This is a genomic window from Vibrio sp. Isolate24 (genome assembly GCF_022398215.1).
Classification (GTDB): Bacteria; Pseudomonadota; Gammaproteobacteria; order Enterobacterales; family Vibrionaceae; genus Vibrio; species Vibrio coralliilyticus_A.
Window position 1 is genome coordinate 632419 of record NZ_JAKEUU010000002.1, and the last position, 115343, is coordinate 747761.

General features: G+C 43.7%; 98 protein-coding genes, 2 tRNA genes and 3 pseudogenes (2 of these 103 only partly in view). 38 read left to right on the forward strand and 65 right to left on the reverse strand.

What is annotated here, in order from left to right:
- From L1D23_RS11180 to L1D23_RS11215, 8 genes are all read left to right on the forward strand, one after another.
- Window positions 1-988 carry the 3' portion of a non-ribosomal peptide synthetase gene (locus tag L1D23_RS11180; protein ID WP_239866311.1) on the forward strand. It extends 9911 nt beyond the left edge of the window, so 988 of the gene's 10899 nt are visible here — the last part of the coding sequence; its start codon lies off the left edge, out of view; it ends in the stop codon at window positions 986-988.
- Window positions 985-6405, forward strand: coding sequence for a non-ribosomal peptide synthetase (locus tag L1D23_RS11185; RefSeq protein WP_239866312.1), 5421 nt, complete (start codon window positions 985-987; stop codon window positions 6403-6405). Before L1D23_RS11180 ends, L1D23_RS11185 begins: the two co-directional genes overlap by 4 nt.
- A 137-nt stretch (window positions 6406-6542) precedes the next feature.
- Complete coding sequence (locus L1D23_RS11190) at window positions 6543-8774, forward strand: TonB-dependent siderophore receptor (protein WP_239866313.1); 2232 nt, start codon at window positions 6543-6545, stop codon at window positions 8772-8774.
- A complete protein-coding gene (locus tag L1D23_RS11195) occupies window positions 8764-9732 on the forward strand; it encodes a GNAT family N-acetyltransferase (RefSeq protein WP_239866314.1) in 969 nt (322 codons plus the stop codon). The genes L1D23_RS11190 and L1D23_RS11195 overlap by 11 nt, the downstream gene beginning before the upstream one ends.
- A 75-nt stretch (window positions 9733-9807) precedes the next feature.
- The gene (locus L1D23_RS11200) at window positions 9808-11100 is read left to right on the forward strand and encodes a lysine N(6)-hydroxylase/L-ornithine N(5)-oxygenase family protein (protein WP_239866316.1); all 1293 of its coding nucleotides are present in this window, start codon (window positions 9808-9810) and stop codon (window positions 11098-11100) included.
- A 223-nt stretch (window positions 11101-11323) separates the two neighbouring features.
- Entirely contained in the window at window positions 11324-12118 is a 795-nt protein-coding gene (locus L1D23_RS11205) for an NPP1 family protein (RefSeq protein WP_239866317.1), read from the forward strand.
- A 171-nt stretch (window positions 12119-12289) separates the two neighbouring features.
- Window positions 12290-12760 (forward strand): DUF2127 domain-containing protein, encoded by a 471-nt coding sequence (locus tag L1D23_RS11210; RefSeq protein WP_239866319.1) that lies wholly within the window; start codon window positions 12290-12292, stop codon window positions 12758-12760.
- A gap of 182 nt (window positions 12761-12942) precedes the next feature.
- Window positions 12943-13119, forward strand: coding sequence for a hypothetical protein (locus L1D23_RS11215; protein ID WP_019277768.1), 177 nt, complete (start codon window positions 12943-12945; stop codon window positions 13117-13119).
- A gap of 68 nt (window positions 13120-13187) precedes the next feature.
- On the opposite strand, the gene L1D23_RS11220 is transcribed toward L1D23_RS11215, so the two are convergent.
- From L1D23_RS11220 to L1D23_RS11315, 20 genes are all read right to left on the reverse strand, one after another.
- Window positions 13188-13264, reverse strand: a tRNA-Val gene (locus L1D23_RS11220).
- Between the two features lie 33 nt (window positions 13265-13297).
- Window positions 13298-13374, reverse strand: a tRNA-Val gene (locus L1D23_RS11225).
- Between the two features lie 158 nt (window positions 13375-13532).
- Window positions 13533-14171 carry a sugar transferase gene (locus L1D23_RS11230; protein ID WP_239866321.1) on the reverse strand — a complete coding sequence of 213 codons (639 nt, stop codon included), beginning with the start codon at window positions 14169-14171 and terminating at the stop codon, window positions 13533-13535.
- Window positions 14172-14184: 13 nt separating this feature from the next.
- A complete protein-coding gene (locus L1D23_RS11235; RefSeq protein ID WP_239866323.1) occupies window positions 14185-15369 on the reverse strand; it encodes a glycosyltransferase family 2 protein in 1185 nt (394 codons plus the stop codon).
- A complete protein-coding gene (locus tag L1D23_RS11240; RefSeq protein WP_239866325.1) occupies window positions 15366-16457 on the reverse strand; it encodes a glycosyltransferase in 1092 nt (363 codons plus the stop codon). The genes L1D23_RS11235 and L1D23_RS11240 overlap by 4 nt, the downstream gene beginning before the upstream one ends.
- 118 nt (window positions 16458-16575) lie before the next feature.
- Window positions 16576-18012 carry a chain-length determining protein gene (locus L1D23_RS11245; protein ID WP_239866327.1) on the reverse strand — a complete coding sequence of 479 codons (1437 nt, stop codon included), beginning with the start codon at window positions 18010-18012 and terminating at the stop codon, window positions 16576-16578.
- Window positions 18009-19124 (reverse strand): glycosyltransferase, encoded by a 1116-nt coding sequence (locus tag L1D23_RS11250; protein ID WP_239866328.1) that lies wholly within the window; start codon window positions 19122-19124, stop codon window positions 18009-18011. The genes L1D23_RS11245 and L1D23_RS11250 overlap by 4 nt, the downstream gene beginning before the upstream one ends.
- A complete protein-coding gene (locus L1D23_RS11255; RefSeq protein ID WP_239866330.1) occupies window positions 19124-19849 on the reverse strand; it encodes an acyltransferase in 726 nt (241 codons plus the stop codon). The genes L1D23_RS11250 and L1D23_RS11255 overlap by 1 nt, the downstream gene beginning before the upstream one ends.
- Before the next feature lie 80 nt (window positions 19850-19929).
- Window positions 19930-21321 (reverse strand): O-antigen ligase family protein, encoded by a 1392-nt coding sequence (locus tag L1D23_RS11260; protein ID WP_239866331.1) that lies wholly within the window; start codon window positions 21319-21321, stop codon window positions 19930-19932.
- Window positions 21318-22769 carry a lipopolysaccharide biosynthesis protein gene (locus L1D23_RS11265; protein ID WP_239866332.1) on the reverse strand — a complete coding sequence of 484 codons (1452 nt, stop codon included), beginning with the start codon at window positions 22767-22769 and terminating at the stop codon, window positions 21318-21320. Before L1D23_RS11265 ends, L1D23_RS11260 begins: the two co-directional genes overlap by 4 nt.
- Before the next feature lie 10 nt (window positions 22770-22779).
- Entirely contained in the window at window positions 22780-23976 is a 1197-nt protein-coding gene (locus tag L1D23_RS11270; protein WP_019275180.1) for a glycosyltransferase, read from the reverse strand.
- Window positions 23969-25171, reverse strand: coding sequence for a glycosyltransferase (locus L1D23_RS11275; protein ID WP_239866333.1), 1203 nt, complete (start codon window positions 25169-25171; stop codon window positions 23969-23971). The genes L1D23_RS11270 and L1D23_RS11275 overlap by 8 nt, the downstream gene beginning before the upstream one ends.
- A 99-nt stretch (window positions 25172-25270) precedes the next feature.
- Complete coding sequence (locus L1D23_RS11280) at window positions 25271-26338, reverse strand: glycosyltransferase family 4 protein (protein WP_239866334.1); 1068 nt, start codon at window positions 26336-26338, stop codon at window positions 25271-25273.
- A complete protein-coding gene (locus tag L1D23_RS11285; protein ID WP_239866340.1) occupies window positions 26316-27803 on the reverse strand; it encodes a sigma-54 dependent transcriptional regulator in 1488 nt (495 codons plus the stop codon). Before L1D23_RS11285 ends, L1D23_RS11280 begins: the two co-directional genes overlap by 23 nt.
- A gap of 21 nt (window positions 27804-27824) precedes the next feature.
- Complete coding sequence (locus L1D23_RS11290) at window positions 27825-30119, reverse strand: response regulator (protein WP_239866342.1); 2295 nt, start codon at window positions 30117-30119, stop codon at window positions 27825-27827.
- Between the two features lie 22 nt (window positions 30120-30141).
- Window positions 30142-30942, reverse strand: a complete 801-nt coding sequence (locus L1D23_RS11295) for a phosphate/phosphite/phosphonate ABC transporter substrate-binding protein (protein WP_239866344.1) — start codon at window positions 30940-30942, stop codon at window positions 30142-30144.
- A gap of 9 nt (window positions 30943-30951) precedes the next feature.
- Window positions 30952-31647 (reverse strand): chromosome partitioning protein ParA, encoded by a 696-nt coding sequence (locus tag L1D23_RS11300; protein ID WP_239866346.1) that lies wholly within the window; start codon window positions 31645-31647, stop codon window positions 30952-30954.
- On the reverse strand, window positions 31647-33752 hold the full coding sequence (locus L1D23_RS11305; protein ID WP_239866356.1) for an SLBB domain-containing protein: 2106 nt from the start codon (window positions 33750-33752) through the stop codon (window positions 31647-31649). The genes L1D23_RS11300 and L1D23_RS11305 overlap by 1 nt, the downstream gene beginning before the upstream one ends.
- Window positions 33727-34566, reverse strand: coding sequence for an OmpA family protein (locus tag L1D23_RS11310; RefSeq protein WP_239866358.1), 840 nt, complete (start codon window positions 34564-34566; stop codon window positions 33727-33729). The genes L1D23_RS11305 and L1D23_RS11310 overlap by 26 nt, the downstream gene beginning before the upstream one ends.
- Window positions 34567-34607: 41 nt before the next feature.
- Window positions 34608-34925, reverse strand: coding sequence for an STAS domain-containing protein (locus L1D23_RS11315; protein WP_239866360.1), 318 nt, complete (start codon window positions 34923-34925; stop codon window positions 34608-34610).
- A gap of 290 nt (window positions 34926-35215) precedes the next feature.
- On the opposite strand from L1D23_RS11315, the gene L1D23_RS11320 reads away from it, so the two are divergent.
- Window positions 35216-36076, forward strand: coding sequence for a DNA ligase (locus L1D23_RS11320; protein WP_239866362.1), 861 nt, complete (start codon window positions 35216-35218; stop codon window positions 36074-36076).
- Here the strand turns inward: L1D23_RS11320 and L1D23_RS11325 are convergent.
- Window positions 36066-37061 carry a DUF3080 domain-containing protein gene (locus L1D23_RS11325; protein ID WP_239866364.1) on the reverse strand — a complete coding sequence of 332 codons (996 nt, stop codon included), beginning with the start codon at window positions 37059-37061 and terminating at the stop codon, window positions 36066-36068. The two genes, L1D23_RS11320 and L1D23_RS11325, sit on opposite strands and share 11 nt — an antisense overlap.
- 88 nt (window positions 37062-37149) lie before the next feature.
- A complete protein-coding gene (locus L1D23_RS11330; protein WP_239837006.1) occupies window positions 37150-38520 on the reverse strand; it encodes an MATE family efflux transporter in 1371 nt (456 codons plus the stop codon).
- 178 nt (window positions 38521-38698) lie between these two features.
- On the opposite strand from L1D23_RS11330, the gene L1D23_RS11335 reads away from it, so the two are divergent.
- Window positions 38699-39313 (forward strand): riboflavin synthase subunit alpha, encoded by a 615-nt coding sequence (locus L1D23_RS11335; protein WP_239866366.1) that lies wholly within the window; start codon window positions 38699-38701, stop codon window positions 39311-39313.
- 34 nt (window positions 39314-39347) lie between these two features.
- On the opposite strand, the gene L1D23_RS11340 is transcribed toward L1D23_RS11335, so the two are convergent.
- Both L1D23_RS11340 and L1D23_RS11345 read right to left on the reverse strand, forming a co-directional pair.
- Entirely contained in the window at window positions 39348-39551 is a 204-nt protein-coding gene (locus L1D23_RS11340; protein ID WP_019276122.1) for a CPXCG motif-containing cysteine-rich protein, read from the reverse strand.
- Between the two features lie 280 nt (window positions 39552-39831).
- Window positions 39832-40698 (reverse strand): fructosamine kinase family protein, encoded by an 867-nt coding sequence (locus L1D23_RS11345; protein WP_239866368.1) that lies wholly within the window; start codon window positions 40696-40698, stop codon window positions 39832-39834.
- A gap of 353 nt (window positions 40699-41051) precedes the next feature.
- Here L1D23_RS11345 and L1D23_RS11350 point away from each other — a divergent pair, with 353 nt between their 5' ends.
- Window positions 41052-41396, forward strand: a complete 345-nt coding sequence (locus tag L1D23_RS11350; RefSeq protein ID WP_239837000.1) for a DUF3802 family protein — start codon at window positions 41052-41054, stop codon at window positions 41394-41396.
- A gap of 2 nt (window positions 41397-41398) precedes the next feature.
- Here the strand turns inward: L1D23_RS11350 and L1D23_RS11355 are convergent, their stop codons facing one another.
- Complete coding sequence (locus L1D23_RS11355; protein ID WP_239866370.1) at window positions 41399-41911, reverse strand: NlpC/P60 family protein; 513 nt, start codon at window positions 41909-41911, stop codon at window positions 41399-41401.
- Between the two features lie 95 nt (window positions 41912-42006).
- Between L1D23_RS11355 and L1D23_RS11360 the strand changes: the two genes are divergently transcribed.
- Window positions 42007-44034, forward strand: a complete 2028-nt coding sequence (locus tag L1D23_RS11360) for a methyl-accepting chemotaxis protein (protein ID WP_239866372.1) — start codon at window positions 42007-42009, stop codon at window positions 44032-44034.
- A 22-nt stretch (window positions 44035-44056) separates the two neighbouring features.
- Here L1D23_RS11360 and L1D23_RS11365 read toward each other — a convergent pair whose 3' ends face one another.
- A complete protein-coding gene (locus L1D23_RS11365) occupies window positions 44057-44845 on the reverse strand; it encodes a sterol desaturase family protein (protein ID WP_239866374.1) in 789 nt (262 codons plus the stop codon).
- A gap of 84 nt (window positions 44846-44929) precedes the next feature.
- On the opposite strand from L1D23_RS11365, the gene L1D23_RS11370 reads away from it, so the two are divergent.
- Together L1D23_RS11370 and nagK are read left to right on the forward strand one after the other, a co-directional pair.
- Window positions 44930-45670 (forward strand): tRNA-uridine aminocarboxypropyltransferase, encoded by a 741-nt coding sequence (locus tag L1D23_RS11370; RefSeq protein ID WP_239866775.1) that lies wholly within the window; start codon window positions 44930-44932, stop codon window positions 45668-45670.
- 142 nt (window positions 45671-45812) lie between these two features.
- Window positions 45813-46721, forward strand: a complete 909-nt coding sequence (gene nagK / locus L1D23_RS11375) for an N-acetylglucosamine kinase (RefSeq protein WP_019276128.1) — start codon at window positions 45813-45815, stop codon at window positions 46719-46721.
- Between the two features lie 164 nt (window positions 46722-46885).
- On the opposite strand, the gene L1D23_RS11380 is transcribed toward nagK, so the two are convergent.
- From L1D23_RS11380 to mobA, 3 genes are read right to left on the reverse strand one after another with little or no spacing between them, the layout of a single operon-like run.
- Window positions 46886-47152: a DUF2960 domain-containing protein gene (locus tag L1D23_RS11380; RefSeq protein WP_239866376.1), complete on the reverse strand. Its 267-nt coding sequence runs from the start codon at window positions 47150-47152 to the stop codon at window positions 46886-46888.
- Window positions 47153-47203: 51 nt separating this feature from the next.
- Complete coding sequence (gene mobB / locus L1D23_RS11385) at window positions 47204-48676, reverse strand: molybdopterin-guanine dinucleotide biosynthesis protein B (RefSeq protein ID WP_239866378.1); 1473 nt, start codon at window positions 48674-48676, stop codon at window positions 47204-47206.
- Window positions 48673-49260 carry a molybdenum cofactor guanylyltransferase MobA gene (mobA, locus tag L1D23_RS11390; RefSeq protein WP_239836983.1) on the reverse strand — a complete coding sequence of 196 codons (588 nt, stop codon included), beginning with the start codon at window positions 49258-49260 and terminating at the stop codon, window positions 48673-48675. The genes mobB and mobA overlap by 4 nt, the downstream gene beginning before the upstream one ends.
- Window positions 49261-49564: 304 nt before the next feature.
- Between mobA and L1D23_RS11395 the strand changes: the two genes are divergently transcribed.
- The 7 genes from L1D23_RS11395 (at window position 49565) to L1D23_RS11425 (ending at window position 56981) form a co-directional block, all read left to right on the forward strand.
- A complete protein-coding gene (locus tag L1D23_RS11395) occupies window positions 49565-50362 on the forward strand; it encodes a substrate-binding domain-containing protein (RefSeq protein WP_239866380.1) in 798 nt (265 codons plus the stop codon).
- Window positions 50363-50376: 14 nt separating this feature from the next.
- The gene (locus L1D23_RS11400; protein WP_239866382.1) at window positions 50377-51093 is read left to right on the forward strand and encodes a hypothetical protein; all 717 of its coding nucleotides are present in this window, start codon (window positions 50377-50379) and stop codon (window positions 51091-51093) included.
- A 7-nt stretch (window positions 51094-51100) separates the two neighbouring features.
- Window positions 51101-51622 carry a sigma-70 family RNA polymerase sigma factor gene (locus tag L1D23_RS11405; RefSeq protein WP_239866384.1) on the forward strand — a complete coding sequence of 174 codons (522 nt, stop codon included), beginning with the start codon at window positions 51101-51103 and terminating at the stop codon, window positions 51620-51622.
- Window positions 51607-52359: a hypothetical protein gene (locus tag L1D23_RS11410; protein ID WP_239866386.1), complete on the forward strand. Its 753-nt coding sequence runs from the start codon at window positions 51607-51609 to the stop codon at window positions 52357-52359. Before L1D23_RS11405 ends, L1D23_RS11410 begins: the two co-directional genes overlap by 16 nt.
- A 248-nt stretch (window positions 52360-52607) precedes the next feature.
- Window positions 52608-54200: an ABC-F family ATPase gene (locus L1D23_RS11415; protein WP_239837369.1), complete on the forward strand. Its 1593-nt coding sequence runs from the start codon at window positions 52608-52610 to the stop codon at window positions 54198-54200.
- Window positions 54201-54825: 625 nt separating this feature from the next.
- Window positions 54826-56409 carry an FAD-binding protein gene (locus tag L1D23_RS22305; protein ID WP_239866388.1) on the forward strand — a complete coding sequence of 528 codons (1584 nt, stop codon included), beginning with the start codon at window positions 54826-54828 and terminating at the stop codon, window positions 56407-56409.
- The gene (locus L1D23_RS11425; protein ID WP_239866390.1) at window positions 56406-56981 is read left to right on the forward strand and encodes a hypothetical protein; all 576 of its coding nucleotides are present in this window, start codon (window positions 56406-56408) and stop codon (window positions 56979-56981) included. The genes L1D23_RS22305 and L1D23_RS11425 overlap by 4 nt, the downstream gene beginning before the upstream one ends.
- 47 nt (window positions 56982-57028) lie before the next feature.
- Here the strand turns inward: L1D23_RS11425 and L1D23_RS11430 are convergent, their stop codons facing one another.
- From L1D23_RS11430 to L1D23_RS11445, 4 genes are all read right to left on the reverse strand, one after another.
- The gene (locus tag L1D23_RS11430; protein WP_239836969.1) at window positions 57029-57337 is read right to left on the reverse strand and encodes an AzlD domain-containing protein; all 309 of its coding nucleotides are present in this window, start codon (window positions 57335-57337) and stop codon (window positions 57029-57031) included.
- Window positions 57327-58040: an AzlC family ABC transporter permease gene (locus tag L1D23_RS11435; protein ID WP_239836967.1), complete on the reverse strand. Its 714-nt coding sequence runs from the start codon at window positions 58038-58040 to the stop codon at window positions 57327-57329. Before L1D23_RS11435 ends, L1D23_RS11430 begins: the two co-directional genes overlap by 11 nt.
- A gap of 281 nt (window positions 58041-58321) precedes the next feature.
- The gene (locus L1D23_RS11440; protein ID WP_239866392.1) at window positions 58322-58957 is read right to left on the reverse strand and encodes a DsbA family protein; all 636 of its coding nucleotides are present in this window, start codon (window positions 58955-58957) and stop codon (window positions 58322-58324) included.
- Complete coding sequence (locus tag L1D23_RS11445; protein ID WP_239866777.1) at window positions 58951-59820, reverse strand: MBL fold metallo-hydrolase; 870 nt, start codon at window positions 59818-59820, stop codon at window positions 58951-58953. The genes L1D23_RS11440 and L1D23_RS11445 overlap by 7 nt, the downstream gene beginning before the upstream one ends.
- 109 nt (window positions 59821-59929) lie before the next feature.
- Between L1D23_RS11445 and L1D23_RS11450 the strand changes: the two genes are divergently transcribed.
- Window positions 59930-60802, forward strand: a complete 873-nt coding sequence (locus L1D23_RS11450) for a LysR family transcriptional regulator (protein ID WP_239866394.1) — start codon at window positions 59930-59932, stop codon at window positions 60800-60802.
- Window positions 60803-60868: 66 nt separating this feature from the next.
- On the opposite strand, the gene L1D23_RS11455 is transcribed toward L1D23_RS11450, so the two are convergent.
- Together L1D23_RS11455 and L1D23_RS11460 are read right to left on the reverse strand one after the other, a co-directional pair.
- A complete protein-coding gene (locus L1D23_RS11455; protein WP_239866396.1) occupies window positions 60869-61942 on the reverse strand; it encodes a M23 family metallopeptidase in 1074 nt (357 codons plus the stop codon).
- 468 nt (window positions 61943-62410) lie between these two features.
- Window positions 62411-64300 carry a methyl-accepting chemotaxis protein gene (locus tag L1D23_RS11460; protein ID WP_239866398.1) on the reverse strand — a complete coding sequence of 630 codons (1890 nt, stop codon included), beginning with the start codon at window positions 64298-64300 and terminating at the stop codon, window positions 62411-62413.
- Window positions 64301-64598: 298 nt separating this feature from the next.
- On the opposite strand from L1D23_RS11460, the gene cobB reads away from it, so the two are divergent.
- Window positions 64599-65330, forward strand: a complete 732-nt coding sequence (gene cobB, locus L1D23_RS11465) for a Sir2 family NAD+-dependent deacetylase (RefSeq protein ID WP_239866400.1) — start codon at window positions 64599-64601, stop codon at window positions 65328-65330.
- A 7-nt stretch (window positions 65331-65337) separates the two neighbouring features.
- Here cobB and L1D23_RS11470 read toward each other — a convergent pair whose 3' ends face one another.
- The 6 genes from L1D23_RS11470 to potA all read right to left on the reverse strand — a co-directional run bounded on the left by L1D23_RS11470 (window position 65338) and on the right by potA (window position 71325).
- Complete coding sequence (locus L1D23_RS11470) at window positions 65338-66132, reverse strand: GGDEF domain-containing protein (protein ID WP_239866402.1); 795 nt, start codon at window positions 66130-66132, stop codon at window positions 65338-65340.
- Window positions 66133-66212: 80 nt separating this feature from the next.
- Window positions 66213-67250: an extracellular solute-binding protein gene (locus L1D23_RS11475; RefSeq protein ID WP_239866404.1), complete on the reverse strand. Its 1038-nt coding sequence runs from the start codon at window positions 67248-67250 to the stop codon at window positions 66213-66215.
- Between the two features lie 173 nt (window positions 67251-67423).
- Window positions 67424-68458 carry an extracellular solute-binding protein gene (locus L1D23_RS11480; RefSeq protein WP_239866405.1) on the reverse strand — a complete coding sequence of 345 codons (1035 nt, stop codon included), beginning with the start codon at window positions 68456-68458 and terminating at the stop codon, window positions 67424-67426.
- A gap of 122 nt (window positions 68459-68580) precedes the next feature.
- Window positions 68581-69351 carry a spermidine/putrescine ABC transporter permease PotC gene (gene potC / locus L1D23_RS11485; protein ID WP_239866407.1) on the reverse strand — a complete coding sequence of 257 codons (771 nt, stop codon included), beginning with the start codon at window positions 69349-69351 and terminating at the stop codon, window positions 68581-68583.
- A complete protein-coding gene (gene potB, locus L1D23_RS11490; protein ID WP_239836951.1) occupies window positions 69351-70211 on the reverse strand; it encodes a spermidine/putrescine ABC transporter permease PotB in 861 nt (286 codons plus the stop codon). Before potB ends, potC begins: the two co-directional genes overlap by 1 nt.
- Window positions 70192-71325 (reverse strand): spermidine/putrescine ABC transporter ATP-binding protein PotA, encoded by a 1134-nt coding sequence (potA, locus tag L1D23_RS11495; protein WP_239866409.1) that lies wholly within the window; start codon window positions 71323-71325, stop codon window positions 70192-70194. Before potA ends, potB begins: the two co-directional genes overlap by 20 nt.
- A gap of 364 nt (window positions 71326-71689) precedes the next feature.
- Between potA and L1D23_RS11500 the strand changes: the two genes are divergently transcribed.
- Genes L1D23_RS11500 through L1D23_RS11510 form a run of 3 tightly spaced genes read left to right on the forward strand, consistent with a single transcriptional unit; the run spans window position 71690 to window position 74011 of the window.
- Window positions 71690-72502, forward strand: a complete 813-nt coding sequence (locus L1D23_RS11500; protein ID WP_239866411.1) for a hypothetical protein — start codon at window positions 71690-71692, stop codon at window positions 72500-72502.
- Window positions 72471-73337, forward strand: a complete 867-nt coding sequence (locus L1D23_RS11505; protein WP_239866413.1) for a glucosaminidase domain-containing protein — start codon at window positions 72471-72473, stop codon at window positions 73335-73337. Before L1D23_RS11500 ends, L1D23_RS11505 begins: the two co-directional genes overlap by 32 nt.
- Window positions 73338-73351: 14 nt before the next feature.
- On the forward strand, window positions 73352-74011 hold the full coding sequence (locus L1D23_RS11510) for a DUF2987 domain-containing protein (RefSeq protein ID WP_239866415.1): 660 nt from the start codon (window positions 73352-73354) through the stop codon (window positions 74009-74011).
- A 55-nt stretch (window positions 74012-74066) separates the two neighbouring features.
- Here L1D23_RS11510 and ttcA read toward each other — a convergent pair whose 3' ends face one another.
- The 11 genes from ttcA to ccoN all read right to left on the reverse strand — a co-directional run bounded on the left by ttcA (window position 74067) and on the right by ccoN (window position 84081).
- Window positions 74067-74999, reverse strand: coding sequence for a tRNA 2-thiocytidine(32) synthetase TtcA (gene ttcA / locus L1D23_RS11515; RefSeq protein ID WP_239836942.1), 933 nt, complete (start codon window positions 74997-74999; stop codon window positions 74067-74069).
- 139 nt (window positions 75000-75138) lie between these two features.
- Window positions 75139-76086 (reverse strand): universal stress protein UspE, encoded by a 948-nt coding sequence (gene uspE / locus L1D23_RS11520; protein ID WP_239836940.1) that lies wholly within the window; start codon window positions 76084-76086, stop codon window positions 75139-75141.
- Window positions 76087-76215: 129 nt separating this feature from the next.
- Window positions 76216-76965, reverse strand: a complete 750-nt coding sequence (locus L1D23_RS11525) for an FNR family transcription factor (RefSeq protein ID WP_239836938.1) — start codon at window positions 76963-76965, stop codon at window positions 76216-76218.
- A 90-nt stretch (window positions 76966-77055) separates the two neighbouring features.
- Window positions 77056-77727: a sulfite exporter TauE/SafE family protein gene (locus tag L1D23_RS11530; protein ID WP_239866418.1), complete on the reverse strand. Its 672-nt coding sequence runs from the start codon at window positions 77725-77727 to the stop codon at window positions 77056-77058.
- Window positions 77724-77888 carry a cbb3-type cytochrome oxidase assembly protein CcoS gene (ccoS, locus tag L1D23_RS11535; protein ID WP_239836935.1) on the reverse strand — a complete coding sequence of 55 codons (165 nt, stop codon included), beginning with the start codon at window positions 77886-77888 and terminating at the stop codon, window positions 77724-77726. The genes L1D23_RS11530 and ccoS overlap by 4 nt, the downstream gene beginning before the upstream one ends.
- Before the next feature lies 1 nt (window position 77889).
- Entirely contained in the window at window positions 77890-80262 is a 2373-nt protein-coding gene (locus L1D23_RS11540; RefSeq protein ID WP_239866420.1) for a heavy metal translocating P-type ATPase metal-binding domain-containing protein, read from the reverse strand.
- 7 nt (window positions 80263-80269) lie between these two features.
- Complete coding sequence (locus L1D23_RS11545; RefSeq protein WP_239866422.1) at window positions 80270-80749, reverse strand: FixH family protein; 480 nt, start codon at window positions 80747-80749, stop codon at window positions 80270-80272.
- Window positions 80750-80853: 104 nt separating this feature from the next.
- On the reverse strand, window positions 80854-81831 hold the full coding sequence (gene ccoP, locus L1D23_RS11550) for a cytochrome-c oxidase, cbb3-type subunit III (protein ID WP_239866423.1): 978 nt from the start codon (window positions 81829-81831) through the stop codon (window positions 80854-80856).
- Window positions 81828-82004: a cbb3-type cytochrome oxidase subunit 3 gene (locus tag L1D23_RS11555; protein WP_239866425.1), complete on the reverse strand. Its 177-nt coding sequence runs from the start codon at window positions 82002-82004 to the stop codon at window positions 81828-81830. The genes ccoP and L1D23_RS11555 overlap by 4 nt, the downstream gene beginning before the upstream one ends.
- A 15-nt stretch (window positions 82005-82019) precedes the next feature.
- A complete protein-coding gene (gene ccoO, locus L1D23_RS11560; protein WP_239866427.1) occupies window positions 82020-82640 on the reverse strand; it encodes a cytochrome-c oxidase, cbb3-type subunit II in 621 nt (206 codons plus the stop codon).
- Window positions 82641-82653: 13 nt separating this feature from the next.
- On the reverse strand, window positions 82654-84081 hold the full coding sequence (gene ccoN / locus L1D23_RS11565; protein ID WP_239866429.1) for a cytochrome-c oxidase, cbb3-type subunit I: 1428 nt from the start codon (window positions 84079-84081) through the stop codon (window positions 82654-82656).
- A gap of 258 nt (window positions 84082-84339) precedes the next feature.
- On the opposite strand from ccoN, the gene L1D23_RS11570 reads away from it, so the two are divergent.
- Window positions 84340-84702: a hypothetical protein gene (locus L1D23_RS11570; protein ID WP_239866432.1), complete on the forward strand. Its 363-nt coding sequence runs from the start codon at window positions 84340-84342 to the stop codon at window positions 84700-84702.
- A 110-nt stretch (window positions 84703-84812) separates the two neighbouring features.
- On the opposite strand, the gene L1D23_RS11575 is transcribed toward L1D23_RS11570, so the two are convergent.
- The gene (locus L1D23_RS11575) at window positions 84813-87638 is read right to left on the reverse strand and encodes a hypothetical protein (RefSeq protein WP_239866434.1); all 2826 of its coding nucleotides are present in this window, start codon (window positions 87636-87638) and stop codon (window positions 84813-84815) included.
- Between the two features lie 369 nt (window positions 87639-88007).
- On the opposite strand from L1D23_RS11575, the gene L1D23_RS11580 reads away from it, so the two are divergent.
- The 3 genes from L1D23_RS11580 to L1D23_RS11590 all read left to right on the forward strand — a co-directional run bounded on the left by L1D23_RS11580 (window position 88008) and on the right by L1D23_RS11590 (window position 90864).
- Window positions 88008-88859, forward strand: a complete 852-nt coding sequence (locus L1D23_RS11580; protein WP_239866436.1) for an MBL fold metallo-hydrolase — start codon at window positions 88008-88010, stop codon at window positions 88857-88859.
- 70 nt (window positions 88860-88929) lie between these two features.
- A complete protein-coding gene (locus L1D23_RS11585) occupies window positions 88930-89949 on the forward strand; it encodes a metal-dependent hydrolase (protein ID WP_239866438.1) in 1020 nt (339 codons plus the stop codon).
- A 135-nt stretch (window positions 89950-90084) separates the two neighbouring features.
- Window positions 90085-90864 (forward strand): transporter substrate-binding domain-containing protein, encoded by a 780-nt coding sequence (locus L1D23_RS11590; protein WP_239866440.1) that lies wholly within the window; start codon window positions 90085-90087, stop codon window positions 90862-90864.
- Window positions 90865-90917: 53 nt separating this feature from the next.
- Here L1D23_RS11590 and L1D23_RS11595 read toward each other — a convergent pair whose 3' ends face one another.
- Complete coding sequence (locus L1D23_RS11595) at window positions 90918-91250, reverse strand: hypothetical protein (RefSeq protein WP_239866442.1); 333 nt, start codon at window positions 91248-91250, stop codon at window positions 90918-90920.
- A gap of 208 nt (window positions 91251-91458) precedes the next feature.
- Between L1D23_RS11595 and L1D23_RS11600 the strand changes: the two genes are divergently transcribed.
- A complete protein-coding gene (locus tag L1D23_RS11600; RefSeq protein ID WP_239866444.1) occupies window positions 91459-92466 on the forward strand; it encodes a substrate-binding domain-containing protein in 1008 nt (335 codons plus the stop codon).
- A 369-nt stretch (window positions 92467-92835) separates the two neighbouring features.
- On the opposite strand, the pseudogene L1D23_RS11605 reads toward L1D23_RS11600, so the two are convergent.
- The 5 genes and pseudogenes from L1D23_RS11605 to L1D23_RS11625 all read right to left on the reverse strand — a co-directional run bounded on the left by L1D23_RS11605 (window position 92836) and on the right by L1D23_RS11625 (window position 96899).
- Window positions 92836-93690, reverse strand: a pseudogene (locus L1D23_RS11605) (IS3 family transposase).
- A gap of 142 nt (window positions 93691-93832) precedes the next feature.
- Entirely contained in the window at window positions 93833-94171 is a 339-nt protein-coding gene (locus L1D23_RS11610; protein ID WP_239866446.1) for a hypothetical protein, read from the reverse strand.
- 915 nt (window positions 94172-95086) lie between these two features.
- Window positions 95087-95248, reverse strand: coding sequence for a hypothetical protein (locus L1D23_RS11615; protein WP_239866448.1), 162 nt, complete (start codon window positions 95246-95248; stop codon window positions 95087-95089).
- Window positions 95249-95263: 15 nt separating this feature from the next.
- Window positions 95264-95428, reverse strand: a complete 165-nt coding sequence (locus L1D23_RS22235) for a YegP family protein (protein WP_275667300.1) — start codon at window positions 95426-95428, stop codon at window positions 95264-95266.
- Between the two features lie 214 nt (window positions 95429-95642).
- Window positions 95643-96899, reverse strand: a pseudogene (locus L1D23_RS11625) (ISNCY family transposase).
- Window positions 96900-97196: 297 nt separating this feature from the next.
- On the opposite strand from L1D23_RS11625, the gene L1D23_RS11630 reads away from it, so the two are divergent.
- From L1D23_RS11630 to L1D23_RS11645, 4 genes are all read left to right on the forward strand, one after another.
- A complete protein-coding gene (locus tag L1D23_RS11630; RefSeq protein ID WP_239866450.1) occupies window positions 97197-98651 on the forward strand; it encodes a tyrosine-type recombinase/integrase in 1455 nt (484 codons plus the stop codon).
- Window positions 98635-100185, forward strand: a complete 1551-nt coding sequence (locus L1D23_RS11635; protein WP_239866452.1) for a hypothetical protein — start codon at window positions 98635-98637, stop codon at window positions 100183-100185. Before L1D23_RS11630 ends, L1D23_RS11635 begins: the two co-directional genes overlap by 17 nt.
- 170 nt (window positions 100186-100355) lie before the next feature.
- Entirely contained in the window at window positions 100356-102608 is a 2253-nt protein-coding gene (locus L1D23_RS11640; protein ID WP_239866454.1) for a hypothetical protein, read from the forward strand.
- A gap of 94 nt (window positions 102609-102702) precedes the next feature.
- Window positions 102703-103158, forward strand: coding sequence for a hypothetical protein (locus tag L1D23_RS11645; RefSeq protein ID WP_239866456.1), 456 nt, complete (start codon window positions 102703-102705; stop codon window positions 103156-103158).
- Between the two features lie 308 nt (window positions 103159-103466).
- Here the strand turns inward: L1D23_RS11645 and L1D23_RS11650 are convergent.
- The 4 genes and pseudogenes from L1D23_RS11650 to L1D23_RS11665 all read right to left on the reverse strand — a co-directional run.
- A pseudogene (locus tag L1D23_RS11650) lies at window positions 103467-104124 on the reverse strand (helix-turn-helix domain-containing protein); the annotation flags it as partial.
- Between the two features lie 517 nt (window positions 104125-104641).
- A complete protein-coding gene (locus L1D23_RS11655) occupies window positions 104642-106189 on the reverse strand; it encodes a S8/S53 family peptidase (protein ID WP_239866458.1) in 1548 nt (515 codons plus the stop codon).
- A complete protein-coding gene (locus L1D23_RS11660) occupies window positions 106189-106500 on the reverse strand; it encodes a hypothetical protein (RefSeq protein ID WP_239866460.1) in 312 nt (103 codons plus the stop codon). Before L1D23_RS11660 ends, L1D23_RS11655 begins: the two co-directional genes overlap by 1 nt.
- Window positions 106501-106778: 278 nt before the next feature.
- Complete coding sequence (locus L1D23_RS11665; protein ID WP_239866462.1) at window positions 106779-107450, reverse strand: endonuclease; 672 nt, start codon at window positions 107448-107450, stop codon at window positions 106779-106781.
- A 303-nt stretch (window positions 107451-107753) separates the two neighbouring features.
- Between L1D23_RS11665 and L1D23_RS11670 the strand changes: the two genes are divergently transcribed.
- The 3 genes from L1D23_RS11670 (at window position 107754) to L1D23_RS11680 (ending at window position 112610) form a co-directional block, all read left to right on the forward strand.
- Window positions 107754-107945: a hypothetical protein gene (locus tag L1D23_RS11670; protein ID WP_239866464.1), complete on the forward strand. Its 192-nt coding sequence runs from the start codon at window positions 107754-107756 to the stop codon at window positions 107943-107945.
- 1114 nt (window positions 107946-109059) lie between these two features.
- A complete protein-coding gene (locus L1D23_RS11675; RefSeq protein WP_239866466.1) occupies window positions 109060-110964 on the forward strand; it encodes an AAA family ATPase in 1905 nt (634 codons plus the stop codon).
- Window positions 110961-112610, forward strand: coding sequence for an ATP-dependent helicase (locus tag L1D23_RS11680; protein ID WP_239866469.1), 1650 nt, complete (start codon window positions 110961-110963; stop codon window positions 112608-112610). The genes L1D23_RS11675 and L1D23_RS11680 overlap by 4 nt, the downstream gene beginning before the upstream one ends.
- A gap of 337 nt (window positions 112611-112947) precedes the next feature.
- Here L1D23_RS11680 and L1D23_RS11685 read toward each other — a convergent pair whose 3' ends face one another.
- Window positions 112948-113868: a hypothetical protein gene (locus L1D23_RS11685; protein ID WP_239866470.1), complete on the reverse strand. Its 921-nt coding sequence runs from the start codon at window positions 113866-113868 to the stop codon at window positions 112948-112950.
- A 342-nt stretch (window positions 113869-114210) separates the two neighbouring features.
- Window positions 114211-115343: the 3' portion of a DEAD/DEAH box helicase family protein gene (locus tag L1D23_RS11690; protein ID WP_239866473.1), read on the reverse strand. It continues 250 nt past the right edge of the window; the window shows 1133 of its 1383 coding nt (coding positions 251-1383); the start codon falls outside the window, past its right edge — the gene reads right to left on this strand; its stop codon occupies window positions 114211-114213.

The window sequence follows — 115343 nt, forward strand, 5'->3', positions numbered from 1 at the left end:
GGGCGCGCCAGATTGTCAACTGCATAACCTCTATGGTCCGACTGAAGCGGCTATTGACGTGACTTACTGGCAATGTGAATTGCCTGTCGGTAAACGCATCCCGATTGGTCATGCGATTAGCAACACCCAACTTCATGTATTGGATGATTGTTGGAATCCAGTCCCCGTAGGTGTACCTGGTGAGCTTTACCTAGCGGGTGACGGCCTTGCGCGCGAGTACCTATCCAGACCTGATTTGACTGCCGATCGTTTCGTGCCAAATCCGTTTGCGTGCGAGCAAGATGGGAACATCGGTTCTCGTATGTACCGCACCGGTGACCAAGTGGTCCGCATGCCAGATGGCAGACTTGAATATCTGGGTCGATTGGACCATCAGGTAAAAATTCGTGGGCTTCGTATTGAGTTGGAAGAAATTGAGAATGTTCTGAACCAACACGATGACGTCGATGAATCTGCAGTCATTGCTTATGAGCATCAAACAGGGACGCAGCTTGTCGCTTACGTGGTTTGCGGCGAGTGGAATTCAGAAAAAGAAACCGCTACTAAAGCACACTTGAATGACCACCTTCCAGACTACATGGTTCCTGCAATCTACGTTGCACTGGATGAAATGCCTCTTTCACCAAATGGTAAGCGTGATCGCAAAGCGTTGCCTTCTCCAGAGTGGAGTCAGGTGGAATATCGCGCCCCAGAGAGTGAACTGGAAATTTGGTTTGCCAACACTTGGCAGCAAGTCCTTGGCTCAGAAAAAGTGGGCTTAGACGATAACTTCTTTGCGCTCGGAGGCCACTCTCTGCTAGCCACACGTATCGTTGCTCAAGCACAAAAAGAGCTCGACTTAGCGATTTCATTAAAAGACTTCTTTGCCGCTGGGACGCTACAGGCGTTAACGGATGCACTTCAGTCTCAGTATCAGGCAAACAATGAACAAGAACAGGATGAACTCGACGCCATGGCAGCACTAATGGACGAGTTGGAATTGTTATGACCCAAGAATCAAATTCAAAAGCACAACAAAAACCAAAAATAGACAAATTTGCATTAGCAAAACGTTTTCTAAACCTTGGCGAGCAAGAACAGGCGAAATTTATCGCTCTGCTTGACGCCAAAGGAATGAGCTTTGAAAAGCTACCGATTGTCTCAGCAGAAGAGGTGCGTGATGTGCCTCTTTCTCCGGCGCAGAAACGACTTTGGGACATCTATCAGCTTGATGCTGGTAATAGTGCTTACCACATCAGTGGTGGCTTTGAGCTCTCTGGTGCTCTCTCTACTGATAAAATGGAACTGGCACTTGCTGGTGTCATGAGCAAGCACCACGCCTTGAGAACACGCTTTGTTGTTTCGGGCCAAGGCGAGCCGAAGCAACATGTTGACCAACACTGTATTGCTCACGTTGAGCTTAAAGACGGCAGACACTTAACGGAAAATCAGCTGGGCGAATGGACAGCGGAATTTATCGCTAAGCCGTTTGATTTGCTTCATGAGATGCCGGTGCGAATGGCGTGTATTCGTGCATCTGAAGACAAAACCCATGTGATCATCGTGATGCATCATATTGTATCTGACGGCTGGTCTATCGGATTATTTATGCGGGATCTGGTCTCCGCCTATCAGGGTGAGTCTCTAGAGCCATTGAGCATTCAGTACAGTGACTTTTCTGTCTGGCAGGATGCACTACTAAAAGCGGGCAAAGGGGACGAGGATCTTCAATTCTGGCAGCAAGAGTTAGGTGATAAGCAGCCGCAAAAACTGTTTGAGTGGACGGGCGATATTGCACCTAATCAGCGTCGAGAAGCACAGCAGGTAAGCCTAAAGTTTGATGGTAATGTTTCTGAACGCATTGCACGCCTTGCAAGGCAAAATAACGTCACCACTTCGAGCTTTTGGCTAGCCATTTGGCAGGCTGCGCTGTTCAAGTTGACAGGACGCAACGATATCAACATTGGTATGCCAATGGCTAACCGCGCCCGACCAGAAGTATCTGACGTTATTGGCTTTTTCGTAAACACTAATGTGGTTGCGCAAGACATACAACCTGAGCAGAGCTTTGGTCAAATCATGACTAGAGCTCACAACAAAGTGCTGGAGATTCAGGAACACCAGCTATTGCCGTTTGATCGTGTGGTTTCTTCATTGTTGGCGGAAAGGTTGGTTGGCGAAACGCCTTACTTTCAAGTGTTGTTTAATCATCAGGTCAATCAAACCGAGTCGGTCGAGTTTGCTCCGGGTGTGGCGGCAAAGCCTCTGGCACTTAAAGGCAACTTCGCATTGTTTGATGTAGCTTTGGATGTGTTGGAATCTTCGAGTGGTACTCAGGTAACGCTGACTTACGCAAAAGATCGTATCGACCCCGAGATGATGGCTTCGCTTACTAGCACTCTGAACCTGTTGGTCTCGCAAGCAGAACAAAACCTGAATACACCATTGGCTGCGCTTAACTCACTGGATCAGGATCAACTCGCCAGATTATCGCAACTGTCGCAGCCAGAAGGTGAGTGGCGTTATCAACCAGTCACTGAGTTGTTCGATCTTCAGGGTATTGAGCAACCGTCAGCCACTGCATTAAAACATGGTCAGCAAAGTGTCTCGTTTAAACAGCTGGAAGAAAAATCGAACCAGCTGGCGAATCAGTTAGTGGAACAGGGTGTCGTTCGCGATCAAGCTGTGGGTGTTCTTTTTGAGCGCGGCAACGATATGATCATAGCGATGATCGCCATTATGAAGGCTGGTGGGGCGTTTCTACCACTTGACCCTGATTATCCGACCGACCGATTGGCTTACATGATCGAGGATTCTGCTGCGAGCTTGGTCATCAGCGATAAATCATTGCGCTCACGTTGGGTAGAGATTGGCTCACACGTCTTTTCACATGCGGATCAGGCGGCTTCAGTTTCACCGCTTTATATGGATGCGCTAGATTGGCAAGGTCTCTCAAAAGCCAAGCCAGAGGTAGAACTCTTACCAGAGCAGTTGGCTTACATCATCTACACATCAGGGTCGACGGGTAAACCTAAAGGTGTTGCGATTGCCCATGATGGCCTGAGTATGCATGTGCAGACGATAGGTGCTCAGTATGGGATGACGCAAGATGACGTTGAGCTTCACTTTGCGTCAATCAGTTTTGATGGAGCAGTAGAGCGCTGGACAGTGCCATTGGCGTTTGGTTCTCGCTTGGTGATTCGCGATCAACAACTATGGAGTGCAGAGAAAACCTGTGATGTTCTCAAACAGGAAGGGATTACGATAGCCTGTTTCCCTCCAAGTTATGTTGGCCCGTTGCTGGATTGGATAGAGACGGCTCAGCCTAAGTTGAATGTACGTTCTTGGACTTTGGGTGGTGAAGCCTTTACTCGTGAAACCTATGACCGCCTGCAATCTGTTGTAAACCCACCACGTATTATCAATGGTTATGGGCCAACAGAAACCGTGGTGACACCAATGATCTGGCGTGCTTACCCACAGGATAAGCTAACCAGCGCCTATGCACCTATCGGTCAACCTGTTGGCGCTCGTAGACTTTATGTGTTAGACGGGTTGCTTAACCAAGTTGCCGAAGGCGCAGTCGGGGAGCTGTACATTGGTGAAGAAGTCGGCCTCGCACGTGGGTATTTGGGTAAGCCAGATATGACCTCAGAAAGGTTTATGCCGGATCCATTTACCAATAATGGCGAGCGTATGTATCGCACTGGTGATTTAGTTCGTTGGCGGGAAGACGGTGTAATGGAATATTTTGGCCGTGTTGATCAACAGATAAAAATCCGTGGATTCAGAATTGAACTGGGTGAGATAGAATCAAGGCTTCAGCAAATATCCGGCGTCGAGACTTGTGTGGTTGCGGCGCATCGTCATGGTTCTATGGCCCACCTTGTGGGGTATCTGCATGGCGCTGATGCAAACAAGGTTGATAGCGTTTCGATATTATCTGAGCTTGCTGAGCATCTGCCGGAGTATATGGTACCAGCGCATCTCGTAGTGCTAGATTATTTGCCGTTAACTCCAGCAGGTAAGGTAGATAGAAAAGCGCTACCGGAACCAGAGTTCAAATCTGAGCTGTCGCAAGGTTTGCCACCGGAAGGTGAGAAAGAAACTCTCCTTGCTGAGATTTGGCAAGAGCTACTGGGTATTAATTCTGTTAGCCGAGAAGATAGCTTCTTTGCGTTAGGTGGAGACTCTATATTGAGCCTTCAGCTAGTGAGCAAATTGAAACTGGCAGGTCTCAACGTATCTCCAAAGCAAGTATTCCAAGCGCCAGTGCTGAGCGAGTTAGCACAAGTACTTGAAGCAGCGGTTGAGCAAGAGCAAAGAGAGTTGCCAAAAGAACCATTTGGTCTGATGCCAATTCAGGCTCATTTCATGGCGCAAAACTTTGATCAGCCAAACCACTGGAACCAGCATGTGTGTGTTGAGTTGAAGCAGGATATGGATATTCAAGCACTGGCTACTGCGCTTAAAGGGTTAGTAGAGCATCATCCCGCGTTGAGATTGTCGTTTTCTCAAACTGAAGGTAAATGGCAGCAGCAATACGTCGAGCATGTTTCCCATGATCTTCTATGGAAAACTCAGCTAGACAGCTTAGAGGCATTCGAAGTGTTTGCTCACGAGTTGCAAACAAGCCTTGATATCGAAGCAGGCCGACTGATTCAAGCAGGCTACGCTCAAATCGAGGGGCAGAAATCTCGCTTGATGATTGTAATTCATCACTTAGCTGTAGATGGCGTCTCATGGCGAGTCCTGATGGATGACTTATGGCGTGCTTATCAGCAAACGCTTTCAAGTGACGAAAAGTCAAAGAAAACAGTTGAGCTACCACCTGTTTACACCTCTTTGGATATGGCGGTAGATAGCCTCAACAACTGGGCATCAACAGAACAGGGCAAAGCTAGGAAAGCCGTTTGGAACGAACAAGCTTTCCATGTGGAAAATACACACGCTAAAGCAATCTATGGCAACAAGCGCTCACTCAAGGTTGAGCTAAGCCGTGAGGTGACGTCGGCTTTACTGAGTTCTGAAAACATCACAGTTGAACTTGTTTCTGCTTTGGCAGCAATTGTGGGAAGCAACGAAGATGGTCAAAGCGTGTATCTAGAAAGTCATGGTCGTGACGAGTCTGTCTTTGAAGGGTTAGATCTAAGCCGCATGGTGGGCTGGATGACGAGCCTCTATCCGATGACTTTGAATGCCTCAGATTCTCGAGATGATATCGCCGAGCGTATGGCGCTATTGAGCCAAGACTCAGGCATTGGCTATGGACTGCGCTACTTAGAGGATGAGCCTCAAGAGCAAACGGTGGAGCTAACATTCAATTACTTGGGGCAGTATCAAGGCAATAGTTTTGCTCATTGGTGCCAACCAGTGTCGTCAAACTCGCGTGATCAAGCAGATGATAACACCATGTTGACGCCTTTGGTCATCAATGCCCAAGTTGTGGATGGTGTATTGAGCGCTGATTTTGAATATGCAACGAGTCATTATTCGAAATCAGATATTGAGACCAAAGCGACTATATGGAAAGAAAAGCTTGAATTGATACACTCGGCATCTAAATCGCGTAAAGGCGAGGCGATAGCAGCCAAAGCTGACCTTAAATTGATCGAGAAGCTTAATACCAATGTTGACGGGATTTCACCTGTATTCTGTATTCATCCAGTGACGGGCCGAACAGTTGGTTATCAAAAATTAGCTCAAGCATTGGCGGGCAAACGCACCGTTTATGGTGTTCAGTCTCAGAGCTTCGTCTATCCAAATCGCTTTGACACTTCGTTTAGCGCAATGGCTGATACTTATTGCGCGACTATTCGTCAAATACAGCCATCAGGGCCTTACACATTGATTGGTTGGTCGCTTGGCGGCGCGCTCTGTCAGGAAGTCGCAGCCCGCCTTGAAGCAGCTGGTGAAAGTGTCGCTTTCCTCGGATTGTTGGACTGCTATGTGCCGGGCACTGAAATTGCCGAAGATCAATGGGAATCACCGAAAGCAAAAGCTAAGCTGATTGAGCATCTAGAATTGCTCTTGGGTAATTTATCGGAAGGGCAAAGGCAAACCTGCCTTGCAGGGTTTGACCAATCGACACCAGATAAATGGCCAAACGTATTCTCATCTTGGTTGGCTGAACAAAACTTCGATCACTATCTATCTGAAAGTGCACAGCAAATGCTATATAGCTGGGCGGTAGAGCAGCACATGAGAGCGCTGTGTCATGAGTATCAGTTACCAGAAATTAATACCAAACCAACCGCATATTGGGCTGGGAAACCTGAAGGCCGACACAAGCTGTTGAGTTCGGAGCTGTCAAAAGTTAACACCCAGCTAAGCAGTGAAGTGCTGGATACAGATCATTTAGGGATAGTGCAAGATAGTGTCCTGATAGAGAAATTACGTCACTTATTAATAATCAATACATTATAGATCTATAACGACTAATTTATAGATTCCATTTTTCTATAAAACTCGTTAAACTCCATTCGCATTCGAAATGCTAATGATAATGGTTATCATAATTATTAATATAATATTCGGTAAAACCGAAAGTTAAGGAGAGAGACATGAATCGGCAGTTTTTGCTGAGCCCAGCTTGTTTGGCAGTCGCGTTCGCTCTATCTGCTGGTGCAGTAAACGCAGCAGAAGACGAAACAGTAGTGGTAATCGGTCAAGAGCACGACAGTGCTGTAGGCCCAGATTTTAGTTACCTAGGCCAAAAAAGTCGTACAGCGACTAAAACAGATTTAGCAATCCATGAAACACCACGGGCGGTTTCAGTGGTTACTCGCGAGCAGATGGATGACCGCGCGTCAATCAGCATCTCAGACGCACTTCAGTATACGCCGGGTATTCAAGCTAATTTTTATGGTGAGGATAACAAACAAGATTGGTTTGTTATTCGTGGTTTCACGCAAGCAAATAATGGGCTTTACCAAGATGGGACGCGCCTATATTCGGCAGGCTTCTACAGCTGGCAGATTGACCCATTTGCATTAGAACGTGTGGAAATTCTGCGTGGTCCAGCTTCCGTACTTTACGGACAAAACCCACCGGGTGGTTTGATCAATACGGTAAGCAAGCGTCCTCAATTTGATGGCGGCTCAGGTCAAGTTGCGGTTGAGTATGGTTCGTATGATAGAACTCAGATTAGCTTGGATGTTAACCGTGAACTCAATGAAGATGTTGCTTTCCGTCTTGTCGCTATGGGCCGAAAGAATGGTACCAAAGTCGACAATGTCGATGCCGAGCGTATTTTGATAGCGCCGTCTCTAGCGTGGAACATTAACGACAGCAGTAGCATTACCTTCCTAACTAGCTATCAAAAAGATGATTCTGATCCGTATCTACAGTTTTTACCAATGGAAGGGACCTTAACGAGTAACCCTAATGGCACAATCTCAGATGATGTTGCAGTAGGAAACCCAGACTGGGAAAGGTTTGAACGAGAACAGCTTTCTTTGGGTTATGAGTTCGAACACCAATTCAATAGTGCTTTGAGTTTCGGTCAATCTGCTCGCTACAGCCGAATGGATATCGACTTGCGTCAGATGTATTTTGCTGGCTATTCAGCGGATGCTACTTTTAACGGTAATAGTATCGGTGCTTTATTGGATCCCACTGGATCACGTCAAACTATTTCACGAGGTGCATCTATTGAAAAAGGACAATCAGATGCTTTCAATATTGACAACAGGTTAGTTTATGAGTTTAAAACTGGTGATTTTAGCCATACCTTACTAACAGGAATAGATTATCAGAGTATAGATATAGACAGCAAAACGTTTGCAAATGATCCAACTATAACTAATGGTAATGAATTTAAAACCATACCTGGCGTAGGAAGCATCCCCGACCCAACGTTCAATATCTTCAACCCTAGTTATACAAATAATATTGTATTACTCAACGGTGTAACCCAAGTCACCGAAGACGATATGCAAACAACAAGTACTAAGAACAGCCAGCTTGGCTTATACGTACAAGATCAGATTAAGTATCACAACTGGGTGTTCCAAGCAGGTCTACGATATGACGACACGTCAAACGAAGATAGCAATCAGTCCACAGGAAAAACTTACAAAGCTGATTACGAAGAATGGACCTCAAGTGCGGCTGTTGCCTATGTTATGAACAATGGCTTTACTCCATATGTGACTTACGCGCAATCTTTCGAGCCAGTCATTAAGACAGTGGACAATCAAGCTGCTAAACCAGAACGGGGCGAAGCAATAGAAGCCGGTGTTAAGTATCAACCGAGAAGCTTTGATGGTTACTTTAACTTTTCTGTCTATGAAGCCACTAAAAAGGATGTTGTCCAATCGGTTAATTCAGAAATCAAGCAAATCGGGGAAATACGTAACCGAGGTATGGAACTTGGTGCGGTAGCGAATGTTACTCAGGCTCTCACTTTGATTGGTAACTTATCTTACGTTGATTCTGAAATCAAAGATGATACAAACACGTCCATAATAGGTAATCAGCCCCAGCAGGTGGCGGATACTACAGCTTCGGCTTGGGCTAAATACCAATTCTTTGGTGGTACCTTTGACGGTCTCAGTATAGGTGGTGGTGTACGTTATACAAGTGATAGCTATGCTGGAAATGATAATGCAAATACTGTCCCTTCTTATACACTTTATGATGCAACGGTTAGCTACCGAATTGATGACTATAAATTCCAAGTTGCCGCGAAGAACATCTTTGACAAAAAATACATAGCAACTTGTACGGGTAATACTTGGTGTTACTACGGTGACAGCCGCAATGTTATCGCGAGTCTGAGCTATGACTGGTAACCGTGATACCCTCGACACTCTGCCCTTTGGGCAGAGTGTTCAGCAACAAGGGGATACATGTTGCGTTGAGATGCCAAGTGGTCAGTTAACACTTAGCAAGGAAAGTGGCGGTTATTGGCGTGTGACCAGCAGTGCCATCAATGATAAGGAAGTGGTTCAAGCTTTTGTCCTTATGCTTGAGCACCGTACGGATATTCGTTGTATTGATCTTGGCGAATTTACTTTCTCATCGTTAAACGACATCACTCATGTCACAGGTGAAGGTATTCGTCTGGTTTGGCGAGAAACTTTACTGCAGTTGCCAGAACTTTGGCTAAAGCAGCAGCGTCGCGCTATCCCACATAAGCAGATTCTCGCTTCTAATGGCTATCATCCTCTTCGTCCAAGACCTCAAAAAGGTGAGTTGTACAGCCGCTACATTCCTGAGCTAGAGCAGACGCTGTCTCTGGTTGGGTTTGATGTAGAGCAGCATGCTGAGCTGTTTTCAAAATGGCAAAACAGTGGACGAGTGGCTGCGTTTTGGGAGCAGACAGGCACTTTAGAAGAGCATAAAGCTTATCTAGAGGAGCAATTGGTCAATGATAAAAACCAGCTCTTGATTGTGTGCCTCAATAACGAGCCCTTTGCTTACATTGAAGCCTATTGGACAAAAGAAGATCGCATCGCGCCGTATTATGCAGCAGGCGATTACGATCGCGGTATTCACATGCTTGTTGGTGAAGAGCATCACCGTGGCAGTCACAAGGTCGCCGCTTGGCTTCCTTCAGTATGCCACTTCCTTTACCTGTCCGATCCAAGGACAGAGAAAATTGTCAGCGAACCAAGAGCAGATAACGCCAAGATGATTGGTTATCTGCAGAAATTCGGTTTCGCCAAATTAAAAGAATTCGACTTCCCTCATAAGAGGGCAGCTCTAATGTGTCAGTTGAGAGATACCTTCTTTAGCGATTGCTTTTAGTATCGCGACCCAGTTTTAGGGTGTCTCGGGGATAGAGAGCCAAAGAGCTCAACGGAAAAACATGAGGTTACAAAAATGACAGACCAGATTAAGGAATATGATGTGCTTGGCGTGGGCTTTGGCCCTGCTAACTTATCAATTGCGATTGCGTTAGAAGAAACGGCGCAGAACCAAGAATTAAGTTACTGCTTCCTAGAGCAAAAATCTCATTTCGAATGGCATGGTGGCATGTTGCTAGATGGCACTCGAATGCAGATTTCTTGTTTGAAAGATTTGGTGACGCTGCGCAATCCAACCAGCCCTTATTCCTTTGTGAACTACCTACATTCACATGACCGCTTAAGTTCATTCATCAACTTGGGCTCTTTGCACCCTTCACGCGTCGAATTCAATGACTACCTGACTTGGGTTGCAAACCAGTTTGATTCTGTCGTGACTTATGGACAACGCGTTATCGACATCGAACCGATTGAAGTTGATGGCGAAATTACCAAAGTTCGCGTTATTTCAACGGATATCAATGGCAACCAAACAGTACGTATTGCGAAAAACCTATTGATTGGTATGGGTGGTATGCCGAAACTTCCAGATCTGTTTAGTGGCCTGAATGACGAGAAGGTGATCCACTCATCGAAATACAAGGTGTGGCGTGAACAGTTTAATGCTGGTACGGAAACGCCTAAGATTGCGGTTGTCGGTGCAGGTCAAAGTGCTGCCGAGATCTTCGTTGACCTGACAAACCGTTATGAAGAAGGTGAAGTTCACCTCGTCAACCGTAATTTTGCTCTACACCCAGCAGATGACAGTGCATTCGTTAACGAGATCTTCGATCCTGAGTTCACGGATCACGTATACAAGAGCACTGATGAAGAGCGTAAAACCATCCTTTCTCGCTTCAATGGCACAAACTATTCCGTTGTAGATACAGAAGAGCTTAGCGCTATTTATGAGCGTCTATACCTTCAGCGCGTGACTGGCGAAGGCAAGCACCAACATCTGCGCTGTCACGATATTCAAGAAGTAGGGCAGAAAGAAGGTAAGATTGCGCTTCGTTATAATGATCGCATTCATAGCGAGCAAAACTGGCACGACTACGATGCAGTTGTCCTTGCTACTGGCTATCGTTACGACCAGTTCAACCAAATGTTGAACAAACTAGAACCACTAATGTCGGATAAGCAGGTTGAGCGTCATTATCGTCTACCAATGCAGGAATCTTGCAAAGTGAACGTATTCCTTCAAGGTTGCTGTGAATCATCACATGGTCTGAGCGATACTTTGCTTTCTGTTCTGGCAGTACGTTCGAAAGAGATTGTTGACTCGCTATTCGCCAACTTTGAAACAGAAAAAGTCGCAGAAGAAGCTTAAAGCATCAAACAGACTATGAGGGCCGTAACATAAAGTGTTACGGCCTTTTTGTTTTTTGGGTTACTTATTGATAATTAAGAGCTTAATGAACAAAAATATGCCTCATAACTAAGAGGAATTAAAGAACTGTGAGCGAGCTCTGGCGGTTGTTTCTTTATCACGCCTATGTTTGTGCTGGTTGTAAAACCACCACTTTAAACACAACGTTGGTCCAGAGGCTTTTATGAAGAAGAAAATAATAACTACCGTTCTACTCAGTGCTCCTATGTCGCTCAATGCAGCAGAGTTCCCAGGATTGGATGAAGCACTACCCAGTTTGATTGATATATCTGCTCAGGTTCCTGTTTTCGATTGGGATGGTGACGGTTGCTATCCCGCTGCGGGTATAAGCCGCAATGGAGAAATGAATCCGGGATTGAAACCATCTGGTGCGCTCAATGGAAGTTGTAGAGATGCAGGCTTTCTCGATATTTCCAATACCCTTCACCGTTACGCTTGCATACAGGGAAGTGATGGGCAGGAGTGCTGTGCTCAAGCCTATGACACCTATTATGAAAAAGATCAGGCAATTCCGGGAATTGGGTTAGGGGGTCATCGCCACGACTGGGAATCAGTCATCATCTGGACAATTGATGATGCTGTCGCATATGGTTCGGTGAGTTGCCATGGTGATTTGGAAACCAAGCCAAGAGAACAGTTACCAATGAAAGGCGAACATCTAAAAGTGGTTTACCACAAGGATGGTATTTTGACCCATTGCATTCGTTTTGCCAAAGACAATGAGGTTGCAGAAAATCACTATGGACAATTTGTAACGCCGCCAATAACTTCTTGGTATGAACTGTCAGGTGACAACCTCTCCAATGAAGCTATGCGCAATAAACTCAATAGCTTTGACTATGGAAAAGCGTCAATCAAAGTGAAAGATAGCTCTTTTCTTACCCACATTAATCAGTGGCGACCAGCTGGGTTCCCGCAATTTACCCAGCAGAGTGTCGAAGCTTCCAATCCTTATTAAACGTAGTAAATCGAATGGCCTAATCCATATTAGGCCATTTCTCTTCTTCTATGCGTGATTCAGCATGTTCGGTCAAAGTGAAAAATTGACACAATCTTCATGAAGCAATTAATCAACGTGTTACTTTCGGTTGGGTTATATCTCAACGCATTGCATGAGGAAGTTGAATAGATGCAAGTACATGCGAAACCAGGGTTAAAGCTGATTGCGATTCTCGAAGCAATGAAAGGACTGTTGTCGTTTTCTGTCGCTTTGGGATTACACCTTTTAGCTGGAAAAGATTTGCAGCAGTGGGCTGAGGCTCTGGTGTTGCACGCTCATTTAAACCCAGCTCATCATTTACCGGGTGTGTTCATAGAAGCGATGGGGCGATTTCCGCAAGGCAATGTTCAATGGTTTATGCTGGGTGCATTGGCATACACGATTATTCGATGGGTTGAGGCTTATGGCTTATGGAAAGGACTTCGTTGGACGGAGTGGCTAGCACTGGTAGGTTGTGTGATCTACGTGCCTTTCGAAGTGTATGGCCTGATTCATCACCCGGGCATAATTGGAGCTGTGATACTTATCGTTAATCTCTTGATCATTGCCTATATTGCAAGAACGTTACAAGCCAAGCTTGAATTAGTTATACAAAGTTAGCTTGTGCTGAAAATCATATTTGTTATGCAAACCTGAACATGGGTACAGCAAATACTGTAATAGAGTGTAAAAAGCTGAAAACCTGAGAGCAGTATCGCTGGTTTCGAAGCGGAAAAAGGCTAGAGTGTCTAGTGCAGGGTATGAACCTGTATGTACAAGGCAGACAACGTCAGGAGGTTGCCATGGATAGATATTGCCCGAACTGTGGAATAGAGATGATCGACAAGAATCATGTTTCCATATGTCCGCGAAACGATATTGGAGAGTGTTCATATGATGGATATCAGAACACGCTAGAGCAGGCTAGCCAAGAGTACACGATACTCGGTAATGAAAAACGGCTAGAGGAAGCGCATTAGACATAGATGGTTTAATGAAAACTCCAAAAACAACAAAGCCCGCAATAAGCGGGCTTTGTTATAAAATTTGGTGGGTCCGGGCGAACTCGAATCGCCGACCCCTACCATGTCAAGGTAGTACTCTAACCAACTGAGCTACGGACCCAAATTTTCGTTCTTAGTGCATTTAAGCAAGGAGTGGTGGGTCCGGGCGAACTCGAATCGCCGACCCCTACCATGTCAAGGTAGTACTCTAACCAACTGAGCTACGGACCCATTCCTTAAGAACGAGATGGATATTACCGAGACTTTTTGGGTCGTGCAAGAGCAAATTATTGGTTTTTAAACTGTTTGCTTCACAACTAATCGAATTGGCGTTTTTTTATACCAAAATAGAAAAGGAGAGCGGGATTGCTCTCCTCTAAGTGCTTAATTTATCGTCCTCGCCCGTCGACCATGACGATGAGTGTTTTGGTAATGATGCTGATATCCATTAGAATCCAAGATTTTAGCGAACGCAGTGACAAGGCATAACTATGGTCAAAGCCGACTTTTCTGCGAACGTCATCGATACAGGTGTCATAGCCTTGATTAACCTGCGCTAACCCAGTGATGCCTGGCATTACTCCATAGGTACGGTCAGCAAAGTAAGGGATGGCCGTTTCTAGCTTATTATAAAAGCTAGGGCGTTCAGGGCGTGGGCCAATTAATGACATATCGCCGCGAATGACATTAAACAACTGCGGGATCTCATCTAAGCGTGTCTTTCTCAGGAAACGACCGACTGGAGTAATTCTTGGATCGTTCTCTGTCGCCCAGACTGCACCTGTACGCGTTTCTGCATCGATATACATGGTACGAAACTTAATGATTTCAAAGAACATCATTTGTTCTGGTGTCGATTTGCCCACACGCAGCTGCTTATAGAAAATAGGTCCTTTGGAGTCGAGTTTTATGGCTAAGGCAATCGCGGGCAAAATGGGTGACAGCATTAAAAGCCCGATTACTGCGCATAGAAAATCGAAGATACGTTTTGCTAACCAGATTGAATATAAAGAAGATACGTTGCTCATAAGATGCTCCTTATCATTGAATTCTTGTCCAACGAGTGGCTTCGAAACCGAACAAATAGCGTAAGCCACCAATTAGGTTGGCAAAGTGTCCTGCTACTATGTATGTGATTAATTGACAGTATTTATGGCTAAATATGTGTGGGAACACATGCCCCAGAATCGCAACTGAGTAAACAGCGAGCTGTGCAATGGTCGCGATGAAAAATAGTGGATGGTGAATAAGTACGACAGAAAGCGCCAGACACAGAATCATGAGGTATGGTGTTATCAGTCTTAAACCTTTGCCTGAAAAGAAAGCAAAAGCGACGCCTTTGTATCGTGGTAAAAACAATTCTGCCAATTGCAGGGCTTGCTGCATGTTGCCAGCAGAAATTCTGAGTCGACGTTTAAAGTCGTTGTCGGTGTTGGTTGCTTCAAGCTCTAATGCGATCATGTCCTTGTCGTAGTCCACTCGATATCCTTTACGAATAATCTCCATTGGAATGATGAAATCGTCGTTGATAACGTTTTGCTTGAGCGGTTCAAACAAGTGAGTTCTGAACAAATAGAAAGCCCCATGAGCGCCAAGTGTGCTGCCCAAACTCGCCTCATGCAGTTTCATTCTGCTTTGGTATTGCCAGTATTTGCTTTCACCTTCACTGCCACTAGAAAGTAATTGGTAATGTCCGTTAACAGCACCTACAGTTTTATCTTTGAAGTGTTGGTTGGCGACCAGCAGGGCATCGACAGAAATCAGAGCTGACACATCGCTCAATGCTGTAATGTCACTTGATATCGTTAGCATCTGCTCATTCACTAGTGCAACCTTTCCGCGGTTCTCTTCAAATACTCGAATTTCAAAATGTGTATCACAGCAAATGGCTTCTTGAATCGTGTTCTGAGCCACTTGAGCAGTATTGTCGGTACAACCATCACAAGCGACGATGACTTTATAGTGCTCTTTCGGGTAATCCAGACAGGCTAAGTTGCGAATTTTGTCTGCGATCCACTGTTCTTCGTTATATGCAGGGATAAGAATGGTGATGTCAGCACATTGTCTATCTGAACGAGCGATCTTGTAACCACGTTCGATTGGTTTTACTGCTTCCACAGGGTGGCGCTTAGAATACCAAGCAAGCACAAGAGGGTAGCCGACATGGTGATAGACGATGAGCCCAGCACAGATTGTGAAGAAAATTCCAATGGTCAGATCAATCATGCGTATTCCTCCTGTGTTATTGCGCTATAGGCATCCACCATTTTTCGAATGTCGTTATTGTTGACAACAAACTGGCGTGGTGAGGATTGAGGGGACTCAAGCAACATTTGGGATAGCTTTAAAGCAAGCTCACTACTATTTTCTGCTTCCGCAAGCTGACTTGTTATAGGACATAACGTTTCATTGGTACCACCAACGTTTGTCGCGACTGTAGGAACGCCACACGCTTGCGCTTCCAGTGGAGCAAGGGGGAAACCCTCGCATCTTGATGGCATGCAAAATACATCGAGAGCACGATAAAAGGTTGGCATGTCCTCAACTAAATCGAGAAACCGTACTTGATGAGAGATAGATAAGTCTTCAGCCAGTCGTGTTAATGCGTCCTTTTGGCTTCCTATGCCTGCAATAGCGAGAGTCACATTGCTATTAATGAGAGGGAGTGCCTTGAGAAGGATATCGTGACCTTTTACTTTTTCGAGGCGTCCAGCGGAGCCTATGATTTTTCCATGCGCAGGTAGGTCAAGCTCACAGCGTGCCTGTGCCTGAGATCCCGGTTTGAATCTTTCACAGTCTATGCCGTTTTTTATTACAGTGATATTGGCATAGTTGAGTTTCTCATCTAATTGCTCTTTAACTAGCCCAGCATCTGCCACCAGATTGGGACGGGATAATTTCAAGGCAAGGCTTTGCAACAGAAGATGTTTTTGGTTGTTAAGATGCCAAGCGTCGTGTTCTGTGTGGACTATTTGTTGTACACCTGCCAGTTTAGCTGCAGTCGCTCCATAAATCAGAGGCCCAATGTGGTGAGTGTGAACGACTCTAGGTTTAATTTGTTTGAATAGTTTACGCAGTTTAGATATCGCCTCAAAATCAAAACCGGGCTTCTTGGTTAGAAAGATAAGTTTATCTTCAACGTTCTTTAAGCTAGGCCAGTTTGCCAATGTTTCGCAGCGACTTCCTTCGAGACTGATCAGGAAAACGTTCTCGTCTGGTTTAGCAAACTTGAGCATGTTGATGGCTAATGTTTCTAATCCACCTGGTGCCAAATGCTGAACAACATGTATGGTTGTTTTCGGTTGACTGGTCATGCGATTTCCTTGGTGTGCGATGGTTTAAATTAGAAATTGCATAACCTGTGCCAAAAAAAAGTCCCTATATAACAGTGTTTTAAGTTTTCATGTGTGAGGTGTTTTATTTTGAGATTCTTTATGATTGAAACGGTTTTATTTTAGGAATTGCAGTGATCACCTGTTTGCCTGTTAGAGACTGCAACTCACTCGCGCTTCGAACCGAAGTATCAAAAAGCTCAATGAGCGTAGCGATACCGCAGCCTAGGCCAATGCCTGCGACGAACCCTGCGATAATAAATATGACTATGGGTAGGTTAGCTGGTGAACTTGGCGTATAAGGTAAATCAATGATCTTGACTCGCTTGTTTTGCTCAAAGATACCTAGTGAGCCTGTAAGTTGAGCCATCTCATACCTTTGAATCAACTCATCGTAGAGTTGTCTTTTGATTTGAACATCTCTCTGCAACTGGAACATGTCTTTTGCGTTGTCGCCGAAGCGGTTCGCTTGTTGCTCAAGATCTTCAATCATTTTACGCAAGCTTTTGGTTTCTTCACTCAGGGACTCAAACCTTCCCCGCACTAGCTGAAGGCTGTGTAACTGGGTAACGAGCAAAGGTTGAATTTGGCTGATGTCAGACAAAGTGTTGCTACTCGCGATATCCCAAAGTTGGTCGCTGCTGATATTTGGCTGCTCAACTTTAAGAAGTTCCGAACGTTCGTTTTCAAGTCGACGAAGTTCCCGCTGTTTGCCGAGGACAGCGCTATGACTATCAGTATATTTAGCTCTTAGTAAAGTTAGCTCACTGCGAATTTCTATGATTTGATCTTCAATTTTACCAACGACGGGGTTGGTTTTAGACAGTTGCTGATCGAGTGAGCCCAGACTCCGCTCAACCCCAGCAAGTTCCGCCTCTTTTTCGGCTAAGTTTTGCTTCAGGCTAGCAAGCCTCGCAAGACTCTGACTTTGCATTTCAGGCGTAACGGAGGCGTTTTTGTTCTTAAAATCGGCAAGTGCTGTTTCTGCTAAGTCGAGATCTTCTCTTCGCTTATCAATATGCATGGTGAGAAACTCACTTGAATCTTTGATTGAAGAGCGTTCTGGGGCCAGCATTTGCTCTATAAAGTGCTCGCTGACAGATTCTAATAATTCTTTCATGCCTTGAGGTTGAGCAGAAGAAAGCTGGATTTTAAGGAAATCCTTTCCAGGTTGGGTAACCGTTAAGCTTGCTGCGAGCTCTGCGATGACTTGATCCACTTGAAAAGGGGTCATTGAATCGTCAATCAGTCCACGCTCTTTGGCAACGGATCTTAAAATATGTCGACTCTTGAGCAAGGTACTCAGAGCTGCCAAACGCTCCTTGAGCATGGTTGAAACTGCGATATCTTCCAGAAACGGGTTCATTTTTGCTGTTTCCTGAATCAGCATACTGGTATGGGAAACGTATTTCTCCGGAGCCATTTTCCCGACGAAGTATCCAGCAAAAGGCATGATCAGCATTGGTAGAACAATTACGTACCTCTGCCTCCAAGCTGCATTAAGTATAATGATAAAGCGCAGTTTCAGTTCATTCATAGTGACTCCAGAAGCTGATTGACAACTCGACTTCGAGCATCCCAGCTGTCGCGACGAACAATCTCGGTATCAGTGTTTTCTATACTGAGAACCTGATTAAGTGATTGGCTAAACTGTTTCGCATCGTTGGCAATACTGACGTGTGATCGATAAGGAGCAAGTGCTGGAAACGGCGTTGTAACTACAGGTGTTCCGGCTGCTAGGTACTCCATCAGTTTTAAAGGGCTACAGGCTTGAATCTGATCATTGAACAAGAAAGGCAGCATGCTCGCATCCCAGTGCTGACTGTATCGAGGCAACTCTCGGTGTGGTTTTGGGCCCAAGTAAAATACATTTGGAAAATTCGGCAGAGGATTATGATCTAGTTCCAATGGCCCTATAAAAACGAAGTTCCAGTGAGGATTATCCAAACAGACTTGAGCTATCAATTTATAGTCCAGCCATTGGGATATGCTGCCGTAAAAACCAGCAATGGGCTTACCGTCTAAGGGAAGGTCTCGAGCACGGCTTACTGAGGTGTTAAATAATTCATAGTCTACGCCATGAGGGATGTGCGCGGTTTTTAATCCGTCAAACTTTTTGCAGATTTCCTCGCTTGCACCCAAGATAAGGTGAGCTTTCTCAGCCAGCCTTCTCTCATGATTACTCACTGTTTCATGATCAACACCAGCAAGTGAGTTGAAATCGTCTCCACAGTAATAAACAACCGCAGCTTCATCTAGGCTGCCACATAAGTCCGCTGCAGTCGGAAGAGAAGTCCACAAAATCGGTTTTTTTAGCCCCAGTTTTTCGATGATGGGCTTGAGTTGAGCTAGTAGCATAGACTTTGCTATTTCCCTTGCCCACGAAGATTTTGGAGCAGGGATAGTTTTTAAGTTTACGACAGTGATATTTGTACTCAGTTGCTCATTCTTCGACGAGTAGCCTTTTTTGCTTTGGCCTAGTAGTTTGGCGAAAGCCCGAGCAAAATCTTTTTTATTAAGCTTAGGCTGACGTAGGCCGATTGAGTTAACCCAAAGCACTTTTCTATTCGCAGCTAGTCGAGAAACGATGTGTTGTGTACTTGAAGGTAAGCCTCCAAAGTCTTCGCCAAATACGATGAGATCACGCATTATTCCATCTCCTTACTCGTTAGTTTACGAACCACTTTGGCGGGGTTGCCAGCTGCAACAACATAGGAAGGAAGGCTTTTCGTTACAACACTGCCAGCCCCTACGATGGTACCTTGACCGATAGTAACGTTCGGGCAGACGGTAACATTTGTGCCTAACCAAACGTCTCTTTCTAAGGTGATGTTGCCAATGTCTCTTTCACTATCGCCAGCCCCCAAGGCTCTTTTCCCCGCGTGTAAAGAATGGCCAGAATAACCAAAGAGAAACGCTCTACCGGCCATTCTTACGTTGTCGCCAATAACAATGCGTTTACCAACCGCTATTGTGGTTTGCCATCCGATGTCGACGTTGTTGCCAACGATAAGCTCTGTTTCTAATGATTGGGTTCGACCGCTGAATGTGCTTTGTCCTGAGATCCTGCAGTCGTCTCCCAAATAAATTTTAAGGGGGCCAGTTATGAGTGGAACACCACCAAATAGATAAAGTCGTTTGCCAAATTGAGTGAGGCGGCCTTTAAAGGCTGGCGTGTGAATCAGAATTCTAACCATATTGGCAAAGAGGGCTTTGCTTCCGTTGTAGAGAAAAGCAGTTGTTTTATTGAAGATACTTGGAGTTGGAAGGTCGCAAGCGCGAATGTTTTTCAAAATGACAAACAATTTGCGATAAACAGGGTTCGGGTTCTCTTTTAGCCAAATCTTGACCTCGTTAATGTGTGTAGCCAGCATAAGCGCCTCCGCATTTTTATATTTCAATAGGAGGTGTTACACGTAACGTGCCAAAAATTAAACTTATTAAAAACAACTGGTTATATATGAATCTTGTCGTTCTTCTGCGTATTCTCATTTTGAGAATGGTTTTGAACAATACGATTCAGGGCGATGCATAGAGCGGCAAGGATATAAATAGGCCAGGTAAAGCCTTGAGTGAGGAATGTGCCCGACACGATTGTGCCCATAATGCCAGCGTATACTGCCGCGGCTGTTGCGTGAAGGTAAGGGGAGTAATTATCTGGCACTGCATCTAGAAGTGACAGCGTTTGTTTGCTGGTTTTGACCAGTGAGTAGATACACCCAATGAATACTATCAGGCCAAGGAAACCTGTTTCTGCTAGCACACCAAACCAGGTCGAATGTACGGCATGGTTTAGTCCATCCCAGTGAGGGCTATAGAAAAAGTAATTGGCGTAGAAGTTGTTCAGTCCAACGCCTGTTAAAGGATTGGCCACAGCCATACCAAAAGCCGCTTCCCAAGCATAGAGCCGGCCCATCGCTGAAGCATCAATGCCTTCTTCAGCTGCGCCTCCTGACTGTCTGTCAGAAATCCCCGCTGCTGCAAACAGAACAAGTAAACCGATAGTTCCAATCAACGCGAGTAGAAATTTGGAACGTATAATACGCAAGCCGAATATTCCGAATACCGCGATTGATCCGAGTAATCCACCTCGGCTTTGGGTTGCGATAACAGCACTCAACGCCAATATCGTAGCGACTAAACCTAGAATTCGAACGCTGCCAAGGTTTTTTGTGGTCATCAAACTGATGGCAAAGGCAAGGGGGAACATAAGTACTAGTGACAAATCATTTGGGTCACCCAAAACTGAACCAAGTTGACGGCCAATGGTGACACGTGTTCCTTCTACTAGGCCAATGCCATTAATGGAATTGGATAGGGCTACAAATGCAATCAGACTTCCTGCTAATACGATTAGAATACTAATGCGTTTGACATTTTGAACGCTATTTACGAGCCATGCGATTGCCAGAGTCATGACGATGATCTTCCAATAGATCGACTTGAAGTAGGTAATAGCTAAACCGGGGTTGGATGATAATACGGCTCCAACAAGCACCAACAGCCAAAACACTGCGAACCAAGTCAGGCTCTGATGCCAGAACATCTGAAGATTTTTGCTGATTAAACTATGCCACAGCAGAGCACTTAAGGCTCCGACTGAAAGTAACAAAGGGATTTTTAGCGAGTAAAGAGCAGGGATGGCTTCGTGAATTCTGAAAAATGAAAACAGGACAAATAAGCTGACCAACCAAAAAGTTTGGTTTAGCACGAAAAGTATCCCAAGAGGCATCATGCTAATCACAATGGCAACAGCAGGATGAGGGACGAGCTTCCAAACCAGTGCAATGAAGATACATACGCCAGAGGTAATGACGGCTGGATAAAGCTTATCTGCATGCATCATAGTGTACGCTCCACATGATTATGACGATGAGCTTTTTGGACAGAACCTGCAGAAAGCGAAATAAATCTTAGTTTGTGCAGCAATGCGATTAGCGCCATAGGTTGCAATACCAGCATTACTCCAGCCGTTTCTAATGAATGATTGAACCATCCACTGATCGTGAATATTGAACTAATAAGGACAAACGCCAACAATGCGCCATACCTATAGGGAATATGGCATAGTGACTGGCTTAGGTGGTATATCAAAGTAAGGCGAATAAACTGGCCCATACACAGGCTGAGTAAGATAGCTGTAACGCCTGTTTCTTTAGTCAGCCAAGCACTGACGAGTGCCACTGCTGTCGCAACAATATTGATAATAAAAAGCTTGCTTGTTTGCTTTGCATACAACACACCGATATTGAGCATTTCTACCATTTCTTTGAGCAACATTATTACGATACACAGAACAACAAGCTGACCTGCAGATTGGTAGTCACTGGGTAGCGCAAGACTGATAAAACATTGGCTCATCCACATAACAATGACACTCAGGAAACACAAAGCGATAATGCCGTGTTGAGTGTTAAGCGCGACTTTTTCCTTGCCGAGAGTTTCAAGTACTTCAAAGCGCTTTGGCATCCACCACATATGGAAAGGTTGAATCAGAATCCCCAACGCAAGGGCAAATTTGGCGGCAACTGCATAAACACCTAAGGTTTCTAATGTGTGCGCTTCGGCAATGATCCATCGCTCGGCACCAGAAAGTCCAAATGCGACTGCGGCTGATAACATCAAAGGGAACGAGTATTGGATGTAGCGTTTGTAGTGAACAAGGGTAGGCAGTTTGAAAGAAAGCTTGTTGTGGAAATGGAGATAAGTTACCTGAAGTACGGCACACAGAACGCCAACGCTAAATAATAAAGTAACATCTGGATTGTTGGTGAGTATCAAAATGACCAGAGAGACCTGAATGAGCAAAGTAACAAAACTGATTTTGAAAAAAGTCACCGCCTTGTTGTTTAGTCTTAACCAAGCTAAGCAAATTGCGAGAGGTGCCTCAACTATTACTACGATCGTTATCAGTGCCATTTGTTCAGTGTTGATGGTTAACGCTGCATGAGACACGGCAAAATAACCTGCGAATAATACCCCTGCGAGTAGCAAGGATGTCGAAAAAGAACTGGAGTACAATTCGCATACTCGAGCAAAGCGAGTTGATGCATCCTTTATCGTACCAATGAAGCGATAAAGATTTTCGTGCATTGCTAAACCGACCATCAGGCTAAAAAAAACAGTGGTGATAGAAAGTAATTCAAGGTGGCCAAACTGTGATGGTGTTAAGTAACTTGCCATGAAGGGGAGCATGAGTAGAGATGTCCCTTTCATCATAAGCAGGTTCAGAGCATAGAGCGCCATACTGGTGACGTTGTCTTGTTTAAACCACTGCAATATTCTATGTCGCATAACATGTTCCTTAGTGGCTCTGAGGTTTAGGCTCACGAGATAGCTTTAGGTACGGATTAGGGTCTATGGTTTTAACAAAGTCTAAGTAGCGCTGTTCTGCTCTATACTCTTCAGCAATCATCATTCCATTATCAATACAGCGTTTGAAGTTGGTGCGATCTTTAACGGCATATAATAGGGCATCACACAACGAGTTAGCATCATCAGGTAAATATTTGATGCAGTTGAGATTGTGTGTCAGGCGTTTATCCCAGTAAGAACCATCTTGAGGGATAACGACACACATCCCCGCAGCTAAGGCTTCTAAAATGGACAAACCAAACGGTTCTTTGTGGCTGGTGGAAACAAAGATGTTGGATTGGCTTCTAATCGTGTCTAATTCTTGCGGGTCTTGGTACCAGTTCGTGTATTTAATTACAACGGGCGCGGTACTTGTCGGAATGGCTGTATCAACGGGCCTGATGTAACAGATGTTAGATGCGATTGGTTTGATATGTGCAGCATGTTTAAGTGCCTCGACAAACAAGTCCAGTCCTTTCCATTTTAATAAAGATGCAGCCCAAAAGCAGACGGGGAAATCTGTTTGGCAACGTGTTGGCCATCTGTCCTCGGGTAAACCGTTAACGAAGGTATGGTATTTGCGAGACGTCAAATACATCTCCACAAGGGAACCTGAGTCTTCTATGGACGTTTTGCGCTCCAGATATGTTCTCAGCGCGACAGAAATACTTGGTCTGCAGGAGGGCAGATAAAACACTTTGTCAGCAACAGTTAAGCAGTAACCGATAGACCTTGAATTTCCAACGTGTCCATGAATAAACTGAACTAATTCAATGTTCTTTAATAACTTTACAATGTAAAGTGGCATGTCCATACCGGGCCCAGATGCACCTATAGCTCTGTCAATGCTCTTGTACTTGATCAAGAAAAATAGAAGGCATAAGGCGGTATAACACTGACTTAGCCAATATAGGAGGCCGTAATGCTGCTTAGCCAATGGTTTTATAAGAGGCAATGCAACTATATCTACTGAGTGTGATGCTGTAAGCTTACAGCTCTTCCAGAATTCCACATCAGCTGTGGCGATAACAAAGTGGTTGATATCGGCTCGACACAAACTTAACGCTTCGACAGTGGCGATTTTTGATCCACCTTTGAATGTTATTGGGTCGAAGATCAGTGTTTTTGTCACGTTTGAATTAACCATGCTGACCTCCCATAGCAATGCGCTTTGCCAAATAGGTTTTTAGCGGGATAAATGTGCGCCAGAAAGAGACTGAAGGTTGGTGGGATACCATAATTTTCTTGTAAACACCGATGATACGATGGCTTGATAGCGAAACATTGAATTTGGTTCCGATGTGTTCACTGGCATTACTGGCGAGTTGTCGCCCAAAGTCAGGGTTGTCGACTAATACTCTCATGGCCTTGCTTAATGGGCCCACACCACTGTTGGGGTAGAGAATACCGGTTTCACCATGTTGAACAAACTCTGGGATACCGCCTTCAAAGGGTGCTACAACTGGAATCTTGGCGACAGCGGCTTCAGCAATAACGAGTCCAAAAGCTTCGCTTCTAGCACCGCTTACAAAGGCATCACAGCCTTTCAACCAACCTACTGCATTGTTTTGTTCACCGACAAAGTGAACCCTGTTTTCCAAATACAACTTCTTGGCGTGTTTCTCTAGCTCGTTTCTGAGTGGACCGTCGCCAATGACTAAAAGGTGTGTATTCGGATATTCAAAGTTCAAATGTCTTAACGCTACGATAAGCCGATCGATACCCTTGCGGTGAATTAGAGAGCCGACTGTCGCATAAAGGAAGTCGTCGTCGTTAAGTCCGAGTACTTTTTTCGTTTCGACAGTTTGTTGTTCGTCGAGTTTAGAAACATGCAATCCGTTATGAATGACTGACAAATGCTCACGAGGGTACCCCTCAGATTTGAGCTGGCTAGCAACATATTCACTGACAGAGATGATATGTGGGGATAAATGCAGGCCTAGTGTTAATCGGTCTCTGGCAGGATAGGGGCTGTGTAGCTGAGTCACCATTGGAACCTGTTTGATTCGGGCTGCGAGTACCATCCATTGACATGGAGCTCCACTGTTGACATGAACGACGTCAATGCTTTCTCTTTGGAGGATTTTACAAGCTTTACGGACCAGGTAGCCCCAACCTAGAAAATTGAATCTGGGGGCGAGCCAGCCAAGTAGGAGAGGGAATGCGTCAGCTTCGGATGAGATATTGTTGCGCAAGGCGTAACGGTGCAAAGAAGAGTTATTGGTCCATAGATGTATAGAGAACCCTTGGTCAGAGCACTGTTCCATTAGGTCAATGAGGCACTGCTCGCTTCCGCGAATCCAGTCATTTCCGTAGTGAACAAACAGTATTTTTTTCTTCATTGTTATTCCCCTTTGCCATTTATACGAGGAACAACGCAATTGAGATGCCAAGATTTAAGTTTGACTAATTATATGAAAAATATATAAAAAATAATTTAACTATTTTATGAGAGTGTTTTTCTCAATATGAGAAGCAGATTGACGACCAGATTTTTTGTAGAGTTGTAGCAATTTAGGAATGATTGCAGAAGAGGAAAATTGTTCTCGAATTGTGCAAATCGCTTGCTGAGATATCTTTTGTCTTTCGTCGTCCGTTAACTGTTCTAGAGTTCGTAAAACATCAGCAATCTGAGCAGCCGTATCGACCAAATATCCATTCTGACCACTGGTAATCAGTTTAGAAAGGTCTCCAACCCTTAACGCGATGACAATACACCCTCTGGACATGGCTTCAAGCGCCGCCATAGGCAAACCTTCAAATCGAGAGCAAATGATAAGTACGCCTATGTGTTTCCAAACCACATCCATGTTGCTTTGATGACCGTGGAGTTGAACATTTTGCGGCGCTAATTGAGAGATCTCTGCCTCTAACGGACCTGAGCCATAGATGTGAAAGGATAAATCTGGGCGGCTTTTAGCGCATCGAATGAACCTGTCCGGTCCTTTTTCATGGCTTAGGCGACCAACAAAGGCGATCTGTTCTCCTGTGCTTACACTGGCTTTTGAATCATCAATGAAATTATTCAACCTAAGGGTAGTCGCTGGGATCTTTTGGCTCACTTTCTCACTGACGGCAAGTGAGAGCGTAGAAATAAACGCCGTGTAGCGATCGAGAAAATCATAAGCCCAGACTTTACCTGTTGGTGTTTCGCCAGCGTGATAGGTGGTTATTTGTTTTACTCCGGTCAAAACTCGTGCACATTTAGACAGCAGACTCGCTTTGTACCCATGAGCATGGATAAGAGCCGTTGGTGAATGTTTAATTTTTTGGATCAGTGCGAACAAAGGTTGAGTGGCCTGGTCAGATAAGTACTGGTAAGGGACAGCTTCTTTTTCCAGTTTTTCTACGAGGGGGGAACGCTGTTGATACCGTTTTACCAGCAACACCTCAACACTTATGTCATGATGCTTGAGCCCTTTAGCGAGCTCAAGCACGTAGGTTTCAATACCGCCAAACGTCAGGCTATCGATGACTAGCCAAATATCAATCCGCGTATTGCTGCTCATCTTCTTCGGCTTCCCAAGCCTGTTTTTTACGATAAACGGTTGATGGACTCAACTCGAGTAATACTGCTGCGTTGAGGACATTACCATCGCAAAAATCAATGGCTTGTTGAATGGTTTCTCTTTCAACCTGCCACATCGGACGTATCGTAGCTGGTATAGTATTTTGTGGATTCTCACTCTCAATCATTCGACCGGTCTCTTGTGCTGGCATTTCGACTGGCGTGATGGGGTCTGTTTGAGCTGATACTTCATGGTTGACTGTCGATTGTGTAACTTTAGGCCTTGAAGGTTTACTATTTTTTGAAATTTGTTCAGGTAGGTGAGACACAGAAAGTTTGGGTTCATCATTAAGAACAACAATGTTACGAATGACATTCTGCAGTTGCCTTACGTTCCCCGGCCATGAGTAACGCTTGAGCAACGATTCGGCATCTCGGTTGATGCCATTAAATTTCTTCCTATCTTCTTTAGCGAACAGCTTAAGGAAATGAGTCGCTAGCGTTGTGATGTCATTTCCGCGTTCTCTTAGAGGCGGCATTTCAATCGGCACAACATGAACCCGGTAGTACAAGTCTTCTCGGAACCGGCCTTCTTCAACTTCTAGCAATGGGTCACGGTTGGTCGCGCAGATTATCCGCACATCGACCTTCATTTCTTTCGAACCCCCGAGTGGGGTGAAAGTACCTGTCTGCAGGAAACGTAGCAGTTTCTTCTGCATTTCCAGCTCCATCTCACATAACTCGTCAAGAAAGAGCGTTCCTCCATGAGCTAAAGATGCCGCGCCTTTTCTGTCCGTAGTTGCCCCTGTGAATGCACCTTTTACATGGCCAAAAATTTCGCTTTCCATAAGATCTTTAGGAATAGCACCACAGTTGATGGCGATAAAAGGTTTATCGTTTCGTTTACTTTCTTTGTGAATTGCTTCTGCGCACACTTCTTTACCTGTGCCGCTTTCTCCAATGATGAAGACACTCGCTGTTGTTGGTGCAACAGAGTCGATGATTTTGTATACGCCCTGCATAGGTAGAGAAGAGCCGATGAATCCATGGAAGCGATTTCTGTCGAATTTCGCTTCGATATCTTCGACTAAGTGTTCGAGTTTAGCTTGCTGTAAGTGGAGATTTATCGATGTTTTGAGTCGGTCTGCCTGAATCGGCTTTTCGAGAAAGTCTTTAGCCCCTTTCTGAAGCAAGCTGACCGCGATATCCACGGAACCATGGGCGGTCGCGACGACCACGGAGGTTGGTACTTGATTCTCGTTGATCCAGTCTAAGATATCTTCACCGTTCATGTCCGGAAGCTTGAGATCTAAAATCACAAGTTGTGGTACGTTTCGTTCTATGAATGCTTTGGCATCACGACCTGTTTCAACATGAAACAAGTCAAACGCTTCATCTTTTACATACTGTTTGTAAAGGACTGCCAGAGAAGTGGAGTCTTCAATCAGTAGTACTTTTGCTCTCATGTGACGTCATCCTTGTTATATCTAGCCTGCTGGTTCGATGAAGCCCAGCGTTTTTCTATATTCAAGAGCGGCAAGTGACTTCTCAGCCAGTTCTTTTAGTTCTTCAGAAAGTTCAAAGGCTTGCTGTTCATGATTTTCTAAGCACATGCGCTCAATCTTTCTCGCAAGGTTGGATAACACCCTATTTCCTAAAGCCAGAGAGGAGCTGCCTAACGTGTGGCTTTCAAACTCAAGCGTTTCTTTGTCTCGGTCTTCCATGGCTTGATAAATCTTACTCAAGCGCTCATTGGATTCTTCGATGTAATGATCAATTAGCATAGGAAGAACATCAGCACTGGTGTCTTCTATCATTTGCTCTAGCACTTGTTCGTCGACGAGTTCTAAATCCACTTGTATGTCCTGACTTATAGAATGGTTGTTAATACCCTGCGTATGCGATTCAATCTTTAAATTATCAGATTTTTCAGCAGAGTTGTTCGCATCACCACTTAAGAATAGATTAATTTTTTCAATTAGTTGTGACAAGCGAATCGGTTTTGACAAATAGTCGTTCATCCCTGCATCGAGGAACTGCTCCTTATCACCTGACAATGAGTGGGCGGTCAATGCAACGATAGGGATTTGCCGAGCCGTTTCATCCGTCATCGAGCGAATAGCTTTGCAGGTTTCCATACCATCAAGTTCTGGCATAGAGATATCCATAAAGATAAGGTCGTAATGGTATTGCTCAACCATTTCTAAAGCACGGCGGCCATTTTCAGCGATGTCCATTGCAATCCCCATGCGCTTAAACATCTCGCTTATGACCAGCTGATTGGCTTTGTTGTCCTCAGCCACTAATATGCTGACATCCGATACTCGTAACTCATTATTGTTCGTGCTCTGATGGGATGCACTGATCAACTGGTCTGCGAGTTCCAATTTGATTGAGAAGGAGAAGGTACTACCAATAGAAGGTGTACTTTCCACCTCAATGTTACCGTCCATCAACTCACATAAGCGTTTGCATATTGCGAGACCCAGCCCAGAGCCTTCCTGGCTTCTTGAATAGGTCTGGTCAACCATAGTGAATTCATCAAACAGATATTCCACTGCGTTGTGGTTAATGCCGACACCCGTATCTATGACACTGCAAACGATCTTGGCTTTATGACCTTCATCAATCTCAGCTACCACCTGAATAGTTACGCTGCCTTCTTTGGTGAATTTCATCGCATTACCGAGCAAGTTATGCAGGATTTGCTTAACGCGGTTTTCATCGCCCTGAACATTGGTGGGAACAGAACCATCAATGAGGCAGTTTAAATCAAGAGAACGTACTTTCGCTGATGGTTGAAAGGTCTCAACGACATTTTCAATGCAATGACGCAAATTAAATGGTTTATGCTCAAGTCGCAGCGTGTTGGATTCCATTCTGGTGAAATCCAGAATGTCATTGATAATGCTGAGTAGAAATTGTCCTGACTCGGTGGCGGTATTGACCAATTTTTTCTGCTCGCGAGTGAGTTTTGACTCTTCAAGAATATTTAAAATACCCAAAACGCCGTTCATTGGTGTGCGGATTTCGTGTGACATCGAGGCTAAAAAGCGGCTTTTTGAGTCATTTGCTTGTTCGGCTTCGAAACGCGCGTGTTTCAGATCTTGATAGCTTTTTTCGAGTTTAATCGACATGTCGTCAAACGCTCTGGCTACCTCTCCCAGCTCGCCTTTGGAGTGATCGTTGAGCTGAAATCCCGGGCCGTGTTGACTGACCGTATTGGCTGCCTCTATGAGTTTTACTAAGCTTTTGGTCAAGTAGGTTCCGAGGAAAAAAGAGAATATAGCGACCAGAACGACCTCAATGGAAGCTATTCCTATTATTGTTTTTTGAGCACTGGTAAGCATAGAGTTGATATCAGATACTTCGAAACCTATGTCTATAGTGCCGTAACTTACATTGCCACTTTTGACTTGTACCTGAGTGTCGAAAATCCCATCATTGACAGAATTTAAGTCGTCATCAATCGACATAGTACGTTGCAATAATGCTTTATCTCCATCGCATGACAGCTCTTTTTCATCGCGCATTACCCTGATATAAGCAATATCTTCAATGGTCATGAACTCTTTGACCAAATCATCTAAAGTCGCAATGTCGGTGGTAATCATTGCGTCCTTAGCAGCGTGCGCGAACATCGAAGCCGTCGAGTTTGCGCGCTGGATGAGTTGCTTTTCATTTGAGTTGGAGAGAAAACTCATTGCACTCAATGTAAGCGCTACGAGCATAACGATCTCAATAAAGGCGATCCCAAGTATGGTTTTCATTCTTAATGACATAGCATGGCACTCCCGTTGCTGATTATTCCAATACTGTAATCTTGAGTGCTCGAACGTCGTTCCAGTCACTATCTTGGGCTGTAACAAAACCTTTGAGCTTGAGTTTATCTAGGTGCGCTAGTCCTTCAGGGGAAAGGTCAAACTCGATAAGCGCTTGCTGAACTTTATTTTTTAACTTCGCATCAAGTTCGGGATGAACTGCGATTGCATGAGGGGTATATCCTTTGGTGGTCCATATTGGCGTTAGTTGCTGACGTATCTCATCCGATAGAGACAGGTACGTTCTTAATATGCCGCCTCCCGCAGGGAAGAACCCCTTGGCGACAGATAGGTAAACGGAGTCATGAGACGACACATAAAATGGTTGAAAGTTAACCTCATTTTGTTTTAGATAGGTTTGAGTGAGTACGGTGGCGGCAAAGGCTGCAGGTGAAGGAAAAGCTATTTCTGCATTGTTGAGTTGCTTAGGCGCTGAAAAGCCACTGTCCTTGCGTACGACAATAATGCCTTTAAGTCGATTGTTTCTGGCTTTTGCAATAGCATCATAACCGGGAGATACGCTGAAGATCGTGTAGTGATAGGGGTTCATATAAGCGAGATCGTATTCTCCATTTCTTAAACGCTGTTCAAACATGGGTATGTCAGGCGCTGTACTGAATACGATCTTTTGCCCTGTTTTCTCTGAGAGATACTCAATGATAGGAGCCCATTGTTCAGCAAGCTTGCTCGCTGAATGTTGAGGAACGATGCCAAAAGTCAGTGACTCAGCATACAAGGGCAGCGAAAGGAGTGTCAGCATAGTGAATAAGGTAAAGCTTTTCATAATGGCTCCTTAGGCTGAGTGAGAGAGAAACTCGTTGGAGAGAAGTTTTTGTGCCCATTTCTCCCTCCACGACTGGGGAATAAATCTCAACCTCTGGATCTCTCGAGCCATTTCCTGTCCTAACGTTGCCTGGTTCTTTAAGTTCAAAATCGAGCCTAGTAGTGAGATTTTCGGGCTTTGGAGAAGCTGTTGCGATTTTTGGATTTGACCGGTTGATGTTTTCCCTCCCATGACCACTAATACTGTTTGGTCACATGCGCTGGCGACGACCTGAGCGGGGATATTCCCTCGGTTTACATGCAGCAAAGGCGAGGTATCGCAGATGACTCTATCGTAGTGTTGCAACCATTTATCTACCGAGTTGCTCAAAACACTTGGATCTTTATAGGCTAGGAGAGTCGAGGTCTGCTCTGGCACAGGTAAACCTGTGAAAAGCTGTCGGGATGATTTATGTTCCAGTAGCACTCCAATATCCTCACTTTGAACTGCATTGCCAAGAGCGGGCTCAAACGCAGGGTGGAATAAGTTCAGATCCACCAGAAGAGTTTTGTGCCCACCGAGTAAGTAACGCTCCGCTAACGCAGAAGCAATTGACGTGACGCCGTCACCTGAATTGCAGCCCGTTAGGCAGATTGAACGTGCCTCGGCCAATTCAGCGGCTAGATAGATATGTTCTACCTCGGTTAACGTAGCAGGAATCATCATTACAGTGCTCCTATCAATACAATGGTGGTCGTCAAGCGTAGGATGTCTTCAAGGCCTACTCGTGCTTTTTCAAAAAAGCTCTCACTGCGATCTGGAATGTAAATCGTATCGCCTGCGCGTAGTACTGGAAGCTTGTAAATATTGGCGGTTTTACTGAAGTCGATTAAGTCAAAAGTACGTGCCTGCCCTTGGCAGCAAGACATATTGACGATGGAGATTTTCTCTAAATAGGCTCTGTCAGAGGGGCCGCCTGCCTCCGCCAGAATGTCTAGGATTGTCATGTTGTCGTCAAATACATAGCGACCCGGGCTATTGACAGCACCCAACACTCGTACTGTTGACTCTTTGCTTGTGTCCAGCCAGATCTTGTCTTTTTCTGGGATATAAATCGTGTCACCCATAGTGACTTTGGGCAGCAGGCTTTCATCGCCAGTTTCGAAATACAGTGACAAGTTAAGCTTGCTGACCTTCGAATACGTTTTGTCTCTGTGGGTAATTTTGATGTTATGAATGTCGGCATCTTTGGTTGGGCCATCTGCCGCAGACAAGATATCCAGAAAATGCATCTCTTTGGTAAAGCGGTAGCGACCCGGAGCATTGACCTGGCCGAAGACGTATATAGATGCATCTGAGCTCTGACGTACCCATTGGGATTTATTGTCAGATGGATCTTGGGGTAAGTCATGAACGCGAATGATGGTACCAGCGCTGATGACAGGCAGCTCAGCCATAGGTGCGCCATTCAAGATAAACTCGTCAAGGTTGAACGTTTTCATTTTTCCGTTAGGTGTCACTACTTCTATTTTGGACGTGTCTGCACGAAGAGTCGGTCCACCAACGTGTGCAAGTAGGTGCATCATATCCATTTCGTCTGACCATTCGATACGTCCGGGGCGAACTACTTCACCAATGACATTAACAGCACGATCAGGCGAAATTTTTAGCCATGACTTCTCGTTCATATCGGTCTTTTCGGGGACAAAAATCGCATCGCCAGCATGGATCTGAGGAGGTGTTTGAGTCGTTAAACCTTCGGTATAGGCGGTTAGATCAAACTTGATGACCTGCCCATTTGCCTTAATAAGACGAATCTGGCGAGATTCTGCATAACGAGTTGGACCGCCTGCATTAGCCAGAATGTCCATGAAAGAAGCGCCTTTCTTACCTTCGTAAGCACCTGGGTGTTTGACTTCTCCCATGATGTAAATAACGTTTGAGCCTGCACGAATTTCTTCTTCTTGTTTAGGGACGAAAATCGTAGTGCCTGGCTGAAGGTTAGGAAGAAGAGAGGTATCTCCGCTATCTAAATACTCTTTCAGGTTGAAAATTTGAGGCTTGTTGTTGCTGATAACACGAATCTGTTCCACAGAAGCGTACCGGGTCACACCACCAGCGCGCATCAGGATATCGACTAAGTCGGCAGTATTCTTGAATGTGAAGGAGCCGGGGGCATTGACTTCACCAAACACTTTAATCGCGGTTCTGTTGTCTGCACTATCACCGGAGTTCGCCAACTTACTGGCATCAAACTGTTGCTCAATGTTGCCAACCAAGGGTGAGGCAGGAACGAATATAGTGTCCAAAGACTTAAGCTTAGGTAGCAGGGACTCATCGCCCGTATCCAAAAACCGTTTGTAGTTAAACGGAAACTTGTCCTTTCCACGCTTGAGAAGCAGGTTGTTCAACTGTGCACCCGAGCGAAGTCCGCCAGCAGCATGGAGCGCCATTTGAACATCTGCGCTTTTCGACAAAGTATACTCACCGGGGGAGTTTACGTAACCCTGGATAGAGATAAGCACTTGTTGCTCTGAAATGTAAACCGATGCAGTAGAAAGATCTCGATAGACTTTGCTTAACGCGTTGAGCACGGATTGCTGCAACTGGCTTTCAGTGTATCCAGCGACGTAGAGTGCGCCAACTTCTGGTAGGCTGATTCGGCCTCGCTTGTCGACTTGGAATCCTTTATTTAGTGTTTCTTCGCCTGGCAGGTTAACCTGAATCATATCACCAACCTGCACGCGTTCTATTTCGGCATTAACAGAGGCAGTGAACAAACAAGCTAGGGTGATTAAGATAAATTTATTCCACATGAGAGTAGCCTCCATTCAATTTGTTCTCTGCAAGCTCGTTGGTTTCAACAACCTCGATGCTGACTCTGCGATTAGTGAGTCGAACGCCATCTGATTCACCTTCAAAAAGCGGGAGGGATTCACCGAGAGATTTCGTTTCTATTCTTTTCGGCTCTAGGCCAAAAATGGTTAAATAACGTTTCACTTGTTTTGCTCTACCCATTGCAAGCTGCTGATTCTCTAGCTCGTCCCCGACCGAGTCGGCATGGCCGGTAACGGTCAAATGTAGCGATTTATGCTCTCGTAAAATGTTGGCTGCTTGCGCAAGGTGACCCATGTATTTCGGGTTAACTTCTGTTGAGTTGAAGGCAAATTGGTTATCAACGTTTAACAGATTGTAGAGTTTGTCGATGATGGCCAATTGTTGTTGGAATGAGAATTCATCATGCGGTGGAACGCATTTAGATTGAGATGTGACGTAATCTAGCTGTCGCTCTAGTTCGTCTAATCGTCTGCGTTGAATGACGATATCGTTGGCTGCATCTAGCAACAAACCACCTTCTAATTCTCTAGCGATTCTGTTCTGTTTTTCGATAGCTTGAACGACGGCGGCGGGGAAGCACCAACGGGCCCCCTCGCGGACGAGTGCATCGAGATGAAGTTTTGCCAGTTGCCAGTCAAAGCGCAAGCCATGCTCTGGGCCGAGTGGTTCGTCTGGCATAACAGGAGTGAAGTTTGATTGGATGTATTGCTCAGCAATGCCTCCACGTCCGGCTTCAGGGTAGCTGCTACAGCCAATCACGCTTACGATGGGTACAATTAGGGCTATGTGCTTTATGTAGTTAATCATGCCAACTTCCTTAGTTAGTGGGTGAGATCTCAATTGTTGTTTTAGTGAGTTTGAGAGTTCACTGGGATAGCTTTGTCGATACGAAGTAGGTTGATAATTTCCAGTGGCTGACCAGTGACATTCTCGATGCGCATCTGGCGCTCGCGCTCTACTAAGCGTTTGTAAAGGTAAACCAGAGCGCCGACACCGGAAGAATCAAGAAAGCGAACATTACGAAAATCAATTTCAACCTCGCCATGCTGAGCGGCAATAATCTCATCAATGTGCTTTTGAGCGTATCGGCTGCCTTCAGCATCTAGGTTGCCATCAATTTGAAGGGTAAGAGTTTCATTAGTGAGTTCAATTTTACGTAGTTCCATGACGATATCTCCTCAGTCAGTTTCCTTAAGAAGAGCACGTAATGTGCCAGAAAATATCCATAATAAAATCAATGACTTATGTCGTGGCTTGTTATGATTCTCAATTTGAGAAATACGTTTTCTCAGACTGAGAATCATGCCTGTAAGTAAAAATGGTTTACTGGATGTTGTAACTGATACCTTTATAGGTCTAAGTAACTTTTGAGGTCACTCGTAATGTCAGTTGGCATTGATTGAACTTATGTCCCAAGCCCTGAAAATCACTTTGAATGGAGATTTTGGAGGTAAGGATGCAAATAAAATTGACCCGTATTGCGATAGGAGTGGTGCTTTCTTTTAATGCTCTGGCGGATGCTCACTACTCACACGGCTTTATTCCTGTCACTCAAGCCAATGCTTATGAATATGGTACTAATGTCGAAGATTATTGGAAAAGTGAAAAACTAGATGGCATCAGAGCAATCTGGAATGGCACTCAGCTTACGACTCGAAATGGGAAGATTATTCATGCGCCTGACTGGTTCATCAAACCACTACCGGATTATGCAGTAGAAGGCGAGCTTTGGGCTGGGCGAGGGAATTTTCATATTGTTCAAAAAACGGTATTAGATGCACAGCCGTTAGATGTATCCTGGCAAAAGATTGATTTCATGTTGTTTGATATGCCTTATGCTGCTGGTGACTATCAAAAGCGTTACTACAATATTCGCCATTTAGTCCATACGCTGAAGACTTCACACATTAAACTCATTGAACATACTCCAATTCACTCAGAGCAAGAACTGTTTCACTTTCTCGACAATGTCAGTGAGCAAAAGGGGGAAGGGCTAATGTTAAGGAAAATCACTAGTCGTTATCAAGCCGGTCGCAGCAGTGATTTACTCAAAATGAAGAAGCATCAGGATGCCGAAGGCATTGTAGTGGGTTATAAGGTGGGTAAGGGGAAGTACAGCGGTAAGATGGGCGCCTTACTCATTCAGTTGAACTCAGGCTTGGAATTTTATATCGGCAGTGGCTTTAGTGATGAGCAGCGCCGTCATCCACCAAAGCTCGGTTCAACCATTACATTTAGGTACAACGGTTATACACAAAATGGTATTCCAAAGTTTGCTCGCTATATGAGAGAGAGGCCTGATTACGTCAGCGAGTAGGTGGCGCTCCACAACGTTTGAATAAGCCTTGCCAATATTGAACATGCTCTTTAGTCGCGCGCCTGAACGTTTGGTGATATTGCCTAATAGGGTATTGATAATTGGGATGGCCGCTTTCGACAAAATCAATCATAGGGTTGAGTTCGTTATACATACTGTCAATTTTGGCAAGATATGGCTGTATTTCACCAATATAGAATTGATTAAATACATTTCTTAAATAACGAAATTTCGTAGTGTTTCTTCCTCGGCTACAGAGAATGGTCCCGTCGTGATTTTTAAGCTGTTGAGTGACAATATTAAGTTTATTACTGGCGTTAAGCATTGAATAACTGAGTGGGCCGAGAACAGGATGTTTCTCTAACGCTTCTTGATAAGGTGTGAGTGCGTTTAGGGTGTCACCGTCACTTAAAGCTTTACTGGCAGCATGGCCCCAATCAATATGATTAATGGCTTGCATTATTTGAGTGCTACTTCTGCCATGTTCAATCGAAAGCCATTCCGTCGCTTCCAGTTGATGACGCATTGCTTCGCTAGTAAAGGCTAAGTTTGCAAAATGTTCGGGCAATTGATCGAGTTTTTGCTGTTTGATTGGGGTTAATTGTGCTTTCAGTGCTTGTGAAATATCAGTGCTCATCAAGCAACGTTCTATACCGTAGCTGAGTTTGATTTGATAATCGAAGTTACGAAATTGGTCTTGTACCTTACCAAGAACTGAATTTTTCTCCGCGACCAGATTAAATAGCCCACATTTGCGCAGTTCATAACTGTCTAGTAAGCCAATGCTGATACTGGGTATCGTAATGAGTAACTCTCGCTTCTCTGGGAGCAGAATATTGATGTTGGCTGGCATTGAGGGCGCGTCGCGGTTTTGGATATTAGCAATACGCTCTAGGTAGGTATCTAGACTTACCTCTATTGGATCTTTTAGCCAATCACATGCTGTCAGGGATAGAGTTAATATAAAAACAAATAAGAAACGCATACGTTGGTTGTGTAATAAAAATAATTAAGGTCTGCTATTAGTCTACGTGTAAAATGCAAAAAAGGTCAGCATGGCTGACCTTTCACTGTTATTTGGAGGCAAACTCCAACTGAATGTTATCAGGTTGCCTATGCATCCACCGAAGGCGAAGACCGAGCATAAGTGCAGCGGAAGATAGGCCAATGATGAAACCTATCCAAAAGCCATGCGCGCCCATAGGTTGAACAATCCAATCCGTCATAGCTAAGATGTAACCAATAGGTAAGCCCAAGATCCAGTAAGCGATAAAAGTACGATTGAATATAGCAGCCATGTCTTTGTAACCGCGCAATGCACCAGCCGCGACAACTTGAACGGCATCTGTGACCTGATAAATTGCAGCAAACAATAACAATTGCAAAGCAATATCAATGACCGCTCGGTTGTCAGTATAAAGTAACGCAACTTGTTCTCGGAACAGCACGGTTAAGAGCGCAGTAGAAAGAGCCAAAGCGACCGACACAATGATGCCAACGCGAGACGCAATCGCTGCCCCTTCAACATTGTTTTCCCCAAGACTATGGCCGACACGAATACTGGTTGCTGCGCCAATACTCATTGGCAACATAAACACTAACGAAGAGAAATTAATGGCGACTTGGTGTGCTGCAACAATCAATGATCCAAGCGGAGCAACCAGTAGGGCAACGACAGCGAATAGGGTAACTTCAAAAAAGAGCGCAGCAGCCACTGGAAAACCGAGTTTGAACAAGCGCGTAAGGGGTTTCAGTTGAGGTTTGTGGAACTGTCCGAAAAGATTAATGTGTGCAACGCGTTTTGATGTAATGACATAAAACAACAGCATAAAGAACATCAGCCAGTAAACGATGGCTGTCGCAACACCACAGCCTACACCACCAAGTGCTGGTGCGCCAAATTTACCGTAAACAAAGATCCAGTTAAGTGGAATGTTAAACAGTAGACCAATGAATCCGATAACCATTGCGGGCTTGGTCAGCGACATACCGTCGGTAAAGCTTCGCAGTGTTTGGAACAATAGAAAGGCAGGTACGGCGTACATAACTGCATGCATGTAGCCATTGGTTTTTTCTGCCATAAGCTGTTCGACATCCATCAAACCCATGATGGCTTTGGTTTGAAATAATACGCCAATGATTGGAATCGAGATGAGTAGAGCCATCGCGATGCCTTGTTGTATTTCGAATGGAATTTTAATCTGGCGACCAGAGCCATTGAGCTGGGCGACGACCGGAACCAACGCCATCAATAAGCCTACACCAAAAAGTATAGAAGGTAGCCAGATGCTTGAAGCAATGGATACGGCAGCCATATCTATGGCACTGACGCCACCAGCCATGACGGTATCAACAAAGCTCATGCCCGTTTGGGCGACAGAGGCGATCAATACCGGTGTTGCCAGTTTGACCAAGGTATTCGCTTCTTGTTTGTATCGATGCACGTAAAAACTCCAATGAAAGCAAAAGTGTTTTGATTTCTGCAGAATCAAACTATGGAATCAACTCGAAAATCAAAGAGGAGAGCACCAGATTATTATCGATAATTTATACATGGTGCTGTTGTGCTAAATGATAATTAAATGTCACACTAACCTCCACGAAAAACTGCTGGAATTTGCAATGTTTACTGGAATTGTTCAGGGAATGGCAGAAGTGATTGCCATTGAAAAGAAAGAGTCGTTTCAAACTCATGTTATTCGATTAGATTCTTCAATGAGCCAAGGCTTATCTATTGGTGCTTCGGTTGCTCATAATGGCTGTTGCCTGACAGTGACGAAAATCGAAGGCGAAAATGTGTCTTTTGATTTGATTCAGTCGACTCTGAGGTTAACTAACCTAGGTGAATTAGAAGTTGGTCATGCTGTCAATATCGAACGTGCGGCGAGGTTTGGTGATGAAATTGGTGGCCACACTATGTCTGGGCATATTGCTTTAGCTGCTGAAGTGTCAGATGTGATCGATACACCAAATAACCGTACCGTGTGGTTTGAACTTCCTGAAGAAAACATGCGATATATTTTACCTAAAGGGTTTATTGGGCTTGATGGTTGCTCGTTAACGATTGGTGAAGTGGAAGGGAATCGCTTTTCAGTTCACTTGATTCCAGAAACTTTGCAAAGAACGCTATTTGGTCAGCGCCAAAAGGGCGATAAAGTGAATGTTGAGTTTGACCCGCAAACACAGGCTATTGTGGATTCGGTAGAACGTGTTCTAGCGGCTAAGAAACTCCTTTAGTTGAGATGTACAAAAGCGCCTAACGGCGCTTTTTTTAAAAAATTTGCTCGTCGTCAGCGTCAATTGAGAGTTCTATTTCGTCCAACTGTTCGTTAACCATCATGCTGAGATGAATGGCATTACAGCAAGCAGGACAGTCATCATAAAAGTTTTGACTCCCGTTGGTCGCATCTAAAGTGATACCAATCGAGTGCCCACAGTGAGGGCAGGTAACTCTTTTTTCAGTGTATTTTCGCATAGCTCTCTTCCTTACGTCTTTGATGAGATCAATGCCTAAGCCATCCATACCCGTGGGTGGAATATTGGTGTTTGTCGATTTTGTTGGGGTATGGCAATCCATTCTTTGTGGCTCCGACACATTAATCTTAAGTCGTTAAGTTAGTTATAGACGTAAATTAAGTGCAAAGTTTGAGGTGGCTAATAAAAAACACCAAGATAGAGCTCGGTGTTGGAATAAGTATTAACAGCTTCGCTAATGGATGTATGTAACTGATTGTTAAATAAGAAAACTATCATGATTAATAAGTCAGTATTTTATTGATTGTCCTTTCACACTGATCCAGATAATGTCCACCAAACTGATTGTAGTGGTTGAGTAGGTGATACAAATTGTATATATCTTTGCGTTCGTTATAGGCTAGATCCAATGGCAGGACGCTCTCATAACCTTGGTAGAATTCGGGTTGAAAACCTTCAAACAGTTCCGTCATTGCGATATCGCATTCTCTATCTCCCCAATAACAAGCTGGGTCATAACAAATAGGCCCAAAAACCGAGTTTGCAACGTTACCGTGCCAAAGATCGCCATGCAGTAAAGAAGGACGAGGATGATGATTGCATAACCTATCTTGAACCAAGCGAGTGAAATCACCAATATCGACTAAAGTAACGCCTTTTTCTTTCATAAGTTGAAGTTGCCAGCCAATCCGTTGCTCAGCAAAAAAACGCCCCCATTTTCTATCCCATTTGTTGGGCTGCAAGGTTGAACCAATGAAATTATCTTGGTCAAAACCGTACTCTCTTTGCTCACCCCATTGATGAAGTTTGGCAAGTTGTTGACCGAACTTGAAGCTGTTACTGCTATCGTCGAGCGGTTTAGTCGGTAAATAATTTAAGATAATAAAGGCATGTTCTTTACACTTACCTGTGAGTATATGCTCAGGAACGAAAACGCTGGAGCTTTCTCTTAATATGCGGATATTTTCGGCTTCTATTTCGAATTTAGGGTAAAAGTCTCTTTGATTGATCTTAACGAAATAGCGCTGCTCACCATCGCTAATCATGTAACAGTCACTAATATCACCGCCACTGAGACGATTTTTTTCGACAATATCAAAAGAAAACAAGAGTGTTTCAGACAGTTGTTTAGTGATGGCTTGCCACATATCTCGATCCGTTTTCGCAGTTGAGTATTAACATTGTAGAATAAGGCGCTGGTTAATTCTGAATCAGACTGCAAAAAATTCAATCATTTAGTTGAGGTTTTCATTAAGCTTATTAATTTGTGAGCTTGGTCATATCCATATGGTGAGGGTTAGTGAGTAAAATGGTTTCGCTCGATAAAACTTGATCCTAGTTCAAAGCCATCAGTCGCGAATTAAGTCAAATCCGTGAACTGAGGTATAACCAACGTTCGAATTTTATGAGTATCCGAGTCGAGTTGAGTTGTGAAAACTCATTGATATGTCTTAGTATTAGAAAGTGACTCGCAAAACAGAATAACGAATGGAGAACGACAGTGGTTGTTGAAACCGATGGCTACCTAGCACTTATTGAGCATCTGGCATTTAATCTTGATGTCTTCTCATCTGAAGATGGAGACGTAGGTGCTGAAAGTGTCGAAGATGTGGTTACCGATATGGTAGCAAGTAACATCATGGCCATTTTTGAGCAAAACCCAGAGCTACACTCAAGCGTTCGCTTCCAACTGCTTAAAGAGGCCGACTCGGTGGTTGAAGATTTGAGCGAAGTGTTAGCTGGTGTATGGGCTAAACCTGCAACAAACGAGCAGATTGCTTTCCTTGACGAGTATATCGCTCTGGTGAAAAACTTATTTGACTCCGCAGTCGCTAAATACGACTAATTTCAATCAATTGCAGACGGCGTGGCAACCCGTCTGAAATGCCAAAACTTTGATGCCCAATAAGGGTTATCCAATCTTGAAATAATGACACCTTTCGAAGTCGAAGCATGCATAAACTGCTTGTTGCCTATGTAAACACCGACATGACGAACTTTGCTTGAAGTTTTAAAGAAAGCCAAATCTCCCACCTTGACTTGCTCGTAATTCAGCTCATTACCAATATTGACTTGGGCTAATGTTGTCCGTGGTAAATGAATGTTAAGTGCTTCTTTGTAAGCGATTTGAACAAAGGCTGAACAGTCAATGCCGTTGTAGCTATTTCCACCTAACCGGTAAGGGACACCTTTCCAACCGCGATAGACATCAAGAAATTCTTGTTGAACATTTTTTTCGTAAGAGCTGAGTACTTGAGTCGCTCCTAAGTCATTAAAACTTTCAGAGGGTGGTGGGCTTGAGCAACCCGATAAGAGGACAATTAAAAAAGCCTTCAAAAATTGCGAAGCAACTCTATTCATGGTGCTTATTCCATTTGTTGATGACATTTGCCTGTCATATTGTCTACATAAAATCGCACACTGATTAAACTTTTGTATGATGTTGGTTCAAGTTTATGCCCAAACAAAAGACGAGTTACTCACTCATTCAAACTATCAGTGTCGTTTTTTTAACGATTACCTTACTGGTCATTGGTTTATCTGTCACTAGCTTAAGAGGCATTGAGAGAGTCGGTGCCCAATTTAACACTCTTTCAGATCAAGCCCTGCCTTTAGCCATGACAAACGCAAAGTTGACACAGAGTATTTTGGAGCAGGTCAAACAGTTAGGTTATGGTTCTCAAGCCAGTGACATTGAAGAGCTCAACGCGATAAAGGCTAAAGCCGAAAGCAGCGTAGATGAAACCTTGGGGCTCGCAGAGCAAGTATTTGAAATATCGTCAAATTTTAACCAAGCGATATCCCAGCAGCAGGAGTTGGCTCTGAGAGGAAATGTTGACGCGCTGTCTAAATTAACCAGCAATATATTGATGACACAGTCGTCGCTACTCACAATGCAGTCAAGTATTGATGCTCAAGTGACAGAGTTTCGATACGGGCTCAGTTCGATTGGCCCAGAAATGAATCGTATTAGCTCATTTCTTGCCGTGGATAACCCTGAGTCATCGGATGCGGCGAATCGGTTCATTGCCAGTGCAAGCTCAATGGAGAGCACATTTTTAGTGCTTATGATGCAAACAGACTTAAACAAAGCGATGTCTGAATACAAAGAAATGCGAAGTCGAATTGCAGGGATCAATCTGGCGTTTGATGACTTTGCGGAGTGGCATCCGGATGTTAAAGAGTTTGCGAGCTTAATTGCCCCCTACGATATGGTTCAAGCTGGTTTTTCTGAATCCGGGGTACTGAAAAAAATATTAACCAAGTTAGAGTTGGTAAAAAAACAAAGAGCTCAAATTGCTCAAGCCGCAATCTTAGCAAATGAGACGATTACATTGCTTAACAATATTTCTCATACTGCGGAAGACTTAATTGATGACAGTAAAGCTGTTGTTAATGGCACTATTTCTTCAATGACGACAATACTTATTGTGAGTAGTTTGGTTCTGGTTGGCATCATTGTAGTGTCGTGGGCCTCTTTACGCACTTGGATAAATCGCGGTCTTAATAATATTAAAGAAAGCTTGAATAAGCTGACAGAACACGATCTAACGAGTGCTGTGCAATTGATCGGACCTTTTGAAATGAAGGAAGTTGCCCGAAAACTTAATCAGGTTATTGAGTCAACTCGAGATTCTATATCGACAGTTACTCGAAATTGCGAAACGCTTTATCAGACCGCTGAAATTAGCCATGATGCGGCCGAACAATCAAACCTGAGCTTAGCTCGACAAAATGAATCTTTAGCCAGTATGGTGGCGACTGTTACTCAACTCGAAGCATCGATCAAAGAAATAGCGACTGTAACGAATGAGTCTTACACAGAATCTCAGCAAGCTGCTGCACTGTCGAGTAATGGTGTCAGCGTCATTGAACAGAACCAGAGTAGGCTGCAATCTTTAGAAGGGACACTCAATGTCAATGAAGACTCTATGGTGGAATTGGATAGCCGAGTTAAACAGATTCGTGAAATGGTTGATATGATTTCTGGTATTGCTGAAAACACCAACTTATTGGCGTTAAATGCCGCTATTGAAGCCGCCAGAGCTGGTGAACAGGGTAGAGGGTTTGCGGTTGTCGCCGACGAAGTTCGTAAGCTTGCCAGTGATACTTCCCAGCAAACATCAAACATACGTGATCGAATGAATGAGTTAGTAGCAGCAGCTGAAAAGTCACGTACAGCAGTATCAGCCAGTCGTGAAGAAATGACTTATGCGTTGGAGTCTAGTGAGCAAGTGAAAAATACCTTCGCAGATATCGAGCAAGCGGTGGATCAGATACGTCTTCGAGTGGAGCAAATTACTGTAGCGACAGAAGAACAGGAGAGGGCAACTGCGGATGTAAGCCAGTCCATCACTCATGTATCGGATCAGGGAGAGCAAACCAAGCTTCAGCTCGAATCTATGGTCGAAAACTCAGAGCAAGTGGCAGACATTGCTGGGCATCAACAGTCAATGCTTCATAAATATAAAATTCTTCATTAATTATAAGATAGCTATTAGTTTATCACTCTTCTCTAAAAGGCTGGGTAAGCATCTTATCCAGCCTTTGTTCATTTGGCGTCTGGAAAAGTGGAATGCCAATCTTTACCTTATTGTGGCCATGCTTTGGTTGGGCGATATAAGTACCGAAGCAGCGATCCCAGATAGAGAGAAAAAAACCAAAGTTAGAATGGGTTTCTCGCGGTATTACTGAGTGGTGCACGCGATGCATGTCTGGTGTGACAATGACTTTGCGTAGAACAGCATCCACTTTGATTGGTAGCTTGGCGTTACTGTGATTAAACATCGCACTTGCATTGAGAACGATTTCAAATACTAGAATTGCCATTGGTGGGATCCCAAGTGAAACCACCAGTGCAATTTTGACCGACATGGACAACACGATTTCAATCGGGTGGAAGCGGCTGCCTGTCGTTACGTCAATATCCTGATCCGCATGATGCATTCTGTGCAATCGCCATAGCCAAGGGGCTTTGTGAAAGACTAGGTGTTGGAGGTAGATAGCCAGATCGAGAAAGATGACACACATGATGAGTTCCGCTAATAAGGGGAAATCTAGGTGATTGAGTAAGCCCCATTGCTGTTTGAGAGCAACGTTTGCGGCTTCGAATGCCAATACTGGCATAAATAGGCTAAGAAAAAGCGAGTTAAAGCCGACCAAGCCAAGGTTGTTGATCCAGCGATAGAGCTTATTCTGGGTCAGCTTTTTTCGTGGAGTTAGCCACTCCCACAATCCACACAGTATTAGCACAGAAAGAAAAAAGCTTAAGCGAATAAGATCTGGATTCTGCATACGACGTTTTTCTCCCACATGGAACTTGCAACGGATTTGTCTCAAGGTAAACTCAGCACCCTTTATCATTATCCATCAACTTACATGAGAATCCACGCTTTTCACCGTCTCTATCAGCATCGCCTAGAGCACTCGACGAAACCGTTCAATGCAAGAGGCTGTAAAGTCCAGCGTTGTCAGTACTGTCAGGTAGCTGAACACTTTTGTATCTGTGCATATCAGCCAGATGTCTCCAGTTCAGTATCGGTGATGCTGCTAGTGTCTGAAAACGAAGTCTTCAAGCCAAGCAATACTGGGCGGCTTATCCTTGATACGGTAAAAGAAGGTTATGTGTATCAATGGAGTCGCACAGAGCCTGATCAGGCGATGCTGTCGCTGCTCAATCATCAAGATTATCAGCCCATAGTGGTGTTTCCTGATGAGTACGTTGAAGATAAGTCTCGTTTGCTTGGAGAACATCCTCGCCAGCAGTGTGGTGGTAAAAAACCATTACTCATCTTTCTTGATGGGAGCTGGAGAGAAGCTAGGCGCATTTTTCGAAAGTCGCCATATCTGAATGCGCTTCCTGTTTTGTCAGTGTCGCCAGAATCAATTTCTCAGTATGTTATGAGGCGTTCTGACAATGAACAACACCTTGCTACGGCAGAAGTCGCCACATTGGTACTTGAGCAATTAGGTGAAGAACAGACAGCGCAAACGCTTAAACTGTGGTTTGACGTGTTTAAAGAAAGCTACCTGTTAAGCAAAACCCGAATTAAGCCAAATTTTGACCGGCCACAGCTGCAACATTATCTTCAGAAGGTGAAAAACGAGAATTCAGTCTGAAAATAATGGGCTTGTTGGCGATAGTCTGCACAGTTAAGTCTAGGTAGTGGTTAAATTCGTTCCACGTCACGGATTGTAGGCGTACCAATGTGGATAATGAACCGATTTTGACTTTTTTATATTTGTTTCTGGGAGAGATACGATGTACTACGGCTTTGACGTTGGAGGCACTAAGATTGAATTTGGTGCGTTTAATGAACAATTAGAGCGTGTTGCCACAGAGCGCGTACCAACGCCAACAGAAGACTATTCTTTATTAGTGAGCACGATTGCTGAACTGGTGAATAAGTATGACAAACAGTTTGGCTGCGAAGGCAAGATCGGTCTAGGTCTACCTGGAATGGAAGACGCCGATGATGCCACCGTTCTGACGGTCAACGTGCCTGCGGCCAAAGGTAAGCCACTTCGCGCTGACCTTGAAGCCAAAATAGGCCGTAGCGTTAAAATTGAAAACGATGCGAACTGCTTTGCACTTTCTGAAGCGTGGGATGAAGAGCTTAAAGATGAGCCTTCGGTTATGGGGCTGATTCTTGGCACTGGCTTTGGTGGTGGATTGATTTACGACGGCAAAGTATTTTCCGGTCGTAACCACGTGGCGGGTGAGCTTGGCCATATGCGCTTACCGATAGATGCTTGGTTCCATCTGGGAGACAACGCGCCACTACTAGGTTGTGGCTGTGGTAAAAAAGGCTGCTTGGACAGCTACTTATCGGGTCGTGGCTTTGAGTTAATATACGAGCACTATTACGGCGAAGCGAAGAAAGCGATTGATATCATCAATGCATACAAGGAAGGCGAAGCTAAAGCAGCAGAGCATGTTGAGCGCTTTATGGAGTTGTTGGCAATTTGCTTTGCTAATATCTTTACTGCTAATGACCCACATGTTGTTGCACTAGGTGGTGGGTTGTCTAATTTCGAACTCATTTACGAAGAGATGCCAAAGCGTGTGCCTAAGTATCTGCTATCTGTTGCTAAGTGTCCGAAGATTATCAAAGCAAAACATGGCGATTCTGGTGGTGTGCGTGGGGCAGCCTTCCTCAACATCAAATAATCTTGATCTGATTGCATAAATTTGAGAGCTTGCTTAGGCAGGCTCTTTTTTATGGTAATCACAATGACTTTGCTCGCCTTTCAACAAGAACACTATAAGCAACTTATTGACTGGACCGATTCCGCTGAGCTTAACTACCAGGAGCGCTAGGCTCCTGTTTATAACTACTTGTTCTTCTTACCGACACCAAGGTTTTCTTTTTGTTTGAGAGTGATTTTCTCAAATCCCAATTTTCTGAAATGGTTGTCGCGATAATTGCGCATTGCCTTAGTATCTGACACGGCTTCAATTTGCTGTTCCATCTTTAGGAACTCGGAAATATCGATACCTTCAACTTCGGCTACGGCTTCATGAATATTACGATGTTGCTGATACGAAAAAGTTAGCGTTTTGTCTTCACCCTTATAGGTATACAGGATTGTGCGAGCCATATGTATTTCTCTTAAGATAAATGAGGCCAGCTTGAGCTGGCCTTGGATGCACTAGATTCTGCCTTGAAGCGGAATGATTGTCACGCTTTCTCCAATCTTGACAGTATCAACGGCTGGGGAAATCTCGATCAAACAGTTGGCTCCGTTAATGGGTTGCAGGTCTCCAGAGCTTTGTTTGCCTGTGCCTCTCACCCTGAGCTGCCCATTAGAATCTATTTCATAGCTGCCAAGGCGAAATTCAGTTTGACCTTGTCGCGAATGCAAATTCTCCTGTGTAACAGCGCTAACTTTGAGGGGCAGCCAACCTTTTTCACCCTGTATTTTCCGCAGTGTCGGCTCCACAACATTGATGAATGACACCATAACAGCAATAGGGTGACTCGCAAGACCAAAGAAAGGCTTATCGTTGACTTGTCCATAGGCGCATCGGTGTTCTGGTCTCATGCCGAAGTCAATCTTACCTAGCTTGTCGCAATCAAGCTGGACTGGACTAGTATCACCTATGCCAATACTAATAATCACATCGGCTTTTTCAGAAGCAGACAGTAGAGCAGGTGTTATGCTTTTCTCATTACCTTCGAGAAAGCCAAGCTCAAGAATCTCACAACCAAGCTTTTCAAGTAATGCCAATAACATAAAGCGATTGGATTGGTGCATTGAGTTAGACGTTTGCTTGGTCTCTGGTCCTTTTTTCTCATCACTAGGGAAGAACATGGCTACTTTTAACCGTCGATAAACCTCGCATTGTGTCAAGCCAAGGGAAGCCAGCATACCCATTTCCGGTGATGCGAGCCTTTGACCTTGAGAGAGAGCTGCACCATTTGTTGTAACTGGCGAGAGTACGTCTCGAGCGAGGACACGCCCTTGGCTAAGTTCAATGGAGCATGACTCTAATAGATCAATAGGTTTGAGCGAAGAGAGGATATTTTCTAAACCCTGTTCAACGGAATGAAAAGCAGGAGAAAGAGTGTCAACGCTGGTTGCTGACGTATCGTTTTGAGGCTGATGATCGCGCTTGACGTAGTCATAGACAAAGCGAGCGATCATATCGATATCATTAATGCTCATTTGAGGCAGTAGCAAGTTATCGACAGTAGTATCTGCAGCGATAGCGATAATGTTGTCATCGTTAGGATAAAGCCAGGGCTTTCCGACCTCTTTTCTGTGGAGTTCAATTTTTGGAAAAGCAATGTTTTTACAGCCTTCGACAAGAATGACATCAAGCGAGTTGATATCAAAGCGGCTCAGAAGGTAGTCGAATTCAGATTCTGCTTCTGGCGTTTCTGTCATCAAAGCATATCGATTGCGGGAAGCAATCAACATTTGAGACGCTCCAGCTTTACGTAATCGAAAGCTATCTTTACCTTCTTTATCGACATCGAAGTCATGATGGGCATGCTTAAGCATGCCAATGCGCAACCCTGCTTGAGTTAATTTAGGCAACAATGCTTCCAACAAGGTTGTCTTGCCTGTGCCGGAGTAAGCGGCAAAACCCAGAATGGGGATAGGGAGCGAGTGTGTCATTGGTTTACCGTTCCAAATTGTGCCAACTCTATAGGAGTGTTTAGGTTAACGAAACACTCATTGGCATCGCTAAAATCGACGTTACGTGTTTTGCACTCTTTATAGAGTAAAGTGATTTTTCTATCGCCACGCTCGAGAAATGCCGTCAGCTTTGGCAACACACGTTTGTGATAGAGAGTGAAGACGGGTTGCTGAAAGTCCCCGTCGTGCGCAACGAGTATGTCATAGTCATCTTGGGCGGCGGCACAGAACCGCTCAACCAAATTCATGCTGATCTGCGGGCTATCACAAGGTACAAAGCCAACCCAGTCCTTGTTTGCCGCTGACAATCCTGCGTGGATTCCGCCCATCGGCCCTGGAAAATCTTTGATTTCATCACCAATGACCGTGGCGTATTTGGAGTAGATCTCCTGATTTCGGTTGGCATTAATCATAATGTCTGAAACTTGCTTGGACAGTCTTTCAAAAACATGTTGAATCAGAGGTTTATTATCGAGTTCGATAAGACCTTTGTCTTTTCCGCCCATGCGTCTGGCTTGACCGCCAGCTAAAATAACCCAACTCGTTTGCGTTGGAAGAAGCATAAATGTTCTCTTGCTTTGTATCTGTAATGACTTGTAGCGGCGTGTCTTGAATCCATCATGGCTTTTCGCTAACGAAGAATCTTCACCCGCTTAACTAGCCAAGCTTACCACGTGTAACATGATAATTCCTTGAGCTCGCTTAGCTTTGAGTGAGTCTCTTTGTATCTGATGCGATTTGTTTTGTGGGGTAGGATGAGTTGGCTGGTTCGCACATCAAACATTAAAAAAAATTCCAATTCTCCTGCATCCAAACCATAAGTCTGCACGTCTCTTGTCTGAATCTTTATTATTTCAAGGAGAAAACATGAAGCGTCATCTGATTTTGACCAGCTTAGCTATGGTGTTTGCAAGTACGTCCTCATTCGCATCACCAAAACTTGACCCGAATATTGTTCACCAGCCTCGTGATGGTGTGATTAATGTTTATGGCCCTGGGGGACCAGACACCGCACTGCGTCATGCTGCAGAGGCGTTTACGAAAAAAAGTGGCGTAAAGGTTAATGTCATCGCTGGGCCTGAATCTAAATGGACTTTAGGTGCACAAAAAAATGCAGATTTGATCTTTGGGTCTTCTGAACAATCTATGAGTGCTTTTGTTGAAACTTACCCCTTTATTAGCCACCAAAATGTTGAACCTGTCTATCTACGTAGAGCGGTTATTGCAGTCCAGAAAGGTAATCCGAAAAACATTACTGGCATAAAAGACTTATTAGATAAGCCATCGCGTATTGTGGTGACTGAAGGTCTCGGTGTCTATAACACATCAGGTACAGGTGTCTGGGAAGATGTTGCAGGTCGAACGGGTTCGCTAGCTGATGTTCAAAATTTCCGCGAGAAGATCATTGCGTACGCCAAGGGCAGTGGTGCCAGTTTTAAAGCGTTTCAACAGCAGAACGCGGACGCTTGGATTACCTGGATTCACTGGCCTCTGAATCATGCGGACAAGGTTGACTACGTTGAAATTGAGCCAGAACGCCGGATTTATCGTGATCTTACCTTAGCCAAAACCAAAGGAGCAGAGCCTCAAACTCAGGCATTCATTGATTTTGTTAAAAGTAGCGAAGGTAACCTCTTTTTTGCCCGTGAAGGCTGGACTCGATAGCAAGGATAAAGACAATGAAAACATTTTTAATTTCAGCGATGATCTTACTACCAAGTAGTTACACAATGGCTTCAACGCAGACAAGCGATACTGACTTCGGTAAGGTATACACCGATAGCGCAGGTAAATCCCTTTACACTTTTGCTAAAGATCCAGTGGGAAAATCCGTATGTGTAGATGACTGTGAGAAATTATGGCCCCCATTATTGGCAGAAGGAGAGGATAGTACGCAATTTGCTGGACTTAGCGCGTTTAGTAAAATTACTCGTGCTGATGGGACCAGCCAATGGGCCATTCAAGGAAAACCACTATACCGATGGTTTAAAGATACTCAAACGGGTGACATAACAGGTGCAGGCGTTAAAGGTGTATGGCCACTTGCTCGTGCCGATGATGTGACGATTAAGCTGTTTAACGATGGCAAACGTCGATTCTTAGTCGATAGTAGCAACCAAACACTCTATACCTTCGATAAAGACAAAATGAACAAGTCAGCGTGTTATGGGGATTGCGAAGTGAAATGGCCTCCGGCGTATGTTGATTCTAAGCTAACTAAAAAAGGGGTTGAAAACCTCAAGTTATCAGGTGGGTTCGGTATCGCTAAGAGAGATGACCAATCGTATCAGTGGACATTTCAGGGTAAACCGCTTTATCGTTGGTTTAAAGATAAAGCCCCAGGTGAAACCAGTGGTGACGGGGTCAAAAACGTCTGGCACCTAGTAATCCAATGAGGAAAGTGTGAGTACAGATAAACATCAAATAGGTTTACTGCTTTCCAGAGTAGCGCTTCGAGACAAACAGGCGTTCGAAGCGCTCTATCGGTTAACCAGTTCAAGATTGTACAGCCTAATCCGTGGGGTTGTAAAAGACGACCAAGTTGCAGCCGACCTTCTTCAAGAAGGCTTCGTTAAACTTTGGTATAACGATGGAAGGTATCCCGTGGATTACCCTTGGGCTTGGCTTTGCCAGAGTATGAGGAATCTTGCTATCGATGAAGTCAGAAAACGTAGCAGGCGAGGAGAAGAGCCGCTGGAAAAGTCATTGGATCAAGTTGATCGGCAAGCTGTATCGACTTCAGACTCTGGGCTCGATCGGTGTTTACATTCTCTCAGCGAAGAGAAGCGAAATGCGATAGTGCTAGCGTACCAACACGGGATGAGCCATCAGGAGATCGTCCAACACATTAAAACACCACTTGGCACGGTAAAGTCTTGGATTCGCCGTGGGCTGCAGGAGCTGAAACGATGTCTGACCGATTAACGAGCCGCCGTTACCAGAACTCTGAGCTAAGAGATAAGCTGGCCAGTGAATACGTCTTGGGGACGCAAACGCCTCGGGTACGACGAAGGTTGGAAACTTTGATGCAAGCAGACCCGACGTGGTGGGAGCATGTTGAACAGTGGCAACAGCATTTATCTGGTCTGAATCCTTCCACAGAGCTTGAATCGTCTGAACATGGCCTAAAACGCCCACCAAAACGGGTTTGGAAAAACATCGCTGAGCAAACATTCATTCCTAACCGTGGGGCAAAACGGATACGTTGGTGGTGGCTACCAACAGGTATGGCGCTCTCTTTGTTTGTGGGTATTTGGCTGCAACCGATTTTGTTGCAAAGCCCGTTACCCATTGAAACCGTTCAGGTACGTCCTGTGAGTTATTTAGCCATGATGTCTTCAGAAACCCAGAAGAATCATTTTGCGTTGGTGGCATACCAAGGCGATAAACCGGGTCAATCGAGCCTTCGCATGCAACGTAATCTAGGTATGGATGAAGTGCCGATGGGCCAAGCAATGGTCTGGATGAGAGAGGGAGAAACGGGCAAGCTTATATTGATTGATAGCCTGAAAAATGTAGAAGATGTTCGTTATATGTCGCCAGCAGAATGGAAGACGTTAAAGAGCAGTTCTGAATTGATAGTGACTGCAAGTCGTGATCCCCAGAGTGATGTTTTGTATCGAGGACGATGTGTTGAATTGAGTGGTTGGGAATCAATTTAGTCCTTTATCCTTTAGGAATGGGTTGTTGAAAGGTGCCTTTAGTGATTCGCTAAAGGCACCTTTTTATTGTGCTAGAGGTTGGGAGCTACATCAGTTGGTTATAAAATCAGCCTGAAAGAGTAATTGACCCCAACAATTGATGTAGTTCACAGTTCCAAGCTGTTATACTCTGCTCGATTTTTATCTTTTTCAAAAAAATATTTTTCTATCTTTATGAATAGTATAGAGAAATTTAGGGGGATACTCTCATCATAAGTACGAATAACATCACGCAGCAATTTGGGGCGAAACCACTGTTCGAAAACATTTCAGTGAAATTTGGCGAAGGAAATCGTTATGGCCTAATTGGGGCTAATGGTTGTGGTAAGTCAACGTTCATGAAGATTTTGAGTGGTGAACTAGACCCGACAGGGGGTAATGTTAGTTACGATCCAAACGAGCGTGTTGCTAAGCTGAATCAGGATCAGTTCGCTTATGAAGAGTTTACGGTGATTGATACCGTTATCATGGGCTATAAAGAGCTGTGGAAAGTAAAACAAGAACGTGATCGTATCTATTCTTTGCCTGAAATGACCGAAGAAGACGGTATTAAAGTCGCTGAACTTGAAGTTGAGTTTGCAGAAATGGATGGCTACATGGCCGATGCAAAAGCCGGTGAGCTTCTTCTAGCTGTTGGTATACCAGAAGAACAGCATTACGGTTTGATGAGCGAAGTGGCACCTGGCTGGAAACTACGTGTACTTTTGGCTCAGGTACTGTTCGCTGACCCACATATTATGCTCCTTGACGAACCAACCAACAACTTGGATATGGATACTATCCGTTGGTTGGAAGAAACGCTTAACCAGCGTAACTGTACCATGATTATCATCTCGCACGACCGTCACTTCTTAAACTCGGTATGTACACATATGGCCGACCTAGATTACGGCGAATTGCGTCTATTTTCTGGTAACTATGATGAGTACATGGTTGCAGCTACTCAGGCTCGTGAACGTTTACTGGCTGATAACGCAAAGAAGAAAGCTCAAATCGCAGAGTTAAATACATTCGTTGCGCGCTTCTCTGCTAATGCCTCGAAGGCTAAGCAGGCGACTTCACGTGCCAAGCAAATTGACAAGATACAGTTAGAAGAAGTTAAACCGTCTAGTCGTCAGAACCCGTTTATTCGTTTTGAACAATCTAAAGAACTGTTCCGTAATGCGCTTATCATTGAAAACCTATCTCAAGGCTATGATGAAGATTTATTCTCAGGCTTCAATGCAATCTTTGAGGTGGGTGAGCGTGTAGCAATTATTGGTGAGAACGGTGTCGGTAAAACTACGCTTTTGAACACTCTCGCGGGTGTACTAGAACCGCGCGCTGGTGAATTTAAATGGTCAGAAAACGCTAACATTGGTTACTACGCTCAAGACCATGCACATGACTTTGCTGAAGACATGAACTTAATGGATTGGATGGGGCAATGGCGTCAAGAAGGTGACGACGAGCAAGTAATTCGTGGATTCTTAGGGCGTATGTTGTTTGGTCAAGACGACATTAAAAAGTCTGTAAAAGTGCTTTCCGGTGGTGAGCAAGGACGCATGCTCCTTGGTAAAATCATGATGCATAAGCCAAACATGCTACTAATGGATGAACCAACTAACCACATGGACATGGAGTCTATTGAATCATTGAATACGGCGCTTGAGCAATACAAAGGAACTTTGTTCTTCGTATCGCATGACCGAGTGTTTGTGGACTCTTTGGCTACTCGTATTCTGGAAATTAAAGACGGTAAGATTAACGATTTCCGTGGCACTTACTCCGAATTCCTAAAGTCGAAAGGAATTGATGGTTAACGATTTACACATAAATCAAAGCCTCACACATGTGAGGCTTTTTTGTATCTGAGGAGGTGCTTGTCCTCCTTTGAGAATCTGGTTTTGTCGTTACTGAACCAACTTAAATATAACAAAGACAAGGGTCAGCGCCACACTAGCGTACACCGTAGCAAAGTGATTCTTGTATGAGTTTTCTTCTTGCTCTTCGTTCTCGACATCTGAGATGGTTCCGAATCTGACTATTTTCTTACCTTTAGCGTAAGCTCTCAGGTGGAGTTCTGAATGTAAGAAAGCGAACGCAAAAAGCGCAAGAAGCAGGCCTTTGACTTGTCTGTCTCAGAATCATCTGAATACTAGATGAGTGGTAAGGCATCATGAATAGGCTCACTATAGCTATAGAGAGCCTTTTCTTCTTACTCTGAACCTATTTCATCAATCACTCTTTCCAATCCTTACTTTTTATTCGTGAAGTCAATGTGAATGTTGTTATCTACTTGTTTTTGCTGAATGCATTCACCCCACAGATATGTGTATTGTTTGATATTTAAGCTACTGAGATAATCCTGCTCCCAATAAGAACAGCAGAAGAATCTATTGATTGAGGATTCAATAGTCTTGTTATTCACCGGTAAAGGAGCTACACGTGTCATCTGTTGTGGAACAGGTTGATTTACCTCAGCCAATAGAACTTCGCAGTGGCCTTGGTCACCATTCGCGTACCGTCCCCCAAATTCTCCATCCTGAGAACGATGTGGAGTTACAACAAACCATCAAGCAGGCTTACGTAAAAAAGCTATCTGTCTATCCTATCGGTAGAGGGAATAACTGGGGGTATGGTTATAAATCACCTGCCACTGATGGCTGTACACTACTCGACCTAAGTGGCATGAATCGTATCCTGAGCTTTGATGAAGAGCTGGGAGTCATCGAAATAGAACCAGGTGTCACACAAGGTCAGGTGTCATCTTATCTTAAACACACTCCATGGATGCTGGATTGTACCGGAGCAGGGCCAGATACAAGTGTAATGGGAAATGTACTGGAAAGAGGGTTTGGCCATGGTCCTGTGGGTAACCGAAGTCAACACTTTACCATCAGCGAGTTAATATTAGCCAATGGCGAAGTGATGAAGCTTAATCAGAGCGTGCGATACTGTGGTCGAGCGGGACTTGCTGCTAACCTTCACGAATTGTTCACCCAGAATAATATTGCGGTGATCAGCAAAATGAAGTTTGAACTGATGCTCAAACCTGAGTCCAGCTTACGTTGCCTTGTTCGTCTAAAGTCAGCTAATGATTTGCCCGCTTACATCGAAATCATGCGTCGCCTGAAATCAGAAGGTAGTATTGATGGGCTACCGCACTTGGGTAACACCTATCGAATGTTAACCATGATGGAACGATTCAATTTCGCCAAGTGGAGCTCTGATGAAGGTGCTAACCTGGGGGATATTGAGTCACTGTGTAAGCAGTACAAGCTGACTCCTTGGTCGGGAGCCTTTGTTATTAGCGGCACACATAAAATTGCGAAGGCAAAAGCCGCGCGTGTAAAAGCACTACTCAAATCGGTTGCACAGGTGAATGTGGTTAGCCTATCCACATTGAAGCAGATGAATCAAATTGCTATTAGTGCCAACCGATTTTTGGGCCGTTTGCCTGTCTATCGGCGTCTACAGAATAGCCTTAATGAGTTTACTGAGATGATGGATATGTTAGAGGGGAACCCAAAAGATTTGGCTTTAAAAGGTTGTTATTGGCGTTACCGTGGCAACGTACCGGAAAAAATGAACCCCGTGGAAGACGGAGCGGGTTTTTACTGGGTTGCGCCAACGTTACCTATGCTTGGTGAAGAAGTAGAAAAGTGTATGCGTATTTCAAAACAGGCTTTTGATAAAGCAGGTTTTGAGTTTGGTGTAACTTTGACTGCCGTTAACGCATATATGTGTCAGGCAATAATCAGCATTTATTATGATGCAGGCAATCCAGACGAAGTGAGTCGAGCGACAGACCTAGTAAAAAAACTTCGAACCCTCTATCAGCATTATCAATGGCCTTGCTATCGACGTGCTGTCGATGAGATGCCATTCCGTCGCGATCACGAACTTGAAAAAGATGCATTAACGCTGCGTAGCAGAATCAAAGCCGCATTTGATCCTGACAACATTGTTTCTCCTGGTCGTTACCAAATGGATGTGTCTTATCCATTTACGATGGAGGATCAATCATGATCTTAAGGAGCAAACGTATCTCCAGTGATGAGGACTTTCAGGCGTTTGCCAAGCACTATCAATCGATATCAGGTAATCAAACTAGGGTCGAACATCTACAAAGTCGAACATGTGTGCGTGCATTTTTTGATTCAAAAGGAGAGATGTGTGCAGGGTATTCAGTGAACTGCGGTAACCCTTTGGTCTATATGGCTGACTTACCAGTAGATATGAAGGAGCATCCCCTTCAATATGCAACGGAAAATATTGTTGAAGGTGGGGGGCTTTGGGTTGAACGAGCTCTCTCTGACTTTGAGCGTGGGTTTGTCTTTATTTATGCTAGCTGGGAAGCATATCGCATGAAGAAACGCTATTTCATGTCAGGTGCTCGTAACCCTAAAGTTGCCGAGAGGCAGAAGTACATTTACCCTCATGTCCTATTTGAAGGCCCAACTGAGAAGTTTGATTATGTCTGTATGCTATACTGCCGGCGTCAGTATATTCTCTTTCAGATTGGGCTCTTCATTTCGCGATACTGGATTGTTCAACCGATTAAAAAATGGTTTAGAAGTCTGAAAGCAGTGACCACCTAAGTGGAATTTATCAAGAGCCTGTAAAAGGCTCTTTTCAGCTAGGTACGCTACAAGGACCGTGTTAGCGCTGCCAACAAAATCCCAAATGTGATTGATAAAAGTGGCCTTTTCAAAACTAGCGTGCCAATGGCGGTCACTAGCAAAGCCACTTTAGCTCCTATGTCTCCAGTAATAAATAATGGCGCAATAATCGCTACTAGCACTGAGCCCGACATGGCGGCTATAAATTGTTGTACTCGCTGACTAATTGGAATGTAGGACATCACGTATATACCACCCCAACGTGTAATGATGGTTACCACAGTCATGATGGCAATAATCGCCAAAGTGCCAAATTCTGTTGTCTCAATGTTCATTGTTTTTATCCCCTACCAGCACCCCAGCAATCCCCCCAGTCAGTGCTCCTACAATCACGTGGGCATTCTCTGGTAGGTACAAATACGCGATAATCGATGAGAATGCAGCAGATACCCAGATAATGTAGATGCCATGGTCTTTATTACCCTCAAGTACCATAGTCAGTAGAAAGCAGCCCATTACCATATCAATACCATAAGCTGCTGGGTTTTGAATTGCGTTACCAAAATAAACACCAACCCAAGTACCAATAATCCAGAAAATCCAAAGCGCTAGACCTCCACCAAACAAAATTCCTAGTCCTTTTGAGTGGTCATTATTAGCAAACGCTTTCATGGACATCGCCCAGTTAGCATCTGAAGCAAATAGCATTACGCTGTAACGTGGTAAAGCTTTCATTGTTCTGATATGAGGGTATAGCGTTGCCCCGATCAGAAGATGGCGAGCATTAATCGCAAATACCGTGATAGCCAAAGGAATAATAGGGACTTGCACGCCCCAAAGGTCTAACGCACCAAACTGAGAAGCGCCTGCAAATACCAGAGTGCTCATCCACAAAGCTGAGGATTCACTTAGACCGACCTGAACGGCAGCTAGACCAAAAGCTGTACCAAAGACCACAACAAATATTGAGATCGGTAGCAAGCTAATAAAGCCTTGTTGTACTGATTGATACTCTAGTTTTAGTTCTTTTTCGAGCATGTAATTAGCCATTTTTTGAGTAATAAGAATTGAAATAAACAGTAAACTGAAATGATGCAATCGAAAAGCGAATAATTCAGAATTCACTCATTTTAAAATCGAATAATGATCGTTTGACGCCATAAATTAACAGCTAACAACAGACTTGCGTTTGTGTTCTTGAGTCTGTGTGGTGTGTCTGAAACGTTGAGGAGGGAGTGTGAATGGAAGCCATTGTTCATCGCAAACACAGACTTCCAAAAGTTTAGCTTATACGTGTTGTTAAGATAGTGAAGGTGATCTCAGCTCGTTCCATTAAGCAGTGTATGCTCTAAATGTTGTAGCCACAATGCTGGGTTCCCGTAGTAGTCACTGTGTGGCAGGCTTATATACTGTCCGTCTGATTCAGCGACAAAAGTCGGGTAGCTGGTTACATTTAACGCCTTCATAAGCTGCTTTGAGGCTTTAATTTTAGCTATTTCTGGCTGCTCTTGATTTGCGAGTGCCTGATGCCATTCTACTAAATTTCCTCCTAGATTCTGCATGACCTTAGCAAGTATTGCTGGCTGAGTTACATCGCTGCCATCGAAATAATGTGCCCGTTGAATCTCCTTCAAACTCTTCAAAGATGAGATCCCAAGGGATTCTGCGAGCAAGATAGCTCTTGTTGGTAAGAAAGAATCAAGAATGAACTCTTTGTTACTGGCTACCTTGCTTAGGTATGATTCACCGAACTTGGCGTCTGTCAGCTTTGAGATATGCTTGTCGCTGTGTAAAATATGTTGTCGAAAATCAGGTTCGACAGAGCGATATGACACCATACCACCAGGGTGCAAGCAAAGGTCAAAATGTGCATGATTTTCAATCATTTCCATTAGTGGGGTGGCGCCGTAGCACCAACCACACATTGGGTCGTAAAAAACGTGAATTTTTACCACTCCATTTCTCCTTTGTGAACTTTTGCGCCAATACTTAGAGCCACGGGTAACTCCGCTTCAGCGTATTTTTCATTCATTTTTTCAATCAGCTGCTCGCTGTTTTCAGTGGTTTGCTTTGCTTGCTTAAAGTCTTTTAGATACTGCTGAGAGTATTGAATAGAATTCACATCTAACTTTGTACCCGATAGCATATGCCCTGGGACAACAATTTCAGGTTTTAGTGACTGTATTTCATTCAATTGTTTAGACCAAAGTGCTTGGCTATCATCACTTTGAGCATCGGCCATCCACAAGTGAAGGTTCGTACCATAGATTGAAACATTTCCTAGCACCGCTTTTTCAGAAGGGATCCATAGATATGGTCGATGGGCAATGTCGCCATCATTACCACGGATTTCAATGGTATGACCGTCAATGGTTAAATTAGAGGCCGTATAGGCATCTGGAATGTAAGGTTTTACTGGCGCGTTAGCTCCCATACGAGGTGCCCAAACTTTCAGTTTGGTTGGTAGCTTTTCCTCAATGACTTTTCTCACAGCAGGTGTTGTAATGATTTGAGCCTCTGGGAATAATTCATGGAGAACTTCCGCACCAAAATAGTAATCAGGGTCTGCCTGACTAATAAAAATAGTTTTCAGAGGTTTTCCTGCGTCTAGAACCTTGGCTGCAATGCGAAGAGCATCTGCTTTTGTAAATCCAGTGTCGACGACCATCACTTCTGTGTCTCCGACAATGAGTGTTGAATTGACGTAGAAACTGTTTTGGTCAGCACTGTAAACATCAAAAGTGAGGTTCGATTGTTCTGCAGCATAAGTGTGAGTTGCAATAAGCATTGAAGCCGCAAGTAATGTCAGTTTTTTCATCATTCTCTCCATTAACAGGGTTGTGTGTGGACGGGAGAATAGTAGGGCATTGACCTGTTCTGAAAAATACCACAAAGTTAACAACATTATTTCTTAAATCGAGCATATTATGGACAGAGTGACTGCAGCAAAAGTGTTCATTGATGTCGCACAGTCGGGAAGTTTTACCGCCACAGCTGATAGGTTAGACATGTCGAGGCCAATGGTGACAAGATATGTTGAAGCGATGGAAGATTGGCTAAATGTACGGCTCTTACACCGTACGACAAGGAAAGTCTCTCTCACTACTGCAGGAGAAGCGTGCTTTAAACAGGTTGAGCAATGGCTAAACCAGGCTGATAAGTTATTGGCTATTACGGATACCGCTAATGAGTTGACCGGAACGGTGAGAATCGCAACCAGCATGTCATTTGGTTTTGCTCAATTAGTACCTGCAATTACTGATTTTATGAATCTGCACCCCAAAGTCAGCATTGATATCGATCTTCAAGATTCAGTAACCGATATGGCAGACAACCAAATTGATTTGGCGATCAGAATTGCTTCTAACCCAGATCCTTCCTTGATTGGTAAGCCCATTGCTGTGTGTGATTCTGTGATTGTTGCTTCCCCGAGTTATGCTAAACAAATACAAGTCAGTGAACCAGAAGACCTCTCTCAGCTGCATTGTTTGGGTTACAAAAACTTTCAGCGCCATGTATGGCATTTAAGTAAAGGAGCAGAACATAGAGCGGTGGAAGTGCAGTGTCAGTTAACAGCCAACGAGGCAACTGTTTTGCTGCATGCGGCAATTAACGGAGCGGGATTAGCGGTTCAGCCGAGATATCTTGCTGATGAGTATCTTGCAAGTGGCAAACTTGTCGAAGTGCTTCCAGAATGGAAACCTCAACAAATGAAGGTCTACGCTTTGTATTCTTCTCGAAAGCACTTGTCGGCAACAATACGCTGTCTTATCGACTTTTTTGAACAGTATCTTTCCTAGATAAACTAACTGAGCAAGCCAAAAAGCTATCCCCCAGGAGAATTGAGGGATAGCGATATATTATGACTAAGGGTTGTCGACACGGTACCAGAAACATTGTTTTGAGTTAGTTCTAGCATCTAACATCCACGTGTAGCTGCAATGGCTGTCATAGCTATAACGACCCACGTCAATAGTATAGGGGCCAAATGACTTATCTTGTAATGATTGAAAACGCCCGTTATACAGCAGCGAAAAATGCAGATGTGGCCCTGTGGATGAGCCACCTTGGCATAAGGCGACGTTTTTCTGGCTAGCATAGGTGCCGATTTTTTGGTTCTTAGCCACCCAAGCTCCATCTTGTACTTCGATCCCATCCATGTGGTAATAGTTTGTGGCCCATCCATTCTTTGCTGTCACTCTTAGTTGGCAACGAGAAAATACAGAAACGTACCCTTCATGTGCTGCTGTGACGCTATAAGTTTGTCCTCCCCAGCGCGGCCAATCATAAGAGACATCAAGCGATGAGAGCGGAAACCCTGATCCTGTGTGTGAGTGTGGACCATTGGGTATCCAGTTATAGCCAGCTCTCCATGGCCATTGCATCTCAGGGGGGGAGACGAAAGAGACATCTTCAACAAATGTTGGTGAGCCAAACTGTTGATAATAAAATGCCTGCCATTCAGGCCATTGTTCAATACTCTGCAGTGATGACACGATGGCATAGGTGGCTGCACGATCTATCGTGTTTGACTGCTGTCTGACATGATAGAAAAGTTGCGAAAGGCGATTTGCTACATGTCGAATTTCACTTCTTAAGTGTTCTAACTCAGATATTGATAACGTATGAGCCGGCGACCAATCGTGAGATGCGGCTAGTGTGGCCAAGACCACCCGAGGATCCACGCCCATAGCACCACTCCAATGGTTCAGTTCTTCTTCTAATGCTAGCCATTGGGAGCCTTTAGCAAAGTGATCAGACATTGAAAAGGGGTATTTAATCGGTCTGTATACGAATCTTCCGTCTGGTATCAGAGTCGGGATATTGTGCTTTTCTAGAGTGGAAATATTAAGGTTTCCTGTGTCAATGACAGGCAGAAGTGAGTGTGTATGGCCTTGTATACTGAAAAGTAATAGCAAGATACCCAATAGTGTTTTCATGACGTTCTCCAACCAACTGTTATAACGGCAAGCTCCAATGTGTAGAACTTACGAGCTGACAGCTTATTCATTGAAGAACGACTGCTCGTGGACTTTTCTCTTATGCATTGTTGGCTTGCGTGCGTTTGACTGGCAAAATTGCCAATATATTTAAGCCTTGTACGGTGTGATGTTCTGGTTATATGCTGAATAGAACAAAACGTAACCGTTATGAAAGTGTAATGAGTTGCCCGATTAGTGCCAAAATCGACCTTTGTCGTACGCTGTATAGAATATTGAACATAAGCAAGTCGGGTAACGAGTCATGAGGTGTAATGAAGAGATGATCGTTCTGATCACAAAGGCTTTAAATGGATGTACAAAGATAATTACGCTGCGATGTATGGCATGGAAGAAGTTTCCATGCCATCTCCACAACACTACTGTTTATTACTTTTAGAAGATAAGCACTGTTAAAGTGAATACCGTCTAATATTTGAAGTTTGCGACAATTTGCTCCAACTTATGGCTAACACCGGATACTTGCTCACTACAACGTACTGAACCTGCAACGACTTTATGCGTATCTCCTGCTAGATGTGCGATTTCCGTGATGTTTCGGTCAATATCAGCGGATACCATAGATTGCTCTTCTGAAGCGGTAGCAATTTGAGTATTCATATCAGACATTTCATTGATACGTAGCGCCATATTATCTATCGCTTTTACCACGTCTTTAGTGCTCGCGTTAGTGCGGTGAGCTTGCTCAAGGCTGGTGGACATTTTGGAGACGGTTTGTTGGATCCCTGAGGTTAGTGTTTGAATAGTCGTTTCAATTTGATGAGTAGAATTATTGGTCATCAGTGAAAGTTGTCTTACCTCATCAGCGACTACGGCAAAACCTCGGCCGTTTTCACCTGCACGGGCAGCTTCAATCGCGGCGTTTAATGCAAGTAGGTTGGTTTGCTCGGCAATACCTTGAATGGTGGCGATGACCTGATTGATCTCCTTACTTTGCTCAGCTAAGTTTTCAATCAAGTTTTGCGAGTCTTCAATGTTTGATGACAGCGTTTGTATACTTTCGCTGGTGGAATGCGTTACCTTGAGGGCGCTATCAGCTTCATACTTCATGCTTTCAGCGTTTTGTGCTGCTGACTCGATATTGGCAGTAATTTCGTTGCTGGTCATTACGAGCTCATTCACAGCAGTTGCTACTGACTCAGACTGTATTTTTTGCTGTTCTGCGTTGTTCATGCTTTTAGCGGCAGCGTGCTCAGAACTGCATGAGCTTTCACTCAATACTGTCATTACGTTTGCCAATTCTTTAATGTGACCATGTAACTGGGAGATAAATCGATCAAAAGAGTTAGCAAGCTGGGCCAGCTCATCATCCCCTTTGGCATTCATACGCACCGTGAGATCACCATCACCGCTGGCAATGTTCTCCATAAGTGTGTTTATAGCTTGAATTCGACTGAGTATGCTTCTTCCGATAAGGAGTAGCATACTGGAAAGTAAGACTACAATGGCTCCTCCAATTAAGAAAAGCTTATTTTTGATGTCTGAGGATTTTTGAGAAATGACTTGGCTTATCTCAGTTTGGAGCCCATTAATGGCTTTCTCGGTATTGTGAACGTTAGATCTGAGTGCACCTCTTACCCCGTCGCTAGAAGTCAGACCTAGAACTTCACATGCTTCAACGAGCTTTTCGGCGTTTCGTTGGTATTGATTGAATACAGGCTGAAGATCAACAGGGACATGCTTACTAGTAGAGAACTTATCTATAGCGGCCAGCAGGGCAGCACTGGTTTCCTTGTCGGTATTCGCGAGATATCGGTAATCTGCTTCCATTAACTCAAGCAGCTCAACCTCTAAAGCGAAACTGTCTTTATCGGCCGCTGCCACTTTCAATGCTTTTCTTGCTTGTTCCAATTCTGAAATTAAATTCGAGGAGGATTCAACGCCCTCAATGGTATTCACTTGATCAACCAGTTGATGAAATTGAACCTGATACTGATTCAGAGTCGATATAATCGTTGATGTACGTTCTTCCATATCAAGGTTGTGGGACTTTAAAACGGCGGTGAGAGCCGTTAAACGTTCCGATAACTCTTCAAATGTTTTGTCGAAACGCTGTGGGTATTTCATATCTTTCCGTGCCAGAAAATCTTTTTCGTGACGACGTAACATGAGTAGGTCAACGGAACTTTGTAAGTTATCGATGGCAGCGTTTTCTAGAGACTTCAAGTTGTTAAAGCTGATTTGCTCGTAATAAGCGTACAAACCGACACTGACGAGTAAAGTTAAATTGATAAGAATAAGCTTAGCGCGAATGGAAAAAGAAAAAGCAAACTGTTCTGATTTAGGTGATCCGCTCATGGACACCTCCCTGTAGCCTGATGACGTTGGATATTCGCTTAAATTATGTACATTATGACAGTTTTGTTAATGCGAATATAAAACTAATAGCACTAGGGAAGCGTTTTGCAAGCTAGAAGGCCGCAAATATAATTTTTTATCACCTTCTACCACAGCTAAGCTGAGGCATTTCACTTATTCCTCCTCACATTTTTTGGAAGTTGAACCCTTAAAATACAACTATGGTCTAATCTGAACGACTATTGCTGATAAATCTCAGGTGGTAAGCTTATATCAAATATAATGAAAGGGATTTGATATGACGTTTCCTTACAACAACATAGTAGTACTCACAGGGGCTGGAATTTCAGCCGAGTCAGGAATCCAAACGTTTAGAGCTCAGGATGGCTTATGGGAAAATCACCACATTGAAGATGTAGCAACGCCAGAGGGATTTGAACGCAACCCTGATCTTGTACAAGAATTCTACAACCAGCGTCGCTTCAAACTTCAGGAAAAGGGTATAGAGCCGAATGCAGCCCACCTTGCTCTAGGGCGCCTTGAAAAGGAATTAGAAGGCACTGTTACCATCATCACGCAAAATATCGACAATCTACATGAGCGTGGCGGTAGTCAAAATGTAATCCATATGCATGGAGAACTATTGAAAGCAAGATGCAGCGAATCAAATCAGGTGGTTGAGCAGAAAGGAGAGGTGAACACAGGTGATCTTTGCCATTGTTGTCAGATCCCTGCTCAGATGCGCCCTCATGTTGTATGGTTTGGAGAAATGCCTCTGCGAATGGGTGATATCTATGAATCGTTAGAGAAAGCTGATTTGTTTATTTCAATAGGTACTTCTGGAGTAGTGTATCCAGCCGCAGGCTTTGTACATGATGCAAAGATGCATGGAGCTCATACGCTAGAGATTAACTTAGAGCCAAGTGCCATTGAGAGTGAGTTCGAAGAAAAACGATATGGCAAGGCAAGTATAGAGGTGCCTAAGCTGGTTGAGGAAATTTTGGCTCTGCAGGAATCAGAGGTTAAATAAAATAAGCTCAATTGCTCTCGGCGCGTTTGCGTTGAGAGTTTTTCATTTCATACATAGCTTTATCAGTTTTTATCAGGTTTTCTTTTAAGGTTTCAGGTGTTGAGGACTCAATACCGTAGCTGAAGAGTATCTCTTCTTCAATAAGTTCCTCTTTGATTCGCTCGATAAGAGCTTCACCTTCTCCAGGGCCAACCACAATCACAAATTCATCTCCGCCGATACGAAAGGCCTTGTCTGTTGGATTAACCGATGCATTAACGGCTTGTGCAAAACGAATAATGGTTAAATCGCCACTCGCGTGGCCATGCGTGTCATTGATTTGCTTTAGACCATCCAAGTCGATATATATCAAATCGAATTGTTTACGATCAATCGAGAACAATTTTTTTCGGTTAAATAGGCCTGTCAGTTCATCCGTGTAAGCGTGCTCGTTCATTTGACGAAACAGTTGGGTGACACCAAAAGCAATTAATAGGTAGGCAATCTGAATTCCACCATCTTCAATCAGCGTATGAGTAAACTCGTTATTGTCTGCCCATCTATCTAGAGCGGGTATTTCAGTCAAGATATCATACGCTTGATCAGCGACGAGAAGTATTAAGCCCCACTTTAGGAAGTTGTTATTGCGATAAATTTCCCGAGAAACAGAGTAGATAAAGAGAAGAACGAGCAGAGTATTGGTTTCGAAAAGAAGGTCACTATAGGATTCTGGATGTGTTTGATAACTGATTGCCGTAACTAATATCGCAAGACCAGAAAGTACGCAGAAGCCAGATAGGAACCTTTTGTATCTTACAATCATAGTGCCCTCAACTTAGGTGAAACAAATAAAGCGGCCAGAGCCGCTTTATTAAGTATATAACTGAAAACAAGTTTACGTGTTTAGTTATCGACTTTTAGTTTTTGAAAGTACTCATCGTAAAGCACACTTGCCTCACCAACTTCGTCTTGCCAAGTACCGCTGTCCATCACTTCCTGCGGAGGGAAAATGCTTGGATCATTTGCAAACTCTTCAGGCAGTAGTTTATGAGCAGTAGCGACTGGTGTCGGGTAACCGATTTCTAGAGCGATCTTGGCGGCATTCTCAGGACGTAATAGGAAGTCGATCATCTTATGTGCCGCATCAACATTCTTCGCTTCAGATGGAATGGCTAGGCTATCCATCCAAAAGATCGTGCCTTTTTCTGGCCAGATAATATCAATAGATGCACCTTCTTGACGTGCCATGTATGCAGAACCATTCCAAAGCATGCCAAGAGACACTTCACCAGCTAAATATGGATTTGCAGGGAAGTCTGAGTTGAACACTAATACGTTTGGCATCAGCTTTTTCAGCTCTTCGTAGGCTGCTTTAATTTCGTCTGGGTTGGTTGTATTTGGCGAGTAGCCAAGCTTAGTCAACGCAATATGGAAAACTTCACGTGAGTCATCCATTAACATTAACTGACCTTCCCACTTGCTGTCCCACAAGTCGTCCCATTTAGTAACGGAAGACTTATCTAGCATGTCAGAGTTAATACCAATGCCCGTTGCACCCCAGATATAAGGGATAGAATAGTTGTTGTTTGGGTCGAAAGGCTTGTTTAGGAAGTTGGTATCAAGGTCAGTGAAGTGTGACAGTTTCTTCTTGTCTATTTCTTGCAGCATACCTTCTTTACGCATCTTAGAAACGAAGTAAGTAGACGGTACTACCAAATCGTAACCAGATCCTTGAGTCTTAAGCTTGGCGTACATGCTTTCATTTGACTCGTAGGTAGAGTAAATAACCTTAATTCCCGTTTCTTTCGTAAAGTCTTCAAGAACTTCATTTGGAATGTATTCAGACCAGTTATAGAAGTAGAGTTCTTGATCAGCAGCCATTGCAGGGGAAGCAATTAACGTCGCTGCGCAAAGTGCACTTGCATAGAATTTACTTTTCATTCTTTTTCCGTTTTGTTTTTGCTGAATCAGTCAATCGTCAACCCTGACGATATTTGGAGATTAAGCCGTGAGTAAGGATGTTTATCGTAACGACAAACCATACAGAGAAGAATTATATCAGCCAATAACGAAAATAGGCAGCTCATGCTGCCTATTTCGAAGAAAATGAATGCTTATTGACCTGATTTGAGCTTCATAAAGTAATCTTCATATTTTACTGTCATACTGCCAACGGCATCTTGCCATTCGACACGGTCAAGGTCTTCTTGAGAAGGGAAGAGTGGGGTGACATCTTTAAACTTCTCATTGGATGCTTGAACTGCAGTAAGGTATCCAGTGTCACGCGAAATTTGTTCTGCAATCTCTGGCCTTAGGAGAAAATCAATCATCTTATGAGCAGCATCTACATTTTTTGCACCGGATGAAATTGCAAAGTTATCCACCCAGCCAATTCCTCCTTCTTTAGGAAATATAAGCTTGAGGTTCATGTCTTCACTTTGGGCTGCCGCCGCACTGCCATTCCACAGCATGCCTACGCCGACTTCGCCTGACATATAGGGTGCACCCGGATTATCAGAGTTAAACACTAGTACGTTAGGCATTAATTTTTGCAGCTCAGCATAAGCTTCATCGATTTGCTTCGGATCGGTTGAGTTGCCCGAATAACCCAGTTTGCGTAGTGCAATATGGAATACTTCACGCGTGTCATCCATCAGCATGACCTGACCTTCAAGCTCTGGATTCCACAAATCTGCCCAGCTTTGAAAATCATTAGGGTCATACATATCGGCGTTTACGGCTAGACCAGTAATCGCAACAACGTGAGGGATAGAGTAGTCATTGTTAGGGTCATAAGGTTTATCCAGATAGTTTTTATCCAGATTATTAAAGTTGCTTAGTTTTGATTTATCGATTTTTTGCAGCATACCTTCATCGCGCATTTTGGCGACGAAATACGTCGAAGGTACAACTAAATCGTAACCTTGATTGTGTGTCTTTAGCTTGGCGTATAAGGTTTCATTTGACTCGTAAGTCGAGTAAATAACCTTAATACCTGTCTCTTTGGTAAATTGTTCCAGAAGGCTGCTACTGATATATGGCCCCCAGTTCATAAATACCAGTTCTTTGTTTTCATCGGCGAACACTGAACTTGAGAACAGTGAAAGCGCGTATGCACTACCAGCTAAAAAAGTAGCCCATTTTTTCATTGACGTTAGCTCCAAACCAAACGTTGCCGAATGCTCTTGAGTAATCACGTAAGCATAAACGGCGGTCGATAGAAAAACAGAATGACATCAAGCCATTCTGTTTCGTGAAATAAGGTGTAAGTCTATTTAACTTTTTCTCTCGCGAGTAACTGAGAAATCACGACTAAGATGAGTGACACAATCAGCATGACAGTGGCAAGCGCGTTCACTTCTGGAGAGATTCCCACTTTAACCATTGAGTAGATCTTGAGTGGTAATATCTCATAAGTTGGTCCTGTCACAAATGAACTAATGATGACGTCATCCAGTGATAGAGTAAAACTCAGCAACCAGCCTGCCGCTACTGCAGGTTTCGCCAGTGGCAGAATGATTTGTTTGAGAATAACCCACTCGCTAGCACCAAGGTCTTTGGCAGCCTCAAGCATTTTTACATCAAAGCCATTTAATCGGCTGTAAACCGTAACCACAACAAAAGGTAAACAGAAGGTAATATGCGCAATTAACAGGGTGAAAAAGCCTAGTTGTGCACCCAAAACCAAAAACAGCGCAAGCAACGAGATGGCCATTACAATATCTGGTGACATCATAACCACGAATAACATGCCGTTGACTGCGCTTTTTCCTTTAAACGTATAACGGAATAGGGCAACGGCCGTTAGACTTCCGATCATTGTTGCTGCTGTCGCCGAAAAAACCGCGACATTCAATGAGTGCCAAGCCGCTTGCATTAAGCTGTCATTATTAATTAACGTTTCGTACCACTTGGTGGTAAAGCCTCCCCATTTCATGCCGAATTTATTGGCATTAAATGAGTTGACGATCAACACGATGATTGGCAAATACAGAAATGCATAAACCAATGCCATAAAGCTAAATCTAACTGTACGTCCCATTAGTTTAGCTCCACTTTTTTATTCAATAACTTACCGGCTCGGTAGTAAGCATAGAGCATGATCGCCATGGCAATAGTCAGTGCGATACTCGTCGCGGCGCCAAATGGCCAATCTCGAGCATTAAGGACCTGACTTTTAATCACGTTACCAATGAGCAAGTTCTTCGCCCCACCAAGTAGATCCGCAATGTAGAACATGCCTAGAGCAGGCAGAAGCACTAGCAGGCAACCACCTATAATACCTGGCATCGTCAGTGGCAAAATCACTTTTGTGATCGTCTGAAATTTGTTCGCGCCCAGATCTTTCGCCGCTTCAATGTAAGTATCATCAAGTTTCTCGATAGCTGAATAGAGTGGCAAAATCATAAATGGCAGTAGGATATAGACTAAGCCGATCATCACCGCTGTCTCGGTATACATCAGACGAATAGGTTTTTCGATGATTTCCATTGCCATTAGGGATTTATTCAATACTCCTTGAGTCCCAAGCACAATCTTTAGGCCATAAGTCCGGATCAGTGAGTTTGTCCAAAAAGGCACAATCACTAAAAACAGCATGATAGGTCGCCATTTCTCTGGCATCTTTGCGATGATGTAAGCAAAAGGATAACCAATCACCAAACACAGTAATGTTGCTACAATCGCCATATAGAAAGAATGCCATAGCACTTTTGCATAGAGCGGATCCATCAAACGAAGGTAGTTATCGAACGTAAATGTTAGTTCAATCAGATTCGCTTCATCACGGGTCAGAAAACTGGTACCAATGATCATGAGGTTGGGCACAAGCACAAACAGCGCTAGCCAACCGACAATCAATGTGATGATGGCGTTCTGCAGATTAAGCTTTTTGCTTATCATTAAGAACCACCTCCCAGCTTTCAACCCAAGTGATCGCCACTTTCTGGCCTAATGAATGGTCAACATCAGGATCATCCTCATTGAAGAACTCACTCACCATAACGCGAGTCCCTGAGTCGAGTTCAATCACTGAGTCTAAGGTCATGCCTTTGTACGTACGTTCTGTTACGTGGCCAACAATCCCTTTTTGTTCGGATTCGTTAATTTCTTCTAATCGGAGATCTTCCGGGCGGAGCAGGACTTGAAGTTTGTCTCCTGTCAGAGCTTCGTTACCGTAGTAAACAATCGATTCAACACCTTCAATTTCAGCGCGAATTCGCTTCTCATCGATACGTTCTATCATGGTTGCGTCAAATACGTTGATTTCACCAATAAAGCGAGCAACAAATAAATTCTTAGGCTCTTCGTAGATCTCACGAGGCGAGCCGTCCTGTTCAATTACGCCGTCGCGCATCACAATAATACGGTCTGACATTGAAAGCGCTTCTTCCTGATCGTGTGTGACAAAGATAAAGGTGATGCCAAGCTGGCGCTGAAGCTGTTTAAGCTCTATTTGCATCTGTTTACGCAATTTGTAATCGAGAGCTGACAGAGATTCGTCAAGTAACAAAACCTTGGGTTTGTTGACTACGGCACGTGCAATCGCGATACGTTGTTGCTGACCGCCCGAAAGCTGATGTGGTTTACGTTGCGCCATTTTTTCAAGACGCACCATTTTCAATGCTTCGATGACACGCGGTTCAATGTCAGTGGAGGGGACTTTCTGCATACGCAAGCCAAAGGCCACGTTGTCAAAAACGGTCATGTGTGGGAACAAGGCGTAACTTTGGAATACAGTGTTGACGTGTCTTTGCTCAGCAGGAACATGAGTGACATTCTGACTATCAAGAATGATGTCACCATTATCAGCGGCTTCAAAACCGGCAATCATCCTTAATACAGTGGTTTTACCACAGCCTGACGGACCTAAAATGGTTAGAAATTCACCATGATTCACATCAAGGTTAAGATTTCTGATAATCTCTTTGCCATCAAAGCTTTTGCTTATACCAGTTAAACGGATAACTGGCTGTCCTGCGTGTTGTTTAGCGTTCAACGTCTGTCTTTCTCCCAATCGGCCAACAGAAATGACCCGTAGTTACACAAATTAGAGGCGCGCATCATAATCACCAAAAGTGTGAAATCAAAGTATTTTCTTACCTTGAAACACAAAAAATTTTGCAGGTTAAGGTAAACATTTTTTACCATACTGTTTTAAGGTGACTCTAATACTTTAAACATAGAAAACTTATGGCAAATTTAGGCTTTGATTGCGCAGTTAATGGTCAATTATCAATCATATGGGTAATAAAGCAAGAAGATGAGTACGAATCGATTTTGGACTTGGTAAGGTTTCAGTATAATGTCTGGATGTCGTAACATAACTCTTAATCAACAAGTTAGCTTAGTGCATGATGTATTAAGCGCTGGGTTCAATAATGAATAATGATATTGAAAAAGATTTCAATTTAGGTGGAAGTGTTGAGCGTGCTCTTTCTGGTGACTACGAACTTAAGGTAGGCGAAGTGCTCAGAGAAGCGTGGAGCCATACAATCAAAAACTTTTTGTCGTTTTCTCCCGCTATTGTTGTCTTACTCGTCGTTCAGTTAGCGATTTTCTATATCGCGCTTAAACTGCAGTTAGGTGAACCATCTATTATCTTTGATGCGTTCACAAATATCTTTGATGCGTTCACAAACCCAGAGGCGTTTGAGCCTCGTATGATCCAAGCCATCTTTATTGCTAAATTCAGTTATGAAGTGGTGAGTGCTCCTATTTATGCTGGTGTTAGCTTAATGGCGATGAGCCACGCAGCAGGCCTACCTACGAAGCCTCGCCATATCTTGAAGGGGCTTCAGCATACCATGCCTGTGATTCTGGCGACTCTGTTTAGCTTATTGCTTCAAGGTGTTCTGCCATTCCTTTCTATGTATCTGTCCCTTGCGTTCAGTAACTCTATCCTTCTCATTTGTGAGAAGCAGATCCCACCGATGCAATCTTTACTGCTGTCATTACGTGCGGTGAATAAAAAGATTTTTGTTTTGGCAGGGATCTACTTATTGGTTATGCTAATGTTCGTTGCTGCAGCCAGGTTCTATGGTCTTGGTTTGATTCTTGTTTTACCGTTCTTCTTTCATGTGAAGGGCATAATCTATCGCAATATGTTTGGTATCAAACTCAAGATTGCCACAACGGACAGATCGAAAGATGAGGATGACAATGACGACGATTCACAAGTGTTCAATGCGTAAAAGTGAATTCATTGCTATCGCTACAGCTGGCTTAATCGCCAGCTGTAGTTTTTATAGCTACGAGAAAAATGAAGCACAGGAACGTGAGCGCAGGAAGCAGGACCAAATGCCAGAGTATTCGATTTCATTTGACGGTCACTCGGTGGGTCAAGCGCCAGAATTTTCAGCTATCACGGATGTGAAGGCAAAGAAAAAAGCATTTTTCGATTATTTACGCCCAGGTATCGCCTTTGAGAACCAACGTATTCTCGATGAACGAAAGCGCCTAAATAAGATACAAGCCCGCTTACAAGCTGGGCAGCTTTCGAGTAATGATACGAATCATGCAAAACGATTAAGCGAGCTTTATAACGTTGAACTTGAACCTTCTGGTATAAACCAGCAATGGCTGGATCAAATGTTTCATCGCGTTGATGTGATACCGGAAGCCTTGGTTTTGGTTCAAGGGGCCAATGAATCTGCTTGGGGGACCTCACGCTTTGCGATTCAGGCAAACAATTACTTCGGTCAGTGGTGTTACAGCACAGGCTGTGGACTGGTTCCTATGGCGAGAGGTGAGGGGATGACTCATGAAGTTGCTAAGTTCAGTTCAGTTCAGCAGTCGATTCAAGGTTACTTTATGAATGTGAACCGGAATCTTGCTTATGAAGAGCTGCGAGAAATTCGTTATCAACGCCATCTTAGTGGCGAAAGCCTCACAGATACTGATGCAGCGATTGCTCTGACCAATGGCCTGTTGAAATACTCTGAGCGGGGTGAGGCCTACGTCAAGGATTTACAAGCGATGATCAGGCACAATCAGGCGTTCTGGGAAGCGCCCCTAACTAAAGAATAAGTACCGCATAATCAATGAAAAAACTACCGTTAGCCTTTTTAGCAGCCACCCTCTCAACTGTGGTGGCACTGCCTGTCTCTGCTCAAGAATACATGTTTACCTACTCGAAGCTCTTTACTCACATGAAGCAAAATGTGAAAGAAGGACATGAAGACGTCAAAGTCGGGTTCTTTTTCCTCAATGCGGATACAAAACAAAACTGCATTATCGAGAAAGCATGGATGGAAAAAGAAGAACACTATGAAGAGTTAAAGTCTTCTCCTTACCACGAACTGATCGTTCCATTGGATAACAATCTTAAATCAGCTAACCCTCTGGTTTTTGTTCAAACTCCAAGAGATCAACGCTGTGATTTCTCAATGGTTGTGATGACTAAAGAGCCGCTTAAAGGCAAAGTTACTTATGAAGACGTTGAGAAATTAATGCCACAAATGCAGACGATGCTCGAGGATCTGGGGGGAATGTTTGCGAGTTGGTTTACGCCCGACGTTGAAGGCGTGACACTGGAATTCGCTGACAAACTGAACTCTAAAGTTGAATTCTCTGATGGTTCTAGCAAGCCTATCATGGAAGGTAAAGTTCAGGTTGCTTTATCGGATATTGGTAAGGGGGGCTTTATGACGCTGCCACAGGAAACAGCAAGAGTATTACCGTATTTACCAAAAGCAAAGTAATATTCGAATATACAAAAGGGCCGTAAATACGACCCTTTTTTAATACTCAATGCGTTTAGATGTTAGTGACGTCAAGTTGTAAATTCGGATCAAACTCTTGAACTCTATCTTCGTCAACGATCTCTTGTGTTGGCATCTCTTCTTTATCAAAACCGATATCCCCGCCATTAATAACACCAGAGTCTTTATCGATAGACTTAAAATCGAATAATTCATGATCAGCTAAGTGACTCGGCACTACATTTTGCATTGCACGGAACATGGTTTCAATTCGACCAGGAAAACGCTTATCCCAATCGTTCAGCATCTGCTTAATATTTTGACGTTGTAGATTTGGCTGAGAACCACACAGATTACATGGGATGATAGGATAACCACGCATATCAGAGAATTTGATAATATCTTTCTCACGACAATAAGCCAGCGGACGAATTACCACATGTTCACCGTTATCTGATACCAGCTTAGGTGGCATGCCTTTCATCTTTCCGCCATGGAACATGTTTAGGAACAGTGTTTCTAAAATATCGTCGCGGTGGTGACCTAGAGCAATCTTAGTCGCACCTAGCTCGTTCGCGGTACGGTATAGAATGCCACGACGTAGGCGAGAACATAGAGAACAAGTTGTCTTACCTTCAGGGATCTTGTCCTGAACAATCGAGTAAGTATCTTCTTCTACAATTTTGTACTCAACACCCAAAGACTCTAAGTATTCAGGAAGAATATGGCCTGGGAAGCCTGGCTGCTTTTGGTCTAGATTCACAGCAATGAGCGAGAAGTTAATCGGCGCACTTTTTTGCAAACTCATCAGAATATCAAGCATAGTAAAGCTGTCTTTACCGCCTGACAGACAAACCATAATGCGATCGCCTTCTTCAATCATGTTGAAGTCTTGAATCGCTTGGCCTGTATTACGACGAATACGCTTTTGTAACTTGTTGAAGTTGTATTGTTGAGCTTTTGTTAGCTCTTGAGTTTGCTCAGTCATTCGCTTGCAGTCTTAATCAATCATGAAACCAAAATGAAGTGGGTATGATACGGATAAATGAATTAGATGCCAGTTCTAATAAATAGAAGGCAATAAAAAATCCCCTTAAGTTATCTTAAGGGGATGAGAAGAGGCTGAATTACACGGCGGTTTTTGGGTCCAGAGGGCTTATATAACCTTGTGGTTTGAGGGCTAATACATCACAGTTTATTTTATCAATAACATGTTCAGCGGTATTGCCGATGAAAACAGCAGATAAACCAGTGCGGCCAGTGGTTCCAATGATCACCATGGCAGCATTTAATTTTTCGGCTGCTTCTGGAATGACATCTTCAGGCAACCCTTGTTCCACGATTGTTTGTTGTTCATCATAACCATGCTTCTGGCGTAATGCTTTCATCGCTGTGAGGTGATGACCACGAACCGCATCACTGTAAGTAGTAGGGTCAAATTCGGGTAGTTCGATCGTGATATTAGCCGGAGTGATAGGGTAAGCGTTAACTAGATAGGGCTTAGCACCAAGGCGCTCTGTTAAGCTTTTCATCTGCTCAACCATACTATCATTGAGTCCGAGATGAGTATCATTTTCAGAGCCTACATGAACAGAGGCGAGAATGCTTGCATCTTCCGGCCAATCCGCATTTTTCACCAGTAATACAGGGCAAGGGCATTTACGGAGCAGGTGCCAGTCTGTTGGGGTGAAAATTACTGACTCAAGGACGTCATGTTTACGTGTGCCTTTGATGACAATGTCGTGGCTTCCCGCAAAAGTTTCAGCGATGATCGCTTCGTAAGGGCGATTGTGCCATACCACTTTCACTTCAAAATCAATATTGTCATTCAAATAAGGTTTCGCAACATTTTGCATCCATTGCTCGCGTTGGCCAATAACACCACGGCGCATAGCGTCTCGTTCGTCAACGGACAACATTGAAGTCATGTCATAAGAAAAATCGTAGATAGACAAGAAGAAAGTCACCTGACTGCGAGAGCGACTTTTAGCAGCGAGCTGCATAGCACGAGCTAGGGCAGGTTGTTCATCTTTATTGATGTCTGCAACCACTAGTATTTTGTTATAGATACTCATAGTAACTCCTTAGGAGTGGGAGAGTTATATGACTAATGTAGCCTAGCTGGGAGAAGATTTTTAGAAAAAAAGCTGGGAAGGTGGAAAAAATATGACGCAGCTCTGTTTTGAGCTACGTCATTGAAGTTATTAAGATTCTGTTGAAACTCCAGCTAACTCCATTAGCGTGTCGTGGTCAAGAATTGTGATGTACTTACCTTTGACACTGAGAATTTCTGATTTTTGGAAACGACCCAATAGGCGGGAGATGGTTTCTACAGTTAAGCCTAGGTAATTACCGATGTCACCACGTGTCATAGTCAAACGGAATTCGCGAGGGCTGAATCCACGCTGAGAGAAGCGAGTCGATAAATTATAAAGGAATGCGGCTAAACGCTCTTCTGCATTTTTCTTAGACAGTAACAAGATCATCTCTTGATCGCCTTTGATTTCGTTACTCATCAAGCGCATGATTTGCTGACGAAGTTTAGGCATTTTTCCTGAAAGGTCGTCTAAGGTTTCGTATGGAATTTCACACACCATCGATGTTTCCAGTGCTTGTGCAAAACTTGGGTGTAGATCACCGGTGATAGCATCAAAGCCCACTAAGTCACCTGCGAGATGGAAAGCGGTAATTTGCTCGTCACCTTGCTCTGTGATGGTATAGCTTTTGATTGTGCCTGAACGAATAGCGTACAGAGACTTTAGCTCGTCACCCGCTTTAAAAAGCTCTTGTCCTTTCTGGATTGGCTTTTTTCGCTCGATGATTTGATCTAGTTGGTCCAGCTCGGACTCATTCAGTGTAAATGGAATACACAGCTGGCTGATACTGCAGTCTTGACAGTGAATAGCACATCCACCGGATTGGACGCGTTTTGTTGCAGGCTTTTCAGAAATCATAACAACCTTCAAGATTTGATATACATCAATATTTTAGCACTCATTAATCCTAAAGGGTAGTTAAAAAAGCCGCAGAAAAACAGGAGTATATCAAGTTAATGATAATATGGTTATTGCTCCGTAAGCTGTGTAGATCCCGTAAGATAAGAACAATAACGCCCCAAAGTTGCGAAAAATCGTCGACTGTTGCAGTTTGTGTAAATAGGTGGCACCAAAGCCCATAAGCAGCATCGCAGGTAGAGTACCAGCGCCAAACGCTAACATGATCAAAGCGCCATTTAACGCGCTCCCCGATACCGCGGACCAAGTTAATGTGGAATACACTAACCCACATGGTAACCACCCCCAGATAAAGCCAAATGGAAGCGCATGAGCAGGGGATTTCAACGGCAATAGTGATTTCCCTGCTGGGGAAATGAATTTCCACAGTTTCTGGCCTATCTTCTCGACGTAAAGTAAGCCCTGCCACCAACGACCGATATAGAAAGCCAATAGAATCATGAACACAGCGGCACCTAACCTTAGCCATGTTAGCGCATTGTTCATTGTACTGACTTCAGCGATGGAAGAGATGGCGCCACCAACAATAGCACCTATGATGGCATAGCTTATTAGTCTACCGAGGTTGTAGAAGACAGGGACTAGCTTCGAGCTATTGGTTTGCCCCATGGTAAGCACTGAAGCAATGCCTCCACACATTCCCATACAGTGGCCTGCACCGATGATCCCTATCAGTAGAGCGCCCAGCCAATCGGGTGTCATTTGTGGGGACTCTTGTTCTTCTCGTCTTCATCAAACAGGATGTTATGACCTTGTCGCTCTAGATCCTCAAATTGATCGCTTTTAACTGCCCATAGGAAGATTGCAATAGCGACACACACTAATACGATAGCAATTGGGATCAGAATATAAAGGCTTTCCATCTTATTTACCTTTCTCTTTGAGCAAGCGTAGAGAATTAGATACTACAATAATTGAGCTTGCAGACATACCAACAACTGCAAAATATGGTGCAACAAACCCAGCAACTGCTAATGGCAGAATCAACACGTTATAGCCAAGAGACCATATTAGGTTTTCACGGATGATTTTACGTGTTTGCAAAGCCAGTGTTCGAGCTTCAAGAATCCGGTCAAGTTGGTCACCCAGAAGGACCATATCTGCTGAGGCCTTTGCTACATCAGCACCGCCCCCCATAGCAATTGAAAGGTGTGCTCCTGCAAGAGTAGGAGCATCATTAATGCCATCGCCAATCATCATTGTCACATCCGTTCCATCCACTTTTTTCAGATACTCAAGTTTATCTTGAGGTTTGGCTTCGGCAATAACGGTTTCGATACCGATTTCTTTAGCGACAACATTTGCATTTGATTCAGAATCACCCGTTAACAGAGTGACTTTGATGCCTGCCTGCTTGAAACGTTCGATGAATGTTTTGGACTCAGCCCGAATTGGGTCTTGGTATGTGAAGGTGGCAATGTGCTGATCATCAAGGCTTAGGTAAACGGAGTTAGGTTCCGCTTGAGCTTGTTCGCCTAATATGAAGTGTGCACTGCCAATCTTAACTTTTTTGCCTTGATGTACACCTTGAATGCCAGAGCCAATCATGTTTTCAACATCAGTGACTTGAATATCAACATTTTGATATGATTTAAAAGCTCTCGCGATCGGATGATTTGCGTGCGATTCCAGTGAGGCCGCGAGCGCTAGGGCTTTTTCTTTTGAGGTATCAGAGAAGGTGTTTACTTCACTGATCACTATATCGCCATGTGTTAGCGTGCCAGTTTTGTCGATAATAAGATGGTTGACTTTACAGAGAGTCTCAAAGACGTGGCCTTTTCGAAGTAATATACCGAGGTTACCCATTCGAGAAGTCGCACAAGTTAATGCGGTTGGTGTTGCCAGAGATAGTGCACAAGGGCAAGTTGCCACTAAAACCGACAGCATGATCCAAAACGCGTCGTCAGGTTTAGTTTGATGCCAGAAAAACCAAGTGCCCGCTGCAATGACCAATATGATAGCGACAAAGTAGCGAGCTACAACATCTGCAATTTGCGCGATTTTAGGTTTTGATAGCTGGGCTTCATCTTGTAAGCGAACAATATTGGAAATCATTGAGTCTGCTTTTGTGGACATCACCTCAAGTTCGAAAGATTCTTCACCATTCAAGGTGCCTGCATACACATGGTCATCGATATTCTTGACCACTGGTACAGATTCACCAGTTAACATGGATTCATCAATATGGACACGCCCTTTAATGATTCTCCCGTCTGCAGGAACGTGCTCTCCCGGAAGAACGCGAATTTGGTCACCGAGTTTGAGTGTTTTTACAGGGACCTGATCGCCATCCAGCTTTGTTGCAATAGCGGGGATAAGCTTTAGAAGGTTGCCACTTGCCGCCGCCGCTTTACGCCGAGCACGCATCTCAAGAAAGCGACCTACGAGTAGGAAAAACGCAAACATAGAGATGGACTCAAAAAAGACTTCACCTTGCTCAGTGACGGTTGCTACCAAGCTGGCAAAGTACGCGAAGATCATGGCCAATGAGACGGGAACATCCATGCCTAGCGTTCGGCTGCGAATGCTTCGCCATGCATTGAGGTAGAATGGAAGGGCAGAGTAGAGCATTACTGGGGTTGCGAAGATTAAACTCACCCAACGAAAGTAGCTTTTAAATTCAGGCTCTAAGTCACCAAATACTTCCAAATAAAGTGCGACAGCCAGCATCATCACTTGCATGGTTGCCAAACCAGCAATACCCAGTCGATAAAGGTATTGCTTCATGGATTCATGATAGGCGGCTTCTTGTTTGTCTGCTTCAAAAGGTGCAGCTTTGTAACCGAGCTGATGAATACTAGAAAGCAGTTCGCTGAGTTTAGTTTGGGTTTTATCCCATGCTAGGATTGCGCGGTTTGTCGTGGTATTGACTCGAATAGAAAGAACGCCAGTACGAGTGGAAACTTGCTTTTCAATTAGCCAAGCACATGCTGCACATGAAACGCCTTCTAGTGACAAGGTCACTTCGGCTTTGTCTTCGGCGTTTCTCACAAACTCAGATTGGACTTCTTCGTTATCATAATGAATCAGTGCCTGAAGTTGTTCAGGCACCAAATCGGCTTTTTCCGCGGGGGCAGTACGATACTGGTAGTAAGAGACTAAGCCACTATCGACAATCGTTTGGGCGACAGTTTCACAACCAGGGCAGCACATTGCCCTGATTTCTCCTAAGATTTCGACTTTAAAGTCCGTGTTGACTGGTACTTCTTCACCGCAGTGATAACACGATTCACACATAAGCTGATCAGTTTGATAATTCTACAGGAGATGCTGAAGGGAAGGTGACTCGGCCTTGAACCAACCACTGTTTATCATGTGGGGTGAGTTCAATAAACCACGGCCCCTGAAGCTCAGAATTTAGAGATAAACGGTATTGCCCCTTTGCATCCGATGTCAGTAGCTGGTTGAAATCGCGATCTGGCAGAGTTCGGTGCGCGAACATAGCTGTGATCGCAGGAAAATGGTCTAGCTCGCCTTTGTCAAACTGAATGATGACATCATTACCGTCGGAAAAGACCTTTGCTGACAAGCCTAAATCTCTTGCAACATTGATCTTCGAAATGTCGATGTTGATTCCTTTTCCTTTTTTATAGTAATCCTCAGTCACCAGAGACACCGAATTATTAGAAAATACGATGACAGTGATGATTGTCCAAACAACGACGGTTAACGGCAGGATGATTAGGAACCACGGCCAAAACTGCTTATACCAAGGCTTTACCATAAAAAAGTTCTCGATTAATAAAATAGAATCAGGGAGTTAACTCTAAAAGAAAGACAGCCCCATTACCATCTATAGAAAGTAAGGGGCTGTTGTTGAAATGTAACTTATTGTTCCGAGTTGCTTAAGCTCCAGACGTAAGCTGAAACGAGTTGGACTTTATCTTCGCCCAAAATGTCTTTCCACGCTGGCATCACACCAGAGCGTCCATTCATTACTGTTTCAGTCACATCGGCGCGAGAGCCACCGAACAACCAGTCCTGATCAGTCAAGTCAGGAGCACCAACAGCAGGGTTACCCTTACCATCAGTACCATGACACGCCGCACACACAACAAAGCGCGCTTTACCCGCTTCTGCTTCACGTGCGTTAACAGAGCGTCCAGAAAGGCTTAGCGTGTAGCTAACCACTTCTTTAACACCTTGCTCACCAAGCGCGTCTTTCCATGCTGGCATCTGACCGATACGACCTTGCATTACTGTCGTTACAATCGCTTCTGGCTCACCACCATATAACCACGCATCATCAGTCAAGTTAGGGAAACCTTTTTGACCACGAGCGTCTGAACCGTGACACTGAGAACAGTTTTGCAGGAACAATCGTTGACCTACTTTCACTGCTTCATCGTCAGCGGCGATTTCTGGGATAGGGCGCAGCTCAGAAGAGCCATCAACGTAGGCCAGACGCTTGAACGCTTCACCGAAGTAAGTCTCAGCATCGTCAAGCTCTTTCGCGTATTGCACAAGCTGTTTGTTTTCTTGAGCTCTAGCGATAGATGCTTTTGATTCTTCCACGGTTGTCACTAGTTGGTCAGAACTCTGCCAGCCCAGCACACCTTTGAAGCTACCCATACCTGGATATAGCGTGAAGTAAACTGCTGCGAATACGAATGTACCAACAAACAGATATGTCCACCATTTAGGTAGTGGGTTGTTTAGCTCACGAATACCATCGTATTCGTGACCCATATCTGCACCTTCTTCAACGCCCATTTTATCTTTAAGGCACCAGAAGAGTAGTGCAGCACAGCCGACCAGTGTTCCGACTGTGATGATGATGATCCAAAGACTCCAAAATGTCGTCATTGCTTAGTCACTCCTTGTTCTTTTGAGGGCGTTTGCTCTTCATCGGCAAAAACAAGGTTCGCAGCTTCATCGAAGCGGGCTTGACGACTCTTGCCATATGCCCACCAAACTACACCTATAAAGCACACGAAAAGCACTATGGTCCAAATACCATGAATAGTACCGATATCCATAATTTCACCCCTTTATTACTTCATTGCGTGACCAAGAGACTGAAGGTAAGCAATGATGGCATCCATCTCTGTTTTACCTTCTACATCTTTAGACGCGTTTGCGATTTGTTCATCCGTGTATGGAACACCAAACTGATCGCGGAAGACGGTTAGCTTTTTCTCTGTGTTCTTGCCATCAAGAACGTTGTCAGCCAGCCATGGGAACCCAGGCATGTTTGACTCAGGAACAAGCTCACGTGGATCAAGTAGGTGAACTCGATGCCACTCGTCAGAGTAACGGCCACCAACGCGTGCTAGGTCTGGACCTGTACGCTTAGAACCCCATAAGAATGGGTGCTCATATACACTTTCACCAGCAACAGAGTAGTGACCATAACGCTCTGTTTCAGAACGGAATGGGCGGACCATTTGACTGTGGCACACATTACAACCTTCACGGATGTAGATATCACGACCTTCAAGCTCTAGAGCTGTATATGGTCGGAGGTTATCCACTGGCTCAGTTGTTTGTTTTTGGAAAATGAGCGGGGTGATCTCTACAAGTGCACCCAAGCTGATTGCAAAAACAATAAGAATCGCTAGCAAACCGACATTGCGTTCAACAATTTCGTGGCGATTGTTAGAATTAGAACTCATTCTTTAAATCTCCTTATGCCGGCTGTGGGATAGCTTTTAGGCTATCTTTTGGCGCTGTGACAGTCTTATACGTGTTGTACGCCATTAAGAACATACCAGTTAGGAAGATGAAACCACCTAGGAAACGTACGAAGTAGAACGGGTAAGATGCCTGTACAGATTCAACGAAGCTGTAAGTTAACGTACCGTCAGAGTTTACTGCACGCCACATCAGACCTTGCATTACGCCAGAGATCCACATTGCAACGATGTATAGAACCGTACCGATTGTTGCCAACCAGAAGTGCGCGTTGATCATGCTCACAGAGTACATTCTCTCTTGACCAAACAGGCGAGGAACTAGGTGGTATACAGAACCGATAGAAACCATAGCAACCCAACCAAGTGCACCAGAGTGTACATGACCGATGGTCCAGTCTGTGTAGTGAGACAGTGCGTTAACTGTCTTAATTGACATCATTGGACCTTCAAACGTAGACATACCGTAGAACGATAGAGATACGATTAGGAAACGCAGAATTGGGTCATAACGAAGTTTGTGCCAAGCGCCAGACAGCGTCATGATACCATTGATCATACCACCCCAAGAAGGTGCGAATAGCACCAGAGACATCACCATACCAATAGACTGCGTCCAATCAGGAAGCGCTGTGTAGTGTAAGTGGTGAGGGCCTGCCCAAATGTATAGAGATACAAGCGCCCAGAAGTGAACGATAGATAGACGGTAAGAATAAACAGGACGTTCAGCTTGCTTAGGAACAAAGTAGTACATCATACCAAGGAAACCCGCAGTGAGTAGGAAGCCTACTGCGTTATGTCCGTACCACCATTGAACCATTGCATCCACAGCACCAGAGTAAATCGAGTAAGATTTGCCCATGGAGACAGGGATCGCCATGCTGTTAACGATATGAAGAACCGCTACTGTAATGATGAAGGCTCCGAAGAACCAGTTCGCTACGTAGATGTGAGATGTATTACGCTTGATCAATGTCCCGAAGAACACGATAGCATAAGATACCCAAACCACTGCGATAGCGATGTCGATCGGCCATTCCAGTTCCGCATACTCTTTACCAGAGGTCATACCTAACGGCAGAGTAATTGCTGCGGCTAAAATGATTGCTTGCCATCCCCAGAAGGTGAAGGCAACAAGAGGGCCACCAAATAAACGAGTTTGACAGGTACGCTGTACAACGTAGTAAGACGTTGCGAACAGAGCACTTGTACCAAACGCAAAAATAACCGCATTAGTATGCAGAGGACGTAAACGACTGTACGTCAACCACGGCGTATCAAAGTTTAGCTGTGGCCAAACTAATTGAGCGGCAATCAAAACACCAACGCCCATACCGACAATACCCCATAGAATAGTTACTAAGGTGAATTGACGGACGACCGTATAGTTGTAGTTTTGTTCAAGCTGCTTTTCTTGGCTCATTTGCATGCTTCCAATTTCTAATTAACTACACTTTACTTCCAACACGACACATGTCGTAATGCCACCCAAACCATTAAAGAAAATGACGCCGAAACAGTCGGTTAAACTTTCTTGCCGATTTTTAAAAAAAGTGGCATTTTCAGCCGCCAACTATACTGCATTTAACAATTCAATGACAGGGTAGTAACCTTACGGCTGGTCAGGTTTTGACCTTTTATTTTAAAACTTTGAAGTTTGTTACACGGAGAACTCTACCGAATGGCAGCCGAAAAACTGACACGCTCCCGTTTTGCTCAAATAATCATCATGTTAAGCCTTTTAATTACAGCGTTTATTTGGCGAACACTCACTTATAATGAACAGAGAAATGTCGATTGTGAGTTGAAACCAAGTTGTACTTTTAATGTTAAAAATAGTTCTATCAATGCATCTCTGGAAGGCTCAAAAGTGATTGTCGAACAGCCTGTCGGAAATTGGCGGCTGAGTAGTGATAATTCACAGCTGAAAATCGAAAATAAAGATGACAATTGGGAGATCGAACTCCCATCGAAAGAGGATTTTGAACTCACTCTTCAAGATCTCGAAGAGGCTCAAATTATTGGTATCAAGTTCCGACTTTAGGTTTAGAAAACCCAGCATGCCAGATCTGTAACTTAAGAGTTGAAGTGATGGCCATTTACCTGCTGAGTTATTTGTGGAGGTAAATGGCCGTTGATTAAGTGGTCAGATTATTACTCGTTCTGCTTACTTTCCTTATCCCTTTCTTCATAGGTCACACTCGCCTGTTGGTTAGAGTGAAAAACAATTTTGAGATTCTGTGTAGCATTATATGGAATAGTTATCTGTGTTGAATCACTTTCATAGTTTACATCTAGAGTATTAACGAAAGATTGAACGGAATGAGTCTCTCTTAGAGGTAATATTAATGAGACGATTTTGAACGATTCACCTGCTTTAAGGTTTTTTGAAGCACTAAACCATTCCCTATTCTCAGGATCCCATCGGTTTTCTGTCGATCTTATGTCAATATCTTCAGCTGAGCTATCGAAGAATATCAAAGTGTCATTGTACTGCAGCTCTCCTGTAGGCAAAGGGGTTGGTAACATTTTCAGTCCACCTCTAAGAAGAACCCAGTTATCTCCCTCTAGCGATTTAAACTGTGGCAATACCTGATAAATTGCCCCGCCTTTATGCTCTCCAGAGTAAGTTGTGGTAGGGGAAAGTGTGTCTAAAACGACAAGAGCGCCGTTGTGAAGAAGGACAGTTTCCCGCTGAGTTGTGACTCCAGGGTACTGGTACTTATGGTATTTCACTATGCCATAAGCGGCATCTTCAGACAGTTGCTGAGTATTGTAATGCTCTAATTCGTAATCAAATGATGGGCTGTACCCCATAACTTCATCAAATTGATCGGTACTGCCAGATGCAGCAACTTCCTTGGAAGGGTAAGGCGCTTCTGGGTAGTCGTATTGAGCTGGATTAATATAGATCCCACTTGTTTTATTGGCTTCTGACCATCGTTTCAAACGAGTGACAGTATGTGCACCATTGAAGTTATGATTATCAATACCGGAGCGGTGATCAGCGGCGGCCTTATGTTGTGTATAACTCAAGTCCATCAACATGTATGGTGCTCTTGGGTGATGCCCAGTCGATAGAATTAACTTATCTTGTACATCGACATAGTTACTGTCTCCTCGACCTAATAGTAACCCGTTATACTCGCAGCATGAGGTAATACGAGGCGTCGTTCGAGAGAGTAAGTCGCCAGAGTTTGGTTTTGCTAGCTCAATATCGAAGGCATCAATACCCAGTGGCCAAAGGTCGGGGACATATTCTTTCCCTGTAAATGGTCCATGATCTTGATACATAAAGGCTTGATATTTTCTCGCCATGTATAAGTAGTGAGGGTGACGCCATAGCCGATAGCCCATTTTTAAAACCCATGGGAGGTTATCACCAGCTGATATTTTGATCTGACCAGAAGAAATGCTTTCCATCGATTTCCCCCATTTCGCAGGCTGTCCACTAGGCATAATGGTTCTCGACATACGATCCATCATTCTTAACAAGTGTTCAGATTGAATAACATCGCTTTCTAAGCCGTGCCTTAATGCTATATTCAGAATGATCTGAAATCCGGTATTAACATCGTAATGGGGAGAGTTATCGCCATCATAAGATGTTTGGGTCACGTTCTGCCAAAAAGCAGAGAACGCTTCTTTCATCTTGGGGAATAGGGGTGAGTTTTTATAGAGCAAACTCACCGTAGAGGCGACATCCATAGCAAAGACTTCTTTGTTGTAGCCTGTTGTGTAATAAGGACCGTCGTAATAGGGACCTAAGCCTTCTAAATTTTGGTTTACAAAGTCCTCAAAACGAGCTCTAAAAGCGGTAGCTTCCTCAGTATTGCTATGGAAGGCATCTAGCCTATCTAGTGCCCAAGCGTAGTCCATATAACGTCGGATTGGCGTTACCTGCCTTAGATCGTTAACTTGTCCGTCACTATCTTCGATTACCTGTGCAGCAATTAACCGGGCTTTCTCTGCTTCTGCATAAAAACGATTGACGGCGTAGTCACGCCAGTGAGGAAAGAACTTCTCATCCGTGATCAAGGTGATCATGCTACGGAGTGCGGCTTTGGAGTCATCCTGATTGTTATTTAGGGCTATGAGCTCATCAATAACCTGCTCACTATTACCGGATTTATCCTGCTCAAACAGATAAGCAATATAATCATCTCGTACAGTTTTCAGTTGATGCTCACGAGACAATATCTCTTCGTCACTCTCAAAGTGGGGCACATAGTCCATAGGGTATAGATAAGCGTTATGGCTAGGCGCTTGCTCTGGTGAGTTGGCTAATTCGTCAAGTTGATTACCATCACCATCTTTTGGTATTTCAGCAACATCGAGACTGTGATCTAAGCTGAATACAAAACGATCAATGGCGAACCCCTTTTCTCGGTCACTGATTGAAAAAGTTAGGGGTTTTCCTACTTGTTGTTCAGAAACAACGAAATTATTATTAATTTGGAACCAAAAAAACTTTCCTTCGGCAGGATTCGTATAAGGGTGAGATTCCAGAACACTGTCTTGCGATTGCCGGCTTCCATGACGTAGCCACTCCTCAGAATTAAACGTTTTCGCATAGAGGAATGAATCTTCATTTCCGTAAGATGATCCGTCACCAATTTCAAACATTGAACGTCGATAGTAGAGTCGGTAAGTGCCTGGTGTGTTAAAAACAACCTGATATTGAACGGTTGATTGCTGCATTGGCAGTTGGTAACGAAAATCAGCAAGCAGAGCGCGATCTTGTGAGGGTGGATAACTTGAGTCTGCGGGTAAAACAGACGTCCCAAAATCTGAGGTAAATTCGTTGATTCCTACTACATTGAACCCGTCGTTTTCACCATTATGGCGAATGATGTGATGGTAATCTTCGGCTTCAAATGCAATATAATTGCTCTCTGCTTCCTGATAGAAGGTAGTAGCCATAGTGAGTGATGTAAAACACATGCTCAACACACTAAGCCCCGTTGTTAATGTCTTCATCCTTTTGTCCTTTTCATCCTTTTAAGGATTTTCAGTAGTAGTTCAAAAGTAGAAGGCTTGGAAATGATTCATTATAAAATTATATTTTTTATCCAGTTCAATATGCCTAGATAATCTCAAGTTCTGACCTGATACTATACAGTAGCCATTTGACGCAAATTCAAAGACTTAAAACAAACAACACCAAAGAGAGGGAACTTGGTCTGAGAGCAGGGGTGTGGCTGCTACTCTTCATACGTTAAATGAATGCAATGACGTATTGTGTGTACATCCAGTATGGTAGTCTTGCCAAACTAAACACCAACATTTAATTCTAAAACGGTAAATGCGGTGGAACTTTGGCTATTGATGTGCATTAGGGAGACAGGAATGCGCTTAATTCTATGTTTGATGACAATGTTTTTGTCAGCATCAACATTTTCTCAAACGGGTATACTTAAGATGAGTGCTGAAAACGGTTATATCGAGCCGTTTAAGATATTCGACAATGTTTATTACATCGGGGATAAGTGGGTTTCTTCCTATGCGATAGATACATCAGCAGGTTTAGTGATTATTGATACCCTTGATTTTCCATACAGTAAATGGATTCCCAAAAACTTGCAGAAGTTGGGATTAGGCGATAAATCGGTGAGCTATATTATTGTAACGCATGGACATTCCGATCATGTGGGTGGGGCAGAGTTTCTGCAATCCATCTACAATTCCAAAGTGATCATGACAGAAAAGGGCTTAGAGCTAACTAAAAAGCAATCGGAAAAGAGTAAAGGTGAGAATAAATTCATACCACCGAAAGTCTTTAAATTTGCCGAAGATGAATCTGAAGTTTTGCTAGGAGACACAAAATTTAAGTTTTACATCACCCCAGGGCATACCGAAGGTGACTTGTCGATTGATTTCTTAGTTAAAGATAACGGAAGCGAGTATCGCGCTTTTGTCGTTGGTGGGCATGGCGTCAATTTCCAAAATCCTGCTCTCGCTAAGCAATACTTCACGAGCATGAAAAGAATCAAAAAAATCGCCGAAAGTAGCCCAGTTGTAACGGTTAACTTGTCTAATCACCCTCATAAAAACAACCTGTTTGCCAATCGAGATAGATTGAAAGAGGCAAGTCCCAATAACCCTTTTATTAGCGAAGATAATTTTTTCAACTTTGTTGACCAACAAGTAGACTTAGCGACAAAGGAACAACAGAAAGCGAGCAAACCGCAAGTTAACTAAGGATTATTCAATTGAAACTCGGACAATCTCCGATGATTCGATTCTTAAAAGAGTACAGGTTTGGAGAAACATGGATCCATTAACACAGGGGTTAATTGGGGCGGCGTTGCCTCAGTCAGTATGCAATAAAAAACACGTACTCGTTGCCGGTGGTTTAGGCATGCTTGCAGGAATGTCACCAGATTTGGATGTGCTGATTCGCTCCTCTAACGACCCATTATTGTTTCTGGAGTACCATCGACAGTTTACTCATTCACTTTTCTTTATCCCTTTCGGTAGCTTGCTTTGTGCTTTGGTCTTGCATTGGCTCTTAGCTAGAAGGTGTGGGCTAGCGTTTGGTCAAAGTTGGTTATATTGCGCACTTGGCTATAGTACCCATGCGTTGCTTGATGCCTGTACGTCCTATGGCACTCAGTTGCTTTGGCCTTTTACTCAAGAGCGGTATGCATGGAACATGGTGTCTGTGGTCGACCCCATTTTTACTTTTCCGATCTTGATATGCCTTGCCGTTACGTTTCGAAAGCGAACACCTTGGGGAGCAAGGATTGCTTTGCTATGGGGTTTGACCTATCTATCTTTGGGCATCATACAAAAAGAAAGAGCTTACAACGAAGGCTTGCAATTGGCTCAGGAGCGAAATCATTCTCCAAACCGAATAGAGGTGAAACCGAGCTTTGCTAATATACTGGTGTGGAAAGTGATTTATGAAACAGACGGACACTATCACGTAGACGCCATTAGGCTAGGTAGCTCGACCAAAATTTACAGCGGGGAATCAATTGCCAAGTTATATATTAATAGAGATCTTCCATGGCTCAAACAGAATTCACAACAGGCTAAAGATATTGAACGCTTTCGCCGCTTTTCAAACGGTTATCTAGCTCTACATCCAAATGAAAAATTGAGTGTTATTGATGTCCGCTATTCCATGATCCCTAACAAGTTTGACCCAATGTGGAGTATCAAGCTTTCACCTTCTTTAGCCCCAGAACAGCATGCTCGATATGTTACAAACAGAGAGCATTTCACGACAAAGAGGCAAGATTTTTGGGAGATATTGCTCGGTCTCGGAGGTGGTGCTAGTGAATAACAAATCCTTTGTGTTGTCAGCTCTGTGGCGGAGCAGTAAAACACCCAATAATACATTTTTGTTACGGTAAAGAATTTCAGGACATTCATACCAATACACTCTATGCTTTCTTTAATTAGATAAAAAGGAAAGCGTATGAATCACTTTACTCGCAGACTTTGTTTATTTTTGGCAGCCGCTTCCATGTCTCTTTCCGTTTGGGCCTCAACGACTCTTAGACTGGCATACTCGGATGTCGAATCTTATCCATTTCAGATGGGGAATGGGGCTAGTGTCGCTAATCCTCCAGGACTAGCATTGGATGTCATCAATCATGTTGCATTACAATTGGACTTGAACATTGAATATGTACGCCTACCTGGAAAGCGAGTTCTACAAGATATAGGGGCGGCAAAAGTCGATGGGGGTTTCATCTTTTCTTTCAATACACAGCGTGCACAATATGCTAGTTATCCAATGAGTGATAACAAGCCTGATGCCAGTAAGCGTATTGCAACCATAGGCTACTATTTTTATACATTGCAAAATCATACCTTGGAATGGGATGGACAAAGCTTAGCGGATACAGATCAAAAAGTCGGTGCCCACCTAGGCTTTTCTATCGTCAGAGAGTTAAAGAAAAAGCAATTGAAAGTACATGAAGTAAAAACAACGGAGCAATTGTTTACCATGCTTCAATTAGAACGTTTATCGGCAATTGCTGTACAAGATACAATGGCACAACAGTTTTTGAGTAGCCAAAAGATGAACAACATTAAACAAATTGAACCGGCAATCACAACCAAAAATTATTACTTGGTATTGAGTCATCAATTTGTTGAAAAAAATCCAGAACTTGCGGAAAAAATATGGGAAGCGATAGAAGCATCTAGAGATGAAGTGTTCTTAAAACAGAAGGATAAGTATATTGATTGATTTGCCGTGAGTTACAGTGTCACTTTTTTAATATTGCAAGTAAAGGACTAACGTTAAGCGTATTCAAACAGTAACTGGCTTTGGTCCTGTTTGTCTATTAGATCTCGGATTTCCTGAACAAAGTAGTAATGTTCCTCATAGAATTTATCACCTAGCAACAATGTATGTGGCACGATGTCCACCACTAATTCGAGTCGTGAACTTGGCAATAAAAAGTGGGCCGTATCTTGTCTTAGACTGACTAGCAAGTCACCAAGTTTTTTTAGTTCAGCCAAAATGACATTTTGTGCCAACCCTTTTTTGTGCAAATGGGTTTCCCAAAACCAGATGATCAAATGATCTTCACAAGCAATCGCCTTACTGTCTGGAAGAGGCATGGTTTCCATGGATGCAACCTTATATTTGTGTTTTACTCACGGAGTGAGCTTCAATGCATAAGCAATAATAGCAAACCTTATCAAAATAATTGAATATCAAAAAGTAATGCTTACACAGTTTTACATTACAGATATGAGAAATCGCCAAAATTCCACGTTATGAGCTAACTTTTACAGTACAAGTAAAATTATTAGTTTTGTAAGGGAACAAACCGATATGATTGGTTTTGTTAGAAACGTAATAACTCTCAGCCTACTACTGTGTACTATCAGCATATCCGAAGCCAAACTTCGCTTTGCCGTTGTACCCAAAGAAGAGCTCAACCCATTCTTTGATGCCAGTAGGGAAGGTTGCATGGCTGCGGCCAAAGAGTTAGAGAATGTGGAGTGTATTTATCGAGGTCCCAAATCGGTTGATGTGCGAAAGCAAGACAAGATCATTGCTGAATTGTTAGATGAGGGAATAGATGGCATTGCCATCGCTGTATCTCAGTCGGAGTTTATGCTTGAAAATAGTATGAAACAAGCAAAGGAGTTCGGTGTACCAGTAATCACTTATGACGCAGACTTCGCACAAGAAACCCTAGCTAGTTATCCAGAATTAAGAGCTGCTTATATAGGCACTAATGATTATGACTTAGGAGAGGCGTTAGGTGAGCAACTGAAATCTCAACTCCCTAATGGTGGTACAGTGATCATTCAAAGTGGACGTCCAGATTCACCAAATTTAAACCTAAGAGTGATGGGAGTACGCTCAGCGCTATCAGGAAAGCAGTACTTAACGCCTCCAGGTGAACGCTTGAAAGGCGAAAATGGCTGGACGGAGTTCAGCCAACCCCTATACAATTTTGGTCAATTTCATAGAGCATTAGAAGACCTCAAGAACGTACTCAATTCCTATCAAGAAAGAAAGATCCATGCAATTGTGGCAGTTGGAGGCTGGACTCAGTTTCTAGAAGAGTATAGAGATGTTGTTACACCTCACAAAGATGCCATACTAAACAAAGAAATCATTATAATCACGGCTGACACGGCTCAAGAGCAATTGGAGTACCTAAAAGATAATTTAGCGCATGTCAATATAGGCCAAAACCCTTATGAAATGGGTAGGCAAGCCATCTTAACTCTCTATAAGCTTGCTAATGATCAGCCAGTAGAAGAGGTGATGTATATCCCGATGACTTACTGTACCCCCGAGAATTATCAGAGCTGCACTAAGTACTAAGGCGATGAGCTGAAAGAACACTTTCAAGTTAAATGTTTATCGTCCTCACAAGTAATTTTAGCTAGTGCTTTGCTAGAGATTTCATGCGAGCAAGACAGAAGAACATTAGCAACACTCATAAAATTGGCTAGAAGCTTATATCGCATACAAAAAACTATGTATAGAGTCAAGGTAATTGCTTTGCCAATGTATCATTGAAGTTTTTGTTAGGGGTATTTTGATACATGAAAAAGTTTATTTTGTTTTTTCTATTAGTTATTTCTGGTTCAGCCAACGCATCTTTTACATGACTGCAACAACTTATACGCTGGCCGTATAGTGATAGAGAAAGGTGTGGGATGATCTGCTCCAGCCAGACTGGACAGCGCATTAAGCGACATATTGTTTTTCAAACTTAACTGGGCTTAGATACCCAAGGGCACTGTGCCTTCTTGTTCGATTATAGTCAACTTCGATATACTCAAAAAGTGCTTGGCGCATCTCTTCTCGCGTCATTATCGGCTCGTATTGGACGGCTTCTACTTTCATTGAGTGGAAAAAGCTTTCAACACAAGCGTTATCCCAACAATTTCCTTTCCTGCTCAAGTAAGTTCGGTGCCACAGGAAGCTTATGCTTACTGTCTGTCGTACATTTAAACTTACGGGCGGCTTTCGCGACTAAGCTCTGGCGCTTCATGCTCGCAGCAATGGTTTTTACATTGTGCTTATTCCCATTCTCTTCAAGTTCTTTTTGAATACGCCGTGCACCATCGCGTTCCTTTTTATTTGCAAAAACTTCTCGAACCTTGCTATCAAGCTGTTTGCGGTGCTCATTGCGTTGAGTGACTTTGTGGCGATGATTAATCCAGTAATAAAACCCACTTCGAGAAACCCCAAACACCTTAGCCATACGGACAACCCTATACCGCATCAGGTGTTCGAGCATAAACTCATAACAATCTACTTTAGATTTTTCGCGAAGTAGGTGGCGGCCTTTTTTACGATATCTAGCTCTTCAGCTTGCTCAGCCAGTAATCGTTTGAGTTTGGCATTTTCAGTGGCGAGCTCTCTTTCTCTGTCGCTGATCTTCGCGTCTTTTTTAACGGCTTTACGCCACCCATAGATTTGAGATTCATATAACGATAGCTGTCGTGCAGCAGCAGCGACACCGACTTTCTCAGCCAACTTAAGTGCTTCGGCTTTAAATTCGGGAGCATGTTTGATTCGTGTTTTCTTGGTTGTCATTGTCCACCTCGTTAGTGATTGTACTCACTTAACGCAGTGTCCAAAACTGATGGTGCGGATCAGGACTATGAAATAAAATGGGAGTCGATGAACTCCCTTTTTTGGACATTTGCTACGGATAGAGAGTTAAAATGAAAGCCCTTTAGTCAGATATTCCGATAAAAGCCAGTTCATTTGAATGAGGCTTGGGATTACTCGTGTTTACTGCAACATTTACTTTTTTACCCGTGGTTTTGGCGGTGAGTGCAACGGACAAAAAACCACTCATGGCTCTACTATCTATATCTGTGTGAGTCCAATTTTTGCCGCCACATTCGTTTTTATACTGTATGACTAAACTATTTTGCCAGTATAAGCTGTCGTCTCTTTTCCCTTGTACATATACCTGAACAATTTCCGAGTTATCACAGGTTACAACTTCAGCGTTTACAACTACTGGCATAGATAACAAGAGCGACAAAAAAATTAGTTTTCTAAACATTAAAGAGCTCCAACAAAATCAACGGCGAATAGACAGGAAAACTACGATGTGAAACACCGAGTAGACTTTTTAGTTTTCCATCGTGAATTGTACATGTCATAACAATCAGTTAGCAACAGAAGCAAGCTCATAATGCGTATGAATAAAAAGAGTTATTTGTTGTGAGAAGAACGATGATGGGCAACAGTTGAGTTATGCTGTTCATACTATCAAGTTAAGTCCGCATTATAAGCTGAGTTATGTTGAGTGGTTTGCTGCAGGCCCGTCATGAGATAGGGTGGGCGAAAGAATTGCTCATTGTCACAGCGCGTCTGTGTACATGCTATGAAAGAGAATCGCTTTTCGATTAGAGGCCCACGCATAATAAAAATGAACGTGTTGTAGAAGCAATTGAGCGTGTAACAAATATCGAAAAATCCGCATAATTTTTATGAGGCAAAAGTAAAGGTAACTTACTGATTTAGATAATAACGTTACCTTTCTTTTTTTCCTTACCTTTGTCTATCCTATTTTTAAATGTCCTGTTCTCAGCAAAGTAGAAATGTCCTGTTGTTAACTGAGTTATATAGCCCGTCCCATCACTTCGCATAATGCCTGCATTAAGGCAGTCGGCTATACTTTCATTGCAACAAGTTGCACATGGAGATTTTTATGTTTAGTACTGGAGCTTTAGTTAGGTTGAAGAGTGGTGGGCCTGTTATGACCGTAAGCAAATCTGGATTCGATAACGGTAGGTAAGGTTCAATGTGTTTGGCTCTCCAATAGCGGGGAAGCTCAGAAAGAGTCATTCCATCCGGATACGCTTGAAATTGTTCCGCTACCTGATTCTGATGAAAATGCTATGACTGAGGAAGACTTTTAAGTACAAAGAGCCAACCTTCACAGATTGGCTCTTTTTGATTTCTTTTGTACCGGTTACTTTGCTTGTATTTCTTTGCATCGGGCACACTTACGTTTCCCTCCCGTTCCTTTCTGCTTGTTTCGGGTTTCAATGTTGTTTCCTACATCACATGTACTTTCATCGTGATATACCGCAGTTCCCGGCATTTTCGAGTGGAACAGATTTACTTTGGCCATACTCAACTCCTTTGACTATGTTAGGTCCCTTATGTCTGTTGTGCTTCCATTTGTCTGCACTGACTTTACCCCATTTTGTGCAGCTTGCTTTGACGAATACATCTCCGATGTCGCAATGACTTCGCCGTTTCCCGCCTTCAATACAAAGTAATACGGCTCTCCATGCAGTTGCGCTGCCATCTTGTCTGATTTTCTCAGTTCAAAATATCCCATTTTGATACCCTCAATATGCTCATGGTTGCACCTTTAATATAGGACGTTATTTTGTTTATCACCAGACTGTGACCTGTTGCTAGCCTGTCCTCCGCGCGCAGTCGCGAGACTAGCAGCGAGCAGCGGAGGTCAGGCGAAGCCACATACTTTAATAGTGGCTTTCTGTCCCAATATGGGAAAGTTAACGCTTATGACTAGCTATGAAACTATCCGGCTCTGCCAAAACAGGATTTAGAGCCCTTAACTGAGCTATAGCGCGCTTCTGAGCCGTTCGTTTAGGTGCGCTTTGACTCCTTTTTTCCCTAAGTTGGGCTTTATCAAATTCTTCCTGCTTCTCTTGGGCAAATTGGAGGACTTTACCCAGTCTTTTATTGTCGACGACTTGAGTTTGGTCCACTTTAGCCAGCTTGTCGAAGGTTCTGAAACTTAACTTTCTTTCGCCATACTGGACAGCAATTCGACCATCTGGATAGTCGAGTATTTTGACCACTTCATTGACGAGGCGGCTGTTTTTCTCTGTGTCTTCAATCAGATAAAGCACTTTGTCATATTGGAAGGTCAACGACTTCGAGAGTTTACGCGTGGTCTGCCAAGCAAAAATGTCATCCAGCTCATCTTGGCTTTCTCTAACAGGACGATGAAGATCTTTAGGGTAGTTAGCAGGCCTTGCAAAGCGACGGTTAAAATCCTCAATAAAGTAGGGCAGCCATGCGTTCGCTTCTTCAATGGTATTGATACCTTGTAGACGCATCTCCTTGATTAATCGGTCTTGTAGTGTCTTATTCGCTCACTCAACACGGCCCTTGGCTTGAGAGCTGTTCGCACAAATCAGTTCAATCCCAAGCTCATCGAGAATACGACCAAATTGGGTTAATCCCACTTTTTTGAGATGCTCTTGGTTGACACGAAATATCGAGTGTTTATCGCTGTAAAATGCCACAGGCTTGCCATGTTGATCTAGGTATTCCCGTGTGGCCACCATGTAATCAAAGGCGGATTCGGTATCGCTGACGCGCAGGTTCATCAACCGTCCCGTCGCATCATCGATGTAAACTAAGAGACAGCACTTAGGGCTGCGTCCTTCAAACCAATCGTGGTGTGAGCCATCAATCTGAACCAGTTCGCCTAAACAGTCACGACGATAACGAGGTTGGTAAATACGAGGCTGACGCTGTGAATGTGGCACCCAGAGACCATCGGCGATCATCCATTGGCGCAAGGTCTCATTGGAAACGGGTAAGTTATGGTTTTCTAATAACTTTTCTTGGGCTAATGTCGGGCCGAAATCCGCATAATGCTTGCGAACCACGGCCAAGATAGTCTGACGCTGTACTTGGCGCTCACTCAGATTAAGGATCTCAGCCGCATCCGCACGGCGTAAACGACGTTCGCAAACATTATTGATCACTTTGTAACGTGAAAGGTCTTTGTCACTCATAGTTACCAACATCCCAATGTCCCTTAAATAAGTTCACATAAGAATGAGGCTAGCTGCGGAACCTAAAAAAGAGACATTTTAACTTTGCTAAAAAGTGACATTACAACTTTGCTCTTACAAGCTAAGTGCGCATTATGTATATTATGTTAAATTCCCTACTAGCAGTAAATTGTATATGTCTAATTTACCCACTTAACAAATTCAACTAGTTGAAACAATTTTCAGATTTTTGACAAAGCAAAATATCCACACCTACTCTTGTACATAAGAGTCAAATCTACGAATGGGAATTTGTATATGTATAAGGTTGAAAATTGCAACGGTAAGTTTTATTGCTTACTGGATATGGTGACCACTATGCCACCTTTGCTTGCATTTCGCTGGACCGAGCAAGAACTCATGGAGAAATCTCTGGCGACACAAAAAAGCTATCTCACATCTATAAAGCTGTTTTATGACTTCTGGCTAGCCAAATATAGCATTACCCTTGACTATGCTTTGCATCTGCAAAACTACCGAGAATTTGATGTGATGACGCACGAACTAATGGCCTTCTGGGATTACCTACTTGCGGATAAACAAATTGCCAATGTGATCAAACTACCATCATCGAACAACAGCCAGAAATCGCTGGCTAAGAAAAAGCGAACGGCAGCTAAACATTGCCAGGTAATCTGCAATTTTATTCAGTTCTTGTCAGGGGTTTATTTGACCACGGCCTACCTTGATGAAGATCCTCATCAGTTGCGCCGTTTGCGCACCGAAATCAAACTGCGTTTGAAAGATTCAAAACGCAAGTTCGCGAAATGGAAGAAATCCAATAAAGAAGTTCCGGCTTACAGCACCCTGCGCAGCATGACCAGCGAGCAATTTGAAGATTTTTTCCGTGTTCTGACGCCTGATGTGATGAAGCCAGTTCCAGTTAAATTACCAGACGGCAGTATTCAAGCAACCTTCACCCTTATTAAGGAAAACCGACTAAATCCCATCGTCAGTTACGATGTACAGATGCGTAATTACCTGCTGACAACTTTGCTTGTTCGCTATGGTTTGCGTATTGGAGAGTCGTTGCTGCTGCGTAAACAATCCTTCCTTCCACTAAGGAGCGACTCTAGTAAAGTGATCATGCGAGTTCGTAATTTGGAAGAGGATGATTTAAATGATGCCACCATGGACGATGTGCGTCACAACAAGCCACAAATTAAGACAGCAGATAGCATTCGTGATGTGGAAATCACAGCCGACGACTACAATAAAATTCAGATCTATTTCGAATTCATCCGTCCTAATGAGTGCGAGCACGATTTCATCTTCGCTTCCTCTTTGAAACCCTACAAACCGGTGTCCTACACCACCATTCAGACTCAATTTAAACTAGTCGTTGAATCGTTTAAGACACATTTCCCAGAACATTTCGATCCACAATATGCCGACTTCATCAGTGAAACTATCACCCCTCATTGGCTTCGTCATACTTGGGCCTATGCTATGTTATCGGCCATTTATGAGAAGGAAAAGCGTCGGTACATTGACTACGGAGTGGTCAATGTTAAGGGGATTATGGAGGATGCGCAGGATCAGTTGAGAGTTATGGGGGGATGGGCTATGAAGTCCATTATGCCAGCCAAATACGCTAAGCGATTCATTCAAGAGCATGCCAATCAAACGCTCATGGAGGTGTATCGCAATCACTTCAACGTAAACCGTGACACTGATTTTTATAAGGATCAATGGGATGCTGCATTCAGTTAAGAAAGAAGATCACAAAGGTATTAGCTCCGTATTCACACCTGAACAGGTTGAGTTTATAAATAGCATGGAACTACCGAGTGTGATGGAGATTACCCAAGCCTCTGAGTTCGATACCCCATATGTTCAGACGAAAAACGACTGCTGGGAATATGTCCGCATGGGGCGTACCCATCTTGAAAAATTTGACTTAGATGATCTTAGCAACAAGCTGTTGAAATGGCTATCTTCGATACATACGGAATGTCACACTGCACCTCTTGGTTATGTTCGGTTCAACGCATTAAAAAAGCTTCTAAAAGAGTCAAAGAACGTCTCATTTTCCCACTTTAGACAACGACTTGATGTACTCTCAAAGACTACCAACTCAATGGACTACTATCTACTCAAGTCGGCCACTCAAACATTGATACGTCATGGGTTCCCTGGTTTCGATATTGATGATGAGGAAATTTTGAATTGTATAGCGTCCCCAAATGTTACTGACCCTTTTCTTCGCTATCAAGAAGTGGAAGACACCATGCCTACCCACTTTAAGAAACTTATAGCCAATCGTTTGGTGGAATTTGGCACAGAGGAAGGGCTCAGATCATTGGCGGACAAGGACTTAAAAAACCTCTGCGTACTGGGCTTATCGTTTGCTATAGGCCCCCGACCACAACAGTTTTCCATGCTAATCGGTAGCTCAGTGAAGCTGGTCACAGCCAATCATATAACTGCACTAAAGCTCTACGAGGTGGCCGTCCCTTTAGCAAAACAGCCAACAGTGCCCGTTGACGTACCTAAAGTGAATTTGAACCAGGAAATAGGAGGTTTAATAGATGAATATAAACATCGCTTTAACATTGGGGATGACGATGCACTATTTCCTTATGCTGGGGACGTCAACAAGACATTATCGCGGGAGATCCATAAAGCGTTAAATGAGGCGTTGCTCTTCATTCAACCGAATGATGTAAAAGAAAAAATACGCCTAAAAAAAATGCATCGCCCTATGTATACCGCCTATGATTTTCGCCACAATATTGGCCATTCGATGGCAATGGCTGGGGCTAGTGCTGAGGAAATTGCCATGGTACTCGGCCAAACCACCACAGTTGCGGCGCAGTATTACATCATGTCGACCCCAGAACTGGCGTTGCTGAAACACAAGGCACTCGGCCAAAATCCTGTTTGGAAAGACATGATGGGACTGCTACTCACCGGTTACCTCACCGATGAGTCTAAGTGGTCGGGTAAAACAGTGTCAAGCATGCTCAAGGGTAAACTACTCCACCGCATCGGTGGTTGCAACCGGCTACAAGATAAGTGCCATCTTGCATTGGTGCGATCTTGCTATGGCTGCTTCTATTTCCGCCCGTTTAAAAGCTTAAACAAGCATGAAACTGTCCTTGAAGTTATCACGCAAGAGCTATTTGAATTGGTCAAAACGTCGCAAGACGCAGGTCAGCATAACAACCCGTTGATTGACGCCGCGACCCAAACCAAGAATGAAGTTGAAATGGTCATAAACCGCCTCAAGGGGGGCTTACGATGAAACACAACTACCAAGCCTTAGAGCAGTATATCACGGCTCAAAAAACCTTTTTCGAGACGGCCTTACTGCCTGATGTGAATATGGGCGTCACCAATCTCGACGCGCTCTATTCATGGGAGACCAATGTTTGGAAATATGCTCAGGCCTCTCAGGGCTTCCTGGCGAAGGCATTGACGACTATTAACTTCCATGAAATCAACGCTCGCAGATTAGGTGGTCTATTCAAACCGGAAGACGAACCTTTCAAGACGCTAAATATCATTCAGGTTTATGTCGACTTCATGAAAGCCTACTGCGTGTCACTTTATCAAGGAAGCAACCCGTCCGGCTCGGTGGTCTACGCCCAACAGATGTTATTGAAGCGTGTCTATGTCCGTATGGTTATGTCTGGCGTTGAACCACACCCAGTCAACATCACATCCGAGTTTCTACAACAGGCTACCGACATGCTGGCACAATCGCGTACCGGCAACACTGCAATAACTAACGCAGGCAAGGATTATGATGATGCTAATGTGATCGCTAGGCACCTCAATTACCTGGGGATCACTCTAACGCCTCTTGAAATCAAAAAGAAACAAAGAGGTGTCGCGACCAAAACAACCAAGGCTGGCAAAAAAGCCAAAAAGGCTGAGTTCGGCGAAGACCTCGATCAAGACGAACATGAAAAAAACCTCTCCATTCAGACCTTTTTGAACGTGGTCGCACTGCGTGGCATGGTACAGCACGATGGCGAGCGGATCGTGTTAAACCTCGTAATACTGCTAATGGTTACCGGGTTTCGCCACATGGAGGCTGCGGCTCTGCGCTACAATAGCTTTAAAGTTGTGGAGATCGAAGATCGCGCCACTAAAGCGATGATGGAACAACGTGGTCTGTCTACGTTCTACGTCGGCATTGTATATTTGGGTGAAAAAGGCGCTGGTCATCGGACTCACTGGCTTGAGCCACTTGCAGTAGAGATTGTTGATGAGCTTTGGGTCGACACCATCGTGTTAACAGAGAAACTTCGTGCCCAGATAGAGTACGTCCGGGAAACGGACTTTGAATCGTATCTACCGAAAGCGTGGCGTACACGCCACAACAACGTGATAGAAATGAACGAACCGTTAGTCAGCCTCGATAATATTGTGGATGAGGTCTATGAGACCACCTCTGAATATGCCACCACGGGAGGGCGTGGTCGGAGAGATTTAAGGGATAAAGCTACGAAGAAAATCAAAAACTGTGGTCTGGGCATTAAGCCTCACTCAGTTATCGATCTTGGCCGCAACAACGCAAAAGATATTCGCTATACACAGTCGGACCTAGAACGCTTTATCCGCCACACTATCGAGAGTGACGCCCGTATATCGAATGACTTCATTTATCGCACTACGGACGCCAAAACTAAAGCCGTCAGTGAGATTCCGTATGAGGACTTACTATTCATCATTCCTGAAGGTAGTGGTGCCACCAAACGTACAGGCGCGATGAAAGTGGTGCCGCAAGTAATTGACAAGTTCGTGCTGATCCCCTTCCTGGGTTACGGTGCTAAGGAAAATTGTCAGCGCAGCATCTTTGCCAAATACACCCTCACTGACGAAAACGGCGAGAACACCATAATGTACAGTCACATCCCACGTCATGGCATTAACACTTTCTTTGCCATTGCGGGGGTTACCGACCACCTTCAAGCGATGTTCATGGGGCGTAAAGACTTCACTCAAAATGAACATTATCAGCACCTTGCCATTACCGAGAGAGCAGTCTCAACGGAACTGGTAACCGTGGGCAACCCAGATTCGTATTTTAAACAAGAGACAGCACTTGGGCGTATTAAAACGCAAGGCAAGATCGGTTTGAACCCTAAACTTAGCTCTGGAAATGCACTTGCTCAGGCGATGAATACCCACACGACTACGCAAGATAAAGCTGCGTTCGTCGTTGATGTGGTAAGCAATTCTAGCAGTAATGCTTTTAGTGAGTTTGATGAAATGTTTGGCATCCTTTCCGACAAAGAAAAGCAAGAAACCGCGGCGCGCCATACTGACCTGAATCCTATGGATATTGGCAGTTGCCGTCGCAAATTGGCCACATTCCAATGCCCTTACAACATGAAGTGTCAGGATGGTAGCCCTTGCCCATATTTCACCCTTACGGGACGGGAAGGTGAACTTCAGAAAGTGGAACAACTGGCAGCGTGCATCGAATCTGAGCTTGCGATCATCAATCAAATGAAAATGACCGGTCATATGGAAGTGACTGAGGCTGACGAAATACTTACGGCCCTCAACTTGCGAAAGGTTCACATCCAGTACCATCTTGGTCAGTCTCAGACCTTTGAAGATGAAAAAATTCAAATCAGCCTATTGGAATTGGACAATATGAAGAAACCTATAATGTTGTCCAGTCTGTTCGCGCTTGAACACCGTAAACTGTAAATAAACAAGTCTTAAATACGGGTACTTGTAATCCACTAAGGAAGCTCAAGGAAAATAATCGTTAATGTCAAGCAAAGCCATTTAGGAGCGAGAAATGACTTACAAACTTAAAGGGCATGAACTGGACACCGCCATTGAGAAAGAGCTGATCAGGATGTGTGATGAGGGCTTTGAACAGTCTCCAATTACACAGGCAAATCTATTTAGACGGTTGAACGCTAAGGGGTTGATCAACACTCGCTCAACCCTAACTAGTCGAAAGAGTCTCATTGAGGCCTTTGCGGCACAACAGAAAGACGCCGTGTCAGGCACATTAGGTAAAACCTTGAAAGACACCGCATCGATGACGCGAGCAGATTTAGAGAAGGCCAATGCGCGTCTCATAGAACAAGTAGAAACATCGCGCAAGATACTGCAGGACAACACTGAATGTATCATTAGCATGGCAAAAACCATAAGATTGCAAACCCAAGTCTGCAATATTGAACGTTGCCTGTCTCCATACCTTATTCGTGAATTACACCAGAGCCAGAAGCAAGATAAAGATTGAGAAGAAGAGTTGCAACTGGCGGTGGCCAGAAATCGTGTGTCGCTGGTCCGTGACAGAAAGAGGCTGGCCAAATACGTCCCCTACTCAACGTGTACTAAATGTAGAGAGTATAACGTTTTTAACGATCTACTTTTGCAAATGGCTGACTATTAAGTGATTTACAACATGTGGTATCAGAAGCTTCAAAATATTAAAAGATTCGGTTAGTAAAAGGTTATATGGATAGTTTGCAATTAAACATAATCTATTTACCATAAAATAAGTAATCACCATTAATCTAACTATCGTTAGATTAATGGTGATTACTTGAACGGTGGAACCTTATCATTCAATATATCTGCTGCGATGATTGGTGTTTTTGTCGTGTAGAGTTTAGCTAAGGCGATTTTGCTGTAGGTATCAACGAACATCTGCTGATAGATGCGTCCAACACCTTTAAGGGCGCCAACATAAAACGTGTCTTGAGAGCCGAGGTTGCCAGGGTGCGCTGTTTCTATTTCACCACAAGACTCATCATCATGTTTCTTGCGCTCAAGGGCTGCAACTTGCTCACCCCATAGAATGATACCGTTCTCTGCGACCTGTTTTTCTAAGGCAGCAAGGTTTTTTTGAAGTTTTCTAAGTCATTACGAAGCCAGATTGAACGGACGCCTCTTGGAGAGATAAACACACCGAGTTTACGTAGCTCGTTGCTTGCTCGAACTTGCCCATGAGCTGGGAAGTCTATGGCGTAATTGAGAACGGCTTACTCCGTTTCACTATCAACTCGATTCTTCAGGTTTGGGGGTCTTCGATTTTGATCAATTAGAGCATCAATACCGCCAGTTTCAACCAACTCCTGGTAACGGTAGAAAGTGTCCCTTGATACCCCATAACCATACAGGCTTTTGATATATCGCCGAATTCTTCTGCAATATTGAGAAGGCCAGCTTTGTGTTTGATGATTGGATTGCTAGTATGAAGCATGAGAGTTCCTTCTTATTGTCTTTGATTAGTGATTCAGCACCTTTAATCAAAGTGGGTAACTCTCTTCTTTTCAAGTTGAAGTGTCAGATCTAGTCGGAACTAATACAATTTAGCTAATATGCAAAACATGCACATTGCTCATATGTTTCTTCTTAGTATGTACAGAACCCAAACTCACCTTTGTTGCTTTCTTACTTAGTGCCGTTAATCTCCACTGTGATCACCCTAGTGTAGTGATCAATATTTTCTGATGATAGAAGCCCATATGTCCCCTCCCCTGTTTTGTTGAAGACCATCATGAACAGTAATAGCAAGGTTACCTATAAAACCACATTACCAATTCCTTGATGGTCAAATAAGTGAGGCAACCTAGCTATACAAACTGTGCGGCTGCTGTTGGTAGCAATCATTTGGTAAATGAGAAATGCTATTGAGTATGGGGGTAAGAATACAGGAAGGTAATTCTAGTTAGAGCCCACAGTCAGCGTAGTTGTGGGCTCATGCTCATGTGGAGAGGTCAATAGGAATCAAGCGGATAGCGGATAAGCCCTGCTCCAAATTGTCTAATATAGCTAGGTGAACAACCAAACGCCTGTCCGCGCATTTCTTTCAACAACTCTTCTAGGCTTAGTTCCCACTTACAGACAGTATCTGTAAACTCCTTGGGATCATCTAACCTCACATGCAAACCAGCGTTCTCTCTTATTTTACTGTTTACTTTTTGGCTTTTGTATGCACATATAATTGCTGTTGCGATAGCCGCCGACACCGATGTCCCCATGTTCAAAGCGAACCCATAATGGAGACTTGGCAAAAGATTCAGTTTGTTGGGAACCGATGAATCATCTCCACCGAATGCGCAAAATTCAATCTCGTCATCTTCGTGACCACAAAATGCGGAGTGAGAGTTTAATGTAAAAGTTTGACCAGAAAAATTCACCGAGCTTACGGCTGTTGAATATTCAGCTGCAGCTGGAAAGGCTAACTCGGATAAATCGTTTCCTGCTGCACAAATCACGCAACAATCATGAGTCTCTCTCAATATTTTTAAGCGTTTTTCAAGAGCTTTAATCTTACGCGCCCCAAAATCACTTTCAATAAAGCCGATTCCAATGTAAAGAACATCTAAATCAATTGAAGCTGCATGGTCTAGTGCTTCAAGCATGGCATCAAATCGCTCGTTAATACTGCCCTTCGGATGTCCCATACATTTCAGAACAACAAGTTCAGAATGAGTGGCCATATTTAGTGTCAGTGGTAATAGTGGGTGTTCATCGACAAGGTTATTTGTCTGTTCAAACCCAGAATAGATACTTGCCATCGATGTACCATGGCCATCGGTATCTGTGATGTCATATTGATTTTTGCCGCCAACATAACTTCGACTATCTAGGCTAATCAAGCCCAACAATCCACATATTCCGTGATCAACGAGGAAGTCTAAATCATCCACTCTATTCCTCTGTCTAATCTGTCTATGCGACTCCTCCCATAGGCCATCGCTTAGTTTTGATAACTCAGACTTTGCATGGTCGACAAATGAACCATAGTCACTATCTCCAACCGCTGGTTCAATTGCAGCTAGGTTCTGAACAACCGTTTCTACATAGTGGTTGCCACGAATAATTTGATGCCATCTATTACGATTGTTATAACACTCTTTGAAGGTTCTGCTGTAGAGATACGGATGATTTGATATGCCCGTATCGATTGCACCAACTTTAATACCTTTCGCAGTTCTAGGGTTTTCCATTCTATGGCGGGACCGCAATTCAAATGGGTTAATCTCCTCTTGAGGGAGTTGATTTGAAAGCACGTGCTCTTGATAAGAAAACTTTGTAAGGGAGTAATTTTTAATACAGTAGTCTATGTGGTCCTTAGCTCTTACTACTTGTATCCATTCTTCAATCAAACTGTCTTCTACATTAGCCACGACAGCATTATCTGAGCCAATTGTTTTCACGATCCCCCGAAAACCATCTACCGCTGACAATTCTGTTTCAATGGCATACATATCATTATCAATTGACAGTGGTGGTAAATAACTCACGATTGCTTGTTCCATCACCCCCTCCTTTTAAACGAGACTGAAATCGAAGTTGTGCCCGTTAGAGAGGCACCACAACCTAAAAAACCGACTTTCCCTTGCGCGCTAAGTCCCAGTGAAAAGTTGACACTATCGACCTGAAACTCATCAAGACTCTGTGTTTGTTCAAGTTCATTTAGAATGGTTTCACAAGCCTGAATTGAACTTTGTAATGAGCTTTCATCTAAGACAACGGCTCTTAAGTTGTTAGAAGAAGATGAATACGTTCCACTCCTTCCTTGGGATGATTCGTTGTCCAGTATGTGAATTGTGATTTCTTTATCGTTCATATTTCCTAACCCACCTTCGTTAACTAACAACTAAGTATAGGAGCTATGTGAGATACTTAGATGTGACGAGAAGCACTAAGACGCTTTCCAACTCGTCACGTAGTAGATAAGGATATTTGACCAGCTATACGTGAACTCCCAAACTAGAAGTAATCTGAAAAGTTATAGTGTTAAAAAGCACGTAACACACTTTTATCCAAAGACCTGCCAACGCTAATGTTGTTCGCAGGACTTACTGGTCGATGTAGCCATTACTTTTTGGCTATCAAATGGGAGCACTATGGTTTGTTTATCTGACTAATCCAAGGGTTATAAGTACCCTGTAGTTTATATACAGCGTAGTTTCGCCACAGCTCTTCACTGTCTACAGGGTACTTAATATGCCAACGTAACATTAAGCTTTCCATCCCTCTTAAAGGCAAACCGTATTCAGAGTTCATATAGAGCATGGAGCGAGCTATTCGGCCTTTAACAACATCCTGAGGTTCTACGAATATTTCATCTTTGCTCACCCCGTATGTTCTCTCAAAATCACCACAGCCCTTAGTAAGGTACCTATTCTCCGAGACTTCATCAGGTATCTCACTGAATGGATAATTACTTCGGGAGGAGTTAACACCGCCATGAGTAGCCCAAAGGTTATGTAGGTCAGCCTCCGCCCTCTTATAAGATGCAGTCTCGCACGTATCTCTATTGTCACACCCATGGTGATCCGCGATCCAATCTGCCGAATAGACATGCTCTAAGGTCATCTTCTTTGGCTGGCCTTTATGGTTGATATAAATTCCTTTATCGTCAAAAGGTATGGAGCAATAGAGGCCTAATCCTCCATAGGTATATAACTTATCCCAAAACCAATCATCACGTGCCGAGTCGTAATCAGGTATGACAGTTTGCTCTGCCTGAATAGAAAATGTTAAGAGTAATAGGGTTGTAGGTAGAGCTTTCATGCCTTTGCTATCCTTATGTAATTAGGTTTCAACTCAATAGAACAATTATTGTCCAGTTTTGAGCATGATGACTTGGTCAAAGTTTTTATTTCCATAAACTCAGGACTACTATCTTTTTTCCAGAAATATGTGTTGAACCTTGTTCTAGAAACTCATCATTGGTCACACTAATTCAGTCAAATTCCATGCTTATCGATACATGGAAATTGATAAGTTAGTGGGATGGATACAAAAAACATACTCTTAACACATATCCATCGAGCAAGGTGGGATTGTGATAAATGCTTAAACGAACTTCTTGAAATGATGAGTGAAGCTGTGATGAAAATTGATGTGGAAGACATCGATCGGCATCTAATGAACGAATGTGTAGACGCCGATATACTTTTACTCATTGTATTGACTGATATCGATTTAACGATCAACTTTAGCGAACTTGTACTGAGTCAGGCTGTAAAGTACGTTATGGCGTTTAGTGGCGAATTACAACACTGACGTCACTCTTGCACATACTAGCGAACGCAACTTTGCTTCTAAATATGTTTTAAAAAGCCTAGTTCGCTTGATAAGCTTTGGTCATGATCTCAGGTTCTATCTATATTGCTAGACTTAAAGGTGGACGAATAAGCTACTTTGCAGAGGACCCCTTCTACGTAATGTAAACCTGGAGGATAAATGAAAAAGCTAAAACAGCAGTACCGAAGCCGTATCAAACATCAGTGTCAATACATCTGGGATGTGTATCCAAACGTTGGGAGTGGAACTCACAAGTACTTTTCAACAAAACAGGAAAAAAGCTATTTCTTTCTTCATAAGATTGAGTATAAAGCTACGTGCCGAGCGAGGAAGATCTTTGGCTAATCCGTGGGATGGCTATCCATCGTATGTTTATGACTTAACCAAAAGTTGGAAGCATAATTCCAAACGACGTTATCAGTACTACAAGTAAAATCTAACGATATAGTGGCTCTATCATACGTTACGTTAGGTCGATGCTGATACCAAAGCTATCGAAATTGCGGAGGTCTTTGGTTATCGCGGCGCGGCCAACGACTCATCAGAGTCGACATCAATGTACTAACATAGTCCCGCTGCCATTGATGGTGTTTATTCTATCGGCAACTCTAACAGCAAAGCAACCTGAGTTTATATTTACCCTTTTCTAAGTTTACGGTTGTTCTTCACTTAGCTCTAAGATCACAAATCTCTCCTTATTAAAACTAATCCTGTCCCCATACCTACTCGTCATGTAAATGAGAATTTCTGGCTTATTAATCAATAACAAATCAGATTTCCCCGCGATCAAAATCAAATCTTGTTCTATGCACTACATGGTATATTGTCGCCAAATAAGTTAGATAGTGTTGATGTGTTGTTAGCCGGAATAACGGGGCAACAAGCACGAACGCTGAGCATCTAAGAATGTAACGTTAACGCTCAATGCAACTGTATATACCACTGATGGAATAAACACCATGCAGCGAACGAACTAGGTGCAGTTGCTAGCCCTTATAGGGCGTTATGAGATGAAGTGACAAGGAAGATCTATTTAAATCGATAGGCCACTTCTATTAATCGAATAATCACAAAGTTTTTATTTAGGACAAATATGAAACTAAGTTTTATCAGACTATCAAATTTTCAATCGTTTGGGCTTGAGCCAACAACCCTTACTCTCGATGACATGACCTATTTAATTGGTCCGAATGGCTCTGGAAAAACAGCAGCACTATTGGCGTTGAGTCGAATGTTCGGTTTCAATCCTGCCATGCGGAAAATTCATCGCTCAGATTTTCACGTACCTTTAAGGGAAGAGGAAACTCCCGAGGAAAGAACACTTTGGCTTGAAGCTGAATTCTCCTTTCCAGAGCTAAAAGAAGGTAGCGATAGCAACACAGTTGCCCCTCACTTCGGACACATGCGTTTGGACGTTCCCGACGGCTTACCTAGAGTTCGTTATCGTCTTACAGCAACGATGGGAATTGATGGAGATATTGAAGAATCATTCGATTATGTGCTTGAAGTAAACCCTGATGATTCTCCGCTTAGCTTAGCGAGGGTTCCGCGTGGTGAACGCAATCATATTCATGTTCATTATCTTCCAGCTAGACGCGATCCAGCAGACCATGTTGCATATGGATCCAACGCCATTTTAGGGAGAATGTTACGTGCGATTAAGTGGCACGGTGAACGAGAAACCATCAGTCGACTGGCAGGAGAAATAACCGGTAGTTTAGTTGAAAATCCTTCCATCATGGCTCTGAGCCAAGGGCTAACATCAAGTTGGAACAAACTACATAAAGGAAACTTTTTCACAGACCCCAAGGTTACATTTGTAGCATCGGAAGTCGAAGCTCTACTTAGGTACACTTCGATTTCCTTTGGCCCAGGGCATGACGAGGGCTTCGTTGACTTCACCCGCTTGAGCGACGGCCAAAAGTCGATGCTGTATCTTTCTTTGGTTTTGTCATCCCAAATGGTCAACAAAGCCGTCCTCAGTGGTGCAGATAAATCATTCGATGTTGAGAAGTTAAAGCCACCAGTTTTCACTGTGATTGCTCTGGAAGAACCGGAAAATAGCCTCTCGCCTCATTATCTCGGTCGCATCGTTAATGCACTCATGGAAATCACAAATAGTGATGATGCTCAAGCTTTGATTGCCACTCACGCGCCTTCAATGTTACGCCGTGTAAAACCTGAGGATATTCGTTACCTCCGCCTTGATGCTTCTCGCAACACTCACGTGAAGCAAATCCTGATGCCACCAACTTCAGATGAAGCGCACAAATTTGTCCGACAAGCTGTCCAAGCGTTTCCTGAAATATATTTCTCTCGCTTAGTAGTGCTTGGAGAGGGCGATAGCGAAGAGATAGTTCTTCCGAGACTTCTTGCCGCAAAAGGTATCCCAATTGATGAGTCAGCTGTAACAGTGGCCCCTCTCGGAGGTCGGCACGTAAATCACTTTTGGCGGCTTTTATCAGTATTGGAAATCCCCTACATAACTCTGCTTGACCTCGATGTGGCTCGATATCAAGCTGGTTGGGGAAGGATGAAATATGTGAATGATCAATTAGCGGCATTTAACCCCACAAAAGTTCTTCCAGCAGATCATGCGATACCTTCGTGGAACAATGTTGAACACATGGTTAGGGACTATGAAAATTATTGTGCTGCCTTAGAAGAGCGCGGCGTGTATTTTTCCTATCCGATGGACTTGGACTTCTCGATGCTAATTGCTTACCCGGAAGCCTATGGCGTGCAGAAGGAAGCCCCTGAAGAAGCCACCATTAAGGCTGTATTGGGTAAAAGCCATTTCAACTTTGAACAATATAATGATGATGAACGAAAGTTGTTTAACACCTATCATCAACGGTTCAAATTGGGGAGTAAACCTGCATCACATATCGAAGCATTCGCCAAACTAACTGATGAAGACATACTCCAAAACATACCTGAGTCAATAAACCGATTAGCGCGTGTAGTTAAAGAGCAACTTGAGGCTATACCAGAATGATACCAGTAGACTCTTGGAAGCCTTCGGATGGATTGCAACTAGAACCAAATGCTTACACCGCTGCAACAGAGCAAAATCAATCTCTGGCGCTTACTGCAGGGCCTGGGGCAGGTAAAACGGAAATGCTGGCTCAAAGAGCAGATTTCCTTCTACGCACAGGAGTATCAAGATACCCAAAACGAATCTTGGCGATTTCTTTCAAGGTTGACGCTAGTAGGAATTTGAAAGAACGGGTATTGCGTCGCTGTGGTGCGGAACTAGGCTCTCGCCTGGATAGCTACACTTTCCATGCATTTGCAAAGCGCATTATTGATAGATTTAGGGTGGTACTTTCTGGAAATGATGCGTTGAACATCGGTTATAAGATTGGTGAGGTTAAAATTCGACATCAACAGATACTGTTTCTTGATCTTGTCCCTTTAGCAATCAAAATTCTACAGAGTTCAGACATTGCCAGAAACGCAATCAGGCAAACGTATAGTGACGTGTTTCTCGATGAATTTCAGGATTGCACCAATGAACAATATGAATTGGTTAAATTAGCTTTTCTTGGAACAGGTGCGCGTCTTACGGCAGTTGGTGATACTAAACAAAAGATTATGGGCTGGGCCGGTGCACTGGAAGGAATTTTCCTGAAATTTTCCACAGATTTTGGAGCTAGACCTTTAAACATGTATCGAAACTTTCGGTCACAGCCGGCATTACTGCGTCTACAGAACGAGATAATTCGTACACTGGATCCTTCATCTATCATGCTCGATGAGCAATTAACTGGCCAGGGAGGAGAAATCAGTTCGTCAAGGTTTGACACCTGTGCCGATGAGGCCGAATGGATAGCTGATATGGTGCTACAGTGGATTAGAGACGAACAGGTACCAACTTCTGAAATAGCCATACTAATCTCAAAACAACTCGAGTTGTACGCCGCTCCACTTATGGCGGCTCTTGAAGTCCGTAGCGTGCCTTATCGTAATGAGCAACAGATGCAAGATATTACCTGCGAGCCGCTGGCCAGGCTCATCGTTGATTACCTTCAATGTCTCTATGGGGAGCGTTGCCCTGATGCATGGAGAACGTTGTCTAAGCTCCTTACTGCACTCGAGGATGAGAATTCTTCTCTTGGTGCCAAACAAAGCTTTGGTCAGTTCATTCGGCGGGAAAGGCAAGCAATTTCAAACAAGGATATTGGTGGAGAACGATATTCGTCTTGGTGGGAAAAAGTTCTTTCATTCTTGCAGTTCGTTGGCGTTGAAACTGCCGCATCTTTATCACCAGACTACGAGTCAAAGAGCCGGCTTAATGAGATAGCAATCGAAACTCGTAATCGTATAAATGAGCTAAGAAGGATTGATGCTGACTTGTTGAGTGCATTAAATCGATTCTCTGATGACCAAGCAGTTAGTATTCTAACCATCCATAAAAGTAAGGGTCTTGAGTACGACTCAGTGATAATGATGGCTATTGAGAACGAGATTTTTTTTGGTGATCCAGACGCTAACCGCTGTGCCTTCTTTGTAGGGGTATCACGTGCTAAGCGGAGACTGGTGCTAACGCATTCTGATGTGAGACAAAGGCCTGCCGGATACACTGGGCGATGGAGCGAGCGACGAACACCTCAAAAGGAATACCTTGGTTACAAGTGCTGACTACCGAATAACAGTTGGTTTTGGGAAGCTTTCTGAGATACATGGCTTAGCTCATCAACTCTAAGCCATCTCTGTTCAACTATAGCGTTCATAGACGGCACTTCCTAACTTGCAATTACCCCTTTCGGAATTAGAACGTTTTCTATCACATTTTAATACCCTACTATAAGGTATACTGCCTTGTGAAAAGACCTTACGGATCTTCCCCCTATCGTATTCTCAGGCTTCTCCCTTTTATAGCCCTTTTCTACTACAATTTTGCAGTCAAGATAATGAAAGTAATCTACAACTATGAGTGTCTGGCTTTACGCGTTTCACACTTATGCGAATGAGCCATTTAACTTGCACTTTTCCACTGCTGAAGTTTCTTGCCAAACCAACTTTTGGCTTTCAAAAGGTAATAGTGATTTAAGACTACTATTACCCCGCTTACCAAGATAGTGCCCAACAACCACTTTTGTGGCAAAGGGGACAGCCATATTACTGCAAGGAACATCACCACGCACACCGCTTTATGAAGCGAAATAGTTTCATTTGCTTCGTCGTCGAACTTTTTAAGGTGTTCTATTTGGTACTCGTAGTTCAAGCATTGATGTTGAAGGCTATGATTTTTTCTGTAGGTAATAGGTAACAAGTACTGGGAGTCAATTCGACGAACCTTCCCCCGGTTGTGTGTTTGCTTTAGGTCTTTAACTTGACCAATGTTACAGTGACCCGCTTCAATGTTGATGTCGTCGAAATTAAACCCGGAGTTTAAGTAAAAATAGTTGCGGACATTCCGCGCTTCTTCGGTCTGAGCGTCTTGTAACGAAAGAGAGGGCGAAGTAACGTTATATTCACCCATCTTGCGTTCTACGAGCAATCGAACTAGATAGGCCATACAGTAACGACCAATTCCACTATTCTTGTAGTCTTGAGATAGTAGGCCCAAGTTAGATTTAGGACCGAAGGAGGCGACCTGTGATCGTTTATTAACTCTTACGGTAAAGCGGTTGTGGTTATCATGTCGTAATTTACTTATTTTTGGAAGAAACTTTGGTATGCGGTGTTTTTGGGGCAGTTGGACTTCATCAAAAACCTTTTGAACGTTCATCTCATAGTAAAAATAATGTTTACATTCATCTATAAATGTTTCTATGTTATAAACAGCCCGCTGCTTAGCATGCGAATCGTCGATACGTTTTGATGTATAAATGTAGAACGTTTTATCTGCGTATGCTTGCTCTTCATGTTTGCTTTCGTTTTTGAAAAATACCATAGATTTTAAATGCTTGATGGTTGGGTAATAAGATTTTGATGCATTTGTCGACTAACAATGGACATGCGGTCATCACTCTAAATAGGACTCATTTCAATAATTCTTACTATATGTATCACTGTCAAGGAGCCTTGGGGACGAAGGTTGGATTAATTTGGTTATTGTGACTTTAGTTGCCTAATCAAATGATTGCTTAAACGTTTAGCATTTCAAAGTGAGCCTCTTCAGGTGAGAACAATTTGGTATATCCTAGCGTGTCCAAAGGACTCCGTTAGGTATTTGGCGATAGACAAGATGTTATCAATGATAGCGGGACTATATGAATTCACACGTACCTAGTTATTAAATATCGCGAAAGGCTTCTATCACTTTTTGATTGAACTCATCCAGACAGAGTGATTGTGAGCTGGTTTTATTGTCACTTTTTAGGATAGCTTCACTTCTAGATGGGGCTTCCCATTCAAAGGTATCGCCGGGTATATCTCTTTCACCTTCAGGGTTTAAATGTAGGCTTTTCTTTCTACCCCCCCTTACCTCTTGATTCACCGGAGTGTTTCTATTTATATAGATACAGCTCTCTGGTATGTCTATCTCGATTTGTTCAGCGAATTGGAGAAGGTTTACTTCTGCAAAGGTATACAACCATGCTTCTTGCTGTCTATCCGTGGTGGTTCGCAAAATCCGTCCCAGTACTTGTCTGAAGTATAATTCAGTCCGAATGTTCGAAAGGTAACAACATACTTGTAGTCTTGGGATATCTGTTCCCTCACTTATCATACCTACACTAATAATCCAGCTGTGCGCACTATCTCTAAAACACTGAATTACAGAGTGTACATCCTGAGTTTTATGGGTAACAACGATCGCAGATTCATTGAAATGGTCTGACAGAATAAGAGCTATTTGGTTTGCGTGCTTTATGGATGACGCAACAATTAGTCCACCGGCACGATTGTTTGATTTTCGGATAAGAGTTAATCGATTTACACTTTCTTCAAGAATATAGTTGAGAGCATCAATATTCTTGATGACGTCCGAGTAAGTGACATGACCACTAGATACTAGCTCATTGATCGAGCTAAACACCTCATGGCTCTTCGAATCAGAGAAAACTGTTTTATCGCAGTCAATCAATGCAACCTTGGGACGTCGACATACTCGGTCTTTGACTGCTTGGGAAAGTGTATACTGGTAGTCACAAACTATCCGCCCTTCTGGATCCGAGTATGTAGCGAGAATCACAGGTGTCTGATTGGAGCGCCAAGGTGTGCCCGTGAGTGCAAGTGTATAGGTGGCCGCTTTTTGGACTACCGCCAGAGTATGGTAGCCCCAAGAATTGCAGTTGTCCTCGTTGTCACCACCACAATGATGAATTTCATCAAAAACACAAAGCACTCGATAGTTTGCAAGTGTGTCCCAAAATTCTTTATTCACCGACCTAAGCGACTGGTATGTCATTGATATACCCCTATCGC

What these genes read in the sequence shown, in the direction of transcription:
- L1D23_RS11185 (WP_239866312.1), top strand. Translation starts at nt 985, where the DNA reads ATGACCCAAGAATCAAATTCAAAAGCACAACAAAAACCAAAAATAGAC.
- L1D23_RS11190 (WP_239866313.1), top strand. Translation starts at nt 6,543, where the DNA reads ATGAATCGGCAGTTTTTGCTGAGCCCAGCTTGTTTGGCAGTCGCGTTC.
- L1D23_RS11195 (WP_239866314.1), top strand. Translation starts at nt 8,764, where the DNA reads ATGACTGGTAACCGTGATACCCTCGACACTCTGCCCTTTGGGCAGAGT.
- L1D23_RS11200 (WP_239866316.1), top strand. Translation starts at nt 9,808, where the DNA reads ATGACAGACCAGATTAAGGAATATGATGTGCTTGGCGTGGGCTTTGGC.
- L1D23_RS11205 (WP_239866317.1), top strand. Translation starts at nt 11,324, where the DNA reads ATGAAGAAGAAAATAATAACTACCGTTCTACTCAGTGCTCCTATGTCG.
- L1D23_RS11210 (WP_239866319.1), top strand. Translation starts at nt 12,290, where the DNA reads ATGCAAGTACATGCGAAACCAGGGTTAAAGCTGATTGCGATTCTCGAA.
- L1D23_RS11215 (WP_019277768.1), top strand. Translation starts at nt 12,943, where the DNA reads ATGGATAGATATTGCCCGAACTGTGGAATAGAGATGATCGACAAGAAT.
- L1D23_RS11230 (WP_239866321.1), bottom strand. Translation starts at nt 14,171, where the DNA reads ATGAGCAACGTATCTTCTTTATATTCAATCTGGTTAGCAAAACGTATC.
- L1D23_RS11235 (WP_239866323.1), bottom strand. Translation starts at nt 15,369, where the DNA reads ATGATTGATCTGACCATTGGAATTTTCTTCACAATCTGTGCTGGGCTC.
- L1D23_RS11240 (WP_239866325.1), bottom strand. Translation starts at nt 16,457, where the DNA reads ATGACCAGTCAACCGAAAACAACCATACATGTTGTTCAGCATTTGGCA.
- L1D23_RS11245 (WP_239866327.1), bottom strand. Translation starts at nt 18,012, where the DNA reads ATGAATGAACTGAAACTGCGCTTTATCATTATACTTAATGCAGCTTGG.
- L1D23_RS11250 (WP_239866328.1), bottom strand. Translation starts at nt 19,124, where the DNA reads ATGCGTGATCTCATCGTATTTGGCGAAGACTTTGGAGGCTTACCTTCA.
- L1D23_RS11255 (WP_239866330.1), bottom strand. Translation starts at nt 19,849, where the DNA reads ATGCTGGCTACACACATTAACGAGGTCAAGATTTGGCTAAAAGAGAAC.
- L1D23_RS11260 (WP_239866331.1), bottom strand. Translation starts at nt 21,321, where the DNA reads ATGATGCATGCAGATAAGCTTTATCCAGCCGTCATTACCTCTGGCGTA.
- L1D23_RS11265 (WP_239866332.1), bottom strand. Translation starts at nt 22,769, where the DNA reads ATGCGACATAGAATATTGCAGTGGTTTAAACAAGACAACGTCACCAGT.
- L1D23_RS11270 (WP_019275180.1), bottom strand. Translation starts at nt 23,976, where the DNA reads ATGGTTAATTCAAACGTGACAAAAACACTGATCTTCGACCCAATAACA.
- L1D23_RS11275 (WP_239866333.1), bottom strand. Translation starts at nt 25,171, where the DNA reads ATGAAGAAAAAAATACTGTTTGTTCACTACGGAAATGACTGGATTCGC.
- L1D23_RS11280 (WP_239866334.1), bottom strand. Translation starts at nt 26,338, where the DNA reads ATGAGCAGCAATACGCGGATTGATATTTGGCTAGTCATCGATAGCCTG.
- L1D23_RS11285 (WP_239866340.1), bottom strand. Translation starts at nt 27,803, where the DNA reads ATGAGAGCAAAAGTACTACTGATTGAAGACTCCACTTCTCTGGCAGTC.
- L1D23_RS11290 (WP_239866342.1), bottom strand. Translation starts at nt 30,119, where the DNA reads ATGTCATTAAGAATGAAAACCATACTTGGGATCGCCTTTATTGAGATC.
- L1D23_RS11295 (WP_239866344.1), bottom strand. Translation starts at nt 30,942, where the DNA reads ATGAAAAGCTTTACCTTATTCACTATGCTGACACTCCTTTCGCTGCCC.
- L1D23_RS11300 (WP_239866346.1), bottom strand. Translation starts at nt 31,647, where the DNA reads ATGATGATTCCTGCTACGTTAACCGAGGTAGAACATATCTATCTAGCC.
- L1D23_RS11305 (WP_239866356.1), bottom strand. Translation starts at nt 33,752, where the DNA reads ATGGAGGCTACTCTCATGTGGAATAAATTTATCTTAATCACCCTAGCT.
- L1D23_RS11310 (WP_239866358.1), bottom strand. Translation starts at nt 34,566, where the DNA reads ATGATTAACTACATAAAGCACATAGCCCTAATTGTACCCATCGTAAGC.
- L1D23_RS11315 (WP_239866360.1), bottom strand. Translation starts at nt 34,925, where the DNA reads ATGGAACTACGTAAAATTGAACTCACTAATGAAACTCTTACCCTTCAA.
- L1D23_RS11320 (WP_239866362.1), top strand. Translation starts at nt 35,216, where the DNA reads ATGCAAATAAAATTGACCCGTATTGCGATAGGAGTGGTGCTTTCTTTT.
- L1D23_RS11325 (WP_239866364.1), bottom strand. Translation starts at nt 37,061, where the DNA reads ATGCGTTTCTTATTTGTTTTTATATTAACTCTATCCCTGACAGCATGT.
- L1D23_RS11335 (WP_239866366.1), top strand. Translation starts at nt 38,699, where the DNA reads ATGTTTACTGGAATTGTTCAGGGAATGGCAGAAGTGATTGCCATTGAA.
- L1D23_RS11340 (WP_019276122.1), bottom strand. Translation starts at nt 39,551, where the DNA reads ATGCGAAAATACACTGAAAAAAGAGTTACCTGCCCTCACTGTGGGCAC.
- L1D23_RS11345 (WP_239866368.1), bottom strand. Translation starts at nt 40,698, where the DNA reads ATGTGGCAAGCCATCACTAAACAACTGTCTGAAACACTCTTGTTTTCT.
- L1D23_RS11355 (WP_239866370.1), bottom strand. Translation starts at nt 41,911, where the DNA reads ATGAATAGAGTTGCTTCGCAATTTTTGAAGGCTTTTTTAATTGTCCTC.
- L1D23_RS11360 (WP_239866372.1), top strand. Translation starts at nt 42,007, where the DNA reads ATGCCCAAACAAAAGACGAGTTACTCACTCATTCAAACTATCAGTGTC.
- L1D23_RS11365 (WP_239866374.1), bottom strand. Translation starts at nt 44,845, where the DNA reads ATGCAGAATCCAGATCTTATTCGCTTAAGCTTTTTTCTTTCTGTGCTA.
- L1D23_RS11370 (WP_239866775.1), top strand. Translation starts at nt 44,930, where the DNA reads ATGAGAATCCACGCTTTTCACCGTCTCTATCAGCATCGCCTAGAGCAC.
- nagK (WP_019276128.1), top strand. Translation starts at nt 45,813, where the DNA reads ATGTACTACGGCTTTGACGTTGGAGGCACTAAGATTGAATTTGGTGCG.
- L1D23_RS11380 (WP_239866376.1), bottom strand. Translation starts at nt 47,152, where the DNA reads ATGGCTCGCACAATCCTGTATACCTATAAGGGTGAAGACAAAACGCTA.
- mobB (WP_239866378.1), bottom strand. Translation starts at nt 48,676, where the DNA reads ATGACACACTCGCTCCCTATCCCCATTCTGGGTTTTGCCGCTTACTCC.
- mobA (WP_239836983.1), bottom strand. Translation starts at nt 49,260, where the DNA reads ATGCTTCTTCCAACGCAAACGAGTTGGGTTATTTTAGCTGGCGGTCAA.
- L1D23_RS11395 (WP_239866380.1), top strand. Translation starts at nt 49,565, where the DNA reads ATGAAGCGTCATCTGATTTTGACCAGCTTAGCTATGGTGTTTGCAAGT.
- L1D23_RS11400 (WP_239866382.1), top strand. Translation starts at nt 50,377, where the DNA reads ATGAAAACATTTTTAATTTCAGCGATGATCTTACTACCAAGTAGTTAC.
- L1D23_RS11410 (WP_239866386.1), top strand. Translation starts at nt 51,607, where the DNA reads ATGTCTGACCGATTAACGAGCCGCCGTTACCAGAACTCTGAGCTAAGA.
- L1D23_RS11425 (WP_239866390.1), top strand. Translation starts at nt 56,406, where the DNA reads ATGATCTTAAGGAGCAAACGTATCTCCAGTGATGAGGACTTTCAGGCG.
- L1D23_RS11430 (WP_239836969.1), bottom strand. Translation starts at nt 57,337, where the DNA reads ATGAACATTGAGACAACAGAATTTGGCACTTTGGCGATTATTGCCATC.
- L1D23_RS11435 (WP_239836967.1), bottom strand. Translation starts at nt 58,040, where the DNA reads ATGCTCGAAAAAGAACTAAAACTAGAGTATCAATCAGTACAACAAGGC.
- L1D23_RS11445 (WP_239866777.1), bottom strand. Translation starts at nt 59,820, where the DNA reads ATGAAAAAACTGACATTACTTGCGGCTTCAATGCTTATTGCAACTCAC.
- L1D23_RS11450 (WP_239866394.1), top strand. Translation starts at nt 59,930, where the DNA reads ATGGACAGAGTGACTGCAGCAAAAGTGTTCATTGATGTCGCACAGTCG.
- L1D23_RS11455 (WP_239866396.1), bottom strand. Translation starts at nt 61,942, where the DNA reads ATGAAAACACTATTGGGTATCTTGCTATTACTTTTCAGTATACAAGGC.
- L1D23_RS11460 (WP_239866398.1), bottom strand. Translation starts at nt 64,300, where the DNA reads ATGAGCGGATCACCTAAATCAGAACAGTTTGCTTTTTCTTTTTCCATT.
- cobB (WP_239866400.1), top strand. Translation starts at nt 64,599, where the DNA reads ATGACGTTTCCTTACAACAACATAGTAGTACTCACAGGGGCTGGAATT.
- L1D23_RS11470 (WP_239866402.1), bottom strand. Translation starts at nt 66,132, where the DNA reads ATGATTGTAAGATACAAAAGGTTCCTATCTGGCTTCTGCGTACTTTCT.
- L1D23_RS11475 (WP_239866404.1), bottom strand. Translation starts at nt 67,250, where the DNA reads ATGAAAAGTAAATTCTATGCAAGTGCACTTTGCGCAGCGACGTTAATT.
- L1D23_RS11480 (WP_239866405.1), bottom strand. Translation starts at nt 68,458, where the DNA reads ATGAAAAAATGGGCTACTTTTTTAGCTGGTAGTGCATACGCGCTTTCA.
- potC (WP_239866407.1), bottom strand. Translation starts at nt 69,351, where the DNA reads ATGGGACGTACAGTTAGATTTAGCTTTATGGCATTGGTTTATGCATTT.
- potB (WP_239836951.1), bottom strand. Translation starts at nt 70,211, where the DNA reads ATGATAAGCAAAAAGCTTAATCTGCAGAACGCCATCATCACATTGATT.
- L1D23_RS11500 (WP_239866411.1), top strand. Translation starts at nt 71,690, where the DNA reads ATGAATAATGATATTGAAAAAGATTTCAATTTAGGTGGAAGTGTTGAG.
- L1D23_RS11505 (WP_239866413.1), top strand. Translation starts at nt 72,471, where the DNA reads ATGACGACGATTCACAAGTGTTCAATGCGTAAAAGTGAATTCATTGCT.
- L1D23_RS11510 (WP_239866415.1), top strand. Translation starts at nt 73,352, where the DNA reads ATGAAAAAACTACCGTTAGCCTTTTTAGCAGCCACCCTCTCAACTGTG.
- ttcA (WP_239836942.1), bottom strand. Translation starts at nt 74,999, where the DNA reads ATGACTGAGCAAACTCAAGAGCTAACAAAAGCTCAACAATACAACTTC.
- uspE (WP_239836940.1), bottom strand. Translation starts at nt 76,086, where the DNA reads ATGAGTATCTATAACAAAATACTAGTGGTTGCAGACATCAATAAAGAT.
- L1D23_RS11525 (WP_239836938.1), bottom strand. Translation starts at nt 76,965, where the DNA reads ATGATTTCTGAAAAGCCTGCAACAAAACGCGTCCAATCCGGTGGATGT.
- L1D23_RS11530 (WP_239866418.1), bottom strand. Translation starts at nt 77,727, where the DNA reads ATGACACCCGATTGGCTGGGCGCTCTACTGATAGGGATCATCGGTGCA.
- ccoS (WP_239836935.1), bottom strand. Translation starts at nt 77,888, where the DNA reads ATGGAAAGCCTTTATATTCTGATCCCAATTGCTATCGTATTAGTGTGT.
- L1D23_RS11540 (WP_239866420.1), bottom strand. Translation starts at nt 80,262, where the DNA reads ATGTGTGAATCGTGTTATCACTGCGGTGAAGAAGTACCAGTCAACACG.
- L1D23_RS11545 (WP_239866422.1), bottom strand. Translation starts at nt 80,749, where the DNA reads ATGGTAAAGCCTTGGTATAAGCAGTTTTGGCCGTGGTTCCTAATCATC.
- ccoP (WP_239866423.1), bottom strand. Translation starts at nt 81,831, where the DNA reads ATGACGACATTTTGGAGTCTTTGGATCATCATCATCACAGTCGGAACA.
- L1D23_RS11555 (WP_239866425.1), bottom strand. Translation starts at nt 82,004, where the DNA reads ATGGATATCGGTACTATTCATGGTATTTGGACCATAGTGCTTTTCGTG.
- ccoO (WP_239866427.1), bottom strand. Translation starts at nt 82,640, where the DNA reads ATGAGTTCTAATTCTAACAATCGCCACGAAATTGTTGAACGCAATGTC.
- ccoN (WP_239866429.1), bottom strand. Translation starts at nt 84,081, where the DNA reads ATGAGCCAAGAAAAGCAGCTTGAACAAAACTACAACTATACGGTCGTC.
- L1D23_RS11570 (WP_239866432.1), top strand. Translation starts at nt 84,340, where the DNA reads ATGGCAGCCGAAAAACTGACACGCTCCCGTTTTGCTCAAATAATCATC.
- L1D23_RS11575 (WP_239866434.1), bottom strand. Translation starts at nt 87,638, where the DNA reads ATGAAGACATTAACAACGGGGCTTAGTGTGTTGAGCATGTGTTTTACA.
- L1D23_RS11580 (WP_239866436.1), top strand. Translation starts at nt 88,008, where the DNA reads ATGCGCTTAATTCTATGTTTGATGACAATGTTTTTGTCAGCATCAACA.
- L1D23_RS11585 (WP_239866438.1), top strand. Translation starts at nt 88,930, where the DNA reads ATGGATCCATTAACACAGGGGTTAATTGGGGCGGCGTTGCCTCAGTCA.
- L1D23_RS11590 (WP_239866440.1), top strand. Translation starts at nt 90,085, where the DNA reads ATGAATCACTTTACTCGCAGACTTTGTTTATTTTTGGCAGCCGCTTCC.
- L1D23_RS11595 (WP_239866442.1), bottom strand. Translation starts at nt 91,250, where the DNA reads ATGGAAACCATGCCTCTTCCAGACAGTAAGGCGATTGCTTGTGAAGAT.
- L1D23_RS11600 (WP_239866444.1), top strand. Translation starts at nt 91,459, where the DNA reads ATGATTGGTTTTGTTAGAAACGTAATAACTCTCAGCCTACTACTGTGT.
- L1D23_RS11610 (WP_239866446.1), bottom strand. Translation starts at nt 94,171, where the DNA reads ATGTTTAGAAAACTAATTTTTTTGTCGCTCTTGTTATCTATGCCAGTA.
- L1D23_RS11615 (WP_239866448.1), bottom strand. Translation starts at nt 95,248, where the DNA reads ATGGCCAAAGTAAATCTGTTCCACTCGAAAATGCCGGGAACTGCGGTA.
- L1D23_RS22235 (WP_275667300.1), bottom strand. Translation starts at nt 95,428, where the DNA reads ATGGCAGCGCAACTGCATGGAGAGCCGTATTACTTTGTATTGAAGGCG.
- L1D23_RS11630 (WP_239866450.1), top strand. Translation starts at nt 97,197, where the DNA reads ATGTATAAGGTTGAAAATTGCAACGGTAAGTTTTATTGCTTACTGGAT.
- L1D23_RS11635 (WP_239866452.1), top strand. Translation starts at nt 98,635, where the DNA reads ATGCTGCATTCAGTTAAGAAAGAAGATCACAAAGGTATTAGCTCCGTA.
- L1D23_RS11645 (WP_239866456.1), top strand. Translation starts at nt 102,703, where the DNA reads ATGACTTACAAACTTAAAGGGCATGAACTGGACACCGCCATTGAGAAA.
- L1D23_RS11655 (WP_239866458.1), bottom strand. Translation starts at nt 106,189, where the DNA reads ATGGAACAAGCAATCGTGAGTTATTTACCACCACTGTCAATTGATAAT.
- L1D23_RS11660 (WP_239866460.1), bottom strand. Translation starts at nt 106,500, where the DNA reads ATGAACGATAAAGAAATCACAATTCACATACTGGACAACGAATCATCC.
- L1D23_RS11665 (WP_239866462.1), bottom strand. Translation starts at nt 107,450, where the DNA reads ATGAAAGCTCTACCTACAACCCTATTACTCTTAACATTTTCTATTCAG.
- L1D23_RS11670 (WP_239866464.1), top strand. Translation starts at nt 107,754, where the DNA reads ATGATGAGTGAAGCTGTGATGAAAATTGATGTGGAAGACATCGATCGG.
- L1D23_RS11675 (WP_239866466.1), top strand. Translation starts at nt 109,060, where the DNA reads ATGAAACTAAGTTTTATCAGACTATCAAATTTTCAATCGTTTGGGCTT.
- L1D23_RS11680 (WP_239866469.1), top strand. Translation starts at nt 110,961, where the DNA reads ATGATACCAGTAGACTCTTGGAAGCCTTCGGATGGATTGCAACTAGAA.
- L1D23_RS11685 (WP_239866470.1), bottom strand. Translation starts at nt 113,868, where the DNA reads ATGGTATTTTTCAAAAACGAAAGCAAACATGAAGAGCAAGCATACGCA.